General features: G+C 67.6%; 103 protein-coding genes (1 of these 103 running past the window's edge). 47 read left to right on the top strand and 56 right to left on the bottom strand.

Annotated elements, in window-relative coordinates:
* The 3 genes in view from AUL36_RS11840 to AUL36_RS11830 are tightly spaced (at most 1 nt apart) and all read left to right on the top strand, a layout consistent with a single transcriptional unit that may run on beyond the window.
* Positions 1–811, top strand: partial view of a thiamine pyrophosphate-dependent enzyme gene (locus AUL36_RS11840; RefSeq protein WP_062220871.1) — the 3' portion only. It extends 449 nt beyond the left edge of the window; 811 of the gene's 1,260 nt are visible here — the last part of the coding sequence; the start codon falls outside the window, past its left edge; its stop codon occupies positions 809–811.
* A gap of 1 nt (position 812) precedes the next feature.
* Positions 813–1,826, top strand: a complete 1,014-nt coding sequence (locus tag AUL36_RS11835) for an alpha-ketoacid dehydrogenase subunit beta (RefSeq protein WP_062220868.1) — start codon at positions 813–815, stop codon at positions 1,824–1,826.
* A 1-nt stretch (position 1,827) separates the two neighbouring features.
* On the top strand, positions 1,828–3,072 hold the full coding sequence (locus AUL36_RS11830) for a dihydrolipoamide acetyltransferase family protein (protein ID WP_062220865.1): 1,245 nt from the start codon (positions 1,828–1,830) through the stop codon (positions 3,070–3,072).
* A 12-nt stretch (positions 3,073–3,084) separates the two neighbouring features.
* Here AUL36_RS11830 and AUL36_RS23785 read toward each other — a convergent pair whose 3' ends face one another.
* Entirely contained in the window at positions 3,085–3,246 is a 162-nt protein-coding gene (locus tag AUL36_RS23785; RefSeq protein ID WP_156418356.1) for a hypothetical protein, read from the bottom strand.
* Positions 3,247–3,412: 166 nt separating this feature from the next.
* Positions 3,413–3,826 carry a RidA family protein gene (locus AUL36_RS11825; protein ID WP_062220862.1) on the bottom strand — a complete coding sequence of 138 codons (414 nt, stop codon included), beginning with the start codon at positions 3,824–3,826 and terminating at the stop codon, positions 3,413–3,415.
* Between the two features lie 192 nt (positions 3,827–4,018).
* Between AUL36_RS11825 and AUL36_RS11820 the strand changes: the two genes are divergently transcribed.
* From AUL36_RS11820 to AUL36_RS23240, 6 genes are all read left to right on the top strand, one after another.
* Complete coding sequence (locus AUL36_RS11820; RefSeq protein ID WP_202814752.1) at positions 4,019–4,597, top strand: TetR/AcrR family transcriptional regulator; 579 nt, start codon at positions 4,019–4,021, stop codon at positions 4,595–4,597.
* Between the two features lie 577 nt (positions 4,598–5,174).
* Positions 5,175–5,537 (top strand): thiol-disulfide oxidoreductase DCC family protein, encoded by a 363-nt coding sequence (locus AUL36_RS11815; RefSeq protein ID WP_082655781.1) that lies wholly within the window; start codon positions 5,175–5,177, stop codon positions 5,535–5,537.
* Positions 5,534–6,028, top strand: a complete 495-nt coding sequence (locus tag AUL36_RS11810; RefSeq protein WP_062220854.1) for a DUF427 domain-containing protein — start codon at positions 5,534–5,536, stop codon at positions 6,026–6,028. The genes AUL36_RS11815 and AUL36_RS11810 overlap by 4 nt, the downstream gene beginning before the upstream one ends.
* A 4-nt stretch (positions 6,029–6,032) precedes the next feature.
* Complete coding sequence (locus tag AUL36_RS11805; protein ID WP_062220851.1) at positions 6,033–7,376, top strand: ABC1 kinase family protein; 1,344 nt, start codon at positions 6,033–6,035, stop codon at positions 7,374–7,376.
* 348 nt (positions 7,377–7,724) lie between these two features.
* Positions 7,725–8,141, top strand: a complete 417-nt coding sequence (locus tag AUL36_RS11800) for a hypothetical protein (RefSeq protein ID WP_062220956.1) — start codon at positions 7,725–7,727, stop codon at positions 8,139–8,141.
* A 44-nt stretch (positions 8,142–8,185) separates the two neighbouring features.
* Entirely contained in the window at positions 8,186–9,316 is a 1,131-nt protein-coding gene (locus AUL36_RS23240; RefSeq protein ID WP_082655787.1) for an extracellular catalytic domain type 1 short-chain-length polyhydroxyalkanoate depolymerase, read from the top strand.
* Between the two features lie 189 nt (positions 9,317–9,505).
* On the opposite strand, the gene AUL36_RS11790 is transcribed toward AUL36_RS23240, so the two are convergent.
* Positions 9,506–9,961 (bottom strand): hypothetical protein, encoded by a 456-nt coding sequence (locus AUL36_RS11790; RefSeq protein WP_058601269.1) that lies wholly within the window; start codon positions 9,959–9,961, stop codon positions 9,506–9,508.
* A 338-nt stretch (positions 9,962–10,299) separates the two neighbouring features.
* Between AUL36_RS11790 and AUL36_RS11785 the strand changes: the two genes are divergently transcribed.
* Positions 10,300–11,247, top strand: a complete 948-nt coding sequence (locus AUL36_RS11785) for a GGDEF domain-containing protein (RefSeq protein ID WP_062220848.1) — start codon at positions 10,300–10,302, stop codon at positions 11,245–11,247.
* A 196-nt stretch (positions 11,248–11,443) separates the two neighbouring features.
* Here the strand turns inward: AUL36_RS11785 and AUL36_RS11780 are convergent, their stop codons facing one another.
* The 7 genes from AUL36_RS11780 to AUL36_RS11750 all read right to left on the bottom strand — a co-directional run bounded on the left by AUL36_RS11780 (position 11,444) and on the right by AUL36_RS11750 (position 18,723).
* Positions 11,444–12,343, bottom strand: a complete 900-nt coding sequence (locus AUL36_RS11780) for a carbohydrate ABC transporter permease (RefSeq protein ID WP_062220845.1) — start codon at positions 12,341–12,343, stop codon at positions 11,444–11,446.
* Positions 12,344–12,354: 11 nt separating this feature from the next.
* Entirely contained in the window at positions 12,355–13,272 is a 918-nt protein-coding gene (locus AUL36_RS11775) for a carbohydrate ABC transporter permease (protein ID WP_374700770.1), read from the bottom strand.
* Positions 13,273–13,434: 162 nt separating this feature from the next.
* Positions 13,435–14,748: an ABC transporter substrate-binding protein gene (locus AUL36_RS11770; RefSeq protein WP_062220840.1), complete on the bottom strand. Its 1,314-nt coding sequence runs from the start codon at positions 14,746–14,748 to the stop codon at positions 13,435–13,437.
* A gap of 90 nt (positions 14,749–14,838) precedes the next feature.
* A complete protein-coding gene (locus AUL36_RS11765) occupies positions 14,839–15,897 on the bottom strand; it encodes an ABC transporter ATP-binding protein (RefSeq protein ID WP_062220837.1) in 1,059 nt (352 codons plus the stop codon).
* Between the two features lie 135 nt (positions 15,898–16,032).
* Positions 16,033–16,785 carry an SDR family oxidoreductase gene (locus AUL36_RS11760; protein ID WP_062220834.1) on the bottom strand — a complete coding sequence of 251 codons (753 nt, stop codon included), beginning with the start codon at positions 16,783–16,785 and terminating at the stop codon, positions 16,033–16,035.
* Between the two features lie 14 nt (positions 16,786–16,799).
* Entirely contained in the window at positions 16,800–17,789 is a 990-nt protein-coding gene (gene denD, locus AUL36_RS11755) for a D-erythronate dehydrogenase (protein ID WP_062220831.1), read from the bottom strand.
* A 157-nt stretch (positions 17,790–17,946) separates the two neighbouring features.
* A complete protein-coding gene (locus tag AUL36_RS11750; RefSeq protein ID WP_062220828.1) occupies positions 17,947–18,723 on the bottom strand; it encodes a FadR/GntR family transcriptional regulator in 777 nt (258 codons plus the stop codon).
* 528 nt (positions 18,724–19,251) lie between these two features.
* Here AUL36_RS11750 and AUL36_RS11745 point away from each other — a divergent pair.
* The 5 genes from AUL36_RS11745 to otnI all read left to right on the top strand — a co-directional run bounded on the left by AUL36_RS11745 (position 19,252) and on the right by otnI (position 23,732).
* Complete coding sequence (locus AUL36_RS11745; protein ID WP_210168859.1) at positions 19,252–19,923, top strand: FadR/GntR family transcriptional regulator; 672 nt, start codon at positions 19,252–19,254, stop codon at positions 19,921–19,923.
* Between the two features lie 150 nt (positions 19,924–20,073).
* On the top strand, positions 20,074–20,994 hold the full coding sequence (gene ltnD, locus AUL36_RS11740) for an L-threonate dehydrogenase (RefSeq protein ID WP_244497108.1): 921 nt from the start codon (positions 20,074–20,076) through the stop codon (positions 20,992–20,994).
* The gene (gene otnK, locus AUL36_RS11735; protein ID WP_062220818.1) at positions 20,995–22,263 is read left to right on the top strand and encodes a 3-oxo-tetronate kinase; all 1,269 of its coding nucleotides are present in this window, start codon (positions 20,995–20,997) and stop codon (positions 22,261–22,263) included. It begins immediately after the preceding gene.
* Positions 22,260–22,910 carry a 3-oxo-tetronate 4-phosphate decarboxylase gene (otnC, locus tag AUL36_RS11730; RefSeq protein ID WP_062220815.1) on the top strand — a complete coding sequence of 217 codons (651 nt, stop codon included), beginning with the start codon at positions 22,260–22,262 and terminating at the stop codon, positions 22,908–22,910. The genes otnK and otnC overlap by 4 nt, the downstream gene beginning before the upstream one ends.
* Before the next feature lie 30 nt (positions 22,911–22,940).
* The gene (otnI, locus tag AUL36_RS11725; RefSeq protein ID WP_062220812.1) at positions 22,941–23,732 is read left to right on the top strand and encodes a 2-oxo-tetronate isomerase; all 792 of its coding nucleotides are present in this window, start codon (positions 22,941–22,943) and stop codon (positions 23,730–23,732) included.
* Between the two features lie 33 nt (positions 23,733–23,765).
* On the opposite strand, the gene AUL36_RS11720 is transcribed toward otnI, so the two are convergent.
* The 11 genes from AUL36_RS11720 to kdpF form a co-directional block, all read right to left on the bottom strand.
* Positions 23,766–24,338 carry a cytochrome b gene (locus AUL36_RS11720; RefSeq protein WP_062220808.1) on the bottom strand — a complete coding sequence of 191 codons (573 nt, stop codon included), beginning with the start codon at positions 24,336–24,338 and terminating at the stop codon, positions 23,766–23,768.
* Positions 24,339–24,349: 11 nt separating this feature from the next.
* The gene (locus AUL36_RS11715; protein WP_062220805.1) at positions 24,350–25,126 is read right to left on the bottom strand and encodes an anti-sigma factor family protein; all 777 of its coding nucleotides are present in this window, start codon (positions 25,124–25,126) and stop codon (positions 24,350–24,352) included.
* Positions 25,123–25,632 carry a sigma-70 family RNA polymerase sigma factor gene (locus AUL36_RS11710; protein WP_058601284.1) on the bottom strand — a complete coding sequence of 170 codons (510 nt, stop codon included), beginning with the start codon at positions 25,630–25,632 and terminating at the stop codon, positions 25,123–25,125. Before AUL36_RS11710 ends, AUL36_RS11715 begins: the two co-directional genes overlap by 4 nt.
* 5 nt (positions 25,633–25,637) lie before the next feature.
* Positions 25,638–26,030, bottom strand: coding sequence for a COG4315 family predicted lipoprotein (locus tag AUL36_RS11705; RefSeq protein ID WP_062220802.1), 393 nt, complete (start codon positions 26,028–26,030; stop codon positions 25,638–25,640).
* Positions 26,031–26,146: 116 nt separating this feature from the next.
* Entirely contained in the window at positions 26,147–26,716 is a 570-nt protein-coding gene (locus AUL36_RS11700; protein ID WP_062220799.1) for a YceI family protein, read from the bottom strand.
* A 227-nt stretch (positions 26,717–26,943) separates the two neighbouring features.
* On the bottom strand, positions 26,944–27,621 hold the full coding sequence (locus AUL36_RS11695; RefSeq protein ID WP_062220796.1) for a response regulator: 678 nt from the start codon (positions 27,619–27,621) through the stop codon (positions 26,944–26,946).
* Complete coding sequence (locus AUL36_RS11690) at positions 27,618–30,293, bottom strand: sensor histidine kinase (RefSeq protein WP_062220794.1); 2,676 nt, start codon at positions 30,291–30,293, stop codon at positions 27,618–27,620. Before AUL36_RS11690 ends, AUL36_RS11695 begins: the two co-directional genes overlap by 4 nt.
* A gap of 269 nt (positions 30,294–30,562) precedes the next feature.
* Positions 30,563–31,141: a potassium-transporting ATPase subunit KdpC gene (gene kdpC / locus AUL36_RS11685; protein ID WP_062220791.1), complete on the bottom strand. Its 579-nt coding sequence runs from the start codon at positions 31,139–31,141 to the stop codon at positions 30,563–30,565.
* Between the two features lie 20 nt (positions 31,142–31,161).
* On the bottom strand, positions 31,162–33,216 hold the full coding sequence (kdpB, locus tag AUL36_RS11680) for a potassium-transporting ATPase subunit KdpB (protein WP_062220789.1): 2,055 nt from the start codon (positions 33,214–33,216) through the stop codon (positions 31,162–31,164).
* A 114-nt stretch (positions 33,217–33,330) separates the two neighbouring features.
* A complete protein-coding gene (kdpA, locus tag AUL36_RS11675) occupies positions 33,331–35,040 on the bottom strand; it encodes a potassium-transporting ATPase subunit KdpA (protein ID WP_062220786.1) in 1,710 nt (569 codons plus the stop codon).
* A gap of 191 nt (positions 35,041–35,231) precedes the next feature.
* Positions 35,232–35,318: a K(+)-transporting ATPase subunit F gene (gene kdpF / locus AUL36_RS24990; RefSeq protein ID WP_058601292.1), complete on the bottom strand. Its 87-nt coding sequence runs from the start codon at positions 35,316–35,318 to the stop codon at positions 35,232–35,234.
* Positions 35,319–35,710: 392 nt separating this feature from the next.
* Between kdpF and AUL36_RS11665 the strand changes: the two genes are divergently transcribed.
* Entirely contained in the window at positions 35,711–36,439 is a 729-nt protein-coding gene (locus tag AUL36_RS11665; protein ID WP_210168858.1) for a ParB/Srx family N-terminal domain-containing protein, read from the top strand.
* A gap of 38 nt (positions 36,440–36,477) precedes the next feature.
* On the opposite strand, the gene AUL36_RS11660 is transcribed toward AUL36_RS11665, so the two are convergent.
* The 4 genes from AUL36_RS11660 to AUL36_RS11645 all read right to left on the bottom strand — a co-directional run bounded on the left by AUL36_RS11660 (position 36,478) and on the right by AUL36_RS11645 (position 40,607).
* The gene (locus AUL36_RS11660; RefSeq protein WP_062220782.1) at positions 36,478–37,815 is read right to left on the bottom strand and encodes an LLM class flavin-dependent oxidoreductase; all 1,338 of its coding nucleotides are present in this window, start codon (positions 37,813–37,815) and stop codon (positions 36,478–36,480) included.
* A 94-nt stretch (positions 37,816–37,909) separates the two neighbouring features.
* The gene (locus AUL36_RS11655) at positions 37,910–38,563 is read right to left on the bottom strand and encodes a methionine ABC transporter permease (protein ID WP_062220779.1); all 654 of its coding nucleotides are present in this window, start codon (positions 38,561–38,563) and stop codon (positions 37,910–37,912) included.
* Entirely contained in the window at positions 38,556–39,695 is a 1,140-nt protein-coding gene (locus AUL36_RS11650; RefSeq protein WP_082655786.1) for a methionine ABC transporter ATP-binding protein, read from the bottom strand. Before AUL36_RS11650 ends, AUL36_RS11655 begins: the two co-directional genes overlap by 8 nt.
* Positions 39,696–39,803: 108 nt before the next feature.
* On the bottom strand, positions 39,804–40,607 hold the full coding sequence (locus tag AUL36_RS11645) for a MetQ/NlpA family ABC transporter substrate-binding protein (protein ID WP_058601296.1): 804 nt from the start codon (positions 40,605–40,607) through the stop codon (positions 39,804–39,806).
* 414 nt (positions 40,608–41,021) lie between these two features.
* On the opposite strand from AUL36_RS11645, the gene AUL36_RS11640 reads away from it, so the two are divergent.
* From AUL36_RS11640 to AUL36_RS11610, 7 genes are read left to right on the top strand one after another with little or no spacing between them, the layout of a single operon-like run.
* The gene (locus tag AUL36_RS11640; RefSeq protein WP_062220776.1) at positions 41,022–42,425 is read left to right on the top strand and encodes an LLM class flavin-dependent oxidoreductase; all 1,404 of its coding nucleotides are present in this window, start codon (positions 41,022–41,024) and stop codon (positions 42,423–42,425) included.
* Complete coding sequence (locus AUL36_RS11635; RefSeq protein ID WP_062220773.1) at positions 42,422–43,195, top strand: ABC transporter ATP-binding protein; 774 nt, start codon at positions 42,422–42,424, stop codon at positions 43,193–43,195. The genes AUL36_RS11640 and AUL36_RS11635 overlap by 4 nt, the downstream gene beginning before the upstream one ends.
* A 10-nt stretch (positions 43,196–43,205) precedes the next feature.
* Positions 43,206–44,087 (top strand): branched-chain amino acid ABC transporter permease, encoded by an 882-nt coding sequence (locus AUL36_RS11630; RefSeq protein WP_062220770.1) that lies wholly within the window; start codon positions 43,206–43,208, stop codon positions 44,085–44,087.
* Between the two features lie 5 nt (positions 44,088–44,092).
* Positions 44,093–45,154, top strand: a complete 1,062-nt coding sequence (locus AUL36_RS11625; protein ID WP_062220767.1) for a branched-chain amino acid ABC transporter permease — start codon at positions 44,093–44,095, stop codon at positions 45,152–45,154.
* A gap of 37 nt (positions 45,155–45,191) precedes the next feature.
* Positions 45,192–46,529, top strand: a complete 1,338-nt coding sequence (locus tag AUL36_RS11620; protein WP_062220764.1) for an ABC transporter substrate-binding protein — start codon at positions 45,192–45,194, stop codon at positions 46,527–46,529.
* Positions 46,530–46,547: 18 nt separating this feature from the next.
* Positions 46,548–47,321 (top strand): ABC transporter ATP-binding protein, encoded by a 774-nt coding sequence (locus AUL36_RS11615; protein WP_062220761.1) that lies wholly within the window; start codon positions 46,548–46,550, stop codon positions 47,319–47,321.
* Between the two features lie 22 nt (positions 47,322–47,343).
* Positions 47,344–48,600 carry an acyl-CoA dehydrogenase family protein gene (locus AUL36_RS11610; protein ID WP_062220758.1) on the top strand — a complete coding sequence of 419 codons (1,257 nt, stop codon included), beginning with the start codon at positions 47,344–47,346 and terminating at the stop codon, positions 48,598–48,600.
* 39 nt (positions 48,601–48,639) lie between these two features.
* On the opposite strand, the gene AUL36_RS11605 is transcribed toward AUL36_RS11610, so the two are convergent.
* Positions 48,640–49,257: a glutathione S-transferase family protein gene (locus AUL36_RS11605; protein WP_062220755.1), complete on the bottom strand. Its 618-nt coding sequence runs from the start codon at positions 49,255–49,257 to the stop codon at positions 48,640–48,642.
* Between the two features lie 105 nt (positions 49,258–49,362).
* On the bottom strand, positions 49,363–49,554 hold the full coding sequence (locus AUL36_RS11600; protein ID WP_062220752.1) for a hypothetical protein: 192 nt from the start codon (positions 49,552–49,554) through the stop codon (positions 49,363–49,365).
* 556 nt (positions 49,555–50,110) lie between these two features.
* On the opposite strand from AUL36_RS11600, the gene AUL36_RS11595 reads away from it, so the two are divergent.
* Positions 50,111–52,552, top strand: coding sequence for an MFS transporter (locus AUL36_RS11595; protein WP_062220749.1), 2,442 nt, complete (start codon positions 50,111–50,113; stop codon positions 52,550–52,552).
* A gap of 1 nt (position 52,553) precedes the next feature.
* The gene (locus tag AUL36_RS11590; RefSeq protein WP_062220746.1) at positions 52,554–54,119 is read left to right on the top strand and encodes a glutamate-cysteine ligase family protein; all 1,566 of its coding nucleotides are present in this window, start codon (positions 52,554–52,556) and stop codon (positions 54,117–54,119) included.
* 45 nt (positions 54,120–54,164) lie between these two features.
* On the opposite strand, the gene AUL36_RS11585 is transcribed toward AUL36_RS11590, so the two are convergent.
* From AUL36_RS11585 to AUL36_RS11575, 3 genes are all read right to left on the bottom strand, one after another.
* The gene (locus tag AUL36_RS11585; RefSeq protein WP_062220742.1) at positions 54,165–55,373 is read right to left on the bottom strand and encodes an ABC transporter substrate-binding protein; all 1,209 of its coding nucleotides are present in this window, start codon (positions 55,371–55,373) and stop codon (positions 54,165–54,167) included.
* A complete protein-coding gene (locus tag AUL36_RS11580; protein ID WP_062220739.1) occupies positions 55,370–57,382 on the bottom strand; it encodes a SpoIIE family protein phosphatase in 2,013 nt (670 codons plus the stop codon). Before AUL36_RS11580 ends, AUL36_RS11585 begins: the two co-directional genes overlap by 4 nt.
* 127 nt (positions 57,383–57,509) lie before the next feature.
* On the bottom strand, positions 57,510–58,436 hold the full coding sequence (locus AUL36_RS11575; protein ID WP_062220736.1) for a helix-turn-helix transcriptional regulator: 927 nt from the start codon (positions 58,434–58,436) through the stop codon (positions 57,510–57,512).
* 749 nt (positions 58,437–59,185) lie between these two features.
* Here AUL36_RS11575 and AUL36_RS11570 point away from each other — a divergent pair.
* The 6 genes from AUL36_RS11570 to AUL36_RS11550 all read left to right on the top strand — a co-directional run bounded on the left by AUL36_RS11570 (position 59,186) and on the right by AUL36_RS11550 (position 63,872).
* Entirely contained in the window at positions 59,186–60,088 is a 903-nt protein-coding gene (locus tag AUL36_RS11570) for a helix-turn-helix transcriptional regulator (protein WP_244497107.1), read from the top strand.
* Positions 60,089–60,215: 127 nt separating this feature from the next.
* Positions 60,216–60,905 (top strand): hypothetical protein, encoded by a 690-nt coding sequence (locus tag AUL36_RS11565; RefSeq protein ID WP_062220730.1) that lies wholly within the window; start codon positions 60,216–60,218, stop codon positions 60,903–60,905.
* Between the two features lie 257 nt (positions 60,906–61,162).
* Positions 61,163–62,785: an ABC-F family ATP-binding cassette domain-containing protein gene (locus tag AUL36_RS11560; RefSeq protein ID WP_062220728.1), complete on the top strand. Its 1,623-nt coding sequence runs from the start codon at positions 61,163–61,165 to the stop codon at positions 62,783–62,785.
* Between the two features lie 69 nt (positions 62,786–62,854).
* On the top strand, positions 62,855–63,031 hold the full coding sequence (locus AUL36_RS23775; protein ID WP_156418354.1) for a hypothetical protein: 177 nt from the start codon (positions 62,855–62,857) through the stop codon (positions 63,029–63,031).
* A gap of 61 nt (positions 63,032–63,092) precedes the next feature.
* Positions 63,093–63,320 carry a hypothetical protein gene (locus AUL36_RS11555; RefSeq protein WP_156418353.1) on the top strand — a complete coding sequence of 76 codons (228 nt, stop codon included), beginning with the start codon at positions 63,093–63,095 and terminating at the stop codon, positions 63,318–63,320.
* A gap of 225 nt (positions 63,321–63,545) precedes the next feature.
* The gene (locus AUL36_RS11550) at positions 63,546–63,872 is read left to right on the top strand and encodes a hypothetical protein (protein WP_058636259.1); all 327 of its coding nucleotides are present in this window, start codon (positions 63,546–63,548) and stop codon (positions 63,870–63,872) included.
* A 121-nt stretch (positions 63,873–63,993) separates the two neighbouring features.
* Here AUL36_RS11550 and speB read toward each other — a convergent pair whose 3' ends face one another.
* Positions 63,994–64,941 (bottom strand): agmatinase, encoded by a 948-nt coding sequence (speB, locus tag AUL36_RS11545; protein ID WP_062220949.1) that lies wholly within the window; start codon positions 64,939–64,941, stop codon positions 63,994–63,996.
* A gap of 591 nt (positions 64,942–65,532) precedes the next feature.
* On the opposite strand from speB, the gene AUL36_RS11540 reads away from it, so the two are divergent.
* The gene (locus AUL36_RS11540) at positions 65,533–67,584 is read left to right on the top strand and encodes a HAMP domain-containing methyl-accepting chemotaxis protein (RefSeq protein WP_210168857.1); all 2,052 of its coding nucleotides are present in this window, start codon (positions 65,533–65,535) and stop codon (positions 67,582–67,584) included.
* 195 nt (positions 67,585–67,779) lie between these two features.
* Here AUL36_RS11540 and AUL36_RS11535 read toward each other — a convergent pair whose 3' ends face one another.
* Positions 67,780–68,814 carry a LacI family DNA-binding transcriptional regulator gene (locus AUL36_RS11535; protein WP_062220720.1) on the bottom strand — a complete coding sequence of 345 codons (1,035 nt, stop codon included), beginning with the start codon at positions 68,812–68,814 and terminating at the stop codon, positions 67,780–67,782.
* 131 nt (positions 68,815–68,945) lie between these two features.
* On the opposite strand from AUL36_RS11535, the gene AUL36_RS11530 reads away from it, so the two are divergent.
* The 5 genes from AUL36_RS11530 to AUL36_RS11510 all read left to right on the top strand — a co-directional run bounded on the left by AUL36_RS11530 (position 68,946) and on the right by AUL36_RS11510 (position 76,481).
* Positions 68,946–69,971: an ABC transporter substrate-binding protein gene (locus AUL36_RS11530; RefSeq protein WP_062220717.1), complete on the top strand. Its 1,026-nt coding sequence runs from the start codon at positions 68,946–68,948 to the stop codon at positions 69,969–69,971.
* A gap of 61 nt (positions 69,972–70,032) precedes the next feature.
* Complete coding sequence (locus AUL36_RS11525; protein WP_062220714.1) at positions 70,033–72,273, top strand: ABC transporter permease; 2,241 nt, start codon at positions 70,033–70,035, stop codon at positions 72,271–72,273.
* Positions 72,270–73,334 (top strand): ABC transporter ATP-binding protein, encoded by a 1,065-nt coding sequence (locus AUL36_RS11520; protein ID WP_062220711.1) that lies wholly within the window; start codon positions 72,270–72,272, stop codon positions 73,332–73,334. The genes AUL36_RS11525 and AUL36_RS11520 overlap by 4 nt, the downstream gene beginning before the upstream one ends.
* Before the next feature lie 8 nt (positions 73,335–73,342).
* Complete coding sequence (locus tag AUL36_RS11515) at positions 73,343–74,158, top strand: inositol monophosphatase family protein (RefSeq protein WP_082655773.1); 816 nt, start codon at positions 73,343–73,345, stop codon at positions 74,156–74,158.
* A 217-nt stretch (positions 74,159–74,375) separates the two neighbouring features.
* Positions 74,376–76,481 (top strand): putative bifunctional diguanylate cyclase/phosphodiesterase, encoded by a 2,106-nt coding sequence (locus AUL36_RS11510; RefSeq protein ID WP_192843824.1) that lies wholly within the window; start codon positions 74,376–74,378, stop codon positions 76,479–76,481.
* Between the two features lie 278 nt (positions 76,482–76,759).
* On the opposite strand, the gene AUL36_RS11505 is transcribed toward AUL36_RS11510, so the two are convergent.
* The 7 genes from AUL36_RS11505 to AUL36_RS11475 all read right to left on the bottom strand — a co-directional run bounded on the left by AUL36_RS11505 (position 76,760) and on the right by AUL36_RS11475 (position 85,058).
* Positions 76,760–77,560 (bottom strand): phosphodiesterase, encoded by an 801-nt coding sequence (locus tag AUL36_RS11505; RefSeq protein ID WP_062220704.1) that lies wholly within the window; start codon positions 77,558–77,560, stop codon positions 76,760–76,762.
* A gap of 67 nt (positions 77,561–77,627) precedes the next feature.
* Positions 77,628–78,923 (bottom strand): ABC transporter substrate-binding protein, encoded by a 1,296-nt coding sequence (locus AUL36_RS11500; RefSeq protein ID WP_058634131.1) that lies wholly within the window; start codon positions 78,921–78,923, stop codon positions 77,628–77,630.
* Positions 78,924–78,960: 37 nt separating this feature from the next.
* The gene (locus tag AUL36_RS11495; RefSeq protein WP_062220702.1) at positions 78,961–79,782 is read right to left on the bottom strand and encodes a carbohydrate ABC transporter permease; all 822 of its coding nucleotides are present in this window, start codon (positions 79,780–79,782) and stop codon (positions 78,961–78,963) included.
* On the bottom strand, positions 79,782–80,714 hold the full coding sequence (locus tag AUL36_RS11490) for a carbohydrate ABC transporter permease (protein ID WP_062220699.1): 933 nt from the start codon (positions 80,712–80,714) through the stop codon (positions 79,782–79,784). The genes AUL36_RS11495 and AUL36_RS11490 overlap by 1 nt, the downstream gene beginning before the upstream one ends.
* Positions 80,711–81,859: an ABC transporter ATP-binding protein gene (locus AUL36_RS11485; RefSeq protein WP_062220696.1), complete on the bottom strand. Its 1,149-nt coding sequence runs from the start codon at positions 81,857–81,859 to the stop codon at positions 80,711–80,713. Before AUL36_RS11485 ends, AUL36_RS11490 begins: the two co-directional genes overlap by 4 nt.
* Positions 81,860–82,049: 190 nt before the next feature.
* A complete protein-coding gene (locus AUL36_RS11480) occupies positions 82,050–82,439 on the bottom strand; it encodes a nuclear transport factor 2 family protein (RefSeq protein ID WP_062220692.1) in 390 nt (129 codons plus the stop codon).
* A gap of 138 nt (positions 82,440–82,577) precedes the next feature.
* Entirely contained in the window at positions 82,578–85,058 is a 2,481-nt protein-coding gene (locus AUL36_RS11475; protein WP_062220689.1) for an ATP-binding protein, read from the bottom strand.
* Between the two features lie 293 nt (positions 85,059–85,351).
* On the opposite strand from AUL36_RS11475, the gene AUL36_RS11470 reads away from it, so the two are divergent.
* Positions 85,352–85,630 (top strand): hypothetical protein, encoded by a 279-nt coding sequence (locus AUL36_RS11470; protein WP_062220686.1) that lies wholly within the window; start codon positions 85,352–85,354, stop codon positions 85,628–85,630.
* Here the strand turns inward: AUL36_RS11470 and AUL36_RS11465 are convergent.
* From AUL36_RS11465 to AUL36_RS11430, 8 genes are all read right to left on the bottom strand, one after another.
* A complete protein-coding gene (locus AUL36_RS11465; RefSeq protein WP_058634124.1) occupies positions 85,590–86,132 on the bottom strand; it encodes a sterol desaturase family protein in 543 nt (180 codons plus the stop codon). The two genes, AUL36_RS11470 and AUL36_RS11465, sit on opposite strands and share 41 nt — an antisense overlap.
* Positions 86,133–86,580: 448 nt before the next feature.
* Positions 86,581–87,777 carry a hypothetical protein gene (locus tag AUL36_RS11460; protein ID WP_062220683.1) on the bottom strand — a complete coding sequence of 399 codons (1,197 nt, stop codon included), beginning with the start codon at positions 87,775–87,777 and terminating at the stop codon, positions 86,581–86,583.
* 14 nt (positions 87,778–87,791) lie between these two features.
* Complete coding sequence (locus AUL36_RS11455) at positions 87,792–89,102, bottom strand: alanine racemase (protein WP_062220680.1); 1,311 nt, start codon at positions 89,100–89,102, stop codon at positions 87,792–87,794.
* Positions 89,099–90,058, bottom strand: coding sequence for an amidohydrolase family protein (locus tag AUL36_RS11450; protein ID WP_062220677.1), 960 nt, complete (start codon positions 90,056–90,058; stop codon positions 89,099–89,101). The genes AUL36_RS11455 and AUL36_RS11450 overlap by 4 nt, the downstream gene beginning before the upstream one ends.
* Entirely contained in the window at positions 90,055–91,002 is a 948-nt protein-coding gene (locus tag AUL36_RS11445; protein WP_062220673.1) for an ABC transporter permease, read from the bottom strand. The genes AUL36_RS11450 and AUL36_RS11445 overlap by 4 nt, the downstream gene beginning before the upstream one ends.
* Positions 90,999–91,949, bottom strand: a complete 951-nt coding sequence (locus AUL36_RS11440) for an ABC transporter permease (RefSeq protein WP_062220670.1) — start codon at positions 91,947–91,949, stop codon at positions 90,999–91,001. Before AUL36_RS11440 ends, AUL36_RS11445 begins: the two co-directional genes overlap by 4 nt.
* Positions 91,949–93,466 (bottom strand): sugar ABC transporter ATP-binding protein, encoded by a 1,518-nt coding sequence (locus AUL36_RS11435; RefSeq protein ID WP_062220666.1) that lies wholly within the window; start codon positions 93,464–93,466, stop codon positions 91,949–91,951. Before AUL36_RS11435 ends, AUL36_RS11440 begins: the two co-directional genes overlap by 1 nt.
* A 27-nt stretch (positions 93,467–93,493) precedes the next feature.
* Positions 93,494–94,558, bottom strand: coding sequence for an ABC transporter substrate-binding protein (locus AUL36_RS11430; RefSeq protein WP_062220663.1), 1,065 nt, complete (start codon positions 94,556–94,558; stop codon positions 93,494–93,496).
* Between the two features lie 201 nt (positions 94,559–94,759).
* Between AUL36_RS11430 and AUL36_RS11425 the strand changes: the two genes are divergently transcribed.
* Genes AUL36_RS11425 through AUL36_RS11415 form a run of 3 tightly spaced genes read left to right on the top strand, consistent with a single transcriptional unit; the run spans position 94,760 to position 97,316 of the window.
* On the top strand, positions 94,760–95,104 hold the full coding sequence (locus tag AUL36_RS11425; RefSeq protein ID WP_062220660.1) for a RidA family protein: 345 nt from the start codon (positions 94,760–94,762) through the stop codon (positions 95,102–95,104).
* A 52-nt stretch (positions 95,105–95,156) separates the two neighbouring features.
* Positions 95,157–96,173, top strand: coding sequence for a succinylglutamate desuccinylase/aspartoacylase family protein (locus tag AUL36_RS11420; protein WP_062220657.1), 1,017 nt, complete (start codon positions 95,157–95,159; stop codon positions 96,171–96,173).
* A 27-nt stretch (positions 96,174–96,200) separates the two neighbouring features.
* Positions 96,201–97,316: a LacI family DNA-binding transcriptional regulator gene (locus AUL36_RS11415; RefSeq protein ID WP_062220654.1), complete on the top strand. Its 1,116-nt coding sequence runs from the start codon at positions 96,201–96,203 to the stop codon at positions 97,314–97,316.
* Positions 97,317–97,567: 251 nt separating this feature from the next.
* On the opposite strand, the gene mmsB is transcribed toward AUL36_RS11415, so the two are convergent.
* From mmsB to AUL36_RS11380, 7 genes are read right to left on the bottom strand one after another with little or no spacing between them, the layout of a single operon-like run.
* A complete protein-coding gene (mmsB, locus tag AUL36_RS11410; RefSeq protein ID WP_062220651.1) occupies positions 97,568–98,461 on the bottom strand; it encodes a 3-hydroxyisobutyrate dehydrogenase in 894 nt (297 codons plus the stop codon).
* A gap of 1 nt (position 98,462) precedes the next feature.
* Positions 98,463–99,503 (bottom strand): enoyl-CoA hydratase/isomerase family protein, encoded by a 1,041-nt coding sequence (locus AUL36_RS11405; protein ID WP_062220648.1) that lies wholly within the window; start codon positions 99,501–99,503, stop codon positions 98,463–98,465.
* Positions 99,500–100,306, bottom strand: a complete 807-nt coding sequence (locus AUL36_RS11400) for an enoyl-CoA hydratase-related protein (protein ID WP_062220645.1) — start codon at positions 100,304–100,306, stop codon at positions 99,500–99,502. Before AUL36_RS11400 ends, AUL36_RS11405 begins: the two co-directional genes overlap by 4 nt.
* Positions 100,307–100,317: 11 nt before the next feature.
* Positions 100,318–101,445 carry an acyl-CoA dehydrogenase family protein gene (locus AUL36_RS11395; RefSeq protein WP_062220642.1) on the bottom strand — a complete coding sequence of 376 codons (1,128 nt, stop codon included), beginning with the start codon at positions 101,443–101,445 and terminating at the stop codon, positions 100,318–100,320.
* On the bottom strand, positions 101,445–102,635 hold the full coding sequence (locus AUL36_RS11390) for an acetyl-CoA C-acyltransferase (protein ID WP_062220639.1): 1,191 nt from the start codon (positions 102,633–102,635) through the stop codon (positions 101,445–101,447). Before AUL36_RS11390 ends, AUL36_RS11395 begins: the two co-directional genes overlap by 1 nt.
* Positions 102,636–102,652: 17 nt before the next feature.
* Complete coding sequence (locus AUL36_RS11385; protein ID WP_062220636.1) at positions 102,653–103,420, bottom strand: SDR family NAD(P)-dependent oxidoreductase; 768 nt, start codon at positions 103,418–103,420, stop codon at positions 102,653–102,655.
* Positions 103,421–103,434: 14 nt separating this feature from the next.
* The gene (locus tag AUL36_RS11380; protein ID WP_062220633.1) at positions 103,435–105,099 is read right to left on the bottom strand and encodes an acyl-CoA synthetase; all 1,665 of its coding nucleotides are present in this window, start codon (positions 105,097–105,099) and stop codon (positions 103,435–103,437) included.
* A 631-nt stretch (positions 105,100–105,730) separates the two neighbouring features.
* Between AUL36_RS11380 and AUL36_RS24460 the strand changes: the two genes are divergently transcribed.
* Positions 105,731–105,934: a hypothetical protein gene (locus tag AUL36_RS24460; protein WP_210168856.1), complete on the top strand. Its 204-nt coding sequence runs from the start codon at positions 105,731–105,733 to the stop codon at positions 105,932–105,934.
* 757 nt (positions 105,935–106,691) lie between these two features.
* On the opposite strand, the gene repB is transcribed toward AUL36_RS24460, so the two are convergent.
* Both repB and repA read right to left on the bottom strand, forming a co-directional pair.
* Positions 106,692–107,807, bottom strand: coding sequence for a plasmid partitioning protein RepB (gene repB, locus AUL36_RS11370; RefSeq protein WP_062220627.1), 1,116 nt, complete (start codon positions 107,805–107,807; stop codon positions 106,692–106,694).
* Positions 107,804–109,015, bottom strand: a complete 1,212-nt coding sequence (gene repA / locus AUL36_RS11365) for a plasmid partitioning protein RepA (RefSeq protein WP_058634139.1) — start codon at positions 109,013–109,015, stop codon at positions 107,804–107,806. Before repA ends, repB begins: the two co-directional genes overlap by 4 nt.
* 297 nt (positions 109,016–109,312) lie before the next feature.
* On the opposite strand from repA, the gene AUL36_RS11360 reads away from it, so the two are divergent.
* The 5 genes from AUL36_RS11360 to AUL36_RS11340 all read left to right on the top strand — a co-directional run bounded on the left by AUL36_RS11360 (position 109,313) and on the right by AUL36_RS11340 (position 111,991).
* The gene (locus AUL36_RS11360) at positions 109,313–109,549 is read left to right on the top strand and encodes a ribbon-helix-helix protein, CopG family (RefSeq protein ID WP_062220624.1); all 237 of its coding nucleotides are present in this window, start codon (positions 109,313–109,315) and stop codon (positions 109,547–109,549) included.
* Positions 109,550–109,815: 266 nt separating this feature from the next.
* Positions 109,816–110,613, top strand: a complete 798-nt coding sequence (locus tag AUL36_RS11355) for a helix-turn-helix domain-containing protein (protein WP_156418351.1) — start codon at positions 109,816–109,818, stop codon at positions 110,611–110,613.
* A gap of 156 nt (positions 110,614–110,769) precedes the next feature.
* Positions 110,770–111,012 (top strand): type II toxin-antitoxin system Phd/YefM family antitoxin, encoded by a 243-nt coding sequence (locus AUL36_RS11350; RefSeq protein WP_062220618.1) that lies wholly within the window; start codon positions 110,770–110,772, stop codon positions 111,010–111,012.
* Positions 111,012–111,479 (top strand): PIN domain-containing protein, encoded by a 468-nt coding sequence (locus AUL36_RS11345; RefSeq protein ID WP_062220615.1) that lies wholly within the window; start codon positions 111,012–111,014, stop codon positions 111,477–111,479. Before AUL36_RS11350 ends, AUL36_RS11345 begins: the two co-directional genes overlap by 1 nt.
* A 44-nt stretch (positions 111,480–111,523) precedes the next feature.
* On the top strand, positions 111,524–111,991 hold the full coding sequence (locus AUL36_RS11340) for a hypothetical protein (protein ID WP_156418350.1): 468 nt from the start codon (positions 111,524–111,526) through the stop codon (positions 111,989–111,991).
* The last annotated feature ends 292 nt before the right edge of the window (positions 111,992–112,283 follow it).

Genomic DNA, 112,283 nt, shown 5'->3' with positions numbered 1-112,283 from the left:
CGCCGGCTATTCGCTCCTGAAGATGATGTGCCAGGTCTATTCCAACGATGGCGATGCGGCGCGCGGCCGCCAGCTGCCGGTCTTCTACTCCTCCAAGGAGCACGGCTTCTTCTCGATCTCGGGCAATCTCGCCACGCAATATGTGCAGGCGGTCGGCTGGGCCATGGCCTCCGCGATCATGCGAGACACCCGGATCGCCGCCGCCTGGATCGGCGACGGCGCCACCGCCGAGAGCGATTTCCATGCCGCGCTCGTCTTTGCCTCCACCTACAAGGCCCCTGTCGTTCTCAACATCGTCAACAACCAGTGGGCGATCTCCACCTTTCAGGGGATCGCGCGCGGCGGGGCGGGCACGTTCGCCGCGCGGGGCCACGGGTTCGGCATCCCGGCGCTGCGGGTGGACGGCAACGACTATCTCGCGGTTCACGCGGCCGGCTGCTGGGCCGCCGAGCGCGCCCGGCGCAATCTCGGGCCGACCCTGGTGGAATACGTCACCTATCGCGCGGGCGGCCATTCCACCTCGGACGATCCGTCCGGCTATCGGCCGAAGCAGGAAAGCGAGAACTGGCCGCTGGGCGACCCGATCCTGCGGCTGAAGGGCCATCTCACAGCCATCGGCGAATGGTCCGACGAGCGCCACGTGCAGGCGGAGGCCGAGATCGCGCAGACGGTCGGCGAGGCGCAAAAGGCGGCGGAAGCCATCGGCACGTTGCAGAACGGTCGCCATCCCTCGCCGAGGGAGATGTTCGAGGATGTCTATGCCGAGATGCCCCCGCATCTGATCGAGCAGCGCCGGCAGGCGGGCTACTGAGATGGCCCGGATGACCATGATCGAGGCGATCCAGAACGCCCACGAACTCGCCATGGAAGCGGACGAGCGCGTCGTGGTGATGGGGCAGGATGTCGGTTTCTTCGGCGGCGTGTTCCGCTGCACGGCGGGCCTTCAGAAGAGGTTCGGCCCCACGCGCTGCTTCGACGCGCCGATCAGCGAGCTCGGCATCGTCGGCACGGCCATCGGCATGGCGGTCTATGGCCTGCGCCCCTGCGTCGAGATCCAGTTTGCCGATTACATGTATCCCGCCTACGACCAGATCGTCTCGGAGGCCGCGCGCCTGCGCTATCGCTCGGCGGGCGAGTTCACCTGCCCGCTGGTGATCCGAATGCCGACGGGCGGCGGCATCTACGGCGCGCAAACCCACAGCCAGAGCCCCGAGGCGCTGTTCACCCATGTCGCCGGGCTCAAGACCGTGATCCCCTCCAACCCCGCAGATGCCAAGGGCCTGCTGCTGGCGGCCATCGCCGACCCCGATCCGGTGATCGTTCTGGAGCCCAAGCGCCTCTATAACGGACCCTTCGACGGCCATCACGACCGGCCGGTGGTGCCCTGGAAGACGCACGAGATGGGGGAGGTGACAGCGGAGGCCTATACCGTGCCGCTCGGGCAGGCCGCCATTCGCCGCGAGGGCTCGGCGCTCACCATTCTCGCCTATGGCACGATGGTTCATGTCGCGCTGGCCGCCGTCGCCGAGCAGGGCGTCGATGCCGAAGTCATCGACCTGCGCACGCTGATGCCACTCGACAAGCCCACCATTGTCGCCTCCGTGCGCAAGACCGGCCGCTGCCTCATCGTTCACGAGGCGACGCTGACCTGCGGCTTCGGGGCGGAGCTGGCCGCCATCGTCCAGCGCGAGTGCTTCTACCATCTGGAAGCGCCCATCGAGCGCGTGGCCGGATGGGACACGCCCTATCCCCATGCCGGCGAGTGGGACTACTTCCCCGGCCCCGACCGGGTGGGCGCCGCGATCCGTTCGGTTCTGGAGGGTTGAGATGACCGTGGTCACGATGAAGCTCCCCGATGTGGGCGAGGGGATCGCCGAAGCCGAACTGGTGGAATGGCATGTGGCTGTCGGCGACACCGTGCGCGAGGACCAGATCCTCGCCTCCGTGATGACCGACAAGGCGACGGTCGAGATTCCTTCGACGGTGGAGGGCACGGTTCGCTGGCTTGGCGGTGAGATCGGCCAGCCCCTGGCGATCGGCGGCGATCTCATCGGAATCGAGACCGAGGAAGCCGCGCCGCCCCCGGCGCACCGCGAGGCCGAAGGGCTGGAGGCAGCGGAAACCGCGCCGGCCCCGGCCGCCCCTCTTGCCTCGGCTGAGCCCGAGCCGCGTTCGTCTCCCGCCGAGGGCCGCCCTGCGGGAGCGGCCGAGCAAAGGCCGCTCGCCGCCCCGGCCGTGCGCGCGCGGGCGCTGTCGGCCGGCATCGACCTGCGCCGCGTTCCCGGCACCGGGCCGGCCGGCCGGATCACCCATGAAGATCTCGACGCTTTCGCCTCCGCCCCCGCGCCCTCCAAGGACGACCCGGCAACGGACAGCGTGCGTGAGACCAAACTCACCGGCCTGCGGCGCAAGATCGCCGAGCGCATGGCGAACGCCAGCAGGCGCATCCCCCACATCACCATCGTGGAGGAAGTGGACGTGACCGCGCTGGAAGCGCTGCGCGAGCAAATGAACGCCGGGCGCGCAGCCGAGCGCCCAAAGCTCACCGTGCTGCCCTTTCTCATGCTGGCGCTCGTGCGCGCCATCAAGGACCAGCCGGCTCTGAACGCCCATTTCGACGACGAGGCCGAGACGATCCGGGCCTTCTCTTCTGTCCATATCGGCATCGCCACGCAGACCGAAGGCGGGCTCATGGTGCCCGTGATCCGCCATTGCGAGCGGCGCTCGATCTGGGACGCGGCCGGTGAACTGGCGCGGGTCGCCGAGGCCGCGCGCACCGGCACGGCGAGCCGCGACGAGCTGACCGGCTCCACCATCACCATTTCCTCGCTCGGCCCCTTGGGCGCGATCGCCACGACGCCGATCATCAACCACCCGGAGGTCGCGATCATCGGCGTCAACCGCATGGAGATCCGCCCCCGCTGGGACGGCGCGGGCTTCGTGCCGCGCAAGATGATGAACCTCTCCTCGAGCTTCGATCACCGCGTCGTCGACGGCTGGGACGCCGCCCTGTTCGTGAAGCGCCTCAAGACGCTTTTGGAAACACCCGCCCTGATCTTCGTGGAGATGTGAGGGTCTGCCGGGTCAGGACGGGCGACCCGATGCCGGCGAGCCGCGCGATGCGGCTGCGTTCGGGGTCTGCGCCCGGATCGTCACGTCCAGCGCGGTGGTCTGCTCGTCGGCGATCGGAAGGCAAGGGCTGGCAGACAGGCCGCGTGCATCGCGAATGCGCGCGGAGTCCAGCATCCTGAACGCCTCGGCGCGCGCCGCCCCCATGCTCACGTCCGGATGGACGCATCCACCTGAGCCCCGGCGGCGCTCCGGCCGGACGCCTGTTGATTATGCCGCCGGCGGAAGTGCGCTCGGCGACATGACCGGGGGCGTCAGCGCGACCGGGCCGAATTTACGCGTTTCAGTTCGAAAGGAGGCTGGCTGCGGCCGGGATGCGGGCGATGACCTTGATTTCGAAATCGAACCCAGCGAGCCAGTTGACGCCGATCGCGGTCCAGTTCGGATAGGGTGCTTGCGAGAACGCTGCGCGTTTCACGTCCATGATCGTCGGGAACTGCTTTTCCGGATCGGTATGGAACGTCGTCACATCGACGATATCGTCGAATGTGCAGCCTGCGGCATCCAGCGTTTGCCGAAGATTGAGAAAGGCCTGGCGAACCTGCTGGCCGAAGTCGGGCTCGGGCGTGCCGTCCGAACGGCTTCCCACCTGCCCGGACACGAACAGAAGATCGCCGGAGCGGATGGCGGCTGAATAGCCGTGAGCCTTGTAGAGCGCGTGACGGTCGGCGGGAAACACGGCGTCGCGTTTCGTCATGGGAAAATCCTTGTTCGGACGTGCTGCCTGGCGCACCGACGACGAACCCGATGGACGACGAGGCTTCGCGAATGGCTCGCGCAATGATATACGCGGTGTATGTGAAACTATCGCATACGCCGCGTATGTCAACGGCATACGCCGCGTATGAAAGGCGAGGTCGATTTGGCAGGGAAGCGCCGGGTACAGACCATGGAGGAGAACCGGGCCAAACTGGTCTCGGCGGCCAGACGCGCCTTCGCGGAGCGAGGGTTCGCGCAGGCGTCGATGGATGATCTGACGGCCGAGGTCGGGCTCACGCGCGGCGCCCTCTATCACAATTTCGGCGACAAGAAGGGGTTACTCGCCGCCGTTGTCGCGCAGGTGGACGGCGAAATGGCCGAGAAGGCGCGAGCGGCCGCGGCCGGGGCGTCGAACGATTGGGATGCCCTGATATACGAGGGCGCAGCCTATATCGCTATGGCTCTCGACCCGGAGGTTCGGCGGATCGTTCTCCTGGACGGGCCCGCCTTTCTGGGCGATCCATCCTGCTGGCCAAGCCAGAACGCCTGTCTGGAAATGACGAAGCGCACGGTTGCCGGGCTGGTATCGGACAGGGTCTTGAAGCCGGTGGATGTCGAAGCTGCCGCGCGTCTCCTGAGCGGAGCGGCCTTGAACGCGGCTCTCTGGGTCGCGGCCAGCGACGACCCCCAGTCTGCGCTGCCGAAGGCGGTGGAGGCCTTCGGCCTGATGGCGGCGGGGCTTCTCAGGGAAAAGCCGCCTGAGGGCTAGAGCCGGGGACAGAACCCTTCGGGTCGGCCGACCGAGCCCTGTCCCCGCCGGGCATCGTTGCGGGTGCGCGTCCATGCGCTGCAGGACTTGCGCCCGGCGCCCCGCCGACAAAAACAAGCCCTCGCTTTCCTTTCGCCGAATGGTTCTGTCCCCCGTTCTCAGGCTCCGGCAAAGGCAGCGTTCCGAGTGGAGGGGCTGACGACACTCCCGTGTTCTCGGGTCGTCAGGGACCATCCCGTCCGCTCTTGGCCGCGATGGTTTCGAGGAGCAGGTCAGCGAACGCCTCTGCGATGGGTGTTCTGGTTGGCGCTCGGTGCAGGACCAGCGCGCCCTCGGCGTCGATCTGCCGCTCGCGACCTATGTCGTGGTCCATGAGGTGCCGGCCGACGCCTGGGGGTACGCAGGAGTGACGCAGGAGGCTCGACGCATCGCGGCGGCGTGAGCGCTGCGCTTGCCCTCGCCGGCGGATCGCGAATGTCCCGCTCGGGGATCGTCAGGAGCGATCGCCAGGCGGGCGCGCGATCTGCCGCATGTCGACGGGCGGGACTTCGGGGCCGGGGAGCACCATCTCACCTCCATGTCGGAATTGACGGTCTGGTTTGATGGCGCCTGCCCCTTGTGTCGACGAGAGATCGCGCTGATGCGCCGCCTCGATCGCCGAGGTGCGATCCGCTTCGTGGATGTCGGTCAGGCCGAGCCGGCCGCCTGTCCGCTCGACCGGGGCGAACTTCTCGCGCGTTTCCACGCGTCCGAAAACGGACGCCTGCTCAGCGGCGCGGCAGCGTTTGCGGCCATGTGGCGGGCGATCCCGCTTCTGCGCCCGCTCGGGCTGGCATTCCGGGGGCCGCTCGCGACGGCGTGGCTCGAACGGTTCTACCGGGCCTTCCTGCGAGCGCGCCCGATGCTGCAAAAGCTCGCCCTTCGCCTGGAGCGATCATGAGACCCAAGCCAGACCCGATCACAGAGGGCCAGGAAAGCGTCTGGTCCTTTCCACGGCCCGCCATCGCCCAGCCCGTTACGGCCCATATCGTCATCGAGCATCGGGGCCGCCGGATCGCCGACAGCCGGCGCGCGATCCGCACGCTCGAAACCAGTCATCCGCCCAGCTACTACATTCCCCCGGAGGATATCGAACCCGGCCTTCTGCGCCGGGCGCAGGGGCGTTCCGTCTGCGAATGGAAGGGCGAGGCGGTCTATTGGGACGTGGTGATGGAGGGCCAAACGCTCGAACGCATCGGATGGAGCTATCCCGCGCCGACGCCCGCCTTCGCCATCCTGAAGGATTACGTCGCCTTCTATGCGCGGCCCTTCGACCGCTGCTCGGTGGACGGCCAGATCGTGACGCCGCAGCCCGGCGGGTTCTACGGTGGCTGGATCACCGACGGCTTCGCAGGCCCGTTCAAGGGCGTGGCCGGCAGCGCGGGATGGTGAGAATATGAGCAAACCGGAGGACAGCGCGAGGGGGCGGCCGGTGCCGAGCGGTCGTCTGTCGCGGCTCGGGCAGTTCGGCCGGCTGGCCGGCGGGCTTGCGGGCGGTATGCTCGCCGAGGGGGCGCGGCGTCTGGCCGAGGGCGAGCGCCCGGCCATGCGCGACATGCTGCTCACGCCCGGCAATCTGCTTCGCGTCGCCGATCGCCTGTCGCATTTGCGCGGCGCGGCGATGAAGCTCGGGCAGATGATCTCGATGGACGCGGGCGACGCGCTGCCCACCGAGCTCTCCCAACTCATGGCCCGGCTTCGCGCCGAGGCCGACCCCATGCCGCCGGCCCAGCTGCAACGGGTGCTCGCGGCCGAATGGGGACGCGAGTGGCGCATCCGCTTCCAGCGGTTCGACGACAGGCCCATCGCGGCGGCCTCCATCGGGCAGGTCCACCGGGCTGTGGCGCTGGACGGTCGCGAACTGGCGATCAAGGTCCAGTATCCCGGCGTTCGCGGGAGCATCGACGCCGATGTCGAGAATGTCGCAACGCTGCTGCGCGTGTCCGGCCTCCTGCCGCAAGGTCTGAACATCGCTCCGCTGCTCGCCGAGGCGAAGGCCCAACTGCGCGAGGAAACCGACTACCGGCGCGAGGGCGTCCAGATGGAAGCCTATGGCCGCCTTCTGGCTGGCAGCGAGGCCTTCGTGGTGCCGTCCCCGGCGCCCGATTTCACGACCGACAACGTGCTCGCCATGGGGTTCGTCGAGGGCGTGCCGATCGAGAGCATGGCGGGAGCCTCGCAGCCCGAGCGAGATCGCATCGCGGCCCTCCTGATGGGCCTCGTTCTCGACGAACTCTTCCGGTTCGGGATGATGCAGACCGATCCGAATTTCGCGAATTTCCGATACCAGCCCGCGACCGGAACAATCGTTCTTCTGGACTTCGGCGCGACGCGAACGGTCTCGGCCGCGACCGCGCAGGCCTATCGAGGGCTGCTGGCCGCCGGGCTGTCGGGCGATGGCGAAGCGGTGAAGAAGGCCGCGCTGGACGCGGGCTTCCTGGGCGAGGCGGCCGTCCGGCGGCACGGGGATCTGATCGATCGCATGATCGGTCTTATCGTCAGCGAAGCCGCCCGCGTGGGTCCGGTCGATTTCGCCGACCGGCGCATCCTGGAGGCGATTCGCGATCAGGCCACCATCGTGGCGGGCGACCGCGAGGCGTGGCATGTCCCGCCGACCGACACGCTCTTCGTTCAGCGCAAGATCGGCGGCATCGCGCTTCTCGCGGCGCGCCTGAAAGCCCGGGTCGATCTTCGGCCAATGGTGGAGGCCCGTCTCGGCTTGGACCCGGTCGCGGTCTGACGATCGTGGCGCTCACGCGCGCCGCATCGTCTCTGCGCGCGCGGCGGGCTCTGGTTCGGTGAGGTGCAATCCGCCGCTATGGCTCCCGCTGAAGGCAGGATCGGGCAATGGCGGATTGCGGCCCGCGGCCGCTCTCGGCAGATGGATCGATAGCCGTCGCCGCGTTTGTCCCGCTCACGCCGTCATGCGTCATCACGCCTCCCGCCAACTCCCCCGGATGATCCGGAAACCGGTCACGTCGCCCGATCCTCATGGGGTTCCCGATCAATGCGGCGGCTCCCTTACCCTTGCAAGCCGATCCAAGACATCCAATATACCATCCACTTGGATGTTAAGAGGATGTCGGATATGCCGAAGAAGGCGGGCGGGCAGGAGCGCGGCGGGGATAGCGAGAAGCTGACGCTCAATCTCGGCTATGTCGATCTCGGACGGATCGACCTTCTGGTGCGCGAGGGCTTCTACGCCAATCGCAGCGACGTCATCCGGACCGCCATTCGCAAACATCTCGATGCGCACGATGCCGAGCTGCGCCGCTCCACGGAGCGTCTCACCCTCGATCTCGGCCTGCGCCGCTTCACCCGCGCCGACCTGGAAGCTGCCAGGGCGGCGGGCGAGATTCTCCATATCCGCGTTCTGGGTCTGGCCTCCCTGGACGATGACATTTCCGCCGATCTCGCGCGCGACACGATCGGGTCGATCACCGTGCTCGGGGCCCTTCAGGCCAGCGCCGCCGTCAAGGCCGCCCTGGCCGACCGCATCCATTGATCGACCCGTCGCCGCGCTTTTTCCGCTTTCGCAAGGAACCCACCATGGTCCGTCCGCTCCCTTTCATGGCCGAAGCGCAACGCCTCGTCCTCTCGCAGCGCCTGTCGGAGGCGACGAGCCTGATTCAGGAGCAGCTCGGACTGCGCCGGCCCGCCGCCGCCAGCCCTGCGGATGCGTTCGACGGCCCGACGATCGAACTGCGTGCCGAAACGGTGGAGCCGGCCGGCAGCGCAACACCGGCCAGCCGGCCGAAGCCGCGCATCCGACCACGCTTCGCCACGCCTGCCCCGGCTCGCGCGCCATGGGCGAGCCGGCCTCAGCCGGCCATGCCTGAAGGGGCGCAGTTCCTGCGTCTCGACTATGAGGGACCAGCCGGTCGGCGCGCCTATCGGCTCTACGTGCCGGCGGCAAAGGCCGATGAACCGCGCCCGCTCGTTCTGATGCTGCATGGCTGCACGCAGACACCGGAGGATTTCGCGGTGGGCACGCGGATGAACGCGGTCGCGGAAGACGCGAACGTCCTCGTCGCCTATCCCGAGCAGGACCGATCGGCCAATCCGCGCCTGTGCTGGAACTGGTTCGAGCCCGCGCACCAGGGAGGCCATGCGGGGGAGCCGGCGATCCTGTCCGGCATCGTCGAGGCTATCGCCGGGAGCCATGCCGTCGATCGCGGCCGGATCTTCGCCGCCGGGCTTTCGGCCGGAGGCGCGATGGCCGCCGTTCTCGGATCGACGCGGCCCGATCTCTTTTCGGCGGTCGGCATCCATTCGGGACTGCCCCATGCCAGCGCCCGCGATGTCGCGACGGCGCTCGCGGTCATGCGCAGCGGCCAGACCGTCGGACGCGGCGGCGTGCCGAGCGTGCCGGCCATCGTCTTCCATGGCACACGGGATACGACCGTCCATCCCGCCAATGGCGATCGGATCGCCGGGCTCGGATTGGACCGGAAGGAGGCGGAGGAAACCGCCACCGGAACCGCGAACGGGCGCGCCTTCACGCGCACACGGCGCGCGTCGGGCGATGCGCGCTCCGCCATGGAGCATTGGCGGATCGAGGGATTGGGCCATGCTTGGTCCGGCGGCGACGCGGCCGGTTCCCATGCCGACCCAGCCGGCCCCGATGCCTCGCGCGAGATGCTCCGGTTCTTTCTGGGTGAGACGGCAACGCGCCGCTGATCGCAGGGGCGATGAGGCCTCCGCGACAAGGGCGAACCCGGCGGTTCAGAACCGGACACGAGGCCTTGCTGGGAGCCGCCGACCGCATTGCCTTCACGAGGGGAGGTGAGCCCGCCCCCCTGTCCGCGCTCTCAGGGAACGGCATGAAGCGATCGGCCCCGTGGGCGATATCGGCCGGCTCGCCGGATGTTAGCGCTTCTGCCGGAGCGCGCGCTTCATGTTGCGTTTGGCTTCGTTCAGAACGCTCTTGACGACTTCCAGCGTGTTGGTGCTCAGCCGGTCCGCGATGTCCTCGCCGACCATGCGGTAAACGGTCGAGATCTGCGAGCGGGTCGCGCTGCCGGACTCCGTCAACGTGACCGTGCCGCCATCGACCGTGACCAGATTCCGGATCGACAGCCGTTCATAGGCCTTCGCGGCGACGAGCGGGCGCACACCCAGTTCCTCCGCCGCCTCGTTGAGGTCGGTGGATGCGCGCGTGCTGAGCGCGAGCAGGTAATCGTCTTCGCCGGGGGACAGGGCGATCGTCGCCAAGTGCATGGCGAGCAAATCACGGGTCAGCTTCGAGACCTCGATCATCGAGGCTGCCAGGGCTTCCTTCTCGGCGTCATCTGTACGGGTGGCTTCGATAACGGTCGGGACCATGACTTCACCTTTCGGGGAGAGTGCTTGGTCATGAGTGTGGGACGTTAAGCTGGCGTCGGGCTGGAGAGGCGTCGCAACCCATCGTTTTTAGGGATTGCATTGCCCGAACCGGCCTCTGCTGCGCAGCTCCGCGACGCTCCGGCCCGCCTCATCCATCGCGGCGAGCGGAGCGGGCAACCGTGACGTCCGCCAAGGCCAAGCGAATTCACGCCGCCCTTGGCAGCATTTGTGCCGGAGGACAGGCAGGCGCTGATCGGCGTGGAACGACTCGAGTGTTCAGACCTTCTTATCCCAGACGCAAGGGCGGCGATCGCGCTCGTGTTGGGGGACCATCTGGCATGAAACTCACCGTCGATCTCGATTGCGTTGGCGTTGCCATGAGCATCGTCGATGTCGAGTCGGAGGGGACATACCGCTTCGTCGGGGTCAACACCGCCGCGGCCCTGGAGATCGGTATCGAGCAGGCTCGGGTCGCGGGTCGTCTGTTTCAGGAGTGCCTGCCGGCCGATTACGCGGCGCAGATGATCCAACGCTACGATCTGTGTGTGCGGACGCAGCGCGTGCAGGACATCGAGGAATGCGTCGTGCTGCGCGGGGAGCCGAAATGGTTCCGAACCACGCTCACCCCGATCCGGGACGAAGTCACGGGTGAGATCACGAGGGTTCTAGGCGTGTCGCAGAACATCAGCGGCGCCAAAAGACTTCAGGCCGAGCTTCAGCACTATGCCTATGTAGACCCTTTGACGGGGCTGCCGAACCGCCGTCGCTTCGACGAGGCCGTGATCAACGCCACGGAGCAGTCCGTCTACACCCATCGCGGTTTCTCGCTCGCCGTCGTCGATCTCGACCAGCTCAAATTCGTCAACGACGAATGGGGGCACCGGCTGGGGGATCGGATGATCCGGCATGCGGGCGAAGTGCTTCAGGCCATGATCCGTCCGAACGAGGTCGTGGCCCGGGTCGGCGGCGACGAGTTCTACATCCTTCTCCAGGTCGAGGAGCGCGTTCTGCTGGATCGGCGACTGGACGAGATCAGGAGCGCCATCGACCGGGGGATCGTTCTGCCGGGAACCGACCTTCCCATCACGTTGAGCGTGGGCGCGGAGATCTGGAAGGCCGGCCAGGATGTGCGCGCCGTCCTGTCCGCGGCTGACAAGGCCATGTACGCCGAAAAGGCGATCCGCCGCCTCGTGCGACGGATCGACGACAAGTATCGGGCCGATCCTCGGGACACGTCTGCCCCCCCCCCATCTGCTGCCAAGTCTGCCGCTAGGTCATGGCGGTGATGGCGGAGACTGGCCTCGTCGGGCTAGATCGATAACCGGTCCTCTCGGCGTTCGGACCGATGGCCCGCGTCATCCGAGGGCTGGGCTGGGTTCCGCTTAGACGTCCATCCTTCCATGCTTTCGCCGAAACGTAGACCCGCCGCTATCGCCCGCAACCCGCCTCTGGCCGGTGCCGCTCCCAAGCCCGCGTCGGCGCTCACTCCTTCACCGCGCCCGTCATCGACGACACGTAATAGTCGACGAAGAACGAGTAGAGGATCACCACCGGCAGCGAGCCGAGCAGCGCGCCGGCCATGAGCGAACCCCACTCGTAGACGTCGCCGCGCACGAGTTCGGTGAGAACGCCCACGGGGACCGTCTTGTTCTCCGACGACTGGATGAAGGTGAGCGCGTAGATGAACTCGTTCCAGGCCAGCGTGAAGGCGAAGATGCCGGCCGAGATCAGCCCCGGGACGGCGAGCGGCAGCACGACCCTGGTCAGGATCTGCCAGCGCGTCGCCCCGTCCACCAGCGCACTCTCTTCCAGCTCGAACGGGATCGACCGGAAATAGCCCATCAGAAGCCAGGTGCAGAACGGGATCAGGAAGGTCGGGTAGGTCAGGATCAGGGCCAACCGCGAGTCGAACATGCCGAGCTGGAACACGATGAAGGCCAGCGGGATGAAGAGGATCGACGGCGGAATGAGATAGGCGAGAAACACCATCAGGCCGGTGATCCGCGCGCCGGTGAAGCGCACCCGCTCGATGGCATAGGCGGCGAAGACGGAGGCCGCCAGCGCGATGACCGTCGAGCAGACCGCGACGATCACCGTGTTCCAGAGCCAGCCGGGATAGGAGGTCTCGAACAGGAGATACTTGATATGGTCGAGCGTCGGCCCGACCACCCAGAACGGGCTGTAGTTGGCGTAGTTGGTCAGCTGGTCGTTCGGCTTCACCGCCGTGATCGCCATCCAGTAGAACGGGAAGAGCAGCACGAACAGGAAGACGGCAAGCGGCAGGTAGATCACGAGGATCTTGCGCGCCAAGGTGTCGTGATGGGACATGCCGACGACGTCGTCGGTGAGTTGGCCGGCGGTCTCGGTGGTGTTTGCGGTCATCGCTTCTCTCCTCAATCCGTTCCGCCCTGCTGCCACTTGCGGCGCTGCAGGCCGAAGAAGCTGAACAGGATCGCCGCCAGAAGGAACGGCACCATGGCCACCGCGATGGCGGCGCCCTCGCCGAGCGCCCCGCCCGGAATGCCGCGCTGGAACGACAGGGTCGCCATCAGATGCGTGGCGTTGACCGGCCCGCCCTTGGTCAGGACGTAGATCAGCTGGAAGTCGGTGAAGGTGAACAGCACCGAGAAGGTCATCACCACCGCGATGATGGGGGTCAGCAGCGGCAAGGTGATGCGCCGGAACCGCTGCCAGGACGTCGCGCCGTCGAGCGCGGCCGCCTCGTGCAGGGAGGTCGGAATGGTCTGGAGGCCGGCCAGCAGCGAGATCGCGACGAAGGGAATGCCGCGCCAGACATTGGCCGCGATGACCGAAAGCCGCGCGTTGGTGGCGTCGCCCAGGAAGTTGATCGGCTTATCGATGATCCCGGCCTGCATCAGCACCCAGGAGATGATCGAGAACTGGCTGTCGAAGATCCACCAGAAGGCCAGCGCGGACAGAACCGTCGGCACGACCCAAGGCAGAAGGATCACGGCGCGAAAGAAGGTCTTGAAGGGCAGATGTTCGTTCAGGATGATCGCAAGCCAAAGGCCCAGCGCGAACTTCAGGACCGAGGCGACGGCCGTGTAGACGATTGTGTTGAAGACCGAGAGCCAGAAAACCTTGTCTTCCATCAGGTACTGGTAGTTCTCCAGCCCGATGAAGATGCCGGGTCGGCCGATCCGCGTGTCGGTGAAGCCGAGCCAGACACCGAGGCCGAGCGGATAGGTCAGGAAGCAGAGAAGGAAGACGGCCGCCGGCAGCATGAACAGGAGGCCGAGCCCGTTCCGGCTCTGCGACAGCCGCTCGAAGAAGGACGGTTTGGACGGCATGGCGCCGGCCGTGGTTCTGGACATGGCGGGTCCCGATCGCGCGAGGGATGGAATGGCCCCGCCCGCAACAGTTCGGCGGGCGCGGCGTCGGCGATGGCGAGAGCCGGGAGGACCGAAAACTCCCGGAGGATCGACCGCAGGGTTCCGTCCCCGGCTCTCAGGCTAGACGCGGTAGTAGCGGTTGGCCCGGCGCTCGGCATTCTTGATCGCGTCCTCGGGCGAGGACTGGCCCGTCACGGCCTCGGCATACATATCGACGAGCACGTAGTCGGCCATCACGCCGGCGGAGGCCGCGCCCAGCGGGCCGGCATAGCCGTTCGGACGCAGGCTCGCCGAGGCCTTGGCATAGGCGGCATGGATCGGGTTCGCGGTCCAGACCGGGTTGTTCTCGAAGGCCTTGAGCGGCTGGCAGCAATAAGCGCTGGCGCCCTGGATCCAGGCGTTCATGTTGTCCGGCTGGTACAGGAACTGGAGATAGGCCTTGGCGGCTTCCGGGAACTTCGTGTGCTTGAAGATCGAGATGGTGGAGGCCTGGGCCAATTCCACCGACTGGCCCACGGGGCCGATCGGCAGGTTCACCGAGCGCATGTCCTGCGCGATCTCCTTCAGCGCGGGATCCTTCAGCGCGGCGTAATAGACCGACACGCCGTTGGCGGTCAGCGACACCTGCCCGGCCAGGAAGGCGCGGTTGTTGTTGACGTCCTGCCAGCTCTCCGTGCCCGGAATGAAGGTCTTGTAGAGCTCCATGGCATATTTGACGGATTCCAGCGTCTCGGGGCTGTTGATGGTGACCTTGCCGCTCTCGTCCACCATCTTGCCGCCATGGCTCCACAGCAGCCAGTGCGCGTAGTTGTTGCCGTCGCCCACCGCCTTGCCGTGCGGGAAGCCGGTAGGCGTGCCCTTGGCCTTCAGCGCCTTGCAGAGTTCGAGGAAGCCGGCCGTGTCCTTCGGGAATTCCTGGAAGCCCGCCGCCTTCATGTGGCTGTCGCGATAGACCACGGCGTTGCCGATGGCGCAGAGCGGCAGGGCGATGAAGCGGTCGCCGCGCCGGGCGTAGGATTCGAGGCCCGGATACCAGCCGCCATTGGCCGCGCCGATCGAGGTGCCGAGATCGGTCACGTCCACCAGCTTGTCCGGATATTGCTGGGGATCGTCGAACCAGCTCATGACCATGTCCGGCCCGGAGCCGACATTGGCGGCCACCGCCGCCTTGGGGCGCACGTCCTCCCAGCTTTCCTTGTCGACGCGCACCTGGACGCCGGTCGCGTCGGTGAACTTCTTGGTGTTGGCAAGGAACGCCTCTTCCTCCGCCGGCACGAAGGGCACCCAGCGCAGGAGGCGCAGGGACGCGCCCGGCTCGGGCGTGAAGGTCGGCGCGCCTTGCGCGAAGGCCTGGCCCATCGAGAGACGGACGCCGAGCGCTGCCCCGGTGATGATGCCGGCCGTGCCGGCGAGAATCTGTCTACGGTTGATCACGGTGTTCCTCCCAAGGTCGGGGCGTCTTTTCGAGCTTTTCGCGCCGGTCGTGCCCCGTTGCCGCCAGCGCCCTACGCAAGTTCTACGAGGTCAAAGCCGCTGGCCGCTGGCGGCGTCGAAGAGATGCACGGCTTCGGGGTCAATCGAGACGTTCAGCGTCTCGCCGGGCTTCAGCGTCACCCGCTCGCGGAAGACGCAGGTGACCGCCGTCCGGCCGAGTTCGCCCAGCACCTGGCTTTCGAAGCCCGTCGGCTCGATGACCACGACCTTGATGGCGATCGGACCGCCCAAGCTGATCGCCTCCGGTCGCACGCCATAGACAAGGTCCTGCCCCCCAGCGCCCGCGTACCGGCCGCTCACCGGCAGCACCGTGCCATCGGAGGTGACGAAGCGCGTCGGATCGTTCGCGTCGAGCCGGCCGTGCAGCATGTTCATGGCCGGCGAGCCAATGAAGCCGGCGACGAAGAGATTGTTCGGCCGGTCGTAGAGCTCCAGCGGCGCGCCGACCTGCTCCACGATGCCGTCATGCATGACGACGATCTTGTCGGCCATGGTCATGGCCTCGATCTGGTCGTGGGTGACATAGACGGTCGTGGTGGTCAGGCGCTGGTGGAGGTTCTTGATCTCGGTGCGCATCGACACGCGCAGCTTGGCGTCGAGGTTCGACAAGGGCTCGTCGAACAGGAAGACCTGCGGATCGCGCACGATGGCGCGGCCCATGGCGACGCGCTGGCGCTGGCCGCCCGACAGCTGGCGCGGATAGCGGTCGAGAAGATGCGACAGGCCGAGGATTTCGGCGGCTGGCTTCACGCGGCGTTCGATCTCCTCGCGCGAGGCCTTCTTCAGCGCCAGCGAGAAGGCCATGTTGTCGGCCACCGTCATGTGCGGATAGAGCGCGTAGTTCTGGAACACCATGGCGATGTCCCGATCCTTCGGCGGCACATCGTTGACGACCTTGGTGCCGATGCGGATCTGCCCGCTCGTGACGTGCTCCAGCCCCGCCAGCATCCGCAGCAGCGTGGACTTGCCGCAGCCCGAGGGGCCGACGAGGATCACGAACTCGCCGTCCTCGATCTGGATATCGACGCCCTTGATGACGGGGTGCGCCCCGAACGACTTGCGAACGTCGACGATATCGACTGACGCCATGTGGTTTCCTCCCCAAGGCTTCGGCCGAGGGCCGGCTTGTCCCGCCGGTTTCCCTCGATCCTCCGCCTGTTCCCGTTGGCGGGCACTGACGCACCCGTTGAAGTCGGCGGCCCTCTCCCGAGGCCGCTTCGAAACTCAGCCGCGCCCGACGAAGGGCATCTTGGTGGCCATCACCGTCATGGTCAGCACGTTCGCCTCCAAGGGCAGCGAGGCCATGTGGGCGACCGCACGGCCGACATGCGCCGGGTCCATCGTGGGCTCGGACGCGATGCGCCCGTCCGCCTGCATCACGCCGGCCGACATGGCGGCGGTCATGTCGCTGGCGGCATTGCCGATATCGATCTGGCCGCAGGCGATGTCGTATTTGCGCCCGTCGAGCGCGGTGGATTTCGTCAGGCCCGCGATGGCGTGTTTGGTGGCCGTGTAGGGGGCCGAGTTCGGACGCGGGGTCGTGGCCGAGATCGAGCCGTTGTTGATGATGCGCCCGCCACGCGGCTCCTGCGCCTTCATCAGCTTGAACGCGGCCTGCGTGCACAGGAACGCGCCGGTGAGGTTCGCCGAGACCACCGTGCTCCACTGGTCGAAGCTCAGGTCCTCCAGCGGGATCGCCGGTGCGACGGAGCCGGCATTGTTGACGAGGAGGTCGAGCCGCCCAAAGCGCTGCCGGATGCCCTCGAACAGCGCGGCGACCGAAGCGGGGTCGCCGATATCGGCCACGATGGGCACTGTGCCACGCCCAAGCTCGCCCGCCGCCGTCTCCAGCACCTCCCGCCGGCGTCCGCAGATCACGAGGGTCCACCCGGCCGCGACCAGCGCCGTCGAGATCGCCTTGCCGACGCCCGTTCCGCCGCCCGTCACAAGCGCGATACGGCTCTCTTCGCCCGACATTCCCGATGCTCCCGTCATGCCTGCACGCTGCCGCCGAGTTCGTCGTCGATATGGGCACGGACGATCTCTTCGAAGGAATTCTCCACCGTGAAGCCGAGGTCGCGGGCGCGCTTGGCTTCGATATCCGGCGCCCAGCCGTCCACGATGCGGATGATCGTCTCGTCCGGCACGCGCTTCACCAGCGCCAGAGCCTTCTCCCCGGCCACCGAGCGCAGCGCCTCCAGCTCGTCCCCGACGGTGGCGGACAGACCCGGCATGTTGAGATTGCGGCGCGGGCCGATGAGGGCCGTGTCCATCGTCGCGGCATGAAGGAAGAAGCCGACCGCCGCGCGCGGGCTGGCGAAATAGTGGCGCACCGTATCGGCCACCGGCAGCACGGCTTCCTTGCCGGACATGGGCTCGCGCAGGATGTTGGAGAAGAAGCCGGACGCCGCCTTGTTGGGCGCGCCGGGCCGCACGCAGATCGTCGGCAGTCGCAGGCCGACGCCGTCGAGGAAGCCGCGCCGCGTGTAGTCGGCCAGAAGCAGCTCGCCGATCGCCTTCTGCGTGCCGTAGCTCGTCAGCGGCGTCAGGGCGAAATCCTCGGGCACCCTGTCGGCGAAGGGCGCGCCGAAGACCGCGATGGACGAGGCGAAGACCACGCGGGGCCTATAGCCCGAGCTGAGGTGCTCCCGCCGGATCGCCTCGAAGAGATCGCGCGTGCCGTCGAGATTGATGCGATAGCCCTTGTCGAAATCGGCCTCGGCCTCGCCCGAGACGATGGCGGCCAGATGGAACACGACGTCCGGCCGCTCCGCGATCAGCGGCTGGGTGGCATCGGGCGCCGACACGTCGATGGCCTGAGTGGCGATGTCGGCGATCCGGCCCTCGGGCGCGTTCGGCTGGACGACGTCCACCATCACGAGACGATCGACCGGCTTGCCCCCCAGGCTTCCGTCGGCTGCGATCCGCTCGGCGAGCTTGCGCCCGATCATCCCGGCCGCGCCGATGATGAGCACCTTCATGCGTCTTCTCCTCCCCTGTCGCCGGCGGTCCGCCTCATGGCGGATGCCGGCTGCCAGAGCCTGTCCCTCGAACCTGGGTTCGCCGGACGAGCTCCAGGCTTTTGTTTCTCCGCCTTGTCCCGGCGCGAACGCCGATCCGGCTTTCGCGGGACAGGCTCTAGCCCGTTAGACGGGTTTCCTCCGCACAGTGCGCGGCGGGTGGCAGGCCCATCACGCGCCGCGTGGTTTCGTAGATGCGATGGATATGCACGTCGAAGGCGCGCACGGTCGCCTCGCGGTTCCGCCCCTCCAGCGCGCGCAGGATTTCGGCATGGTCGGCATGGCTGCGCGCGATCGCGCCCGGCTCCGACACCGCGCGATGGCGCTGCTGCATCATGTAGCCGAACAGGTCGCCCACGAACTCCACCAGAACCGGATTGGCGCAGCGGCGGTAGATCGCCATGTGAAACTCGCGGTCCAGAACCAGGAAGCGCACCGGGTCCTCCAGGGCGCTCGCCTGCATCGCCAGAGACTGGCGCAGACCGCGCAGCGTCTCCTCATCCATCCGCTCCGCGGCGTCGCCCACCACGATCCGCTCGTTGACGAGCCGCGCCGCGTGCACATCGTCCAGCTCGTAGGCGTTGATGAGGCGAGCCTCCCGCGCGCGGCGGAATTCCGGCCCCACCTCGTCCGAGCGAACCCGCGTGCGGGCGCCGTGCAGCACGGCGAGCAACCCCTTGCCTGCTAGGATCTGCACGCCCCCACGCACAGACTCGCGGCTCACTTGCAGCGCGGCCGCCAAATCCCGCTCGCTCGGCAGGTCGTCGCCGACCTGCAGGACGCCGGACGCGATCAGCATGGCGATCTTCTCGGCCACCACATCCCGAACGTTCCGGCGCACGATCGCCTCGCGCAGCTCGGGAGCGTTTTCCAGGATGAATTCGGACAGCGGCATAGGATCTCGCCTCCTGACCACTGGCTCGACCAGCGGACCAGTGGAACTTTTCAGGCGATTTTCAGTCTGTCAACCGGCCCGTTGTGTTGCGCTGCAATGTTGCGCGCTGGTTTCGGCCGGTAATTCGTAATCAATACTATAAAACACACGCCTATAGAGGCGGATGGAAAAAACGTTGTGGAATCAAACTATGGCGTACGATCGTGCTCCGACATCTATTCGAGCTAAAATATCGAAATTCCAATATTGCGAGCGCGAAACGCCGTTTTCAGTCGCGGCTCAGAAGTGAAGACTCATCCGTATTGCGGTCGCGCTCCGAAGCCTTTGGCTTCAGACGCCGACACTCGTCCTACCCGCTTGGATAGCGGGGGACGATGGCTTCGCGACGAAACGCTGCAACGCGCCTAAAAAGTTGTTTGACATATTTCGAGGATATCGCCAGCGTGAGCGGCGTAATATTCGATATAGGCCAAATGCGGGCCGCTCGGCGTAGGGGTTTGGTGAAACTTGGCGTCGCCATCGGAAAATTTGTCAGTCTTCTTGAGGGATCGCATTCTCACCGGCGCGCTGCGCGCGGGCGAGAAACTGCCGACGGAAGCCGAACTGGCCGAGAACTTCCAACTCAGCCGCCCGTCCGTTCGCGAGGCGATCGCCGTCCTGCGCGCGGAAGACCTCGTGGTGTCGCGCCGCGGCTCGGGCAGTTTCGTGTCGGCCACGCCCCGTTTCGAGATACGCCTAACCCTCCCCACCGCGTCATTGGAGGATGTGACGCGAATGATCGAACTGCGCCGCGCGATCGAGACCGAGGCCACACGCCTGGCCGCCGCGCGCCGCACGTCGGCGCAGCTTGAGGCCCTGCGCGAGGCCGAGCGCGCCCTGCTGATCGCCGAAGCGGAAGGGCGTGACGGCGTTTGCGAAGACCTGCTCTTTCACCGCATCATCGCCGAGGCCACCGGCAATGACTATCTCCTCGACGTTCACCTCGCCTGCCAACAGGTGCTCACGCAAGCGATGCGCGCGACCCGCGCCAACGAGCGACGGCGAGCCGCCTTCGTCGCGGAAGTCCATGCGGAGCACGCGCGCATCCTCCTGGCCATCGAGGCGGGAGAAGGCGCCTGGGCCGCGGATGCCATGGCGACGCATCTCATGGGAGCCGAGCGCCGGCTGCGCGCGGCGCGGGCCGAGACGGCCGATGACTGACGCCAACCACCGATCCCGCCGCCGTCGGAACCTGTTTCGGAAGTCCCCGGTGGGGGATCGGCGAAGATCGGCAACGATCGGGGCGACCGAAAGACCCGTCGAGCCGACCCGGTGGACGTCCGAAACAGTCTCCAAGAAGGAACCCAGGCTTTGAACGCTCCCGATAGGCTCATCCGCGCTGGTGTCATCGGTCTCGGCTCCATGGGGCTCGGCATGGCGGCGTCGCTCGTGCGCGCCGGGATCGAGACCTCCGGCTACGATCCCAATCCCGCAGCGCTGCGGGCTTTCGCCGAAAAAGGCGGTCATGCGGCCGCCTCGCCCGCCGAAGTGGGCGCTGAGGCCGACATCCTCTTCTGCGTGGTGGTCAACGCCGCGCAGGCGGAAGCCGCGCTCCTGGGGGAGGGCGGCGCGGTGGCCGCGATGAAGCCGGGTTCGGTGGTGGTGCAATGCGCCACCTGCGCGCCCGACAGCGTGCGGGCTCTGAGCCGTCCGATCCTCGAGGCCGGTCTCCACTTCATCGACGGGCCGATCTCGGGCGGCGCGCTCAAGGCGGCGGCGGGCGAGATCACGGTGATGGCCTCGGGCGCGCCGGAAGCGCTCGCCAAGGCGAGGCCTGCCTTGGACGCGGTGGCGGGGCGCGTCTTCGACCTCGGACCGGAGATCGGCGCGGGCTCCCAGGTCAAGCTGGTGAACCAGCTTCTCGCCGGCGTGCATATCGCGGCGGCCGCCGAGGCCATGGCCTACGGCATTTCGGGCGGCTGCGACCCGAAGGCCTTGTTCGAGGTGATCACGGCGAGCGCCGGCAATTCCTGGATGTTCGAGAACCGCGTGCCCCACATCCTCGACGACGACTACGCGCCGCGCTCGGCCGTGGACATCTTCGTCAAGGATCTCGGCCTCGTGCACGGCAGCGCGCACAATCGCAAGTTCCCGCTGCCGCTGACCGCGCAGGCCTTGCAGATGTTCACCCAGGCCTCCGCCATGGGGCTCGGCCGCGAGGACGACGCGGCGGTAATCAAGATTTTCCCCGGCGTCGACCTGCCCACCCGCGCCGCGAAGGATCAGGGCTGAATGGTCGCCGCGCGTCTTGGCTGCATCGCCGACGATTTCACCGGCGCGAGCGATCTCGCCAGCCAGCTCGTCTCGGCCGGAATGCGCGTCGTGCAGACGATCGGCGTGCCGGCCACCCCGCTCGAGACCGAGTGCGACGCGGTGGTCGTGTCGCTGAAATCGCGCACGGTCGCGCCCGATGAGGCCGTGCGCCATTCGCTCCGGGCGCTGGAATGGCTGCGCGGCGCGGGCTGCGAGCGCTTCGTCTTCAAATATTGCTCGACCTTCGATTCCACGCCCGACGGCAATATCGGCCCCGTCGCCGACGCGCTTCTGGATGCGCTGGGCGAGGATTTCACGCTCGCCGTCCCGTCCCTGCCGGCCAATCGGCGCACCGTCTACAACGGCTATCTCTTCGCGGGCGATGTGCTCTTGAACGAAAGCGGTATGCAGGACCATCCGCTGACGCCGATGCGCGACGCCTTTCTGCCGCGCGTGCTCCAGCCGCAGACGCGCCGGCCCGTCGGCCTCGTCAGCCATCATGCGCTGGCCGGAGGCGCGGCGGGCGTGCGCCGGCGGATCGCCGAATTGCGGGCGAAGGGCGTCGGCATCGCCGTCTGCGATACGCTGGATCACCGGGATCTCGTGTCCATCGCGGAAGGCTCGGCCGATCTGAGGCTTCTCACCGGCGGGTCCGGCCTCGGCCTCACCCTGCCGGCAACCTTCGCCGGCTTCGCACCGCGCGGCGATGCGGCGCGGCTCGACCGCGTGGGCGGCCGCGCCCTGGTGCTGGCCGGCAGTTGCTCGCGCGCCACCCTGGCGCAGATCGAACACGCCAAAGCGCGCATCCCGGCTATGCCCGTCGAGGTGGATGCGCTGTTCACGGAGTTCGACGCGCATGTGGACGAGCTTGTCGCCTTCGCAGCATCGAACGCGGGCGAAGCCCCCGTGCTGATCCACGCCGGCATGGCGCCCGAGCACCTTCGCGAGGTCCAGACGCGCTACGGCACGGCGGCATCGGGCGAAAGGGTCGAGCGCGCGCTGGCGACGGTCGCGCGGCGGCTGGTGCACGAGGGCGGCGTGCGTCGCGTCCTGGTCGCGGGCGGCGAGACATCGGGCGCCGTGGTCGAGGCGCTCGGCGTGACGGGCCTGCGCATCGGGCCTTCGATCGATCCCGGCGTACCCTGGACGCAGAGCGTCGGCACGCCCGAGCCGCTGGCGCTGGCGCTGAAATCCGGCAATTTCGGCGGAGACGACATCATGACCCGCGCCTTCGAGATCATGCCATGACGCTTTCCTCCGACGAAGCGCGCCTGCGCGACGAGATGGTGCGGACCGGCGCGGGGTTCCGCGCGCTGGGTCTGGCGCCCGGCACGTCGGGGAATCTCAGCGTCCGTCTGGAGGACGGCTGGCTGATGACGCCGACCAATGCGGGGCTCGGCGACCTCGAGCCCGAGCGCATCTCCAAGCTCGATTGGGACGGGAACCTCCTGTCCGGCGATCCGCCCACCAAGGAGTCGGTGCTGCACCGCGCCTTCTACGAAAACCGGCCCGGCACCGGGGCGGTGGTGCATCTCCATGCCCCGCACGCCGTGGCTCTCTCCTGCCTCGACGGGCTCGACACGGAAAGCTGCATTCCGCCGATCACCCCCTATTTCGTGATGCGCGTCGGTCGCCTGCCGCTTCTGCCCTACTTCCGGCCCGGCGACCCCGCGATGGGCGAAGCGGTGGCGCGAGTCGCCAAGGACCGGGGGAGCGTGCTTCTCGCCAATCATGGCCCGGTGGTCTCCGGCCCCACGCTCAGCGCCGCGCGCGCCGCGATGGAGGAGCTGGAGGAAACCGCGCGCATCGCGCTCCTTCTGCACGGCCGCCCGATCCGCGTGCTCGGAGAGGACGAAATCCAGCCGTTACGCGAGACGTTCGGCGCCGTCTGGTAACGCCGGATCTCCTCCCTCAAGGACGCCGCCATGCCGCGTTTTGCCGCAAATCTCACCATGATGTTCAACGAGGTGCCGTTCCTCGAGCGTTTCGAGGAGGCCGCTTCGGCGGGCTTTGCCGGGGTGGAGTTCCTGTTCCCCTACGAGTGGGAGGCCGAGGCCATCGCCGACCGGCTGCGGCGGCACGGCCTGACCCAGGCGCTCTTCAACATGCCGCCCGGCGACTGGGCGGCGGGGGAACGGGGCCTCGCCTGCCTGCCGGGACGCGAGGCCGAGTTCACTGCTGGCGTCGAGACCGCGCTCGCCTATGCCAAGGTGCTCGGCTGCGAGCGGCTGCACGCGATGGCCGGGCTTCTGCCGGCGGGGATGGAGCGCGAGCGGGCCCTCGACCTCTACCGACGCAACATCGCCTCCGCCGCCCGGCGCCTCGCCGACGAGGGGATGACCCTTCTGATCGAGCCGATCAACACGCGCGACATGCCGGGCTATCTCTTGAACCACCAGCGGGAGGGTCACGAGATCATAGCCGAGATCGGCCTGCCCAACCTCAAGGTTCAGATGGACTTCTACCACGCGCAGATCATGGACGGGGACGTCTGGCGTCTGTTCGAAACCTACCGCTCGGCCGTGGGCCACATTCAGATCGCCTCGGTGCCGGAGCGCCACGAGCCGGACCGGGGCGAACTCAATTACCCCTGGCTTTTCGGCCAGCTCGACGAGGCGGGCTATGACGGCTGGGTCGGCTGCGAGTACCGGCCGCGCGGGACCACGCAGGGCGGGCTCGGCTGGTTCTCGGCGCTCGCCAGGATTCAAACGGAATAGGTGCGAGAACGGCCGACACCCGATCGGGGCCTGTTATCGAGCCTGGACCCGTCGCTGCGGCAGCATCCCATGAAGCGAGCCGGCATGAGGGCGGAAGGCGTGATAAACCGCCGCGCTCGCATGGATCACGACGAGGGCTCCGGCCCCATAAGCCAGCCACACGTGAATGTTCGACCAGAACGCCTCGGCCGCGTCGGACACGTCCATTGGCAAGTTCGGCACCAGAACGAGATCGAAGGCGAAGCTCGGGATTTGAAGTGGCGAAGTCGAGGCGATCGCCCAACCTGTCAACGGCACGGCAAGCGTCAGAAGAAGCAACACGGCATGGGCCGTGCGGGCCAGCATCGCCCCGGCGCGGTGCGGCCCCGCCGCATCCCTCGGCTTCGGATTGGCGAAGGACCAGAGAGCACGGACCGCAGCCAAGCTCAGCACGAGGAAGCCCATCGACTTGTGCCACTGGTAGAGCTGGAACTGAAGCGCCGGCTGGTCGGCCGTCGCCTGCGTCAGGAAGCCCAGCGGGATCTGCGCGACGAAGGCGAGGGCGATAGCCCAGTGCAGCACCCGGCTGACCGCCCCATAGCGGGCGGGCGTGTTGCGCCACCTCATGTCGGCCCCCCTCAGATCAGCTCGCCATAGGCGAGCTTGGCGATGGTCTGGAGACGCTCGCGCGGCAGGCCGCCGACCAGAACGCAGCGCACGTTCTCATCGCGCCAGGAGATCGCCTCGAGCCCGTCCAGCTTCGCATAGCGGAAGGCCGACTCTCCGCCCTCTTCGGTTGGCAGGACATAGAGCGTCAGGCGCTGACCGCCTGTGTCCTCGTACATGATCTGTGCCGCCGGCTCCCCGCCCGCGCCCGGCAGCAGCCGACCGCCGATGAGCGAAAGCCCCAGCGGTCGAAGGTCGGGGATGGACAGCTTCCGGTCGAGCCGCTTCGACAGCCAGGTCTGAAGATGGGCACTGTCTTCGGCCTTCACCTCGACCGGATGCAGAACCTCTCTGGAATAAAGATCATGCGCCTCGATCGCCTGCGCCACCAGGGGCTCGCCCGCCGCGCCCTCGGGGGCGAGGAGGGCATGGCCGAACCAGCCGCTGCCCGCGCCCAGCATCAGGAGCACCAGGGCCGCCGCCATCTGGCGCCAGGAGCCGGCGGCTCGGTCGCGGCGCGGACGCGTCATCAGATCCGGTCGCAGACGATCGGGCACAGGCTCGCGCGCGGCGGAGCTATAAAGGGCTTCCAGCCGGCGGTTCTGCATCCGCCAGTCCTCCACCAGCGCGGCGGCGGCCGGATCGGCGGCCAGGCGGCGTTCGACGCGCGCGCGCGCCGCCGCGTCCAGCTCCCCATCCACATAGGCGAGCAGCTCGCTTTCGCTCATGTCCCGCGTTTCGCCGCTCATTTGATCGCCTTCAAGATGGGTCTGCCGTTCTCGCTCGTCATCTGTCGCAGGGTCGCGCGCGCCCGGCCGAGCCGCGACATCAGGGTTCCCAAGGGAATATCGAGGATCGCCGCGGCTTCCGCGTAGCCCAGCCCCTCGACGGCCACGAGCAGCAACGCCTCGCGCTGCTCGCCCGGCAGGCGCTCCATCGCGCGCGCCGTCTCCGCCAGCGCCGCCCGCTCGAAAGCCGAGCCCGGCGCAGGCAGGATGTCGGCCAGCTCGTCCACCGGCGTGGTGGCGGGTCGGCGCCGGCGATCCCGCAGCGCGTTGCGGTGGAGGTTCAGGAGAATGCGGAAGAGCCAGGGGCGGATCGGGCCGATCGGCCGCCACAGGGACCGTTTGGCGATGGCCCGTTCCAGGCAGTCCTGAACGAGATCGTCGGCCCCGTCCGGGTCATGGGTCAGGGCGCGCGCGTAGCGGCGCAGGGCCGGCACGCAGTCCGCGATATCGTTCAGGACGTCGCCCATGCCGATCAGTCCTTGGCGACGTGCCAGACGCCGCCGACGCCATCGCCCGTGACGTCGCCCGGCTTCTTGTCGTTCTGCCAGAGATAGAGCGGCATGCCCTCATGCGCCCATTGCAGCGCGCCGTCGCGGCGCTTGGCGAGCGTCAGTTCGCCCTCTTCCTTCGCGCCCTTGGCGGCGAGGAGCGGGGGCCATTTCTTCGCGCAGTCGTCGTAGCAGGCCGAAACGCCGTTCTGGTCCTTGTCGAACGTATAGAGCGTCATGCCCTTGGCGTCGGCGAGAACCTCGCCCTTGGCGGTCTGCACCTCTTTAATAGCGCCGCCGGCCATGTCTTCGGCCTGCGCGGCGGGGGAGGCGAGCAAGAAGAGCGCGCCGGCCAGCATCAGGAATGGCTTGGTCATCAATCATATCCTTGAACGGAGGAGACACGGACGAGCCGCCCGCCAACAGAAGAACACCCCGCAGCCGGGTTTCATCCCGCCACGCGCGCTTTTTTTGCCGACTGGCGAAAGAGCCCTCAGCGCACGCCCTCCAGCTGCATGTCGAAGCTCACGACATTGGAATAGATCGGCGTGCCGACGCCCATGCCATAGGGCGTGCGGAAGACGTCGCCGGTCACGTGGAAGGCCAGCCGGTCCGCGCCTTCCTCGGCGAGCGTCGCCTGGAATGTCTCGTTGCGCGACTGGCCCCGCGCGGTCAGGACGCCCTCGATGGTCGCGCTTTTGGGGCCGGTCGGAATGACGCGCGTGGAGCGGAAGGTGATGTCGGGATGCGCTTCGGCGTCGAACACCGCGCCCGAGCGCAGGAAGGCGTCGATCCGCGCCTGGCCGGTCGTGACGCTGGCCGGGCGCAGTTCGACCTCGACTGTCGAGCGCGAGAGATCGCGGCGGTCGATGCTGAAGCGGCCGGACACCGCCGGAATGGTGCCCGAAATTCCGCCGCCGCCGACCTGCCCGACATGAAAGCCGATATGCGAGGCCGGGTCGATCCGGAAGCGCCCGCCGGTGGGCGCGGGCGCGGCCGCCAGCGCGGGCGCGACGATGGCCAGAGCCAGAAGTGTGGCAAGGCGGGGAGAAAGGCCGATCATGATGTGAGATCCCTCGAAGTGAACGGCGCGTGGCGTCCGATACAGGATCAACACCCTTGGGAGCGCTTTAATCCCATCCTTCGGCTGGAATCGCAGGATCCACAGGGCGCTCCTGCCCGAGGGCCCGTCAGCGCGGAACGGCGTTCGAGGCGAATGAGGCCGGTCCGAGGGCCTCGCCGCGCGGCGGTAAGGCGCAGGCAGCCATCGCCGCCCTTTGCGACCCAGCCTCACACGAGGCGATAGCCGATGCCCGGTTCGGTCAGGATCAGGCGGGGCATGGCGGGGTCGTCTTCCAGCTTCTGCCGGATCTGCCCGACATAGACCCGGAGATATTGCGCATTTCCGTCCGTGGCCGGTCCCCAGACTTCGCGCAGAAGATGGGAATGGGTGACGACCTTGCCGGCATGGCGCAGGAGCACCACCAGAACCTCGAACTCGCGCCGCGTCAGCTTGACCTCGCGGCCCGCCTTGCGCACGACATGCGCCGCCAGATCGACCTCGACATTGCCCGCCACGAGCATCGTGTCGTCCCGCGAGGGCCGGGCATGGCGCAGGGCGGCTCGCAGGCGCGCCATCAGCTCGCCGACGCCGAAGGGTTTCTCGACATAATCGTCGGCTCCCAGATCGAGCGCGCGGACCTTTTCGGACTCGCGGTCGCGGGCCGAGAGGATGACGATGGGCACCTGCGAGGTCCGGCGCAGGCGCTGGATCACCTCCTTGCCGTCGAGATCGGGCAGGCCGAGATCGAGGACGATGGCGTCGGGGCGGATATCCGGCGCGAGCGTCAGCGCCTCAGTCCCGGTCATCGCCTGAACCACCCGGTAGCCCTCGGCCATCAAGGCGGGTTTCAGAAAGCGATGAATGGCGCGTTCGTCATCCACGACGAGAATGGTCGGCTGGGTCATGCCGAGGCCTCGGGCTGAGAGGGCAATCGTATCAGAAAGCGCGCGCCTTGCGGCCCCGCCCCGCCGGGAGGCAGCAGTTCCACCGTGCCGCCATGGGCTTCCACGATGCCGCGCGTGATCGCAAGGCCAAGGCCCGCGCTGTCGCCGCCATCGGCCGCCGAGCTGCGGTGCCGCGTGAACTTCTCGAAGACATGGGCACGCAGCGGCTCGGGAATGCCCGGCCCGTCATCGGCGATCTCGATGGTCACGCCATCGGCCTCCTTCATGGCGCCGAGCCGGATCGAGGCCTCCGCGCCCGCATGTTTGACCGCATTGCCGATCACGTTGCCCACGGCCTGATCGAGAAGCGTGCTGTCGGCAAAGGCGAGGAGCGGCTCGCCGGGCAGATCGAGGGCGAAGCGCTGGGTCGCGCCGCGCCGGATCGCCTGATCCACCAGCCGGTTCAGCATCTCGCCGATATCCACCCAGTCCCGCGCGATCTCCAGCGCGCCGGCTTCAAGCCGCGTCATCGACAGGAGATTGCGCACCATCTGGTCGAGATGGCGCGCTTCGTCGCGCACCTGCGCCAGAAGATCGTCGCGCGCGGCCTCGTCCAGACGCTCGCGATATTCGATCAGCGTCGTCGCCGAGCCGAGAATGGAGGCGAGCGGCGTTCGAAAATCGTGGCTGATCGAGGCCAGCAAGATGTTGCGGACGCGCTCCGTCTCGGCGGCCGTGCGCGCGCTGCGCACCTCGGTCGAGAGGGTCGCGCGTTGCAGGGCGACGGCGGTCTGCTCGCCCAGCGCCGACAGGAGCGCGCGGGATTCGGCGTCCAGCGGATCGGCCTGGGGCGGGCGCTCGATCCCGAGCACGCCGATCCGGCTTTCCTGAACGGCGAGGGGAAGAAACGTCCAGCCGCTGGAAGGCAGGGTCTGAGTGCCCGCGCCCGCCGTCTCGCCATGCTCGTGCGCCCAGCGCGCGGCGGTGCGGGCGGGCACGTCCAGACGGTCGTCCGGCGGCCAGGCGGATGCAATGGCCAGATCCGCCCCCTCGGGCCGCAGGATCGTCACCGCCCGGCCGATCGCGGCGTGGATTTCGCTGGCCGCGGCATCCGCCACGGCATCCGCGTCGGGCAGGCCCGAGAGCGTGCGGGTGAACTCGTAGAGCCGGCGCGCGGCGCGGGTGCGCCGGGCGGAGGCGTGCATCTGCTCGCGCGCCTGACCCGCCACGGCCGAGATGGTGACGGCGATGATCAGGAAGATCGCGAGCGCCAGAAGCTCGTGCGGCCGGGCGATGGTGAAGGTGAAGGTCGGCTCGATGAAAAAGAAATTATAGGCCGCGAAGGACAGGAACGAGGCGAGGATCGCGGGCCAGACGCCATAGAGCAGCGCCGGCGCGAGCACGGCCAGGAGATAGAGCATGGAGATATTGGGCAGCGACACGAAGCGCACCAGCTCGGAGCCGACCGCCGAGGCGATGCCGACGCTGGCGAGCGCCGCGACATAGCCGGTCCAGCGACCGGGCTCGGGCCAGCGCCAGGGGCGCGCGGGCGCGGGATCGCTTTCGGTGAGCACCAGAACCGAGACGCCGCTCGCGCGCCGCACGATCGCGTCCGCCAGCGTCCCTTCCGAGAACGGCAGCTTCAGGCGGCGGGGCCGGGCCTTGCCGACCACGATCCGCGTCACGTTCTCGAAGCGCGAGAAGCGCAGGATTTCCGCCGGCAGGTCGTTGGCGACGAGGCTGTGCGTTTCGGCCCCGAGGCTCTTGGCCAGTTGCAGCGCCGCGTCGAGGCGGGAGGCCGCCCCGGCGTCGGGCGTCACGCCCGGCCGCTCCACCGTGACGGCGAACCAGGGCGCGTCCAGAAGCTCGGCCACGCGCTTGCCCTCGCGCACCAGCCGCTCGGCCTGCGCGTCCGGCCCGATGCAGACGAGCAGCCGCTCGCCCGCTGCCCAGGGCCCTTCGATGGCCCCGCCCTGCATCCGCTCCACCAGATCGGAATCGACCTGCGCCGCAACTTGGCGCAGCGCCAGTTCGCGCAGCGCGGTGAGGTTGGAGGGCTTGAAGAAATTCTGCGTGGCGCGGGTCGCCGTGTCCTCGATATAGACCTTGCCCTCCGCCAGCCGGCGGATCAGCTCGTCCGAGGGCAGGTCCACCAGCACGATCTCGTCGGCGAGTTCCAGCGTGGTGTCGGGCACGGTCTCGCGCACGCGCACGCCCGTGATGCGCTGAACCACATCGTTGAGGCTCTCGACATGCTGGACGTTCATCGTGGTCCAGACGTCGATCCCCGCGCGCAGGCATTCGGCGACATCCTGCCAGCGCTTGGCGTGGCGTGAGCCCTCGACATTGGAATGGGCGTATTCATCGACGAGCAGGAGCGAGGGATGGCGCGCGAGCGCGGCGTCGAGATCGAATTCCGGCACGAGCCGCCCCTTGTAGGGCACGAGGCGGCGCGGCAGGAGATCGTGCCCCGCGACCATGGCCTCCGTCTCGGCGCGGCCATGGGTTTCCACGATGCCGACCAGCACCTCGCGCCCGCCGGCCTTTGCGGCGCGCGCGGCCTGGAGCATGGCATAGGTCTTGCCGACGCCCGGCGCCGCGCCCAGAAACAGGCGCAGCTTGCCCCGCCCCTCGCGCTCGGCCTGGCCGAGCAGGGCGTCTGGAGAAGCGCGCGGCGCATCGTCCGACATCATGGCGTGTCTCCGTCCGGGTCGTGAGAGGCATGGCCGATTGCCGGTTCAACTTAGAGCGCCTAACAAAAATCTCGCGGGGTCGGCTGGTCAGGCCTTTCCGCCATGGCCTTCGTCGCGAATGCTCGCCGATGCCACCGGCATCGACTGCGCTTCGCTTCTCGTCCATAACGAAAATCCCTCGACCATCCTCCGCCCGGAGATTTTGTTAGGCGCTCTTAAAGAGGCGCCCTGCCGGACGCCTCCTGATTTCCAGAGATGACGCCCGCCGATCAGCCCTTGGGCGCCAGCGCGTCCAATGCGAGATTGACCGCCAGCACATTGACGCGCGGCTCGCCCAGAAAGCCGAAGCTGCGCCCTTGCGTGTTCTGCGCGATCACGCGGCGGATCTCGGCCTCGGGCAGGGTGCGCGCCCCCGCGATGCGAGCCACCTGAAGCTCGGCATAGGCGGGCGAAATGTCGGGGTCGAGGCCGCTGCCCGACGTCGTGATCGCGTCGGCGGGCAGGGTGCTCGCGCCGGTGGCGGCGCGCATCGCCTCGCCGTCGGTCTTCAAGCGGTCGGCGAGCTTGGCGCTGGTCGGCCCGAGATTGCTGCCCGACGACGAAGACGCGTCATATCCGTTGCCTGTTCCGGCCGCGGAGGGGCGCAGCTGGAGATAGCGGTCTTGCTTGAAGCTCTGGCCGATCAGCGAGGAGCCGACCGCCTGTCCGTCCCGCATCACGACGCTGCCATGGGCTTGGGCCGGAAAGACAGCGCCGGCGATCGAGGTCATGACCAGCGGATAGAGGATGCCGAGCAGGAGGGTGAAGCTTCCCAGAAGCGTCACGGCCGGGCGGAGTTGCGAAAGCATGTTTGAATCTCCTTCTGATCTCAGGCGAGGCCGAGGGCCGCGACCGCCATGTCGATGAGCTTGATGCCGACGAAGGGCACGAGGATTCCGCCGAGGCCATAGATCGCGAGGTTGCGGCGCAGGACGCTGGCCGCATCCATCGCCCGGTAGGGCACGCCGCGCAGCGCCAGCGGGATCAGCGCCACGATCACCAGCGCGTTGAAGATCACCGCCGAGAGGATCGCGCTTTCGGGCGTCGCCAGATTCATGACGTTGAGCACGCCGAGTTCGGGGATCGCGGCGATGAAGAGCGCGGGAATGATGGCGAAATATTTCGCCACATCGTTGGCGATGGAGAAGGTGGTGAGCGAGCCGCGCGTCATGAGAAGCTGCTTGCCGATGCCGACGATCTCGATGAGCTTGGTCGGATCGCTGTCGAGATCCACCATGTTGCCCGCCTCGCGCGCGGCCTGCGTGCCCGTCTGCATGGCGACGCCGACATCGGCTTGGGCCAGCGCCGGCGCGTCGTTGGTGCCGTCGCCGCACATGGCGACCAGACGGCCCTGGCGCTGCTCGTTTCTGATGTAGTTCAGCTTGTCCTGGGGCGTGGCTTCCGCGATGAAATCATCGACGCCGGCCTCGCCCGCGATGGCGGCGGCCGTCACCGGATTGTCGCCCGTCACCATGACGGTGCGAATCCCCATGCGGCGCAGCTCGGCGAAACGCTCCTTGATGTCGGGCTTCACCACGTCCTTGAGATGGATCACGCCGATGAAGCGGCCGTTTTCGGCCAGACCCAGCGGCGTGCCGCCGGACTTGGCGATGCGCTCCACCGCCTGACGGAACGCCTCCGGCTCCTCGACTTCGCGCCCCGCCGTTTCGCGCACGAAGCGCCTGATGGCGTCCACCGCGCCCTTGCGGATGACCCGCGTGCCGAGATCGACGCCCGACAGGCGCGTCGAGGCCGAGAAGGGGATGAACTCGGCGCCTTCGGGCTGCACTTCCGGAACGGCGACGCGATAGCTCTCGCGCGCCAGAACAAGAATGGAGCGCCCTTCGGCCGTCTCGTCCGCCAGCGAGGCCAGAACCGCGATCTCGGCGGCTTCGGTCTCCGAAATGCCCTGCACCGCGACGAATTCCGAGGCCATGCGATTGCCGAAGGTGATGGTGCCCGTCTTGTCGAGAAGCAGCGTATCGACATCGCCTGCCGCCTCCACCGCCTTGCCGGACATGGCCAGCACATTGTGGCGGATTAGGCGGTCCATGCCGGCGATGCCGATGGCCGACAGGAGGCCGCCGATCGTGGTCGGGATCAGCGTGACCAGAAGCGCCACCAGGATCGGCACGGACACGGCCGCGCCGGAATAGGCCGACAGGCCCGTCAGCGTCACCACCGCGATCAGGAAGATCAGCGTCATGCCGACCAGAAGGATGGTGAGCGCCAGCTCGTTCGGCGTCTTCTGCCGCTCGGCCCCTTCCACCAGCGCGATCATCCGGTCGAGAAAGGACGAGCCGGGCGCGGCGGTGATGCGCACCACCAGCCAGTCGGAGACGACCGTGGTGCCGCCGGTGACGGCCGAGCGGTCGCCGCCCGCCTCGCGGATCACGGGCGCGGACTCGCCCGTCACGGCTGCTTCGTTGACCGACGCGATGCCCTCGACGATCTCGCCGTCGCCCGGCACGAGATCGCCGGTCTCGACCAGCACGAAGTCGCCGACCTTGAGATCCAGCGCCGAGACGGGGGCGAGGTTCGTGCGGTCGGTGCGCGAGGCCATGCGCTTGGCGACCGTGTCCGTGCGGGCGCGGCGCAGACTGTCGGCCTGCGCGCGCCCCCGCCCTTCGGCGATGGCTTCGGCGAAATTGGCGAAGAGAACCGTGAACCAGAGCCAGGCCATGATCTGGCCGGTGAAGGCGAGCGGGTTGCCCGCCACGAGATCGCGCACGAACAGGACCGTCACCACGGCGGCGACGATTTCGGTCACGAAAATCACGGGGTTGCGCAGGAGCGCTGCGGGATTGAGCTTCTTGAAAGCGTCGATCGTGGCCCGGCCGATCAGATCGGGCCGGAAGGTGGAGGTTGCGGCTTTGGCAGCCATGGAACGGATTCCTTGTGGTCGGCCCTTTGGGGAACCGACGAAGAATGGATGACGGATCGAAGGGGCGGCCCGGTTCGAACGGGGCCGCCTTGGCCAGTCAGAAGGTCTTGCCTGTCAGAACGTTTTGCCGGCGAGCATCTGCACCTGCTCGGCGATGGGGCCGAGGGCGAGGGCCGGGAAGAACTGGAGCCCGCCGAGGATCAGGATGATGCCGGCCAGAAGTCCGACGAAGAGCGGCCCATGGGTCGGGAACGTGCCGGACGAGGGGGCGAGCTTGGGCTTGGCCGCGAGCGAGCCGGCAATGGCCAGCACCGGCACGATATAGGCGAAGCGCCCGAGCAGCATGGTGAGACCCAGCGTCGTGTTCCACCAGGGCGAGTTCGCCGACAGGCCGCCGAAGGCCGAGCCGTTATTGCCCGCCGCCGACGTATAGGCGTAGTAGATTTCCGACAGACCGTGCGGGCCGGCATTGCCGAGCCCGGCCAGCGCCACCGGGAGGACGGCGGCCACGGCGGAAAAGCCGAGGATCGCGACGGGCAGGATCAGAATGGCGAGCATCGCCATCTTCATTTCCTTGGCCTCGATCTTCTTGCCGAGATATTCCGGCGTGCGCCCGACCATGAGCCCGGCGATGAAGACCGAGATCACCGCGATCACCAGAATGCCGTAGAGGCCCGAGCCGACGCCGCCCGGCAGAACCTCGCCGAGCATGATGAGAACCATCGGCACCATGCCGCCGATCGGCGTGAAGGAGCCATGCATGGCGTTCACCGCGCCGTCCGACAGGCCCGTGGTGACGGCAGCGAAGAGGCTGGAGGCGGCCACGCCGAAGCGGACTTCCTTGCCCTCCATGTTGCCGCCCGAGGAATCGAGACCGGCCGCCGTGAGAACCGGCGTTCCCTTCGCTTCGGCCCAATAGCAGACGGCGGTCGCCGTCACGAGCAGAAGACCCATCACCGACAGGATCGCGACGGCCTGCTTCCTGTCACCGATCAGGCGGCCGAAGGCGAAGACGAGCGCCACCGAGACCACCAGCATCTGCCAGATGGTGAGCGCGTTGGAGAGCGGCGAGGGGTTTTCGTAAGGGTGCGCCGAATTGGCGTTGTAATAGCCGCCGCCATTGGTGCCGAGTTGCTTGATGGCGAGCTGCGAGGCGACGGGGCCGAGGGCGAGGGTCTGGTCGGCGCCTTCCAGCGTGCGCACCGTGGCGGTGGTTTCAAAGGTCTGCGGCGTTCCCATCGCGACCTGCGCGAGGCCGGTGATGATGGCGAGCGGCAGAAGCACGTAAAGAACGGCCCGCGTCGTATCGACGAAGAAGTTGCCGACCATCGCCGCGCCCGAGCGCGCGAAGGCGCGCACCAGCGCGAGCGCCACCGCGATGCCCATCGCGGCGGACAGGAAGTTCTGCACGGTCAAGCCGGCCATCTGGCTGAAGGGGCTGAGCGTCGTCTCGCCGCCATAGCTCTGCCAGTTGGTGTTGGTGACGAAGGAGACGGCGGTGTTGAAGGCCAGATCCGCCGACATGCCGGGAAAGCCCAACGGGTTCAGCGGCAGAAAAGCCTGCGCGCGCAGGATGGCATAGAGCAGCGCGAAGCCGCCGGCGTTGAAAGCCAGCATGGCGAGGCAATAGGCGAGCCAGCCCTGCTCCCTGGCCGGGTCGATGCCGGCGAGGCGATACAGCCCGTGCTCGACAGGGCGTAGGATGGGCGCGAGAGGCGTGCGTTCGCCCGCAAACACCCTGGACATATAGGTGCCGAGCGGAATCGCGAAGGCGACCACGGCCGCCAGAATGAAGAGGATTTGCAGCCAGCCGATAACGGTCATGGCACCTGCCTTTGAAGGATCGGACGGTTAGAGGCTGTTTGACAACTCGCCGGCGGAGGACCGACGAGGAAATTTTTGTCCCTGTGATCAGCCAAACGCAGTCGATGCCGGTGGCATCGGCGAGGCTTGGCAACGAAACAGGGGCGAAAAGGACCCGCCGGACCGACCCGGTCGGGTTGTCAAACAGACTCTCAGAACCGCTCGGGATGAACCAGAGCGAAGACGAGATAGAGAGCCAGCGCCAGCGCGACCGCGCCGCCCAGAACGAGGTCGAACATCGTCAGGCCTGCCCGGCCCAGCGCGCATAGGCGCTCATCACGGCAAAGAAGCCCAGCCCCACGGCTAGGTAGAGAAGATCGAACATGCGAGCCCTCCTTTCGGGATCGCCGCTCAATTGGACCCGATCGGCATAAAGGCGCCATACGAATTTTCGGGCGCGGGCTCGGCCTATCCGTGTCCTATCGATGGGAGATGCCGCCGACCGAGAGAGCCCGCGAGAGGACATGGCGGGCTCGCGATCTCGCGCGGTCTGACCGCCCCAGCCATGGGTTCGAAGGTCCGTGAAGCGGACCCGGAACGGCTCGGCAAGGTACGCCGCACTTGTGCATTCGGCGTCCGGCCCGTGGTATGGACGTGGCGTCGAGGGCAGGGGGAAAAGGGAATGTCGCGCATGAAGGGAATGGTCGTCTGGGGCGCGCTGCTGGCCGGTCTCGTCTCGCCGGCGCGGGCGGACGCGCCCCCTTGCTCGTCGCGCACGGCGGCGGGCCAAACCTGCGCCTGCGACGTGCGCGTGCTGCACCCCCTGCAGGGGGCCATCGGGAGGGACGAGGTCCGGCACAAGGCGGAGAAGATTCGCGACAAGCCGAACAAGGCGCGGCGCGAGCTGGAGGACGATCCGATCAAGATCGTCCGTGGCCCTGACGACGGGTTCTATATCACCGATCATCACCATGGCGCGGCGGCCATGGCCTTGGCGGGTCAACCGATTGCCTCCTGCTCGGTCGTCCCGCGCCCCGCCTTCACGACGCCCGAGGCGTTCTGGCGGGATCTGGCGCGGGATCATCTCGTCTGGCTGCAGGATCAGGACGGCCGTGCCATTACGCCCGCTGATCTGCCGACATCGCTGGCCGACATGCCCGACGATCCCTATCGCAGCCTCGCGTGGCGTCTTCGCAAGGAGGGCGGCTATTGCCGCGCCGCGATGCGCCAGAAGGAATTCGCCGAGTTCCTCTGGGCCGACTGGCTGCGCCGGCAACCCTCGCTGCCCATCGACAAGGTGCGCCGCTCATCCAAGGCGATGGTGGATGAAGCCCTCGCTCTCGCGCGCAGTCCGGCCGCCCGCGCCCTGCCGGGCTTTATCGGCGACAAGCCGGAGTCCTTTTCCTGCCCGGATGACTAAGCGCGCCTCACGCATAGACCGCGACAGGCGCTCCTGACTCAAGCGCCAAACGCCTTGCGTCGGTCGCCCGATCCGAACAGCTTATGGCGCAAGGTGCCCTCGCCATAAGCCGTCTTGTAGCGGCTGCGCGCCTGCAAGGCTGGCACGACGAAGCGGGTGAAATCGTGCCAGCATTCGGGCGCGACGGTGCGCGTCAGATTGAACCCGTCGATCTCGCCCTCGTCGATCCAGCGGATCATCGCTTCGGCTACACTATCGCCCGAGCCGACCAGCAGGGGATAGCGCCCGCCGAGCTTCAGCCCATCGAGAAGCTGGCGCTTGGTGAGGCCCTTGCGGCGCGCTGCGGCGGTGGTGGATTGGATCGCGTTGGTCGGGCCATAGCTGATCTCGTCGTCCAGCCCATAGACCGAGAAGTCGATGCCGCTGCCGGCGGCGAAATGCGCGAGCCCCGCTTCCGGGCTGGCGTGGCCGACATAATCCTCCAGGAGGTCTTGCGCCTCGCCGTCCGTCGCGCCGGTCACCACGCTGAGGCCGACGAAGATCTTGATGTCGTCGGCGCGCCGCCCGGCCGCGACAACAGCCGTGCGCAACTCGCGCGAGGTGCGCCGGGCGGCGTCCGGGTCGGCGGCCGAGATGAAGACGCATTCGGCATGGCGCGCGGCGAAGCGCTGCCCGCGCCCTGAGCTACCGGCCTGAAACAGAACGGGCGTGCGCTGGGGCGAGGGCTCGCTGAGATGGGTGCCGCGCCCCTGGTAATACGGCCCGTCATGCTGGATTTCGTGGATCGCGCGGGGATCGGCATAAACGCGCCCGGCCTTGTCGCGCCGAACCGCGCCGTCCTCCCAGCTCGTTTCCCAGAGCTTGGTGAGAAAGGCGAGATAGTCGTCGGCGCGGTCGTAGCGCTCGTCATGCTCGGCCATGGCGTCGCGGCCAACGGCGCGCGCCGAGCTGTCGAGATAGCCCGTCACGATGTTCCAGCCGATGCGCCCGTCCGTCAGATGGTCCAGCGTCGAGACGCGCCGCGCGAACGTATAGGGATGCTCCACCGCCGTGTTGACGGTGACGCCGAAGCCCAGATGCTCCGTCACCGCCGCCATGGCCGGCACGAGCAGCGTCGGGTCGTTGACGGGAAGCTGGATCGCCTCGCGCGCGGTGAGGTCGATCGAGCCCCCATAGACATCGTAGACGCCGACGATATCGGCGATGAACACGGCGTCGAAGAGCCCCGCTTCCAGCGTTCGGGCGAGATCCGTCCAGTGCGAAAGTTTGGTGTAGTCGGCCGAGCGGTCGCGCGGATGGGTCCAGAGCCCGTGATTGATATGCCCCACGCAATTCATGGTGAAGGCGTTGAGAAGAATGGGCTTGGCGGCCGTCATGTCGGGCTTTCTCGGATCGCGCCGCGAAGGCGCGGCGGATGATCCGGCCATCCGCCTTGGTTCGTTTCGGTTGGGGGGTCGGCTTCGAAATGCGTCAGCGCTCGCGCAGCCGTCGCACGGCCCGGTCGCCCACGAATTGAACGGCCGAGACAAGGGCGACGAGCACGACGATGACGACAAGCATCAGGGTCGTGTCGAAGCGCTGGTAGCCGTAGCGGATGGCGAGATCGCCGAGCCCACCGGCCCCGACCGCACCCGCCATGGCGGACGCGCCGATCATGGTGACGAGCGTCACCGTGAAGCCGCCGACGAGGCCGGGCAGGGCTTCGGGCAGAAGCACATGGCGGATGATATGACGCCGGCGGCATCCCATCGCCTGCGCCGCCTCGATCAGCCCCGCATCCACCTCGCGCAGCGACACTTCCGCGATCCGCGCGAAAAACGGTGTGGCCGAGATCGACAGCGGCACGATCGCCGCCCAGACGCCGATCGTGGTGCCGGTCAAGAAGCGCGTCAGCGGCAGAAGCGCCACCAGAAGCACGATGAAGGGCGTCGCGCGGAAACCGTTGACGAGCGCGGACAGGACGCGATGCGTGAGCGGCGCGGAGACGATGCCGCCCGGCGCGGAGAGAACCAGAAACAGCGCCAGCGGAATGCCGGCCAGAAGCGCGATCGCGGCCGAAATGCCGACCATGGAAATCGTGTCGATCAGCGCCTGCTGAAGGCGGGCGATCATGGCGTCAGACATAGCCGAGAACTTTCGTCTGGAGATCGGGAGTCTGGAGATCGGGAAGGGTGATCGGCTCCCCCTCGCCCTCGTCGCCGAGCGTGGCGGCGACGAGGAGCCGGCCCTGGCTGTGCCCGCCGATCCGGTCGAGCGAGGCGTCCAGAAGCCGCAGGCCCTTCGGAAAATGGCGGGCGAGAAGGGCGAGGTCCGGCTCGGCGGTGCCGGCATAGCGCAGCTCGATGAGGGCTTGCGTGGTTTCGCCCCGGCGCGGCGCGGGCCGCAGAGACGCCGCCAGATCGTCCGGCAGCTGGCGCAGGAGCGGCTCCAGAAGCGCCCTCGTGGCGGGATGGCTAGGGCTTCCGAAAACCTGCCAGACGGGGCCGGTCTCGGCGACCTCGCCGCGCTCCAGCACCAGAACGCGGTCGCAGATTTCGCGGATGACGCTCATCTCATGGGTGATCAGGATGATGGTGAGCCCAAGGCGGCGGTTGATGTCCTTGAGCAGCGCCAAAATCTGAAGCGTCGTTTCAGGATCGAGCGCCGAGGTCGCCTCGTCGCACAGAAGGATTTCGGGTCCCGAGACCAGCGCGCGGGCAATGCCGACACGCTGTTTCTGCCCGCCCGACAGGCGCGAGGGATAGCTCGTCTCCTTGCCCTCCAGCCCGACCAGCGCCAGCACCTCGGCCACCCGCCGGTCGATCTCCGCGCGCTTAACGCCGGCGACCACGAGCGGCAGCGCGACGTTCTCGCGCACCGTCTTGGCGGAGAGAAGATTGAAATGCTGGAACACCATGCCGACGCGGCGGCGGAAGGCGACGAGCGCGTCCGTGCCCAGCGCGGCGATATCCTCGCCATCCACGAGAACGCGGCCCTCGGTCGGCGCTTCCAGCCGGTTGACGAGGCGCAGAAGGCTGGACTTGCCCGCCCCCGAGCGCCCGATGATGCCGAAGATCGATCCTTCGGGAATGTCGACGTCGATCCCGCTCAGCGCCTTCACCTCGCCTGCGGCCGCGCGGTAGGTCTTGCCGATCTTCTCGAAGCGCACCGAGCCGGCGCGGCGAGGCGCAGCGACGCCTTCCCGCAGCTTGCGCGCGGGGCGGGCGGGCGCCTCTCTCGGCTCGGCGGTCAGCGAGCGAGCGAGGGGGAAGAACATGTCCGTCATATCAGCGGCTCCGAACGAGAGGGGCATCCAACCGGCTGTCGGAGCCGGGGCCGAAACCTCGCGGGGTCGGCTGGAGTTTTCGTCCCCGGCTCTCAAACCTCACTTCTCCCAGGCGATCGTGTAGAGCTTGGGATCGTTGGCGAAGGCCGTGCCGATGGCGGAGCGCACCTTCGGGGAGGTCTGGTAGATCTGGATGAATTTCGCGATGTCTGGATTGTCGGCGTTGTCCTTGCGGGTGACGAAGCGGATGGCGAACTGCTTGTCGTCGATACCGGAATAGATGAGGCCGCCCGCCGGATCGAAGGCCTTCGCCGCCACGATGAAATGCGGATAGCCGAGCGCCAGATCGACATCGCCGGTGACGCGCACGAGCTGCGGCCCCTCTACCTCGGTGAAGCTCAGGTTCTTCGGGTTCTCCACGATGTCGTCCAGCGTACCCTGAAATCCGACGCCGTCCTTCAGCTTGATCAGCCCGGCCTTTTGCAGGAGCAGGAGACCGCGCCCCTGGTTGACCGGGTCGTTGGCGATGGCCACCGTTCCGTTCTGCGGGATCTCGTCGAAGCTCTTATGCTTCAGAGAATAGAGGCCGATATTGGCGAGCGTCCCGGTGCCCACATCGGCGAACTCGTAGCCGCGCTCCTTCACGGCATTGGCCAGAAACGGCTTGTGCTGGAAGTAGTTGAGGTCGATGTCCCCGGCGGCCAGCGCGATATTGGGCGTCGTCCAGTCCGAGAATTCCACCACCTCGACATCGAGACCCTGCGCCTTGGCCTCCTCGGCGGCCGCCGCCACGGAATCGGCATAGGCGCCGGGCGTCACGCCGACCTTCAGCGCCCCCGCATGGGCCAGCGAGGCGAAGGACAGGAGGGTCGTGGCGAGACCGGCGAGAAGCAGTGTCTTCATGGAAAATCCTGGAGTCTGAAAGGGCGCGAAAGGCGGGAGGCGGCGCGATCGGCGGGGATCGGCTGCGGGATACCCGAAGCCTAAAACCTGACAGTCTACAAACAAAGTATATTATTCTGTTTGCGGAATGCGGCGCGGATTCCTTTTTCGAGCTGCGAACACGGCCGAGCGGCGCGGCCAAACCGGATGCGGGATTCGCCCCGCTCAACCGATCCCGGCGGTGGATGCGCGCCGCGCCGTTCCGCGTCCGACGAAAAACCGGCTTCTTCTGCGCCGGCCCGCATTCGCTGAAACAAGAGTTTCCTTATCAGTCCATAAAAAGAATGGAATAACTGCACTGATGCGGATCGGTTCCCTACCCTTGGGCTCGTCCGGCGCCGCTGCCGCCCGGTCGCCGACGCCAAGGAGAGGGGAATGACCCGCCATATTCGTTTCAACGCTTTCGACATGAACTGCGTGGGCCATCAGTCGCCCGGCCTCTGGGCGCATCCGCGCGACCGCTCCTGGACCTACAAGGACCTCGACTATTGGCAGGATGTCGCCCGCATTCTGGAGCGCGGCATTTTCGACGGCATCTTCATCGCCGACGTGATCGGCTATTACGACGTCTACAAGGGCTCGAACTTCCACGCGCTGCATCAGGGCGCGCAGATCCCCGTCAACGATCCGCTGCAACTCGCAGCCCCCATCGCCCTGGCGACCGAGCATCTGGGCATCGGCATCACAGCCTCCACTTCCTTCGAGCACCCCTACACCTTCGCCCGCCGCCTTTCGACCGCCGACCACCACACCAAGGGCCGCGTCGGCTGGAACATCGTCACCTCCTATCTGGAAAGCGGGGCGAAGAATGTCGGCCAGGGCGGGCTGAAGGCGCACGACAATCGCTACGAGATCGCCGCCGAATATGTCGAGGTGCTCTACAAGCTCTTCGAGGGAAGCTGGGAAGAGGGCGCGGTGCTGCGCGACCGCGAGCGGCGCATCTTCGCCGATCCGGCCAAGGTCCACGAGATCGGCCACAAGGGCCAATTCTTCGACGTGCCGGGCTACCATCTCTGCGAGCCCTCGCCGCAGCGCACGCCGGTTCTCTATCAGGCGGGCGCATCCGGCCCCGGCAAGAATTTCGCCGCCGCCCATGCCGAATGCGTCTTCGTGGCCGCGCCCACCAAGAGCCTCCTGAAAGCCTATGTCGCCGACATCCGGGCGCGGGCGGCCGCCGCCGGGCGCGATCCGCGCAAGCTCTATATCTACAATCTGACCACCGTCATCGTGGACGAGACGGACGCCAAGGCCGAGGCTCGCTTCGAGGATTACCGCAGCTATTCCTCCTATGACGGCTCGCTGGTGTTCCTGTCCGGCTGGAGCGGCATCGATTTCGGCCAGTATGCGCCGAGCGATCTGATCCGGAAGGTCGAGACCAATGCCATCGTCTCCATGGTGGAGACCTTCGCCGGCAAGGACCGGGCCTGGACGATCGAGGAACTGGCGCGCTGGGGCGGCGTCGGCGGGCTCGGCCCCGTCTTCGTCGGCTCGCCCTCCACACTCGCCGACATCCTGCAGGAATGGCAGGAGGAAACCGATGTGGACGGGTTTAACCTCGCCTATGCGGTGACGCCCGAAACCTTCGAGGGGGTCGTGGATCTGCTCGTTCCCGAACTGCAAAAGCGCGGCGCCTATCCCACGGCCTATCGCCCCGGCACGCTGCGCGAGAAGCTCTTCGGCGACGGACCCTACCTGCCCAAGACCCACCCGGCCGACCTCTATCGCGACATCGAAGCCGTGAAGGCGCGTCAGGCCGCGCACCGGGAGGCGGCGGAATGAGTGGCGCGCCCCTTCTCAGTCTCGACGGGGTGTCCCTGTCGTTTCGCGGCGTGACGGCGTTGAACGCGCTGAGCTTCGATGTCGCGCCCGGCGAAATCTGCGCCCTGATCGGTCCGAACGGCGCGGGCAAAAGCTCGCTTCTCAACGTCATCAACGGCGTCTATCGCGCCGATGCCGGCGAAGTGCGCTTTGCCGGCGCGCGCCTGGCGGCCCAGCGCCGGGGGGACGCCGCGCATCTGGGCATCGGTCGCACCTTCCAGCACAACGCCCTGTTCGCTCGCCTGAGCGTGATCGAGAACGTCATGGCGGGTCTCTCGCGCGAGGGGAAGGCGGGCTTTTTCGAGGCGGTTTTTCATCTCGGCCGAGACCGCGAGGAGCGTCGGCGCTTCCGCGAGCGGGCCGAGCGTGTGCTGGCCTTTCTGGGCCTCTCGGGCGAGGCCGACCGCATTGTCTCGACGCTCTCCTACGGCACGCAGAAGCGCGTCGATCTCGCCCGCGCGCTCGTGGCCGAGCCCCGGCTGCTGCTTCTGGACGAACCCATGGCCGGCATGAACGCCGAGGAAAAGCAGGCGATGAGCCGCGCCATCGCGGCTGTGAACCGGCAGTTCGGCACCACGATCGTGCTGATCGAGCATGATGTCGGCATCGTGCTCGGCCTCAGTCACCATGTCGTCGTGCTCGATTACGGGCGCAAGGTCGCGGACGGGCGGCCGGACGAGGTGCGCGCCGACCCCGCCGTCATCGCCGCCTATCTCGGCACGGTTCATTGAGGGTGCGGCCATGAGCTTCTTCGCGGAAACCCTGGTCGGCGGCCTGTTCGCCGGCGTCATGTATGCGCTGGTCGCGATCGGCTTCGTGCTGATCTACAAGGCCTCGGGCGTCTTCAACTTCGCGCAAGGGGCGATGCTCCTCTTCGCCGCGCTCACCTTCGTGACGCTGACGGAGCGAGGCGTGCCCTTCGCGCCCGCCTTCGGGCTCACCGCCCTCGTCATGGTCTTGATGGCCTGCGTGATCGAGCGGCTGGTGCTGCGTCCCTTGCGCAACCGCGACGCGCTGACCCTCTTCATGGCGACGCTCGGCCTCTCCTTCGTGGTCGAGGGCCTCGCCCAACTCCTGATGGGCACCGACGTCCATATGCTGGACCTCGGCATCGAGGATGTCGGCATCGAGATCGGCGGCATTCTGGTCAGCCAGTTCGACCTCACCGCCGCCGCCATCGCGCTCTCGCTCGTCGCCGTGCTGTCCATCGTCTTCAGCCGCACCAGCATGGGCGTCGCGCTGCGCGCCGTGGCGGACGATACGCTGGCCGCGCAGTCCATCGGCATCCGCCTGCCGATGATCTGGCGCGTGGTCTGGAGCGTCGCGGGCCTCGTCGCGCTCGTCGCCGGGCTTCTCTGGGGCGCGCGGCAGGGCGTTCAATATTCGCTCTCGCTGGTCACGCTGAAGGCCCTGCCGGTGCTGATCATCGGCGGCTTCTCCTCCATTCCCGGCGCGATCCTCGCCGGTCTCCTCGTCGGGGCGGCGGAAGCGCTGGCCGACATCTATCTCGGCCCGCTCGTCGGCGGCGCCGTCTCCCCCTGGTTCGCCTATGTCCTCGCGGTCGCCTTCCTTCTGGTGCGACCGGCCGGGCTCTTCGGCGACGAGGCCATCGAAAGGGTCTGAGCCTCATGTCCGCCTCCGACACGATCTTCCCCGGCGAAGCCCGGCTCGACATCGGCCAGCGCCGCGCGGCGCTCCGGCTGGCGCTCCTGGCCGCCGCGCTCCTCGTCACCTTCGGCGCGGTGCCCGCGCTCGCCAGCGACTATTGGCTCAGCTCCATCATCATTCCCGCCCTCGTCATGGGGCTGGCCGGGATCGGGCTGAACCTTCTGATGGGCTTTGCCGGCCTCGTTTCCATCGGCTCGGCAGCCTTCATGTCGGTCGGGGCCTTCGCGACCTACAATCTCTTGCTGCGCGCGCCCGGCCTGCCGCTGCCGATCGTGCTGGTGCTGGCCGGTTTTTTTGCAGCCGCAGCCGGCACCCTGTTCGGCCTGCCGGCCCTGCGCATCAAGGGCTTCTATCTCGGCGCTTCGACGCTCGGCGCGCAGTTCTTCTTCGAATGGCTGTTCACCAACTATGCCTGGTTCTCCAATGACAGCCAGTCGCTGACCATCTCCGCGCCCCGGCTCGAACTCTTCGGGGCCGATCTCCAGTCCGCGACCGGGCGCTATCTTCTGGTGGCTGCTGTCGGCGTGGCGCTGATCGCGCTGGCCTTCGCGGTGACGCGCAGCCGGATCGGGCGCGATTGGGCCGCAATCCGCGACATGGAAACCGCCGCGGCCGTGATCGGCGTGCCCGTCGCCCGTCGCAAGCTTCAGGCCTATGCCGTCTCGTCCTTCGTGCTCGGCATCGTCGGCGCGCTCTGGGCCTTCGCCTATCTCGGCACGGCAGACGGTCACACGTTCAATCTCGACAAGTCCTTCCAGATTCTCTTCATCGTGCTGATCGGCGGCACGGCGACGATCTTCGGAAACTTCCTCGGCGCGGCCTTCATCGTGCTCACGCCCATCCTGCTGGATCGCCTGGGCGGAACCAGCGGCCTCGGCCTCCTGTCCGATCCCGGCGCGGCCGCCAATCTCCAGCATATCATCTTCGGCGCGATCATCATCTGGCTGCTCATCAAGGAGCCGGACGGCCTCAGCGCTCTCCTGCGCCGGGCCACGCAAGCCCTCGCGCGCCGCGTCGCCTGACCCTTCCAGCCATCATCCTATCCAAGGGGGAATTCTCATGTCCGTACTGAAGCACCTCGCGGGCCTTGCGGCCGGCATCAGCCTCGCCGCCGCGCTCGTGGCCAGCCCGGCCCGCGCCGAGGACGCCAAGGGAGAGCAGCTCTTCCCGCTCTTCTCCTATCGCACGGGGGCTTACGCGCCCTCCGGCATCCCGCAATGGGCCGCCTATAACGACTATTTCAACTACATCAACGCCCATGGCGGCGTGAACGGGGTGAAGATCCGCCTGGAGGAATGCGAGACCGCCTATACGGTGGAGCGCGCCTTCGAGTGCTACGAGCGCTACAAGAACGGCAAGCCCGACGCCCCGCTCGCCGTGCTCTTCACCACCTCCAGCGGCTTCGACGCCGCGATCTCGGACAAGGCGCGCATCGACAAGGTGCCGATCATCTCGGTGGCCGGCGGGCGCGGCGACGCGGTGGACGGCAGCGTCTTCCCCTACCAGTTCCCGCTTCTCTTCGACTACTGGACCGAAGCCTCGATCGTGGTCGAGCACATTGCCAACACGCTCGGCGGCTTCGACAAGCTGAAGGGCCAGAAGATCGCGACGCTCTATCACGACAGTGGCTACGGCCGCGAGACGATCCAGCCCATGGCGATCCTGGCGAAGAAATACGGCTTCGAGGATATCCAGATCCCGGTGCCCCATCCCGGCGAGCAGCAGCAGGCGCAATGGCAGCAGATCAAGCGCGCCGGGGCCGACTGGGTGTTCTTCCGCGCCTGGGGCGTCATGTCGCCGGTCGGCATCAAGACCGCCGCGCGCGTCGGCTTCCCGCGCGAGCGCATCATCGGCGACATCTGGACCGGCTCGGAGGAGGACGTGCGCCCGGCGGGGGCATCGGCCAAGGGCTATCTCGCGGTCTCCGTCTTCCCGCCCGGCAGCGACTTCAAGATCAGCCAGACGCTGAAGAAGGAGATCGTGGATGCCGGCAAGAGCGATCTGAAGGACACCTCGAAATTCGGCTCGGTCTATTACAATGCGGGTCTGGTGCAGGCGATCCTCTTCACCGAGATCCTGCGCACGGGGCAGGCGAAGTTCGGCAACCGCCCGCTGACCACCGAAGAAGGCCACTGGGCCGCCGAGCATCTGGATCTCACGCCCGAGCGCATCGAGGAGATCGGCGCGACGGGGCTGCTCAGCCCGATCAAGATCACGCCCGAGGATCACGAAGGCCAGCCGGCGGCCAAGATCCAGCAATGGGACGGCGAGAAGTGGGTGCCGCTCACCGACTGGCTGAAGGGCGACCGGCCCCTCTTCAAGGACGCGATCTACGCCCGCGCCGCCGCCTACGCGAAGGAAAAGAACCTTCCCCCGCGCGAGCCGGTCACGAACTGACGGGCCGGGGAGCTTCTCATGACGCAGACGTATGAGGGCCTTCTGGAGGTCCAGAACATCGAGGCGCTCTATGGCGGGGCGGTTCTCGCCGTGCGGGACGTCTCGCTGAAAGTGGGGAAGGGCGCGATCGTCGCCCTTCTCGGCGCCAATGGCGCGGGCAAGACCACGGTCCTGAAGGCCATCTCGAACCTTCTCGGCCCCGAGCGCGGCGCGGTGAGCCGAGGCGCGATCCGCTGGGACGGGGAGCCCGTCGACCGGCTTTCGGCGGCCGATCTCGTCGGGCGCGGCGTGGTGCAGGTCCTGGAAGGGCGGCGCGTCTTTCCTCAGCTCACCGTCGAGGAAAACATCCTCGCCGGCTCCTATGGCCGCCGGCCCCGGGCGGCCGAGCGGCGGCGCGATCTCGAACAGGTCTATAGCTGGTTTCCGCGCCTGCGCGACAAGCGCGGAACCAAGGCGGGCCTGACCTCGGGCGGCGAGCAGCAGATGGTCGCGATCTCGCGCGCGCTGATGACCAAGCCCCGGCTCGTGCTTCTGGACGAGCCCTCGATGGGGCTGGCTCCCATCGTGGTGCAGGAGATTTTCGAGATCGTCCGCAGCCTCAACACGCAATCGGGCGCGAGCTTTCTCGTGGCCGAACAGAACGCCAACCTCGCGCTGCGCTACGCCGCCTATGCCTATGTGCTCGAAACCGGGCGCGTCGCGGCCGAGGGAACGGCGGCCGATCTCCTGTCGCGCGGCGACATTCACGATCTTTATTTCGGCGGAAGCTCCGGCTCCGTCGCCCTTCATTGAACCATCGGGAGCCGCGACGGCCATGTTTCATTCCACCATCGAAAGCCCGACCAGCCAGACCGACCTCGGCTGGGGGCAGGGCCCGAGCCCCGACTATGAGGCGCTCGCGACCCCCTTCCGCCCGATCTTCGCGCGCATCCGCGCCGGCGCGGTGGAGCGGGAGCTGAACCGCACGCTGCCCACGCAGGAAATCGGCTGGCTGAAGGACGCGCGTTTCGGCGCGGTGCGCCTGCCCCGAGCCGAGGGCGGGCAAGGGGCGAGTCTCCCCGATTTCATCAATCTCCTGATCGAACTGTCGGAGGCCGATTCCAACATCACGCAGGCCCTACGCGGCCATTTCGGCTTCGTGGAAAGCGTCGTGAACCTGCCCGCCGGCCCCTTCCGCGAGCGCTGGGCCGCGCGCATCGCGGCCGGAGAGACCGCCGGCAATGCCTGGACCGAGATCGGCGCGGCCTCGATCGAGGGCTTCTCGACCCATCTCGCCCGTAAGGGCGACGACCTCGTGCTCAATGGCGAGAAATACTACACGACCGGCTCGCTCTTCGCCGACTGGATCGACACCGGCGCGCGGCGCGAGGACGGCGAGGGCGGCACGGTTCTGGTGCCCCGCCACGCGCAGGGCGTCCATGTGGTGGACGATTGGGACGGGTTCGGCCAGACGCTGACGGCCAGCGGCACCACCACCTTCACCGATGTCGTGATCGACCCGCTGGATGTCCTCAGCGACGAGGAGAAATTCCGCTACAGCGCGGCCTTCTACCAGATCGTGCATCTGGCGACGCTCGCGGGCATCGGGCGCGCGCTCGCGGGCGATGCGGCCGCCGCCGTGGGCGCGCGCCGGCGCACTTATACGCACGCCGCCGCCGCGCGCTCGTCGGAAGACCCGCAGGTGCTTCAGGTGGTCGGGCGCATTCGCGGCGCGGCCTATGCGGCCGGGGCCATCACCCTGCAAGCCGCCCGCGCGCTGGAGCGTGCCCATGCCGCGCATTTCGGCGGAGATGCGGAAGCCGAAGAGCGCGCCAACAGTCTGGCCGAGCTAGAAACCGCGCAGGCGCAGACGGTGGTCTCGAACCTCGTTCTCGAGGCCTCGACCATCGTGTTCGACGCGCTGGGGGCCTCGGCCATCCGCAAGCCCGCCGGGCTCGACCGCCATTGGCGCAACGCGCGCACGCTGTCCTCGCACAATCCGCGCATCTACAAGGACCGGATCGTGGGCGACTACGCCGTCAACGGCACCCCGCCGCCCTACCAGTGGCGCATCGGCCTGCCCACGGGCTGATCCGTCGGCAATGGGCGTTCGCAGACCGGCTCGCCCTTGTCAGCCGGTCTGCTTGTTGGCAGCCATCACCTCGGCCAGCCTCGGATGGCGGCGCATGAGCATGGCGGCGGCGTAGAACTTCGGGGTGTTCGCTTCGAACCAGGGCGCTCCCGGCCGCCACCCCACCATCGCGGCGGCGTAGCAATCCAGCGCCGACGGCTGCTCGCCCAGAAGATAGGGCCCGGTGATCTCCGCCTCCAATTGGAGATACAGACGCTTGCGATAGGCGTCCGTCGCCGCCTTCAGCTCGTCGGGCGCGGAGGGGCACCAGCGATCCGGAACATCGCCATAGGTGAAGGTCGGATAGACATTGGCGACCAGCCAGATCAGCCATCGCAGAAAGCGGCGATGCTCCGCCGTGCCTCGTGAGGGTGCGAGTTCGGGATGCTGCTCGGCGAGCCAAAGGGCGATGGCGGCGCTTTCCGTCAGGATGTCTCCATCCTCCAGAACCAGCACCGGCACCTGCCGCAGCGGGTTGACGCGGGCGAGCCGCTCCTGCGCCTCGCCCGGCTGGTCGAAACCGTCCACATCGACGAATTCGTAAGGCTGCCCCACCAGAGCCAGCATGGCTTCGGTGATCGCCGAGCCCCAACCACGAACGCCGTAGAGCTTCATCATCGGTCTCGTCACCCCCGCCCTTGAAATGCGCCGGACCGGATCGAGGCGCAGGCTGGCGCGCCCTCGACCCGGCTATCGCACTCCGACCAAAAGGTCGGTCGGTTCCTAAACCTCGTCCGCGTCTTCCGTGGAGTCCAGCATCTGGTCCAGCTCGTCCGCGATCAGATCGAGCTGTTCGCGGGTGGCGTTCAATTCCAGCGTCGCGCCGCTGTCGTCCTCGATATGCAACCGGGCGGACTGGCCGTCCTTGCCTGCCACGATGCGGAACTGAGCCAGAGTCTGTGTCGCGTTCGCCATGAATGCCTCTCCTGATGGAAAGGCGGAACGCGCAACATCGCTCATGGCTCCGGAGCGTCGCTGCGCCCGATGCCGTCTTGGCAAACGATCGAGCCGCGGCGAGCTTCGGCCCTGGATCGGACGGGGCGCTCGTTGGAATTGCGCGCTCGCGCGGGCTCCGTCCCGCCATTCAGGGCGCGTCCCGCGGATGCTCTGGACCGCGCCCAGTCGCCCGGTGAGACGCTGAGACAAGTCTGCGATGTATCAGGCCGATCCGCTTTCCGCCACAATAAGGCGGGGTGAAGACCGGGAGGGCTTGGAAGCCGCGCGCCGAACAGGCGAGCGGCTCGGCGTGTCCGGACGATCCACCATCCCAAGCATGGAAATCCGCCGGTATTCAGGGATCGCGAGTGGCCAGTAGCATATCACGGACTGGCCGGGGGCCACGGTCCCGCACGCGAGAGATGAAAGCGGGTGCGGCCGGGCTGCGCATTCAAGCGGGCGACGCAGCGGGCTCGCTGACGGCTCGGGCGCGCGGGCGTGTTCGCTCGCCCCGGCTCTGAAGGCTGGCCCTACCATGACCATCGCTCCCGCCATCCAAGCCGCACCCAGCGCCGGCCCGCGCTGGACACTGCGCCTGCGCTTCGCGCTCGTGGCCCTCACCGTGCTGGTGCTCGCCCAGCTCCTGTCGGGCGTTCTCACCGTGTCGGCCATTCGCAAGACCGCTTTCGAAGGAACGGTCACGGCGGTGCGCATCGTCGGGCATGACTGGTCCTTCCGCATCCAGAATTCGCTGCGCTTCGGCAAGCCCATCACCCAGATGTTCGGTCTGCCGGAAATGCTGGCCGGCATTCGCTCCGACCTGCCCTTCCTGTCCGCTGCTCTGGTGACGCTGCCCGATGGCGCGATGGTGGAAAGCAATCCGCCGGGCGGCCTGCCCGTCGGCCTCGGCCCGCTCGTCGCCGAAAAGCTCGGGGCTTCGGCGGCAAAGGGGCTGACACCGGCGAAGATCGGCGACACGCATGTCTTCGTCCTCCCCGTTTCGGGGGCCGGCAACCGCCTGGCGGGGGCGCTGGTGATGCTGGTGCCGGAGGCCGCAATCGCACAGGCGACCGCCCGGCCGGTGAGCGATGCCGTGACCTCGCTGATCGTGGCGAGTGCTGCGGGCGCGCTTGCGCTGTTTCTGGCGGCGAGCGTTCTGCCCATCGGCGTGGACGGCACGATCAGCCGCTGGAAGCTGCTCCTCGTGCCGGCGCTGGTTCTCGTTCTGGCGCAAGGCGGCGCGTCCTGGCACAATATCGTCACCTTCCGCGACGCCTATGTGTGGGCGGCGACCGAGAATGTGCAGCGATCCGTGGATCGTCTGGGCACGGACCTGCAGCGCCTCGTGGACAAGGGCGTTCGGCTGGACCGCCTGTCCGATTATGCCGCGCCCTTCGGGCGCATGGCCGCCGACATCCCTGAACTCGCCTCCGTCCAGCTTGTGGACGGCACGGGCCGCGCCATCGCCACCCTCGACGCCACGCGCGAGGCGACCAGCAGCCGCCCGGCCATCGCCTATGAGATCGTGACGCCGGGCGACGCCCGCCCCGCCGCGCGCCTCAGCGCCAGCCTGTCCGACACCGCGATCAGGGAGGGCGTGCGCCACCGCGCGCTCGACGCCGGCACGGTGCTTCTGACCTCGGCCCTGTTCGGCTTCGAACTTCTCGTCCTGTTCGGCATCCTCATGCGCCGGCTGGCCGCGCGCGCCGAGGAATCGGGCGCCGTGGACCGCGACGGGCATCATCTCCTCGCCCGCCCGGCCTCGTTCCTGCTCGTCTTCGGCTGGGCGCTGCCCCTCTCCTTCGTGCCGCTCCAGATGGGCGCGCTCGCCACCGAGCCATTGTTCGGCCTGTCGCGCGCCGTGACGCTCGCCCTGCCGATCTCGGCCGAAATGGGCTGCGCGCTCGTCACGGCGCTGATCGCGGGCGTGCTGACGGATCGGCGCGGCTGGCATATTCCCTTCGTGCTCGGCGGCCTCATCTGCGCGGCAGGCGCGCTGGCGGGAACGCTCGCCACCGGCCCCCTATCCTATATCGGCGCGCGCGCCGTGGTGGGCCTCGGATACGGCCTCGCCTGGATGGGCATTCAGGGCTATGTCTTCTCCTGGTCGAGCCCGCGCACCCGCACCCAGGCCATCGCCAATCTCGTCGCCGGCATTTTCGCGGGCCAGATCTGCGGCAATGTGACGGGCGCGATGCTCGCCGATCAGATCGGCTTTTCCTCGGTCTTCACCGTCGCGGCGCTTCTGGGGCTTGCGCCCGTGCTCTTCGCGTTTGCCTTCATGCGCGCCTATTTCGGCCGCCCGGCCACCAGCCCGAGCGCCCCGGCCGCCGCGCCCGTGCCTGTGCCCCTCGCGCCGGACGGGGGCTCGGCGCTGGGCGGGCTCCTGAAGGATCGCAACTTTCTCGCGCTGCTGCTGCTCAGCGTCGTGCCCTTCTCGGTCGCCCAGGTCGGGCTCCTCTACTACACGCTGCCGGTCTACCTCTCGCAGCAGGGGATCGAGCAGGGCAATATCGGCCGCATCATGATGATCTACGGCCTGTCGGTCATCTATATCGCGCCGCTTCTCGGCCGCTGGGTGGACCGGCACGTGCGCAAGAAACCCTTCATCGTCATGGGCGGTCTTCTCGGCGGTCTCGGCCTCGCCTTCACCTATCTCGACATCGGCCTTTTCGCGCTGGTCGCCTCGGTGTTCCTCTTAGGGCTGGCGAGCAGTCTGGGCGGCCCCGCGCAGTCGAGCTTCGCCTTGCATCTGCCCAGCGTCCAGCGCCTTGGCACGGGCCGCGCCATGGGCATCCAGCGCGCCGCCGACAAGCTCGGCCAGATGATCGGCCCGCTGGCCGTCGGCGCGCTGTTCACGTTTCTGGGCACACGCGACGGGCTCGCCGTCACCGGCCTCTATTATCTCGGCTCGACGCTTCTGTTCTTTCTGATCGCGCGCGACCATGCGAGCCCCGCTCGAAAGGGCGCCGCCTGATATGGCCGACATGCGAACCCACCCGACGCTCGGCATCGAGCTGGAAATGCCGGTCGTGGATTTCGGCTCGGGCGCGAGCTTCGACGCGCGCGAGCTGTTTCCCCGTCTCTACGAGGCGCGTCGCCGGCGGGGCGAGGCGGTGACGCCGGTTCTGGCCTCCGGCAGCCTGATCGGCGTCTCGGGGCCAATGGTCGTATCCTCGGTGGACAATGGGTTCAACAATCTGGAAAGCGCCATCGGCATTGTCGGCGGGCCGGATCGGCCGGGCTCGAACCTCAACGATCTGGCTTGCCTCGTGCAGCGCGAGCTGAGCGAACTCGCCGCCACCCTCGGTGAACTCGGCGCCGGCATCGCCAACCTCTCCGAACACCCTTCGACGCCGATCAGCGAAAGCTTCTACCGCGCGATGCGCGCTCCCAAGCCGATCTACGATTACTGGCGCGGGGCGCGGGGCTGGCGGCACGAGGTCGGCATGGACGCCAAGGCGCAGAACGGGCCGACGACGGGCGTCGAGGCCACCCACGCGGTGGAGGCGCTGAATCTGGCGCTTCTGGCCGCGCCCGCCCTGATCGCGATCTTCGCCAACAGCCCGTTCGAGGCGGGCGAGCCGACCGGCTTCAAGGAAAACCGGCTGCAGATCTGGACGCGCATGTTCGCCGAGCCCCACTTCGCCGGCGACCGCACGACCCATCGCCCGCCCGTGCGGCCCTTCGAGGATCTGGCGCATTATGTTCGCTGGATGTTCGAGGGCAACCGCGCCATGCAGGCGCTGCCGCTCGGCAACAATTCCTACAAGGGCTTTGGCGAACTCGCCCGCATGGACGGCGATCCCGCGCTTCTGACCTTCCTGCGCGCGCCCTCCTGGGCGGGACGCCGGCTGCGCGACGGGGAGGTGGTGGAGGTCACGCCCAGCCTTCGCGATCTGGAAAGCCTTCAGTTCTCGCAGTTCCTCGACGCGCGCATCCGCTTCCGCTTTGACACGGAGCCGGGCGTGGACGCCTTCTTCGAGGCGCTGGACGCCGGGCGCATGGAGGAGCTGTTCGCCCGGCATTGCCAATCCCTCTATATCGAGGGACGCGCGGCGGGCGCGAACTTCCCCGACGCCGAGCTGTGCGATCATGACGATCCGCTCGTGCCGGCCTCGGTGGTGATGGCTCCTTCGGCGCTCCAGAAGGGGCTGCAAGCCAATCCCGGCAGCCTGCGCCGCCTGTCCGATCTCCTGCCCTGGCGCGATCTGCGCCTCGCGCGCGAGGAGGCGATCCGCCACGGCCTGTCCGGGCGCGCCGGCCCCCTGTCGCTCGCGCGCTTCGCGCGGGCCGTTCTGGAGGAGGCGGAGGCGGGGCTTGCCCCCAGCGAGCGCTGGATGCTGGCCTATGTCCGGCATGTGCTGGACACCGGCCGCAACGGCGCCGACCGCGCCATCGCCGCCTTCGAGCGGGGTACGGGGCATCGCGCCGCGCGCCTCACCGATCTCGTCCAGGCGCGCACGATGCGCCTCGTCCCGCCCGTGCCCTTTCCCCAGCGCGACCGGGCGCCGGAGAGCGCCGGGCTTGCCAGGAGCGCCTGACGAAAAGGCCCGGCCAGTCGACCCCGAGAGGTCTTATCGGGCGCGTCAGGGCGCGCGTTGCGCGAGGTCCGTGCCGAAAATCTCGTCGCTCGCCAGCAGAATATCGACGGACGGATCGTAGCCGATCTCGCCGGCGGTGCGCAGATTGAGCGCGATCTTGGCGGGCGCCTGCCAGACCTGCGGCAGGTCGCGGGGTTTGGCCCCGTTGAAGATGCGGGCGATCGTCTCGGCGTGGAAGCGGCCGACATACAGAAAGTCGGATTGCGCGACGCTCATCAGCGCGCCGAGCTTGACCTCCGACTCGCCCGCCATGGAGAAGGTCGGAAGGTCCCGGTCGATCAGCGGCGCGAGGCTCTTGGGCAGGCTCGCCTCGGTCAGGCCGCGATGCACGGTGAGATAGACCGCGTCCGCCTTAGCCGCGATCTCAGCGTAGCAGGCCTCGACCTTCGCCTCGGCCTCGGCCTGCGGGACGTTGTTGAAGGGCGCGAAGCACGGCACGATCTCGAAGCCGCGCTCGCGCGCGATGCGCTCGATATCGTCCACGGCGGCGAAGGTGCGGCCTTCCGGGCTGTTCTCGTAGACGAGGCCGAGTTTCTTGAAGTGGAAGATGTCGTCGAACAGCTCCACCTGCCGGGCGTAGCGCTGCGGCTCCACCTTGGCGTTCAGGTGGTCGTGGCCTGAATCCGTCTCGCTCTTGATGATCTTGGAGCCGATCGGGTCGCTGGTGGAGGCGACCACCACGGGCGTCGAGATCGCATCCGTCGAGAGGTCCTGCCCCGCCCAGGTGCCGAGCGCCAGCATCAGGTCGATGTCGCCGCGCGTCGTCAGCCGATCCAAAAGCTCGGCCTTCACGAGCGGGCGCTTCTCCTTGTCGAAATTGCCCGCCGCGAAATAGGCGTCGGCGGGAAACTCCACATAGTCGCTTACCGCATGGGCCGAGAGCCAGCGCCAGAAGCCGCCGGGCTCGGGATTGTTGCCGACGGGCAGTTCGGTCGGCTTGATCCAGCCGATCGCCATGAGGCCGCGCACCGTGGATTTGAGGATCGTCTCGTAATCCTTGTACTGGCCGCCCTCGTAATAGCCGATGCGCCATTTCGTGCCGTCCGGCTTGAGGCGGGGCTCGGAGGGAAACACGCGCGCCTGAGCGGGCGCTGGGGCCGCCGCGTCCGGCGCGGGCGTCTGCGCTTGGGCCGCCAGTGGCATCAGAAGGGCGAGGCCTAAAAACCAGGCGCGGAGGCGAAGCGAGCGGATCATGACGACCTCTTGGACGGCTGGTGGAAGCGAAGGGCGACGAGCGTGATGTCGTCGGATTGCGGCGTGCCGCCGGCATGGGCCTGCACGTCGGCCATGATCCGCTGCACCAGCATTTCGGTCGGCAGGAAGGGGTCCTGCGCTTCCAGAAGCTGAAGGAGGCGCTCGTCCTCGTACAGCTCGTCGCGCGCGTTCATCGCCTCGGTCACGCCGTCCGTGTAGAGAACCAGCGTCTCGCCGGGCTTGAGATGCGTGGCGAGCGGCTCGTAGTCCATGCCCTCGACCACGCCCAGCGCCGGCCCGCTGATCGGGCGTAGGCACTCCACGCGCCCGCCCTCGCGGATCACGAGCGGGGGATTGTGCCCGCCATTGGCATAGCGGATCTCACCCGTCAGACAATCGAGAACGCCGATCAGGCTGGTGACGAAGATCGAGTTCGGATTGTCGCTCGCCAGCGTGTCGTTGACGGCGGCCATCATCTGCCAGGGATCGGGGAAGCGGTCGGCCGCCGATTTGATCAGCGTCTTGGTGATCGCCATGAACAAGGCGGCCGGCACGCCCTTGCCCGCCACATCCCCGATCGTGAAGCAGAGATGGCGGTCGTCGATGAAGTAGAAATCGTAGAGATCGCCGCCGACCTCCTTGGCCGAGACGAGCGCGGCGTGAATGTCGATCTCGGAGCGGTCGGGAAAGGCGGGGAAGATCTTCGGCAGGAGGCCGAGCTGAATATCGCGCGCGACGTTCAACTCGCCCTCGATGCGCTCGCGCTCCTGCGTGACGCGCATCACGGTCTGGACGTTGCGATAAAGCGAATCTTCCATGAAGTGGAAGGCGCTGGCGAGCCGCCCGATCTCGTCCCGCCCTTCGAGCCGTCGCTCGGTGAGAAGTTTGGGCGGGGCCTGCGTGAAGTCGGTCTGCGGCAGGGCGCGGGCCCGGTGCGTCAGCGCCACCAGGGGCCGGCTGATGCGCTGCGCCAGGAACCAGGCGAGAACCGCCGCCAGAAGACTGCCGCCGGCAAAGACGAAGCCCTGGCTCAGGATCAGGTCCTGCGCGGGTTTGGCCAGCGCGGCGGAGGAAACGATCGCCGCGACATACCAGTCGAGCGCCTTCAGCCGGAAGACCTGCGCCTCCGCGCCCTGATCCGGCCCGGCCGAGGGCAGGGGGGCAAGGCGCGAGGGCGCGTCGCCATCGGAGGCCATGGCTTTCAGTTCGCTTAAGACGGCAGGCGCCATCCAGCCGTCCTCGCCGCCCTTGGGCGCGACGACCGGCCGCCCGCTGCCGTCGAACACGAAGACGAAACCGTTGCCCGCCATCTGGAGCGAGCCGAGGCTGGAGCGCAGGCGCTCCACCAGCTCGGCGCGGCGCACATCCGTTTCGCGTTGGAGATCGGCGACATCGCCGACAATGCCGATCATCCAGCCCCAGCGGGGAAAGGGCACGAAGAGCCCGTATTTCGGCTCGGTCGCCTCGCCCTTCATCGCCTTCCATGCATAGGTGAGGAAGCTGGAGCCGTAGAGTTCGCTGTCGCTCCAGGCGGTCTGCGTCACGCTTCGGCCGCGAATGTCGCGAAAGCCCGAGAGATCCTGGCCCACCATCGCGGCGTCGGGATAGACCACGGCGCGGCCCGCGCGGTCGAACACGAAACTGTATTCGCCCGCGACCGGCGAGAGGCCGGCCAGCCAGTCGAGCGCGTTGGCGCGCGCGGCCTCGTCGCTGGTTCCGGCGCGCTGCGCCTGGGCGGCCAGCGTGTCGAGCGTCGAGCGCACGGTCTGGCCGAACTGGCGGAAGGCCGCCTTGCGATCCTGAATCGTGCCGACCTTGTCCGACAGAAGCTGGAGATACTGGCTGCGGATGGCGAGTTCCGCCATCTGGAGGACATTCTCGACGGATCGCTGTTCGGCATCCACCATGGCCGAGCGCACGGCGCGCTGCGAATAGGCCATGATGCCGCCCGCCATGAGCGCCAGAATGGCGATGACGCCGACGAAGATCTTGACCCTGAGGCTGTTCACGCACCGCATCCAGAAGGGGAGACCCGTTCTTCTAGACGCAGCCGGGCGAGAAAGCATTCCCGAAACGCCGGCAGAACTTGACCCTGCGTCTCACGGCGCGCGTTTCGCGGCGGACGAAGGTAGGGGCCTACTGCCCCTGCATCCAGCGATTGAGCACGGAGCCGAGTTTGGGGACGGGTTTCGGCTGGCCGGGCTGCGGGCGATGGCGTGCGCGCAACTCGCTGGGCGAATAGCCGAACTCGCGGACGAAGGCGCGCCGGAAGCTGCGCAGATTGGGAATGCCCCAGCGCTGCGCGATCTCGTCGATCGTGCCGACCGTCTGGGCGATGTCCTCATGCGCGCCTTGCAGGCGTTGCTGCCGGATGATCGCGGCGATGTTCATCTGGCTGCCCATCAGCCGATAGAGCTGGGATCGTGACAAGGCGAATTCCCGGCAGATCGCCGCCGGGTCGAGAGCGGGATCGCCGAGATGCTCGGTGATATACTGGCGCACCCGCAGTCCCTTGTCCTCGCGCTGCGCGGGGCGGAGCGGCGGCGGGCCGCCCCCGAGGCAGCTTGCAACGAAGCCGAGGCTGGTTCTGGCGATCTGCTCGGCGCGCCGGCCCGCCAGCGGTTCGGGCAGCGCCAGCATGGATCGCAGGTGATGGCCGAGCAGAACCGCCGGCACGGAGTCCGGCGCGAAGACCCGCCCGTTCAGCGTCTCGCGCCAGGCCTTGCAGCTCTCCAGGGCGGCGAGCGGAACGAGCAGCGCCAGCCAGTCCGCCCCGAGGATTGCAACATCCATCAGGCTGGTCAGCCGCGTGATGCAGACCGCGCCGGGCTCGACCTCGAACCGCCGGCCGTTCGCCGAGCCCGTGACATGGCCCTGCTCGAGGAGATTGATCAGCGCGTAATCCGTCTCGATGCGCGCGGCCATGTCGGCGTCGCGGATCAGGCGGAAATCGCTGGCCGTGACGCGCAGCGTCATGAGGTCGCCGATCGCGCGCGACTGGAACCGGCCGGTGAAGTCGTCGCGATCCTCCGGTCGCACCTCGACGAGTCCGCTGCCCGACATCACCTCCTGCCAGGCCGCGATGCGCCACTCGGCATCCCCGCTGCTCCGGTCGAGCTGCAGGCGAATGTTCGATCCCTGGGCGGCTCTTTCCGGTCTGACACCCCCCTCGGGCGGACAGAACGTCTCAAAATGCGCCTCATGCGGGTACGCACTGTCCGATGCCGCACCGGCAAGATTGACCTTCTCCGCGCCGTCATGTTTTGTCGGTGTCACAGAATGTTTCGGCACGAATGTCTCGATTCTGAAGTAAAAGACAGAAAATTAAAACAAAGTCACGAATTCTTGGGATGTATTCGACTAAATCTTGATCAGTTGACCTTGGTCTGATCTTTATGGATCAGAACAGGATATATGTCGATCTGGAATGGCGCGAATTGGCTGGACGATCAACCAGCACAACACGCCTCCGTCTGCGGCATATTCGCATTCGATCAAGATGTCGATTTCCGTTCTGAACTGGACGCTGAGGAAACCTGGAGCGCGATAAATCAATAGGGGCGATCAATACGTACCCTATGCAAATTTCAAAATGAGAAATTCTGTTTGCGGCTTGGCCGGGTTTGTCGTGCGTCTGTCCTCCGGCCTCGGCCGGATGCGCATGCCCTATCGAACCCGCCTGCGATTGGCCCGCACATGCCGGGGGAGTGCAGCGTTTCATGCGGTTCGACGAGTTCACGACCGGTCCCTTTTCGCCTCGCGAGCGATGCGATGCCTGGCAGAGACAGCCGTTTCCCTGCGTCGCAGGATTGATGGAGATCGATCCGGCCGACGGCGCGTTCTCCTCGCGCGCGCGAACCTTCGCCTTGGGATCGCTCTTTCTCAGCGACATCCATCATTCGGCGCGGACCTGCCGCCGAACCGACGAGGCGATCGGGTCGGACGGGTTCCATCCCGTCGTCCTTTCCGTGTGCCTCAGCGGGCGCTATGGCGGGCAGACACAGGCGGGCCGCTATCGGGGCGGTCCGGGCTGTGTCCTCGTTCTGGATTTCGCGTCCGCCTTCCAGCACGTGTCCACCAACAGCCACAGCGTTCTTCTCGTCTTCGAGCGAAGCGAAATCCAGCGCCATATTCCTCGGATCGACGGGCTGCACGGCCTCGTTCTGTCCCGCAAGGACGCCGAGCCTCTGGTTCGCCAAGTTGTCGGCCTGCTGCAGCAATTGCCCGGCATGAGCGACGAGGCGGGGGCGGAAGCCGGCGCGGCGCTGACGGACACGATTCTCTCCTCGCTCAACCAGACGGGTTCGCTGTCGGCGGCCGAAGACGCCCGTCTGTCCCAGCTGCGCGCCGACGCTCTCTGGATCATCCGGCAGCGCTACCGCGAGCCCGACCTCGACGTGGCGCGGGTCGCGGCGCTGGTGCGCGCCTCGCGCTCGACGCTCTACCGCGCCTTCGCGGAGGAGGAGGGCATTCTCGCCCATGTCACGAACCTGCGGATCGAGCAGGCGGCGATAGCCCTTCGGGACACGAAAGACAGACGGCTGATCCGCGAGATCGCGCTGGCGGTCGGCTTCGATCAGGTGAGCAGCTTCAACCGGGCCTTCCGCAAGCGACACGATTGCACGCCGCGCGACTGGCGCGAACAGTTCCGCCGATCCGCGCACGCCAGCCCCTACCCGTCGGTCTCGGACGAGCCGCAGCTCAGACGCGCCTGACGCCCCGCTCGCGCGCGCACAGGTATGGGTCGAACCACGGGCGCGGACAGACCAGTCAAGACGGCCTCACGCAGACGATAGCCTGACGTTGTTCCGACGCCAAAACGGCTCGCAGACGAGGATACGCATGTCCGACAAGATCTACTACATGCCCTATGATCCCAGCCATCCCAGTTTCATCTGCGCCCAGTTCGAGTACGGGACGGCCGGTGGCGCGGACATGAACAAGCTCATGAAGGACGTCGATCACGAGGCGTCGAAGGGCAATATCGCCATTCCCGTCTGGTATCAGCCCGGTCGGCGCAACGCCTTCGTGATGTCGCTGGATCGGGAGAGCGTCTACATCCGGGGCCACGGGATGGCTGGCTTCCGGTCGATCGAGGGCGGCCGGGGAGGGGAGCGGATCGACTATGTCACGATGGTGGACCGGCTCATCGAAAGCGGTCTTCCGAAATCCTTCTCCGGAAAGATCAAGCTCTTCAACTGCCACAGCGCGGAGTCGGGTTTGGTGGGCTCCGACCCCGAATGCGTCGGGCATCCGTTCGCGCGCCTCGTCGCCGACGAGATGTACAAGCGGGGATACAGAGCCTGCACCTTCTACGGCTATGTCGGCCGGATCGACTCCTTCGTCAAGGACGGCTCCGGCGGCAAGCACCACTATGTCCGCGATATCGTCAACGGCAAGATGGAAGAAATCGGGCGCGTGAGCCAGGGGCGTATCCAGTTCAAGCCCAACCCGATCCCGGTTTACAGCCCCGTTGCCCTGCTGGCGCCGAAGAAGCCTGGGGGCTTCCTCGCGCGCTTCCGGTGGCTGTGAGCACCCGTTCGCAGACCTGAGAACCCGTTCGCAGACGCGGCCGGGTCGGCCTCGCAGGCCACCCCGGGCGGGCTTTCGCCCGGGGCCCCCATGGCCGAGGGGTGGATTGAGCCGCTTGCCCGCAGTGGGGCCGCCTCGATGGTGCCAGGGCGCCCGCGCCCCGGCAAAACGCGACATATGACGCAGCGGCCCCTTGCGCGGGGGGCATTGGGATGGTTTGAGGCGGCTTCCTCCTCGCATCGACCTGGAATTCCCTGATGATCCGCCTTGAAAACATCGGCAAGCAGAACGGCAAGCAGATTGTCTTCATCGAGGCGTCGGCGGCGCTCCAGCGCGGCGAGAAAATCGGTCTCGTCGGCCCCAACGGCGCGGGCAAGACCACGCTGTTTCGCATGATCACCGGCCAGGAACTGCCCGACGAGGGGCAGGTCTCGGTGGATCGCGGCGTGACCATCGGCTATTTCAGCCAGGATGTCGGCGACATGACGGGCCGCAGCGCGGTGGTCGAGGTCATGGACGGCGTCGGGCCGGTCAGCACGCTGGCCGCCGAGATGGCCGAGCTGGAAGCGGCCATGGCCGATCCCGATCGCGCCGACGAGATGGACGAGATCGTCACCCGCTACGGCGAAGTGCAGGGACGCTACGACGAGCTGGACGGCTATGCGTTGGACGGGCGCGCCCGCGAGGTGCTGGATGGTCTAGGCTTCAGCCAGTCGATGATGGACGGCGATGTCGGCGCGCTGTCGGGCGGCTGGAAGATGCGCGTGGCGCTGGCAAAAATTCTGCTCATGCGCCCCGACATCATGCTTCTCGACGAGCCCTCGAACCATCTAGATCTGGAGAGCCTGATCTGGCTGGAGAGCTTTCTCAAGGGCTTCGACGGCGCGGTCCTGATGACCTCGCACGACCGCGAGTTCATGAACCGTATCGTCACCAAGATCATCGAGATCGACGGCGGGGCGCTCACCTCCTATTCCGGCGACTACGAATTCTATCGCGGGCAGCGCGCCATCGCCGAAGTGCAGCAGCAGGCGCAGTTCGAGCGCCAGCAGGCGATGTTGGCCAAGGAAGTCGCCTTCATCGAGCGCTTCAAGGCGCGCGCCAGCCACGCCGCGCAGGTGCAGAGCCGCGTCAAGAAGCTCGACAAGATCGAGCGCGTCGAGCCGCCCAAGCGTCAGCAGACCGTGCGCTTCGAGTTTCAGCCCGCACCGCGCTCGGGCGAGGACGTCGCCACCGTCAAGGGCGTTCACAAGCGCTATGGCGAGCGCGCCATCTACGAGGGCTTCGACTTCCAGGTCCGGCGGCGCGAGCGCTGGTGCATCATGGGCGTGAACGGGGCGGGCAAGTCGACGCTTCTCAAGCTCATCGCCGGCGCTTCCGAGCCCGATGCCGGGACGGTTTCGCGCGGCCCGAGCGTCAAGATGGGCTATTTCGCGCAGCACTCGATGGAAGTGCTCGACGGCGAGCGCTCGGTTCTGCAATCGCTGGAAGACAACTTCCCGCAGGCGGGCCAAGCCCCCTTGCGCGCGCTCGCCGGCTGCTTCGGCTTCACGGGCGACGATGTGGAGAAGAAGTGCCGGGTGCTCTCGGGCGGCGAGAAGGCGCGGCTGGTCATGGCCCAGATGCTGTTCGACCCACCGAACTTCCTCGTGCTCGACGAGCCGACCAACCATCTGGATATCGCCACCAAGCAGATGCTGGTGGAGGCGCTTCAGCGCTATGAGGGCGCGATGCTGTTCGTGAGCCACGACCGCCACTTCCTGGCGGCGCTTTCCAACCGTGTGCTGGAGCTGACGCCCGAAGGCCCGCATCTTTATGGCGGCGGCTATTCCGAATATGTCGAGCGCACCGGCCAGGAAGCGCCGGGCCTGCGGAGCTAAGGCGTCAAGTTACGGCAGAGGCCCAGATCATCGGGCCTCTGCCGTGCGCAGCAGCGCGCTCCGTTCGGCTTGCCGCGCCCCCTACAGGTGGTCGCGCGCGACGCGCTCGTCCCAGACCCGCCGATGCACTTCCACGCCGTTCTCGAAGGCGACGTGCTCGCCCGTGAGATGAAACGTCTCGCGATCGGCGGCCGGCCCGTTTCGGCCGTCACGCTTTCGACCCTCGGCAGCGGCCGGCCGGGCTGATAAGGCACGCCCGTGCCCGACAGCGCTCGCGCTCGGCCACAAGCCGGCGCTTGGCATCGCCTTGCCATTGCGTGATGAGGCGGCCCACTTCGCCGGTTTCCATCAGCTTGCCACGGTGCAGGCCAATGAGCCGGTCGGCGACCCGCGCCACGACGGCGACATCATGGGTGACGCAGAGCGCAGCCGTGCGGTCGCGCAGAGAAGCCGCGAGTTCGGGACGGTGGAGGCGATCGCGCGCGAGCCGAACTGGCCATTCATCCGATCCGCCGTAAAGAGGCTGTGGGTCTGACCGGCGGCATAGCGGGCGGCGCGGTCGGGTGTCGTGACCCGCCGCGCCACGCTGCGCCGCTGCGCGACTGGCGACGATCGGCGCACCGCCCGGAAGCGCCCGGTGACCATCGGACACGTCGCTGCCGCTTGACCGAGCGCCATGCTCCGCCCCATCACTCGCCGCAGGACTGATGGGGCCTTCAGTCGATGGAGCGCTCGCGGATCGCAGGATAGGAATTGCCTGATGGCACGCAAGAACCGGGACGCGGACTGGATCGCCGACGAGGCCGTGGAGGAGACGCCAGCGGAGCCCTGCTGGCTCTGCGGACGCCCGCTCGGGAAGACCGTGGATCGCTTTCACCCGATCCCCAAGAGCCGGGGCGGGCGCGACACCGTGCCCGTCCATCCGATCTGCCGGGAAACCATCGACGCCAATTTCTCGGCCAGCGAACTCGTCCGCCACGCGGAAATGGGCATCGCGCTGACGAACAACGAGGCGGTCGCGCGCTTCGTCAAATGGGTCGCCAACAAGCCTGCCGACTTTCATTCCGCGACCAAGGGCGGCCGGTAGACGCCTGGAACGCTCGGCGGGAAGCGTCAGGCCCGGTCCGCCACCGTCCGCCGGTTGTCTTGGAACCTGTCGCGCTTCGTCCCGCATGTGATCCTGGACTGATCGCCGGCCCGATGCCGGATCAGGGATTGCCGCTCATGGCGCAGAGAAGTTCGAACATCATCGTCGCGCCGGTCAGCGCCGTGAGCCCGGTCGGGTCGAGCGGCGGCGAGACTTCGACCAGATCGGCGCCCACGATGTCGAGCCCGGCGAGGCGGCGAACCATGGCTTGCGCTTCGCGGGTCGTGAAGCCGCCGATCTCCGGCGTACCGGTTCCAGGCGCGAAGGACGGGTCGATCCCGTCGATGTCGAACGAGACATAGGTTGGGCGATCGCCCACGAGATGGCGCGCCTCGTCCATCACGGAGGCGACGCCGCGTTCGGCGAATTCCTCGATGAAGACGATGCGGATGCCGGCCTCACGGGCATAGTCGAAATTCGCCGCCGAGGAGATCGCGCCGCGAATGCCGATCTGAATCGAACGTTTGGGGTCGATCAAGCCTTCCTCGATCGCCCGCCGGAAGGGCGTCGCGTGATTGTAGCGCTGGCCGAAGAAGTCGTCGAACGTGTCGGAATGGGCGTCGAAATGGATGAGGCCGACCGGCTCGCCCCGGTGAAGGCCGCGCAGGATCGGGAGCGTGATCGAATGATCGCCTCCGGCGGTGAGCGGTCGCGCGCCCGCATCTGCGATCTCGCGGAAGAAGGCTTCGATCGAGGCAAAGCTCGCCATGAGATCGAGCGGGTTGACCGGCGCGTCGCCGCAGTCGGCGATGCGTAAGGCATCGAAGGGCGAGAGGCCGGTGACGTGATGCACGGCCCGCACGAGGCTCGACTGATTGCGGATTTCGCGCGGCCCGTGGCGCGCGCCCGTCCGGTTCGTCGCGCCGCCGTCGAAGGGCACGCCGACCAGCGCGATATCCACCTCGTCCGGCCGGGCCTGCGGCAGGCGCATGAAAGTCGCCGAACCGGCAAAGCGCGGCACGACGCCGGAATCGAGTGGCTTGAAACGCGTCTGTTCGGCTGGCGTCATCGCGGAACCCATCCTCGTCCTCGTCGCACGTCCGGTGCGAAACGGAGCGGTTCGCTCCCATCCTGAGCGAGACCTATGACCTTTGTCGGGAAGTGCGTGCGGGGATGCAAGGCTTCGGCGAGAGGGCGGTCGAGAAGATTGGGCCGAAGACGGGTGCTGGGTGAAGGGCGCCAAGACCCAATAGCCCCAAGACGGCGCGACGGCTTGGCGCGTGCGCCCCGTAACCGCTCCACAGCCGAAGGACCGCGCAGCGCAGACGGCTCGATCGTCGCGAGCGGATGTGCGCCTGCGTTTGGCGGCGAGCGGCCGTCGAGCCACGCGCGCCGCCAGATCCGCCTCTCAGGTTCCATAACGCGTCTTACGAAACATCGACGGGTCCGCGTCTGCGCCGCGATCATCCGGCGGTTCCCTGCCTCGCACAGGCGATGCGGCCGCCTTTCGTATTCGCAAACCCATTTCGGAAGTTTCGAATCGAATTGGCTTGATCGAATATTAATCCCAGCATGGGAAGCATATTGACGCTTCTTTTGCCACCCTGAAAATTAAGTCGACCGAAGTTTCATGAGGATCGCCAAAAAAATGCGCATGACGATGAAGTTGAAGCTTGGCGTCAGCTTTGCAGCCATCTTGGCCTTGACTGCGGCTGTCGGCTATATCGGCGTGCAAAGCTTGAGCGACAGCAACGGAACGTTCAAACGTTTCGTGGATTCGCCGTTTGCGCTGAACAGCCAGACCGGCGATATGGCCAAGGCCTTGTCCGATATTCGTCGCTCCGTGCTTCTGACCTTGGCGACCGACGACGAGACATCCGCCAATCAGGCCAAGAGAGATTATCAAAGCGCCTGGCAGGCCATCGATCGAAACATGGATGCGGCGTTCTCCATCATGGATGAAGCGGGTCGCCGGGAGTTCGCCGATCTGCGCCCCTCTCTCGACGCGCTGCGGCAAATCTCGGACGAAACCATCGCCACCGGCCTGAAATACGATGCCGGAGGCGCCAAGACCGTCTTCCGGTCCACCAACGAGTCCGTCGAGGCCTTGAAGGCGCACCTGACAGCGCTCGGGCAGAGCAGCGGCCGCTCCGGCTCGCCGGACTGGCAGATCACCGCTCAGACCATCTTCGGCCTCATGGATCGCGCGCGCTTGGACACGGTCGGTGCCTTGTTGCTCGACAAGCAAACCGAACTCGACAACCTGAGCGCGGATCTCGACAAGACCAACGGCCAGCTTGCGCAGGCTTGGGCGAAGCTCGAAACCCTGCTGGGGTCTGCGTCATCGGCCGAGGTCGCGGGTTTGCGCAACGGCTGGAATACGGCCTTCGAGGATTTTCGCGCCCAGGCCGATATCGGGCTCCAGAATCTCGGAGCCAAGATGGCGGACCTGATCGCCGACAAACTGGTTCCCGGCACCGAAGCGGCCGCCGCGCGGATCGACGCCCTGGACACACGGGGCGATCAGATGACGCAGGCGTTCCTGACGGATTCCGATACGAGCTATAGATCGACGCGCAACCTCCTCATCCTGATCGTCGGCGCGGCCGTCCTGGCCGGTACGGCTGCCGCGGTGTGGATGGCCCTGTCCGTGTCGCGGGGCCTGTCGCGGTCCATCCATGTGGCGAGGACGATCGGCTCCGGCGACCTGTCCCAGCCGATCGCCGTGAAGGGAAATGACGAGATCGCCGATCTTCAGCGCGCCATGAGCGACATGCGCGACAAGCTTCTCGACATCGCCGGCTCCGTGTCCGCATCCACGACGCAGGTTCAGCAAGGCTCGTCCCTGGCGGCGGCCACCGCCGAGCAGCTCTCGTCCGGCTCGTCGGAGCAGGCGGCGGCCTCCGAGCAAGCCTCGGCGGCTGTCGAGCAGATGTCGTCCAACATCCGGCAGAACGCCGAGAACGCCTCGCAGACCGAAAAGATCGCGGCGCAGGCCGCGACCAGCGCCGAACGCAGCGGCGAAGCCGTCGCCAAATCCGTCGAGGCCATGCGCACCATCGCCGCGCAGATCACGGTGGTTCAGGAAATCGCGCGTCAGACCGACCTTCTGGCGCTGAACGCGGCCATCGAGGCGGCGCGCGCCGGCCAGCATGGCAAGGGCTTTGCGGTGGTCGCCTCGGAAGTGCGCAAGCTGGCGGAGCGCTCCCAGCAGGCGGCGGGCGAGATCAGCCATCTTTCGGGCGACACGCTCGCCGTCGCCGACGAAGCGGGCCGGATGCTCGACATGCTGGTTCCCGACATCCGACGCACCTCGGAGCTGGTGGCGGAAATTTCGGCCGCCTGCCGCGAGCAGTCGATCGGTATCCAGCAGATCAACCAGTCCATCGTCCAGCTCGATCAGGTCACACAGTCGAATGCCGGCGCGGCCAACGAGATGGCGGCGACCGCCAGCCAATTGTCGACGGAAGCCTATCGCCTGAGCGAGCGCACCAGCTTCTTCAAGACCGGCGCGGCCCTCACCCCTGCCCCCACGGCACCCTCGGCCCCTGCCCCCCGGAAGCCGGATCGCCAGCAGGCCGTGCGTGCCTTGCAGGAGCGGGTGAGTGAGTTCGGACACCAGCACGCGGCCAAGGCCGCCGCCGCATCGCCGGCGAAGAAGCCGGGGATGAGCCTCGATCTGGATGACGCGTTCGATCGGATGAGCGCGTAAGGCGGCCATCGGCCGGAGGCGTGGACGGGGCGGAGGCTCCGACGACCCCGCCTCCGGCCGCCGAGCCCATCCTTGGACACTCCGGCAGTCGAGGAAGCGGGCTGAGCAACACGGCGGAGCCTCACGCACCCGCACGTCCCGACCGGTCTGAAGGCTCGTTCGTCCCGCCCGCGAAAAGCGCCGTGGGCCGAGCGATTACAACTGTCGCGCCACCGACGAGCGCCAGACGAGCGGGGCCTCGAACACCCGATCCGCCGGCTCGTCCACAACGCCGCCCGCGACGATGCGCACCATCCATTGGCTGATGTCGGACACGGGCTGGGCGAAGGTCGTGAGATCGTAGGAGGCCCAGCCCGCCTGCTCGATATCGTCGAACCCGATCACGCCGACCTCCCCCGGCACGCTGCGGCCGAAGCGATGGCGCGCGGCGTCCAGAACGCCGCAGGCCAGAAGATCGGTCACGGCAAAGACGGCGTCGGGCGGATCGTCGGAGGCGAACAGCTCGGTTCCCCCCTGAAGGCCGCTCTCATAGGCCGTGGCCCCGCCCTCCCAGACGGCGACCTGCCGGCCCGCCTCGCGCGCGGTGGCGAGGAAACAGTCCCGCCGAGCGGTGAGACTGGGGGTTCCGATCCCCGAGGTGACGAGGGCGAGGCGCCGATAGCCCGCGCGTAGAAACAGGTTGGCGGCGGTGCGGGCGGCGCGCGCACTGTCCACCGAGAGATTGACCGTACCGGGCAAGTGGTCGTCGCGATTGAGAAGGATCAGGCGCTGGCCGCTGTCGAGGCAGCTTTGCGCGATCGAGCGATAGGGCGTGCCCGACAGAACCAGGGTCGCGTCGGCGCGGTAGTTGAGCGTCTGGCGCAGTGCCTCGTCCACCCGCCCGGAGGCGCGCCCCGCGTTCAGCACCATGACGACCTTGCCGGCCTCCTGCAGGACGCGCGACAGGGTTTCGATCAGGCTCGACAGATAGGGCGTGTGGATGTCGGCGACGACCAGGCAGACGATCCCCGTCTGCTGGCGCATCAGCCCGCGCGCCAGATGGTTGACATGGTAGCCGAGCTCGGCTGCGGCGGCCTCGACCTTGGCGCGCGTGTCGGGCGAGATGCTGGCGCCCGGCGTGAAGGCGCGCGACACCGCCGAGCGCGAGACGCCCGCCAGCCGCGCCACTTCCTGCGCGCTGGCAAAGGCGACCGGACGCGCCGCCTCATCGTATCCCTTGTGTTTCGTCATCGTTTTGTCTGCAAGGCCGTGCAACGTCAACAGTGGCGACGATGGCAGAACTCGGAAAGGTTGACAATCCGGATCGAAACGCCGAGCTTGCACAGGAGTGCAAAGTACCAACGATGCTGGGAGGCTCGACAATGCGCACCAAACTTCTCATCGCCGCCATGCTCGTGGGAGCGGCGTCCGCTCCCCTTCCCGCTCAGGCAGCCGGAACGCTGAACCTGATCTGCGCCGCCGACGTGAAATGGTGCGAGCTGATGGAGCGCCTGTTCGAGGCCGATCACGACATCGACGTCAACATGGTGCGCATGAGTTCGGGCGAGGCCTATGCCCGGCTTCGCGCCGAAGCGCGCAATTCCAAGACCGATCTCTGGTGGGCGGGCACGGGCGACCCGCATCTTCAGGCCGCCGACGACAAGCTGACGGCGGAATACAAGTCCCCCATGCTGGAGCATCTTCAGCCCTGGGCGCAGAAACAGGCCGAAGTGTCGGGCTATCGCACGGTCGGCATCTATTCCGGCGCGCTCGGCTGGGGCTACAACACCGAGATCCTCGCCAAGAAGGGGCTGGACGCCCCGGCCTGCTGGAAGGACCTGACGGACGCGAAATACAAGGGCGAAATCCAGATCGCCAATCCGAACTCGTCGGGCACCGCCTATACCGCGCTCGCGACACTGGTGCAGCTGATGGGCGAGGACCAAGCCTTCGCCTATCAGAAGGCACTCAACGCCAATGTCACGCAATACACCAAGTCCGGCTCGGCCCCGGTCAAGGCGGCGGCGCGCGGCGAGACCGGCATCGGCATCGTCTTCATGCATGACGCGGTGGCGATGACCAAGCAGGGCTTCCCGGTGAAGACGGTCGCCCCGTGCGAGGGCACGGGCTTCGAGGTCGGCTCCATGTCGATCGTCAAGGGCGCCAAGAATCTCGAGAACGCCAAGATCTTCTACGACTGGGCGCTCTCGGCCGAGGTGCAGTCCAAGGCCGCCGAGGCCGACAGTTTCCAGCTGCCTTCCAACAAGAGCGCCACCGTGCCGCCCGAAGCGCCCAAGCTCGGCGAGATCAAGCTGATCGACTACGACTTCGCCAAATACGGCAATGCCGAGACCCGCAAGGCGCTTCTGGAGCGCTGGGACCGCGAGATCGGCGCCTCCGCCAACTGATCCGACGTCGGCGGGCGCTGGATGAGCGCCCGCCTGTCTCAGTCAACGGGAGGACTTGCCGATGGATTCGCGTGTTCGCCGGCTCGACGGCGCGCTGCTGCTCGCCCTCGTCGCCTTCGCGCTCCTGCCCTGGTACGGGCTGGAGGGCGGCATCTGGAACGGGGGCTGGGTCGCCTCCTGGCCGCTCGCGCCGGAGGCCGCGCCCGCTCTGGTGCAGATCGGAGTGCGCTCCGCGCTCTGGCTCGTGCCTTTGGCGCTTGCCATCGCGGCTGCGCTCGCCCTGCGCTTCACGCCGCCCGGCGAGCGGCGCGGGCGGTGGCTGGCCGCTGTCGGCGGCATCGGCCTTGCCTGTCTCGTCGCGGAAGGGCTGGCGATCGGCTATGGCGGCTGGAACTGGAGCGGCTGGGAATCCCTGTTCGGCCCGCTGGAGGACGGCCAGCCGCCCTTCGGCCTCGGCGCTTTCGCCCTCGCCCTGGCCTTTCTTCTGTTTCTCTCCTTTGGTCTGGCCGAGCGCGGTCGCCTGCGGGGCGATGCCTTCGTCCTGTCGGCCATCGCGCTGGTGGTCGCGCTGGTCACGGCCTTCGTCCTTTATCCGCTGGCGAGCCTCTTTGCCGGCGCGTTCCAGGCGCTCGACGGCTCGTTCGACGCCACGAGCTTCCTCACCAATATCCAGGACCCCTCGATCTGGTCGCTCGCCTGCCTGACGGGCTCGGGCAATTGCGGCCTCTCCTGGCGCACGGTGACGCTCGCCATCTGCACGGGCCTCGGCACGACGATCCTCGGCCTTGCCTTCGCGCTGGTGGCCACGCGCACCGGCTTTCCCTTCAAGCGCCTCCTGCGCCTTCTGACGATCCTGCCGATCATCACGCCGCCCTTCGTGATCGGCCTCGTGCTGATCCTCCTCTTTGGGCGCTCGGGCGTCGTCACGCAGACCATTCTGACGCTGACGGGCCTCGATGGCGGGCGCTGGCTCTATGGCCTGCCCGGCATCTGGATCGCGCAGATGCTGAGCTTCACGCCGATCGCCTTCATGGTGCTGATCGGCGTCATGGAAGGCATCAGCCCCGCCATGGAGGAGGCCGCGCAGACCATGCGCGCCAACCGCTGGCGCACCTTCTGGACCGTCACCTTCCCGCTGATGCGCCCCGGCCTCGCCAACGCCTTTCTGGTGGGCTTCATCGAAAGCATGGCCGATTTCGGCAATCCGCTGGTGCTCGGCGGCAGCCATGGCGTCCTTTCGACCGAAATCTTCTTCGCCGTCGTCGGCGCGCAGAACGACCCGGCCCGCGCGGCGGTGCTCGCCCTCGTCCTGCTCGCCTTCACGCTATCGGCCTTCTTCCTCCAGCGCCTCTGGCTGCGCGGGCGCTCCTACACGACCGTCACCGGAAAGGGCGATTCCGGTCGTCATGTGCCGCTCGACCCCAAGCTGCGCGCCATCGTCGTCAGCGCGGTTTCGATCTGGGTCGTCTTTACCCTCACCGTCTATGCCATGATCGTCTTCGGCAGTTTCGTGCGCACGCTCGGCCTCGACAACACGCTGACGCTGGATCACTACGCCAAGGCCTTCTCGGTTTCCCCTGGCGAAAGCGGCCTGCGCTGGACGGGCGTTGCCTGGAACTCGTTCTGGACGACGATGGAGATCGCGCTGATCGCCGCCCCGCTCACCGCCCTGGTCGGCCTCCTGTCGGCCTATCTTCTGGTGCGCCAGCGCTTTGCGGGCCGCGAGATGCTGGAATTCGTGCTGATGCTCTCCTTCGCCATTCCCGGCACGGTGATCGGCGTGTCCTATGTGCTCGCCTTCAACCTGCCGCCCATCGAGATGACGGGCACGGCGATGATCCTCGTGGTCTGCTTCGTGTTCCGCAACATGCCGGTGGGCGTGCGCGGCGGCATCGCGGCCATGAGCCAGCTCGACCGGAGCCTCGACGAGGCCTCGCTGACGCTGGGGGCCAATTCCTTCACCACGCTTCGCCGCGTCGTGCTGCCGCTCCTGAAGCCCGCCATCGTTGCCGCGCTGGTCTATTCCTTCGTGCGCTCGATCACCTCGATCAGCGCCGTGATCTTCCTCGTCAGCGCCCAGTACAACATGGCGACCTCCTATATCGTCGGGCTGACGGAGAACGGCGAATACGGCGTCGCCATCGCCTATTCCACCATGCTGATCGCGGTGATGGTCGTCGTCATCGGCCTGTTCCAGCTCCTCGTCGGCAAACGCACCTTGCGGCGCGAAACGCGCAACACCGCGCCCGCCGCCGCAGCCCCCACGACTGTCGCCACGCTTTCGCAGGAGAAGGTCGCATGACCCAGACCGCCGCCAAGGGCTCCGTCCGTTTCGAAGCCGTCGAAAAGCGCTTCGGCGCCGTCCTCGCCATCCGCTCGCTCTCCTTCGACATCGAGCCGGGAACGCTGGTGACGCTGCTGGGGCCGTCGGGCTGCGGCAAGACCACGACGCTGCGGATGCTGGCCGGGCTCGAACAGCCCACCGCCGGGCGCATCCTGATCGGCGGGCGGGACGTCACCAACCTGCCCGCCAACGAGCGCGACGTCTCGATGGTGTTCCAGTCCTACGCGCTGTTCCCGCATATGAGCGTCGGCGAGAATGTCGCCTATGGCTTGCGCTCGGGCGGAAGCTCCAAGCGCGAGGCGCTGGAGCGGGCAAAAGATGGGCTGGCGCTGGTCGGCCTCGAAGGCTTCGCGGAGCGCCTGCCGAGCGAATTGTCGGGCGGCCAGCAGCAGCGTGTCGCCGTCGCGCGGGCCCTCGTCCTGGAGCCGCAGGTTCTGCTCCTGGACGAGCCGCTCTCCAATCTCGACGCGCGGCTGCGCCGCCATGTGCGCACCGAAATCCGCGAGTTGCAGCAGCGCCTCGGCTTCACCGCCGTCTATGTCACGCACGATCAGGAGGAGGCGCTGGCCGTGTCCGACCGGATCGTGGTGATGAAGAGCGGCGAGATCGCGCAGGCCGGCTCGCCGCGCGAATTGTACGAGACGCCCGCCTCCTCCTTCATTGCCGACTTCATCGGCGAGGCCAATGTCGTGCCCTGCGAGGTCGCGCGCGCGGGCGATGGCGGGCTAGAGGCCCGGCTCGGCGGGCTGCGCCATCCGATCCGCGCGGCGACGGCGCGCGAAGGCGCGGCTCAGCTCGCGATCCGCCCGAACGCCATTACGCTGGGCGAGCCCCGGCCCGACCGGCTGGACGGACGCGTCGCCAGCGCCGCCTATCTCGGCGATCACATCGAGTACGAGGTGGAAACCGCACTCGGCCGCCTTTTCGTGGTGGATACCGCCATCGAGACCGTGCGCCCCGTTTCCAGCGCCATCGGCATCGGCCTGCACGAGCGGGGCGTCGCCCTGATCCCGGCTTGAGAGAGATCATGACCGACATGAACGAAACCACCGACCACGCCATCCGCTCGCGCCAGACGCTGGCCGAAGCCATCGCGCGGGAGGGCGGGCGCGTCGCGCTATCCTATTTCCGCGACCGCTCGCGCCTGACGGTCGACCAGAAGATGAACGGGCAGGATGTCGTCTCCATCGCCGACAAGGAGGTGGAGACCTTGCTGCGCGAGCGCATCGCGGCGAGCTTCCCGGAGGACGGGCTGCTCGGCGAGGAATACGGGCTTCAGGAGGGCACATCCGGCTTTCGCTGGGTGATGGACCCGATCGACGGCACGAGCCCTTTCGTGTTCGGCATTCCGGCGTGGTGCGTGTCCATCGCCCTGATGCAGGGCGAGCGGATCGTGGCGGGTGTGATCTACGCGCCGACGACGGACGAGCTTTATTCCGCCCGGCGCGGGGCGGGCGCGACGATGAACGGCCAGCCGATCCGCGTGTCGGAGAGCGCGACGCTCCAGACCGGCATTCTGGGGCTCGGCGCCAATCACCGCGTGCCCGCCGCCACCGTCTCGCGCGTCGTGGAGCAGCTTCTCACCGAAGGCGGCATGTTCATCCGCAACGGCTCCGGTGCCTTGATGCTGGCCTATGTCGCGGCCGGGCGTCTGGCGGCTTATTGGGAGCCGCATATGAACGCCTGGGACTGCTATGCCGGCTTTCTTCTGGTAAAGGAAGCGGGCGGCTGGATCGTCGATCCCTCGAGCTGGAGCGGCATGATGGAGGGCGGCGTGGTCATCGCTGGCTCCCCCGGCACACGGGCCGATCTTCTACGGATCACCGGGGCGACACCAGCCTGAAGGAGGGCGGCGCGTCCGGCCGCGCGCTTCTTCTCCCGCACCCCCGTCCCGCCGCAAGAGCGAATGATTTCGTTGGCCGCGCAACACAATCTTTAAGTGACATCCCTATCGTCAGCGCGAAACATTGGCAGCGCTGAGGGGTGGGAGCCCGGTGATCGATATGCATCAGCGGAACACCCTGGACGAATGCGAAATCGACTCGCCACCCGCCGAAAGGATGGCGGAACGGATCGCCGTTCAGGATCGGATCATCGCGGCCCTGCAAGACCAGATCCGAGAACAGGACATCCGCTACCGCTACGCCTGTGAACTCAGCAATCGAATTCCCTGGATGGCGGCGCCGAACGGCGACCTCATGGAACTTCCGCCGCTCTGGACGGTGCTGACCGGGCTGAGCGTCGAGGAATGCCTGGGGAACGGTTGGGTCGCTGCCGTCCATTCCGAAGATGTCGAACCCCTGAAGGAGATCTGGCAGCAGGCTCTTTCGACCGGTGAGGACGCGCAGGCCGATTTTCGGCTCATCATGCGCAACGGCGATCTGCGCTGGTTCCAAGTCCGCGTCGCACCACGCAAGGCGGAAGACGGATCGATCGTGCGCTGGTACGGTACGCTGGAGGACGCTCACGACAGGAGGGTCGCCGAAGAGGCGTCGAAGCAGAGCGAAGCCTTCGCGCTCCGCGTGCTGGAAAGCACGACCGATCATGTCGTGGTCATGGATCGGGATTGGCGCATCACCTTCATGAACGCGCAAGCCACACGGTTCATACACGATCGGCGTCACGGGAAGATCGGGGATGTCCTGTGGGATATCTATCCAGACTATCTCGGAAGCGACTACGAAATCCACTACCGACAAGCCTTGGCAACCGGCAGACCCGTTCGGTTCGAGACGGGGATGATCGATAGCGACGGGTGGCTCGACCTCAACGTCTGTCCCACGAGCGATGGGCTCGCGGTGTTCTTTCGCGACATCACCGAGGTCAAGCGCGCCAGCGACGCGCTCATCGAACAGGCGCATCGGGACGAGCTGACGGGCCTTGCCAACCGTGCCCTCTTCAACAAGGCGCTGGAGGAGGCGTTCGAGCACCGGGCCGAGCGCGACACCAGCGTACTCCTTCTCGACCTCGACCTCTTCAAGGAGGTGAACGACACGCTGGGCCACCCGGTGGGTGACAGGCTCCTGAGAAAAGTGGCGCTCCGGTTCCAGTCGGCGATCGGCAAGAGGGACGTTCTCGCCCGCCTGGGCGGAGACGAGTTCGCCGTGATCCATCGCCCGAGCGCCGATGGGCGCAGCGTCGAGGCCCTGGCCGAGCGCCTGATGGAGAGCTTCACCGAGTGCTTCTTCGTGGACGGCATCGCGATCAAGCTGGCCGCCAGCATCGGGACCGCCAAGTCCTCGCCAGCCGACACCTCGTCCAACGACCTGTTCAAGGCGGCCGACATCGCGCTCTACCGCGCCAAGGAAGACGGACGCGGAGCGATCCGCGCCTTCGACGACGGCATGGCCGAGCGCCTGCAGGCCCGGCAGACGATGAAGGTCGATCTCGACGTGGCGCTGGTGCTCGGCGAACTGCGCCTCGTCTACCAGCCGCTTCTCGACATCGCCTCCGGGCGGATCGCGGGCGCCGAAGCGCTGGTGCGCTGGCGCCATCCGACGCTGGGCGAAATCTCGCCGGGCGAGTTCATCCCGCTCGCCGAGGATACGGGCCTGATCGTCGAGATGGGCGACTGGATTCTGCGGCAAGCCTGTATGCAGGCCGCGCTTTGGCCCGACGACCGGACGATCGCCGTCAACATCTCGCCCGTCCAGATCCGCGACGAGACCCTGCCCCAGCGCGTTCTCTACGCGCTCTCGAACGCCGGCATCGCGCCGTCGCGGCTGGAACTCGAAATCACCGAGTCCGTGCTCCTGAACGATAGCGAGCGCAACATTGCCGTGCTGCACGCCCTGCGCGAGGCGGGCGTGCGGATCGCGCTCGACGATTTCGGAACCGGCTTTTCCTCGCTGTCCTATCTGCGCTCGTTCCCCTTCGACAAGCTCAAGCTCGACCGCTGCTTCGTGGGCGATATCGGGGGCTCGCCGCAATCCGAGGCCATTATCCGGGCCGCCGGCGAGATGGGCCGGGCGATGGCGATGACCACCACCGCCGAGGGCGTGGAGACGGCCGAACAGCTTAACTGGCTGCGCGCCAATGGCTGGTCGCAGGCGCAGGGCTGGCACACCGGCCGCCCGATGGAGGCGAGCGCGATCCGCGATCTCATGAACAGGCGCAAGGGGGAGCCTGCGAGCGCGGGCGAAAATCCCGATCCTTGCGGAAGATGACGCAGGCCCGCTGACCTTTGGCTGGGCGTGTCGGCGCGGCGCCTGCGGCATGGAAGGAGCGACAGCCCTTCGACCCATGCCATGGGATGCCGAGCGAAGCGGGCGCGACCGGATCGAGGACGACGTGTCAGCCGCGACCATCCACCTTGTCCCCGTGAACGGCTGAGGCGGCCCTTGGGGTGGCGGATGGCCGGGTGCCTCCCGCCGAAGCCAAGCGGCCATGGGTCGGGTCCCGCACAGGTCGCCCCTCGCCTGCGAGGTCGCCCTGCCGCTGACTCTCAAGGGCCGGCGCAGATCGTGGCTTTCACGGTCGGCACCTCGCCCACCTGCGCGCCATAGGCCCGGAAGCCGAGAGCATCCAGCTTGATGATGCGATACGAGGGATGGCCGCCGGTCCACCAGAGATCGGGCCGGTCGAGGTCCGTGATGAAGCGATGCGCGCAGGCCTGCCCCGAACTATAGGCGATGCCCTCCGCGCTCGTGCCGGCCAGCGGCACATGGATATGCCCGAAGACGATATGGCGGATGCCGGCGGGATGCTGGCCGAGCACCCGCATCACGGCCCCCTCGTCATGCATTCCGATCGCGTCGAAATGCGCGATGCCGACCTCGATCGGCGGATGGTGGAGGAAGACGGTGACGGGCTGGTCGCCGGCCTCGGCCAGCGCGGACGAAAGCCACGCCAGACGATCATCCCCATAGATGCCGCCGATCACGCCGGCCTCGTGGCTGTCCAGAAACAGGAGGCGGCCGAAGGGCGTGTCGAGATGCGACTGGACATAGCCGCTCGCGTCCAGCGGCTGCTCGGGAAAGGCCGCGATGAAGTTCGGCCGGTCGTCGTGATTGCCGAGAAGGAGGCGCATGGGGAACGGAACGGGCGCCAGAATTTCGCGAAGAAGGGCGTAAGCCTGTGGGTCGCCGTGATTGCCCAGATCCCCCGTCATGACGAGGAGATCGGCGTCGGCATGGCGCTCCACGATATCGGCCACGGCGGCGCGCAGCTGCTGTTCGGGATCGACGCCGTTCACCACCACGCCGGACGGCATGAGATGCGTGTCGGTGATTTGTATGATCTTCATCGCTTGAGATGTCCTGCGGTATAGGAAGACGCCGCGAGGGCCCAAGCCCTCGCGGCCGCTGGTGCCGTTACTTCATCAAGGCGTTGGTCTGCTCGACGATCTGCTTGAGCCCGGCTTCGGGCGTCACCTCGCCGCGCATCACCGTGCCGATGATGTCGCGCTGGGTGCGCCAGATGCGCACCGAGTCACCGCCGGGATAGCCGGCCCAGGGCAGCGAGCGGTCGGCCTGGAGCGAGGCGGTCTTCACGTTCGGATGCTCGGCATAATAGGGGGCGAGATAGTCCGGCCCGGTGGCGAGCTTGTTGGTCGGCAGATAGCCGGTGATGCGCACGATCTGGTTCTGCGCCTCCGGCCCGGTGATCCACTTCAGATAGTCCCAGGCCGCGTCCTGCTTGGCCTTGTCCTGCGTCAGGATCACGGCCGAATTGCCACCCGTCGGGACGCCGCCCTTTTCCGCGTTGTCGAGCGGGAAGGTCGCGGTCTTCAGCGCGAAGCGATCGCCCACCAGCCCCTCGATGGTCTGAACATGGGCGGGCGTGGAAAAGATGAAGCCGGTCAGGCCCGCGCCGAACTGCTGGCGCGACTGGTCCCAGTCGAGCAGGGTCTGGCCGCCTTCGGTGACGAAGCGGCGCGTCAGCTTCAGGGCGTTGAGGCCGATCTCGTTGTCAAAGCCGACCGTCTTGGCGGCCGTGTCCACGACCTTGCCGCCCTGCTCCAGGATCAGCGCCTGCCACAGCCAGTCGTCCGGCCAGCCGTTGATGTCATAGCCCATGCCGGCGATCTTGGGATCGAGCGCGTGGATCTTGGCGGCGAGTTCGATGAGACCCGCAAAGGTCTTGGGCATGTTCTCGGGGTCGCCGCCCGCCTTCTTCACGAGATCGGCGTTGATGTAGATGATGGGCGAGGAAGCGTTGACCGGCAGGCCGTATTGCTCGCCGTCCACCTGGCCGAGCGCGGCCATTTTCGGGCTGTAGTTCTTGTCCATGAAGGCCTGGCCGCCTTCCTTCTGGATGAAGGGGCCGAGATCGGTGATCTGGCCGCGCGGCTTCAGCGTGTGCACGAGTTCGCCGGTCAGATTGTAGCCGGAGAAATAGACATCGGGCAGATTGCCGGTGACGGCGGCGCGCAGAACCTGCTGCTGCCCCTCGTTGTAGCCGGCGGCCGGCGCGAGGAAGTTGATCGTCACATCGGGATGGGCCTTCATGAACTGATCGGCCAGAGGCTGATGGAATTTCGTGAAGCCCGGCAGGTTGTAGAGGACGTTGAGCGTGACCTTGTCCTGCGCCAACGCCGGCAGTCCCACCGAAAAAAGGGTCAGCGCGGCCGCCAGGCCGCCGAGGGCGGTCCGTCGTGTCGTGATCATGATGAACTCCAGATGATACGGTATTGGACCGGCGGCGTTACTTGACGCCGGTCATGGTGATGCCCGCGATGAAGTGCCTGCGGGCGAGAAGGAAGCAGAGGACCATCGGCGCGGTGATGATGGCCGCGCCCGCCATGAGCGCGCCGTAGTTCGCGCCCGATTCCACGTCGGAGAAGAACAGCATCCCGAGCGGGGGCGGCGCGAGGTTGGTGTCCGACACGACGATCATCGGCCAGTAGAGATCGTTCCAGTGCGCCACGAGCGAGAACACGGCGAAGGCGGCAAGCGAGGGGAGCGAGCCGCGCAGCACCAGCCCCCAGCAGATCTCCCATTCGGAAAACCCGTCGATCCGCGCCGCCTCGATGATCTCATCGGGATAGGAGCGGAAGGACTGGTGAAACAGGAAGACGGCGAAGACCGACATGAAGAAGGGCGCCATCATCGCGAAATAGGTGTTCAGAAGCTGGGCCTTGGCGAGCCCGACGAAGAGCGGCAGGGCCAGCGCCTGCATGGGCACGCAGAGCGCCGCAATGATCAGCGTCAGCAGGAGCTTGCGGCCGGGAAAGCGGAGCTTCGCCAGCGCATAGGCCATGGGTACGGCGGTCAGCACCTGCACCGCCAGAATGCCGAAACACACGATCACGCCGTTCAGCATGAAGCGGGCCATCGGCACCTGCCCGATCGCGCGGGCGTAATTGTCGGCGGCGTCGAAATGCTCGGGGATCGGCCAGAGCGAGACGTCGAAGATCTCGGCGGGCGAGCGGATCGAGGTCAGCGCCATCCAGTAGAAGGGAAGCAGCATGACGAAGGCGCCGAGCGCGAGAACCGCATGTGGCGCGGTGGAGCGAAGGCGAAGCATCAGTAATGTACCTTCCGGTCCAGATAGAGGGTCTGGCCGACCGAGAGGATCAGGACGAAGAGGAGGAAGACCAGCGTCAGCGCGGCGGCATAGCCCGTGTTCGAATATTCGAACCCTTCGAGATAGAGCGCGTAGAGCAGCGTTTCCGAGCCCGACCGGCCCTTGGTCAGCACCGCCACGGTCTCGAACACCTTGAAGGCGGAGATCGAGGTCGTCACCACCACGAAGAGGGTGGTCGGCCCCAGCATCGGCCAGGTCACGGTGAAGAAGCGATCCATTGCGCTCTTCGCGCCGTCGAGCCGCGCGGCCTCGTAGAGATCCTGCGGAATGGCGGTGAGCCCGGCCAGAAACAGCACCATGTTGAAGCCGAGGATCTGCCAGATGCCGATCAGCGCCATGGTCGGGATCAGGAGCGCGGGGTTGGACAGAAACGCCACCGGCTCGAAGCCCAGCGCCTTGATGGCGGCGTTGACCGGCCCGAGCGAAGGATGCAGCAGAAACTGCCAGACCGTCGCCATGGCGACCAAGGTCGCGGTGACGGGCAGAAAATAGGCCGCCTCCCAGAAGGCGCGGCTGCGCTTGCGCCCATGCACCAGAAGCGCGATGCCGAGCGCCAGAAACACACCGAACGGAATGACGATCAGCGCATAGACCAGCGTGTTGGTGACGGCGCGCAGAAACACCGCGTCATGCAGGGCCTTGGTGAAGTTGGCGAGCCCGACGAAATGCGTCGAGAGCGCCCCGAGCCGGTAGTCCGTCACCGAGAAGCCGGCCAGAACCACCATCGGGATCAGGTAGATCGCGAGAAGCAGGAGGCCGGCGGGGGCGGCGAAGAGGAGGCCGCGCCGCGCCATCCGGCGATCCCGGCTTGAGCGGGACGCGCTCGATCCGGCGGGGCGCGCGGGTGCTGGGCTGAGAGCGACCGTGCTCATGCCGCCATGCGCTCCCGGCAGGACGTCTCGCAGCGCAGGCCGTCGCTGCCGAAGAGATGCGCGCGCCGCTCGGCAAAACGCAGATGGACGATCCCGTCGGCATCGGCCCCGATGGCCTCGCCGGCCTTCTGCCGCATGACGAGGCGCACCGCCTCGTCCCCCAGAAGCTGGCAGGTCACGAAGCGATCGGCCCCGTGGGTTTCGGATCGCAGGACCCGCGCCGCGACGCCGCTCGATGCGGGCTCGATATCCTCGGCCCGGAAGCCGAGCGTTCCCGTCCCGCTCGTGCCCGCCGGCGCGCGCAGGTCGAACCGTTCGGCTCCCGCCGAAATCTCGCCGGAGGCGGAAATCTGCACCGGCAGAAGGTTGATCGACGGCGTGCCGATGAAGCGCGCGACGGTGAGCGTCGCGGGGCGCGCGTAGAGTTCGTCCGGGGTGCCGAGCTGTTCGATCCGGCCGCCCGACATGAGCGCGATCCGGTTCGACATGGTCATCGCCTCGATCTGATCGTGCGTGACATAGACGAAGGTCGCGCCGAGCCGGCGATGCAGGGCGGTCAGTTCCTCGCGCATATGGGCGCGCAGCTTGGCGTCGAGATTGGACAGGGGCTCGTCCATCAGGAAGGCGGCGGGCGAGCGCACCAGGGCGCGGGCGAGCGCCACGCGCTGGCGCTGGCCGCCCGACAATTGCGCGGGCTTGCGATCCAGAAGATGGCCGATTTCTAGAAGCTCGGCGGCGCGCGCGGCCTCCGCCCCGATCTCGCGCAGCGTCTGCGCCCGGCCCGGCACCATCCGCCCCGCCAAGGGCATCCGCGCCCAGAACGGCAGGCGGCGCATCCGCAGAGGCGTTTCGATGTTCTGGCGCACGCTCATATGCGGATAGAGCGCGTAGGACTGGAACACCATCGCGAGGTTCCGGTCGGACGGATCGACATCGGTGACATCCCGCCCGCCGATGGACACGCTGCCCTGGGTGGGCGATTCCAGCCCGGCGATGATGCGCAGAAGGGTCGATTTTCCGCAGCCCGACATGCCCACCAGCGACAGAAACTCGCCGGGCTGCACGGTGAGATCGATCCCCTTCAGGACGTCCTCGCCGCCGAACCGTTTGCCGATGCCCGAAAGCGCAAGAGATTGAGATGTCATGCGTGGCTCCATTCAGGAGCGCGTATGCATCCCCGCCCATGACACGTTCACGACAATGCCGGGGCGAAGCGCGCGAAAGATTCCGCGCCCTTGCAGGCTTGGGTTGTGGGGGCTGGCGCTGACAGGCTCAGACAGGCCGATGTGTCCCACCTGATCCCGCGCAGGCTCCGACAAACCCCAGACCTCCGCCTCAGGGCTGCAAGGCGCGCTGCACCAGTACCGTATCAACATGCTGCACGAACCGGACGATCTTCCCGCCCCGCACCGTCCAGGCATGAACGAAGGGCGCACGGAAGCTCTTGCCGGTCGCCTTGTAGGTTCCGCTATAATGGCCGAGCGCGATCACCTCGTCGCCTTCGGTGACATAGCGATCGGGCACGGCCTGATAGCCTTCCCATTCCGTTGCGAGACGGATGAAGACGCCGTCCACGATGGCCTGCGGTCCGTGGAACGTGCCGGCATAGGGATAGCCCTCGGCTTCGGTCCATTCGATATCGGGCGCCATGCCGGCCAGCACCGCAGGCAGGTCGGCGGAGGCGAAGCCGGCATAAAGGCGCTGGATCGTGTCGAGAGGGCTCATCGGATGGTCCTTTCCTTGGCTGACGATGGTCCCCGTTCTCGCGGACCTCATCCGGAAAGGCGTTCGCGGGACGGCGCGCGGGCGTTCGATGACAACGAACACGATGCGACCTGACAGGTCGCGCCCGCCCGACCCCGTTCAGAACCGCCAGTCGATCGGGCTCGCCGGCCGGTAGCGGCAGTAGCTTCCCGTGCCGACCGAGGCGGCGAGATGGCGACCGAGCGCGGGACAGAGAGCCTCGATTTCCGCGATGGCGGCGCGCAGCGTCCTCGTGACGTTGACGCGCATTCGCTCGTCCGGCGAGCCGAGGCGGCGCGTGCGCCCGCCGAGCCCCGCGCTTGTGGAAAGTTCCCGCGAGACGCTCTCGTGCTCGCGGCGCACCCGCTCGCGCTGCTCGTCACTTAGCGCATCCTCGTCGGCCGCGAGCAAGCGTTCGAGGGCGGCGAGACGCTTGCGATAGGCCGCGATCGCCTCGCGGTCGAGCACTGGCTCGCCGCGCCCGGTCTCGCGCGGCTCGCCATCGGCCAGGGCCGCCAGATCCCCGGCGGCGATGTCGGCTTCGGGCGACTGGAGGAGGTGCTTGAGCTGGCGCAGGCCCTTGCTGTCGGGGATGAGAGCCTGCGTCCCATCCAGCCCGACGACCCACACACCGTCCTGCCGCCGGAACAGGCCAACAGGGTGGAGAGGCGTTTCGAGCTGCCTCAGAAGACCGGCGGCGGCCTCGCGCGCCGCGCCGTCCCGCAACCGCTCGGCCACAGATTCGGCCTCCAAGGCCAAGGCCTTCGACTCGTCCCGCCCGGTCCCGGCCGCGACGCGAATGCGCGCGCAGTCGGCGAGAAGACGCGCCAGCGAGCCGTGCACGTCGCCGAGGCGCGACAGCCCGACGCGCCGGCATAGGGCCAGCGCCTCGTCATAGAGCGGCAGGGCGTCCAGCGCCTGCCCGCGATGCTCGAGAACATGCGCGAGGCTCTGATGGCCGATCATGCGCACCACGAGGCTGCCCTCCCGCTGCGTGGCGATCACCGTCCGGTAACGGTCGGCGGCGCGCTCCCAATCGCCGGAGCGCTCGAAGCCGAACCCGACATTCCACGCCGCGAAGCCCTGGCCCCAGCGATCCTCGGGACAACGCGCGATCAGCGCCGCGCCCTCGCGCGCCCGCGCGAGCCCGGCTTCGGCCTCGCCGCCCATGATATCGCATTCGCCGCGCAGGCACAGGAGATAGCCGCGCAGATGATCGGCGCCGGGATCGTTGAGACCCACGAGATGGGCGAGCCCCCGATCGAGTTCGCGCGCCGCGGCCGCCCAATCGCCCGTGTCGTGCGCTTCGAGAAAGCCGAGGCCAAACTGCGCCGCCGCCAGAAGCGCTGCTGGAGCGCCGTCGGCCTGCCCCAGCGCGGCGCGCAACCAGCCGATGCCCTCGCGATGCCGGCTCGCCGTCCACCAGAACAGGGTGAGCGCGGCGGCGGTCTGGAGCGCCTCCGCGCCGCAGCCGGCCTCCAGCAGCGTGCCGAGCGCGGCGTGAAAATTGTCGACCTCCGCCTGGAGCCGGGGAAGCCAGTGATCCTCGGGCACGAAATCGGCCGCGCGCGCCTCCAGGGCCAAAGCCGAGAAATGTGCGGCATGAGCCCGCTTGACCTCATCGAACTCGCCGGCCTGCGTGGCCAGAGCCATTGCGAAGAGCCGCACCGTGTGAAGCAGCCGGTAGCGCGCGGCCCCCATGTCGAACTGCACCAGCGAGTGCTCCACCAACTCGCGCAAGGCCGGCAGCACGTCGCCGCGCGCCAGCTCGCGCCCCGTGCAAACCGGGGCGACGGCCCCAAGCGCAAAGCCGGCGGGGAAGGCCGCCAGCCGGCGCAGAAGGAGACGGGCGCGCGGTGAGAGAAGCGCGTGGCTCCATTGCATCGTGGCGGTCAGATTGGCCTGACGCGCCGGCACGGGGCCGCGCCGCTGGAGAATGTCCAGCCCCTCCGTCAATTGCGCGGCGATCTCATCGAGCGGCAGGACGCCCACCCAGCCCGCCGCGAGTTCGATCGCCAGCGGCAGCCCGTCCATCGCCCGGCAGATCGCCTTTGCTGCGTCCGACGCCCCGCCCTGCAGGGCAAGCTCCGGCGCGCGGCGGCTCGCCCGCGACAGAAAGAGATCGAGTGCGGCGGCCTCGTCCAGCATGGGCAGGCGCAGTTGCACCTCGCCGGCATAGCCCAGCGGCGTTCGGCTGGTGGCGATGACGCAAAGGTTTTTCGTGTCCCGCAGAAGCGCGTCGATCAGCGCGGCGGCGTCCTCGGCCACATGCTCGCAATTGTCGAGAACCAGCACCAGCTCGGTGTCGCACAACCAGCCGACGATCGCCTCTCGATAAGGCCGGCCACCGGTCTGCGGCATGTCCACGGCGGCGGCCACCGCGCCGAGCACGGCCCCCTCGCCCGACAAGCCGTCGAGGCGCACCAGCGCGGTGCGGCGCGCGTCCGTCTCGCCCCTTCCCCCAAGCCATTCCAGCACCAGCCGCGTCTTGCCGACCCCGCCGGGGCCGGTGACGGTGACGAGGGCCGGCGAGCGGGCGAGCGCACCGAGTTCGCCCAAAGCGTCGAGGCGGCCGACAAAGGCGTCGCGGGCGGGCGTCATGCCGAGCGCGCTGTCGCGGGCTGGCGGGGGACGCCGAACGAACCCACGCGGAGCAGGCAACCCTGCCCGGCGGGACCAAGGCGCGATCGTCTCACTCGGAGGGTTCCGTTCCCGGTTCTCAAGCAGGCGACCGGGCTTTCATTCCCCATGCCGAACCCTTCTCCTGACACGCACACGAACGCAGACGCTCGATAGACTCACGAGACGCGCTTTTATCAAAAGTCTTGAGCCGGCAAAATGCTTTCCGTCTCAACCGCTGAGCGTATTTCATGTGTTCGCAGGAAGCGGGAGAGATGCTGGATGCGTTGATGCCCGATATCCCGCGCACCGCCGATCTCGTGTCCGAGATTTCGGCCGCGTGCCGCGAGCAGTCTGTCGGCATCGACCAGATCCATCCGGCGATCCAGCAGATCGATCAGGTGACCCAATCGAACTCGAGCGCGGCCAACGAGCTGGCGGCGACGGCCACCCGGCTTTCCGCCGAAGCCGCCCGCTTCGAACAAAGCGCCGGTTTCGTCAGGTGCGGAGCGTTCAGTCGCGAACCGGCGCGTGCGCCGAGCCCTGGGCCGTGACGGATCGCTCGATGCGCTCGCGGTCCAAGACGCCCGAGCGGCGCAGCTCGGCCTTCAGCTTGTCGATCGGCGGGGCGTAGAGGAAGCCGAAGGACACGCAATGATCGCGCCCCTCCACTGCATGGTGCAGGCGATGGGCCTGCACGAGCCGCTTGGCATAGCCCCGGTGCGGGATGTAGCGGAACGGCCAGCGCTGATGGACGAGCCCGTCATGGGCGACGAAGTAGAGAAGGCCGTACAGCGTGATGCCCCAGGAGATCGCCAGGATGATCGGCGACAGGAAATGGCCGACGAAGAAGAGGCCGACCGCGAACAGGCTGAAGACCACCGCGTAGAGATCGTTCTTCTCGAAGAACCCCTCGGTTTCCTCGTGATGGGACTTGTGCCAGCCCCAGCCGCTGTCGCCATGCATGACGAACTTGTGCGCCGCCCAGGCAAAGCCTTCCATCGCGGCCACGGTGGCGAGAACGATCACGGCATAGAGAAGCAGGTCGAGAGTCATGGCGGCTCGGCTCTGGGATCCATGGGCAGGCAGTACCCTGATCCGAGAACATATGGCAGGCATCCTTCCATGCGCCAAGCGGCGGCCGCGCGCCCGATCCGCGCATGGTCGGGCGCGAGGGGCGCGCCCTCGGGCGCAAATGGCGCGAAAGCTCCTGAAGCACCTCGTGCGAGCCGGATCGGTTTTCGCGTCTGGACGATACGAGAACCATCGGCACCATGGTGAAGGCGAACGATGCGGCCCCGGCCGCCGCCATTCGCCGTCATCTGCCGCATGGTTTCGAGAGCATCGAGCCCTTCGCCCGGCCGGTGATGGACAAGATCCCGGAACCGGGGGCAGCCCCATCGCGGCACGGGCGAGGATCGTCAGGCGCGCGGGGGAATGAGGTTCGAGGTTTCGGCCGGCGTCATCCCGGCTGGTCTGCCGCGACACGCCCATGCGACAGGCATCAGGGACGGAGCGTTCTCTCGCCCTCCAGCGCCTCGCGCACCCAATCCAGCCGCGCCGCCGGGACGAGGCCGTAATTGTAGAAGTTGAGCCCGTCCACGCCCGCCTCGCAGGCCGCCTCGACGCGGGCCGTGAGATCCCCGGCGCTCGCCATTTCGGGATAGAACAGGCGATAGCCGATGCCCAGAAACCGGTCCGGCCCGACCATCTCGCGGCCGAACCGGGCGAGATCGGCGACCGCTTGCGGCGTGCGGTCATAGGCGCAGAGGAGCAGCCCGTCGAGAAGCCGGGCGGCTTCGCGCAGATCGACGCCGCCCGCCCAGGCTTCGGGCAGATCGATCAGCACGATCTTGGTGGCGGGGTCGGCGGCCTCCGCGATCTCGGCGAGAAGGCTGGTGACGGGCTCGGTGCGCCAGAGCAGAAACTCGTAGAGCGCCGGCCAGGGCTGGAACGCCTCGACGCCCCGTTCGGCAAAGTCCGGCAGCTGCGTCTGCGGCACGGCGCGCTCGCAGGCTTCCGCGATGAAGCGCTGCGCGGCGCGGCGCGCGCCGACACTATCGACGCCCGCCCGCGAGGCGCGCACCTCGCAATGGCGGCAGAAGCAGACCGACAGCAGGAACTCCTCTTCCGGCAGAAGCCCGACGCCATCCTTCTCATGGTGATAGCCATGGGCGAAGCCCATGAAATTCGGGCTTTCCAACTCCAGCCTGTCGGGCTGGTAGCCGGTCGTGATGTCGCGCACCAGCGTCGTGACATAGCGCCGGGCGGCGGGGCTCGACGGGCACAGGGCATAGAGGTTCGGATCGCCGAAGGCCGTGCGCGTCACCTCGCCGGGATGAAGCTGGCCGAGCCGCGTGTTGTGGAGGCAGACGGTCCAGGCCGAGACGGCTGGCCCGCCCTGCTCGCGCGCTTCGCACAGGGCGGCCAGCATGTCGCCGCCTTCCTCCAGATTGCGCGCCACGAGCGGGCGGATCGGCGCGCCCTCCCAGAGCATCGGGTCCGGCCGGTAATAGACCGTCCCGTCCTCGGGAAAATAGGCCTTCCGGCGCGGGCTGCGCGGCTGAAGGAAGCGCCCCGCGTGATAGGAGGTGGCGAGACTCACCATGTCGAGCCCGGCGCGCTCCGTCACATCCCGCAGAAAGGCCGGCAGTCCGACATCCTGAATGTCCCAGGGGTAGGTCCAGATCGAGCGCTGCATGATGGCCTCTCTTCTCAGCCGAAACGGAGCGCCAACGCGCCGGCCACCCCTCCGTCCTCGCCGAGTTCATAGAGAAGAGCGTGGCGATCGAGGCAAGTGCAGGGATGCGACAGGCCGAAGGCGATGACGTCTCCCGCGCGGAGGTCGCTGCCTGCGCTCAAGCTGACGAACGCGTGCTGGTCGTTCAGGCGCAGAACGCTCGCGCCCCGCACAGCCTCGCTTGGGCTCCCGTCCCGATAGGCTTGCAGCGGAATGGGCAGGCCCTGGTCGATCGCGACATCGCGCAGGCCCATACCGCAGATGGCAAGGCCCGGCTCGGGAACGGAAAGAACCTCGGCCCAGACGCGCAAGGCCGGCTTGAACCCGTCGGAAGCCGAGACCGACTTGCCGCCGACCACGAGGCCACAGCGCTCGTCCAGCGCCGCCATGCCGCGCTCGTAGATGCCGTGATCGTGGAAGAAGATCGCGCCGCTTCGCAGGACGAGCTGCGTCGCCGGATCGTCGGCCAGCACATCGCGAAGGCCCGCAATCACGAGATCGAAGAAGACCGAACCGCCCGCCGTCAGGATCAAGGAGCGCTCGGGGCCGACCGCGCGGCGCAGGCTGCGATGAAAGGCCGAGGTCGTAGCCATGAGCGCGTCGATGCGCGCGCGCGTTTCGGCCGGATCGGCGGTCGCCGCCGCGCCCTCGTAAGCGCCGGTTCCGGTGACGCGCAGGCGTGGGCTCTCGGCTTCCAGCGCGGCGCGCAGCACCGCTTCGGCCGCCTCCACCGTGCGCAGGCCGGCGCGCCCGAGGCCGAGTTCCACGAGAAGGCCGAGCGCCGGCAGATCGTCCCGCCCCTTCCACGCGGCGGCGTAATGCCGGGCGAGATCGGCCGAGTCGACGAAGACATGAATTTCGGCGTCCGGGTGACCGGCCAGCAGCGCGGCCAGACGCCGGGCGGCGGCCGCGCCGCCGATCTCGTTGGCAAGGATCAGGCGCTTCAGGCCGGCCTTCAGCATGACGGAGGCCTGACGGATATCGGCGACCGTCGTGCCCCAGGCTCCGGCCTCCACCAAGCGGCGGGCGAGGTCGGGTGACATGGGCGTCTTGGCGTGCGGGGCGATCGCAGCGCCGGCCTCGCTGACGGCGCGCATCATCAGCGCGGCATTGGAGGCGAAGGCCGCGCGGCCCAGCGAAATCAGCGGCAGCGCCATCGCCCCGTCCTGCGGGCGCCAGCCCTGCGCGCCGATCTGAGACAGCGGCAGGGGCGCATGGCCGGGCGGGAAGCCGCGCAGTCGATCGTCGACCATGAGGTCCGTGTCGAAGGGCAGAAGCTCGCTCATGCTGGAATCCTGTCGGAAAAAGCCGAGTCGGAGAAGGCCGAGCGGTCGAGGCCCAGCCGGTAGGTCCGGTTCGCGGTGTCGAAGAAAAGGGCGGCCTGCTCGTCCATCGTCAGATCGGCCACGATGGTGCGGAAGGCCTCGTAGATCGCGTCGAACGAGGCGTGGAGACCGGTGACGGGAAAGTCGCTGGCGAACATCGCGCGATCGGCCCCGAAACAGTCGATGCCATGGCGGATCACCGCGCGCAGGCTGTGCAGCGTCCAATCGGGATCGTAGGCGACGGGGTCGGAGAGTTTCAGCCGCACGTTCGGGGCGCGAGCCAGATCGCGCAGGCCCTCGGCCCACAGGCGCATCCCGTCCGCGCTGCGATCGGCCGGGCTGCCGCAATGGTTGAGGACGAAGATCGTATCGGGAAAGTCCGCGACGAGGCGCAGCGCCTCCGCCATTTGCGGGGGATAGAGCATCAGGTCGAAGCTGAGACCGAGCCGGGTCGCCGCTTGGAGGCCGCGCCGCCAAGCGGGATCGCTCATCAGGCCGGGGCGCGGGGCGAAGCTCTTGGCGGGGTCGGCGTCCCAGCTTACGATGTCCCGAATGCCCGCAACGCGCGGGCGCGCGGCTTCCGCCTCCAGACGGGCCTCCGCGTCCGGGTGGGCCAGCGGCACGCGGGCGACGAGGCGGCGCGCGACGCGCGTGTCGGCCTGCTCCTCCAGCCAGAGCGTTTCACCGAGCGGATCATCGTCCTGCCAGCCGGCCTCGACATGGACGGTCGCGACGATGTTCTGCCTGTTGGAGTCCCTCAGATAGTCCGACGCGAGATAGTCGCGCCTGAGAGCCTCGATCGAACCGAACACCATGTCCTCGGCTTCGGGACGCGCCTCCAGCCAGGGATGGCGCTCGAGCTGGAGGTCCCAGAGATGATGATGCGGGTCGATGACCGGCCCGGCATAGCGGCTCATCGGCGCGCCTCGCGGCCCGAGATCAGAAGAAGGGCGAGGATCAGCGAGCCGAACATGATGGACCGCCAGCCGGGCGAGGCGTTGACGACGGTGATCAGCGCCGTGGTCGTCACCAGAAGGATCGCGCCGGGGATCGTGCCGGCATAGGTGCCGCGCCCCCCCAGGATCGACGTGCCGCCGAGCACCACGGCGGCGATGGAGGTCAGGAGATAGGGCTCGCCGATGCCGGCATAGCCCTGCCGGTTCATGCCGAGCAGCAGAATGCCGGCGAGGCCAGAGAAGAAGCCGGACGCGGCATAAAGGCGAAGGCTGGCGCGCTCGACGCCGAGCCCCGTGAGCTTGGCGGCGAGCGGATTGGCCCCGATCGCCAGAAGCCGCGTTCCGAAGGGCGTGCGATGGATCACGAGAAGGATCGCGGCCGAGACGATCACCCAGAGGATGACGCCCGCCGGCAGGCCGAGGGGCCGCGCCGAGCCGAGCCAGATCACGGCCGGGTTCGAGACGGAAACCGCGCTGCCACCCGCCACGATGATGAGGAGGCCTTGAAGAAAGGTCGCCATGGCGAGCGTCATGATGATGGGCGGCACGCGTAGGTAAGCCGCGCCCGCGCCGTTGAGGCAGCCGATGCCGGTCGCAAGCGCGAGCGTAGCGACGAGGCCGACGAGGCCGGTCGGGTCGGCGGCGGGCGAGAGCATCGGGAGGAGAATGGCCGAGACGGTGACGATCGCGCCGACCGACAGGTCGATGCCGCCCGCGATCACCACCAGCGTCTGCCCGGCGGCGGCGATGCCGATCACGGCGCTGAGTTCGAGAAGATAGCGAAGGTGCCCCCAGCTTCCAAAGCCCCGGAGCGTCAGACCCGCACCGAGCCAGACGAGGGCGACGAGCGCGAAGGTGAGAAGCCAGGGCTGAGCGATCAGGCGCGGCAGGCGGGAGGAGGTCATGCGGCGCGCCTCCGGGCAAGGAATTCGGGCACCGCGACGGCCCCGACGATGATGAGCCCCTGCGCCACATATTGCGCGACGGGCGGAAAGCCGAGAAAGAACATGACGTTGATCATCACGGTCAGAAGCAGGCTGCCGGCGAGCGCGCCGCGCATCGTGCCGCGCCCGCCCAGGAACCCGACGCCGCCGAGTACTGCGCCGGCAATCGAATTCAGCGTCATCGGCGTGCCGATCACCGGATCGCCCGAGCCGGTCTGCGCGGCCACGAAAAGTCCGGCGAGCGCGGTGAGAAGGCCCGACAGCGCGAAGGCCGCGATGCGCACCCGCTCCACCGGCACGCCGGAGCGATAGGCCCCCAGCGGATTGTCGCCCGCCGCATACAGGCCGAGGCCGAGCGGCGTCGCCAGAAAGAGCTTCCAGCCGGCGACGACGACGAGAAGGATGAGGAAGGCGGTCGGCTGGTGGCCGGCCAGCGCGTCGGAGAACCAGGCGGGAATGAAGCCGCCGGGGCGCGGCAGGACGAGAAGCGCGACGCCGCCGACGATGAAGGAGCCCGCCAGCGTCACGATGATCGCGGGCAGACGGAACAGGGCGACGATGGCCCCGAACAGAGCGCCGACGCCGAGCCCGGTGAGCGCCACGGCAAGGATCGCGCCGAGGGCCCCGAGCGGGCCGCCCATCGTGGTCGCGGCGATGACGGCTCCGAGGCTGACCAGCGGCCCGATGGCGAGCGAGATGCCGCCATTCAGCATGAGCAGCGCCTGCGCCATGGTGACAAGCGCGAGCGGCAGCCAGTTCTGCGTGAACTTGGAAAAGCCGGACAGGCCGAGAACGCCGGGAAAGAGCCAGATATAAACGAGCAGAAGGGCGGCGACGAGCAGGTAGAGCCCGCCGAGGCCCCGATTGCGGCCGCGCTGCACGGCGCGATAGAGCGAGGGACTGGCCATCAGGCGGCTTCCTTTCCGGCTAGCCCCAGGGCCGCGCCGACGATCGCTTCTTCGCTGATCGCCCCGCGTTGGAGCGTGCCGGCGACGCGCCCTTCACGGAAGACGAAGACGCGGTCGCAGAGGTGGACGAGTTCAGGCGTGTCGGAGGACAGGAGCACGACCAGCGTTCCGCCCGCCGCAAGCTCGCGCAGCATCCGATAGATTTCGCGCTTGGTGTCGAGATCGACGCCGCGCGTCGGGTCGTTCAGGAGAAGGATCGAGGGCTGGAGCGGCAGCCATTTGGCCAGCGCCACCTTCTGCTGATTGCCGCCCGACAGCGCCTGAACCGGCCGCGCCGGGTCGCCCTTGATGCCGAGGCGCCGGGCCAGCTCCGCCACGAGGCCGCTTTCGGCCGTTCGGTCGCGAAGGCCCGAGCGGGCGAGGCGCGGGATGGAGGGCAGCGTCAGATTGGTGGCGATGGAATGGGTGAGCACGAGGCTTTCGCGCTTGCGATCGGCCGGCACATAGGCAAGGCCCAGCCGGTTGGCGGCTTCCACGCTGCCGGGCAGCGCGGTTCCGCCCGCCAGCGACACGGCGCGCGCCCTGGCGGGGATCGCGCCATAGAGCCCCTGCAGGAAGTCTTCCTGCCCCTGCCCGACCAGTCCGCCGATGCCCACGACCTCGCCGCGCCGTCCCTCGAAATCGACCTCGCGCGCCGCGCCCGCCGAAAAGCCTTCCAGCCGGATCAGCCCCTCGCCGGGCGAGGGCTCCCAGGCGGGAAACAGATGTTCGGCCTCGCGCCCGACCATGAGCTTCACCAGCGCGTCCGGCGCGACGCCCCGGAGCGAGCGGTCGGCCGTCACCACGCCGTCCTTCAGGATGGTGACATGGGAGCAAAGCGCCATGATCTCGTTGAGGCGGTGCGAGATGTAGAGAAGCGCCAGCCCTTCGCCCGCAAGGCGCAGAACGAGATCGGCGAGGATGCCGGCCTCGTGCGCCGAGAGCGAGGAGGTCGGCTCGTCGAGGATCAGAACGCGGGGGCTGCGGAACAGCGCCTTGGCGATCTCCACCATCTGCCGCCGGCCGAGCGGCAGCGCGCCGACAGGGGTTTCGGGCGGCTCGTCGATGCCGACCATCCGGCAGACGCGCTCGACGCCTTGCCCCAGCGCGCGATAGTCCACGAGGCCGAAGCGCCGGGGATAGGCGCCGAGGCCGATATTTTCGGCGATCGAGAGTTCCGCCGTCAGGCTCAGTTCCTGCTGAACCACGGCGATGCCGGCCTTGCGCGCGGCCCCCGGCGAGAAGCCGGAGACGGGCCGCCCGTCCAGCACGATCTCGCCCTGATCCGGCGCGAGCGCGCCGGACAGGAGATTGATCAGCGTCGATTTGCCCGCGCCGTTTTCGCCGAGCAGCGCATGGACGCGGCCGGGCCGAAGGGCGATGTCGACGCCCTTCAGAACCGGATTGCCGAAGAAGCCGCGATGAACGCCGCGCGCCGCGAGCAGCGCCGGGCCGTCGTACCTGTCTGTGCCGTCCATCGCGCGCCTCCCCGCTTCGCTTGGGTCTTACTGCGCCAGAAGCTTGTCGAAGAGCGCCTTGTCATAGGCCGAGTAGATATAGCCGTCGGCGGGGAACTCGCTGGCGCGCGCGAGATAGGTGTCGATGGTGGAATCGTCGATCACCGGCAGCGGCACCTTGACGAAGGCGGGCACGGGCTTGCCGTCCAGCGCCTGAACCGCCGTATAGACGGCGAGCGCGCCGAGCCAGTTGGGCTGCATGGTGGCCCAGCCCTTGATGCCCTTTTCCTTCCAGAGTTCGAGGAACTGGCGGGCGTTCTCGCCCGTGGTCGGCACGGGCTCGCGGCCCTGCCGGTCGAAGGCCAGAAGCGCGCCCGCCGACAGCGCGCCGCCCAGCGAAAGGACGCCGTCGATCTCCGGGTTGGCGAAGAGAAGGCTCGTCATCGCCTCCTGTGCCGGGGCGACGTTGTATTCGGTGTTGGTCTCGGTGATGATCTCCAGCCCCTTGTTGGCGTCGAGCACGGGCTGCGCGCCCTTGCGCCGGTCATCGCTGACCGAGACGCCCGCCGGGCCGTTCATGATGATGATCTTCCCCTTGCCGCCGAGCTGATCCACCATCCATTGCGCGGCCTTGGAGCCCCATTCGTTGGAATCGGTGTTGATCTTGGCGGTCACCTTGTCCGTATCGACGAGGCTGTCGAAGTTCACCACCGCGATGCCCTTGTCGCAGGCGTCCGAAATCACGCGGTCGAGCGCGGTGGAGGAGCCGGCGATCACGATGATCGCGTCCACATTGGCGTCGATCATGGACTGGATCTGCTGGATCTGCGTCTGGGCGTTGCCCTGCGCGTCCGTCACCATCAGGTCCTTGACGCGCCCGTCCTTCTTCAGCGCCTCGACCTCGGCCGTGATCGTGCCTTCGGTCTGCTTCATCCAGGTCGGCACGGAATAGATGTTCGCCCAGCCGACCGTATAGGGCGCCTTGCGGTCGCCCTTGATGCAGTTGGCGGCCGCCTCGGCTCCGCCGGCCCCGAGGAGCGTTGCGCAGAGGCCGAGACATGTGACGGCCGCGCTGAGGGCGAGGCGGCGGGAAATCGGGGATGGCACTGTCATGAACGTCTCCACGGGGTCGTGATGAGATCTGCACGAGAAGCTGCTTGACAACGTTATCATCCGGGAGCCAGTTATGACAACGTTGTCACGATGAAAAATATGGCTCGCCTAATTTCTGGTCATTCGACTGGATCGGCAGCGCCGACCCAAGCCTCCTGCCCCGGCACTCCCCCTCCCACTCCCTTTCCCAGAGACGAACCCATGATCCAGCGTTTTCAAAAAGGCCCGCGCATGCCGCAGGCCGTCGCCTATGGCGGCATGGTCCATATCGCCGGCCAGGTGGCCGATACCCGTAAGGGCACGATCGAGGTGCAGACGCGCGAAGTGCTCGCCAAGATCGAGGCGCTACTGGCGGAAGCGGGCAGCGACACGTCCAAGCTCGTCGCGGTCAATGTCTTCCTGCCCCACATCAGTGATTTCGACGCAATGAACGTCATCTATGACGCCTGGGTCGACAGGAACGAGCCGCCGGCCCGCGCCTGCACGGAAGCCCGGCTCGCCGATCCCGACCTGCGTGTCGAGATGACCGCGATCGCAGCTCTCTGACCCCCTCTTTCGGCCGGATGGGCGCGGCGCGCGCTCCCCGGCGGAGGCTTTCATGCACACCGGTCTCTTTCATTCGATCGATTTCGAGCGGGACGGCAAGCACCTGTCCCATCTCGGCATTCCCTTTTCGGTCGATCGCTCGCCCTATTATCAGGTGAAAATCCCGATCTGCCGCATCCGCAACGGGTCCGGCCCACGCGTTCTCCTCATGGCCGGCAACCATGGCGACGAATACGAGGGCGAAATCTGCCTGACGCGGCTCGTGCGCCGGCTGGAGCCCGATAGGATCCGGGGCGAACTCACGATCCTGCCCTTCGCCAACCATCCGGCCGTGATGGCCGCGCGCCGCCGCTCGCCGCTGGACGAGGGCAATCTCAACCGCGCCTTCCCCGGCGACCTCGCAGGCACGCCGACCTTCCGCATGGCGCATTTCCTGGAAAGCGAGCTCTTCCCCCGGCATGACGTGGTGGTGGACCTGCATTCGGGCGGCACCTCCATGGAGCATCTGCCCTGCGCCCTGATCGAGCGGCAAGGCCCGCCCGAGCGCTTCGCCCGCGCGCTGGACCTGATGAAGGCCATGGGCCTCGCCTATGGCTTCGTCGCCGAGAACGGCGCGAGCGCTCCGACCTCCATGGCCGGCGCGGCGCGGGCCGGGGCCATCGGCCTCTCCGGCGAGTTCGGCGGCGGGGGCACGGCGACGCGCGACAGCGTGCGGGGCACCGAGCGCGCGCTCGACAATCTCCTCCTGAAACTCGGCATGGTGGAAACGCCGCCCTTCGGCACCGACCCGAGCGCCTTCGAGACCATGACGATCCTCGCGCTGGAAAGCCACGAACAGGCGATCTTCGCCACGCATCGCGGCTGGTTCGAGCCAGCCGTGGCACTCGGCGACCGGGTGGAGCCGGGCGATCTCGCCGGCTGGTATCATGATTTCGAGCGGATCGAGCGGCCGGAAGAGGAGCTACGCTTTCAGCGCGGCGGCATCGTCCTGTCGCGGCGGCTCCACACCGATTGCCGATCGGGCGATTGTCTGATCCAAGTGGCGCGCATCGTCGGCGAGGCCGGCTGAGATTTCAACGAGGACGTGCGACCCTTCATGACGGACGCGGCATCGGCCCCGGCGGGCCAGCGGGAGAATCTGCCCCTCCCCTCCTATGACGAGGTCGTTCGCGTTCGCTCCGCCGCCAAACCCGCGCCCGACAAAGCTCGGACCGCGCTCATCGCCCGCCCGCCGCGCATCGAGGATGTGGCGCGCGAGGCGGGCGTTTCGCCCATCACCGTTTCGCGCGCGCTGCGCTCGCCCGGCCTCGTGTCGCCCGCGACGCTGGAGCGCGTGCGCACGGTCGTGGAAAAGACGGGCTATGTCTCCAACCCGCACGCTTCGGCGCTGCGCTCGGGCCGCTCCAGCGTGGTGGCGGCCTTCGTCTCCAACCTCGTCAGCCAGCAATATCACGAAGCGGCGGACGCCTGCGGCGAGGTGCTGGAGGCGGCGGGCTATCAGCTGATGATCGGCCAGACCTCCTATTCCTACGCGCGCGAAACGGCGGCGGTGCATTCGCTGCGCGCGCTCAAGCCCGCGGCCGTCTTCTTCACGGGCGTCGTGGAGCTGGAAGACAACCGGAATTTTCTGCGCGATCTCGGCGTGCCCGTGGTGGAAAGCTGGGCCTTCCCGCGCGATCCCATCGACATGCTGGTCGGCATTTCCAACACGGATGGCGGGCGCATGGCGGCCGAGCATCTCGTCTCGCGTGGGCGTCGCCGCCTCGCCTTCGTCGGGCGCAGCGGCGGGCGCGGGCGGCTGCGGCTGAAAGGCTTCGAGGCGCGCGCAAGCGAACTCGGCGCCGAGATCGTGGTGATCCGCGAGGTCGAGCATGTGCGCTCCATGTCGGAGGGGCATGTCGTCCTGCGCGAACTCGTGGCCTCCGACACCAAGGCCGACGCGGTGTTCTTCGCCAACGACCTGCTGGCCATCGGCGCGCTTCTGGAAGCACGCCGCCTCGGGCTCACCGTGCCCGACGATCTCGCCATCCTTGGCATGGGCGACAGCGAATTCGCCGCTCAGATGACCCCCTCCCTCTCCACCATCGCCATCGACGGCGCGGCCATCGGCCGCCGCGCGGGCGAGCTTCTGGCCGACCGCCTGCTGGAGCGCTCAGCCCAAGCGGTGTCGGAGCATGTGCCGCTGCGCCTCGTGGCGCGAGACAGCAGCTAGCCGAGCCGCTTTGTCAGAGAGGTCGTAGCCCTCGATGAAGTCGGGGCGAGATGCCGGCGTCGAGACGCCGAATGATCTCGCCGCGTCCCGATTGGGGGGCGCGCTCCCCGAAGCTCGCATCCTCGACGGCGATCGACCACCCGCTCATGCGCGCCGGATACCGGGCGCGCCGAAGGGGCAGGCGCAACCCAGAGAGCGGATATCACGACCGGCTCCCGCCGCGCCGTTCCAGCCGCGGCGTCCGCCTGGCGTCAGGACGCCTCCGACGGCGGCGCTTGTGTGCGCAGGAACTCGATGATCGCGGAAAAATCCCGCCCCCCGCCGCCCGCCGCGCCGAAGGCCTCGAAGAGATCGCGCGCGGCCGAGCCGAGCGGGGTCGGGGCGGCGCTGGCCTCGGCCGCTTGCGTGGCGAGCCGGAGATCCTTCAGCATCAGGGCGGTGGCGAAACCCGGCGCATAGTCGCGATTGGCCGGCGAGGCCGGCACCGGGCCGGGCACGGGGCAATAGGTGTTCACCGACCAGCATTGGCCGGACGAAGTGGACAGGACATCGAAAAGCGCCTGCCGGTCGAGCCCCAGCCGCTCGCCGAGCAGGAAGGCCTCGGCTGCCCCGATCATGGAAATGCCGAGCAGCATGTTGTTGCAGAGCTTGGCCGCCTGCCCCGCGCCGGGCCCGCCGCAGGGGATCAACCGCCCGGCCATGGGCTGGAGAAGCGGGCGCGCCGCCTCGATCGCGGCCCCCTCGCCGCCGAGCATGAAGCTCAGCGTGCCGGCCTCCGCGCCACTCGTCCCGCCCGAAACGGGCGCGTCCACCGTCAGGCAGTGCGGCAGGAGCGCATGGGCGGCGCGGGCGCTTTCGACGTCGATCGTGGAGGAATCCACGACGATGACGCCTTCCCCGACGAGACCGGCCAGTTCGCGCCAGACCTCCAGCACCAGCGCGCCGCTCGGCAGCATGGTGACGATGGCGTCCGCCCCCTCGACCGCCTCGCGAAGCGTCGCCGCCGGCTGGATGCCGCGCTCGGCGGCGCGGGCCACGGCCTCGGGCACGGCGTCGAAACCCCGGACGACATGGCCCGCCTTGACGAGATTGGCGGCCATCGGGCCGCCCATATTGCCGAGGCCGATAAAGGCGAAGAGGGTCATCTCAATCTCCTGCGGAGGGGAAGAGCGAGGGATGGGGGCGCAGCGAGGCGACGAGCGCGGGCGCATCGACCTCGGCCAGCGTCGCCGGTCGCCAGACGGGGTTGCGATCCTTGTCCACCACGGCGGCGCGCACACCCTCGTAGAAATCGTGGCCCTGGAGGATCGCGGCGTCGGCGGCGTATTCGCGGTCGAGGCAGGTTTCCAGATCGGGCGAGCGAAGCGCTTCCTGAAGGAGATGCAGCGTCAGGACGAGGCTGGTGGGCGACTTGGCGTCGAGCAGCGCCAGCGTTTCGGCCGAAAACGCCGAGCCATCCGCCCGAAGGGCCGACAGGATCGCGCTGTTGTCGGCGCCCGCGAAAACCGCCTCGATCACGCCCGCATGATCGGCGAGCCGGGAAGGACCGGGATCGGCGGCATGGGCCGCCAGCGCCGCGTCGGCGGGGCGGCCGGCAGCGAGATCGGCGAGGAGCGCCAGGATGGCATCCGAGGGGATCATCGTGTCGGCCAACCCCGCCACGATCGCATCCGCCGCCCCGACCGAGGCCCCCGTCAGCCCCAGCCAGAAGCCCAGTCGATGCGGCGCGCGCGACAGGGCGAATGTGCCGCCAACATCGGGGAAATAGCCGATGCCGGTTTCGGGCATGGCAAAGCGCGTGCGCTCGGTGACGACGCGGTGGCTGCCATGCACCGACAACCCGACGCCGCCGCCCATGCAGATGCCGTCCATCACGGCGACCCAGGGCTTGGGGCTCCGGGCGATGCGCGCGTTCAGCCGGTATTCCTCGGCCCAGAAGCCGAGCGCTTCCTCCGGCTGCGTCCGGCCGACGCGCCAGATCATCTTGATGTCGCCGCCCGCGCAAAGCGCCCGCCCCTCGCCGGTCAAAGCGACGGCGCGCACGCTGTCGTCCCGCTCGAACCGGTCGAGCGCGTCCGCGATGGCGCGGATCATGCCGAGATCGAGACTGTTCAGCGCCTCCGGGCGGCCGAGATGAATGCGCCCGAGCGCACCGTCCACCTCGGCGCGGACGAACGGGCTCGTCATGATCCGGCCTCCGGGTCGGAGGGCGCGGCGTCGCTCTGTTCGTGGAACCGCGCCGGGCGCTTTTCCACGAAGGCCGCCATGCCTTCGCGCTGGTCCGGCGTACCGAACAGGCGGTGGAACACGGCGCGCTCATAGCGGATGCCCTCGGCCAGCGGCAGTTCCTCGGCCTTCGCCACCGCTTCGCGCGCCAGCCGCACGGCCGCGCGCGAATAGGAGGCGATCTCGGCCGCCGCCGCCATGGCCGTCGGCACGACCTCCTCGTCCGGCACGACGCGCGCCACCAGCCCGGCGCGCAGCGCCTCGTCGGCGCGCATGGTGCGGCCGGTCAGATGCAGGTCCATCGCGAGCGAGCGGCCGATCAGCCGGGTCATGCGCTGCGTGCCGCCCATGCCGGCGATGACACCGAGCTTTACCTCCGGCTGGCCGAAGCGCGCGCCCTCGCCCGCAATGGCGAAGTCGCACATCATCACGACCTCGCAGCCCCCGCCCAGCGCATAGCCGTTGACGGCCGCGATCTTGGGGATGCGGCACGCGGCGAAGCGATCCCAGATCGCGAAGAAATCGGCCTCCACCATTTCCTCGGCACTCTTGCCGGCCATCTCGGCGATATCGGCCCCGGCGGCGAAGGCCTTGGGCGAGCCGGTCAACACCATCGCGCCGATGCTGCGATCCCGGTCCAGCGCTTCGGTGGCGGCGACGAGTTCCTCGGCCAGCGCCAGATTCAGCGCGTTGAGCTGCGCCGGGCGGTTGAGCCGCACGAGGGCGACGCGGCGTTCCCGCGTGATGTCGATGAGATCAGCCATGGAATATCCCTTCAAAGCGCGCGGGCGATCACGAGGCGCTGCACCTCGCTGGTGCCCTCGTAGATCTGGCAGATGCGGGCGTCGCGATAAATGCGCTCGACGGGATAGTCGGCGAGATAGCCATAGCCGCCATGCACCTGGATCGCGGCCGAACACACGCGCTCCGCCATTTCGGAGGCGTAGAGCTTGGCCATGGACGCCTCCTGAAGGCAGGGACGCCCTGCCTCCTTCAGCGCGGCGGCGTGGAGCGTCAGCTGCCGGGCGGCCTCGATCTCGGTCGCCATGTCGGCCAGGCGGAAGCCGACGCCCTGATGCTCCAGGATCGGCTTGCCGAAGCTCCGGCGCTCCTTGGCGTAGCTCGTCGCGGCCTCGAAGGCGGCGCGCGCCATGCCCACGGCCTGCGCGGCGATGCCGATGCGCCCGCCCTCCAGATTGGCGAGCGCGATGCGATAGCCCTCGCCTTCCGCGCCCAGCCGGTTCTCGGCGGGCACACGCATGGTCTCGAAGGCGAGCGCGCAGGTGTCCGAACTCTTGATACCGAGCTTGTGCTCGACCGAGAGCACCTGATAGCCCGGCGTGTCGGTCGGCACGATAAAGGCCGAGATGCCCTTCTTGCCCGCGTCCGGGTCGGTCACGGCAAAGACGATCACCATCTGCCCGTTCTGGCCGGAGGTGATGAACTGCTTGGCGCCGTCGATCACGTAATGGTCGCCGTCGCGTCGGGCGCGGGTTTTCAGGGCGGAGGCGTCGGAGCCCGTGTGCGGCTCGGTCAGCGCGAAACCGCCAATCCATTCGCCCGACGCGAGCTTCGGCAGAAAGCGCTGCTTCTGCTCCTGCGTGCCGAAGCGCAGGATCGGCACGCAGCCGACCGAGGAATGAACGGAAACGATGGTCGAGCAGGCCCCGTCCGCCGCCGCGATCTCTTCCAGCGCGAGCGCATAGGCGACGGTTCCCGCATCCGAGCCGCCATACTCTTCGGGCACCAGCATCCCGAGAAAGCCGAGCGCGCCCATTTCGCGCAGTTCCTCGCGCGGGAAGGCGCTGTCGCGGTCGCGCGCGGCGGCGCCGGGAGCCAAGCGCTCCTGCGCGAAGTCGCGCACGGCATCGCGAATGTCTTCCTGTAGGTCCGTCAGCAGCATCAGTGCATCCTTTCGATCGCGACCGCCGTCGCCTCGCCGCCGCCGATGCAGAGGCTCGCCATGCCGCGCTCCAGGCCGTTCGCCTCCAGCGCGGCAAGCAGCGTCACCAGAATCCGCGCGCCCGACGCGCCGATCGGATGGCCGAGCGCGCAGGCCCCGCCGTTGACGTTCACCTTATCGGCCGGAAGGTCGAGGTCGCGCATGGCGGCGAGCGCCACCACGGCGAAGGCCTCGTTGATTTCGAAGAGATCGATCTCATCGAGCGCCAGCCCCGTGCTCTCGCTCAAGCGACGCAGCGCGCCGATCGGCGCGGTGGCGAAGAGCGAAGGCTTGCCTGCGAAGCTCGCATGACCGACGATCCGCGCGCGCGGCGTCAGCCCGCGCCGGTCGGCCTCGCTCGCGCGCATCAGCACCAGCGCCGCCGCCCCGTCCGAGATGGAGGAGGCGTTGGCCGCCGTCACCGTGCCGCCCTCGCGGAAGGCGGGTTTGAGCGTCGGGATCTTCTCGGGGCGCGCCTTGCCCGGCTGCTCGTCGATCCGAACCTCCGTCTCCACCCGACCCGTCTTGACCCTGACCGGCACGATCTCGGCCTCGAACCGCCCGCCCGCAATGGCGGCCTGCGCGCGCGACAGCGAAGCGAGCGCGTAGGCGTCCTGCACCTCGCGGGTGAACTGGTAGCTTTGCGCGCAATCCTCGGCGAAGGAGCCCATCAGGCGGCCCGGCTCGTAGGCGTCTTCCAGCCCGTCCAGAAACATGTGGTCGAGCATCTGGCCATGGCCCATGCGCTGGCCGGCGCGCGCCTTCGGCAGGAGATAGGGCGCGTTCGACATGCTCTCCATGCCGCCGGCCACCACCACATCGGCCGAGCCCGCGAGAAGCATGTCATGCGCCAGCATGGCGGCCTTCATGCCCGAGCCGCACATCTTGTTGAGCGTGGTCGCCCCCGCCCCCAGCGGCAGGCCGGCGGCGAGCGCCGCCTGCCGCGCGGGCGCCTGCCCCTGGCCGGCGGCCAGCACGCAGCCCATGACGATCTCGGACACGGCGTCCGGCTCCACCCTGCCCCGCTCCAGCGCACCGGAAATGGCGGCCGCGCCGAGCATGGAGGCGGACAGGGCGGCAAGGTCGCCCATGAAGCCGCCCATCGGCGTGCGGGCGGCCGAGACGATGACGACGGGATCGCGTTCGCTCATGGTTTTCTCCTTATCCCTCAGCGCGGCGGCATGCGAATGGCGCCGTCGAGGCGGATCGTCTCGCCGTTCAGCATCGGGTTTTCGACGATATGGCGCACCAGCGCGGCATATTCGGACGGCTGCCCGAGGCGGGGCGGAAAGGGCACGGCGGCCCCCAGCGCCTCCTGCACGTCCTTTGGCATTCCCGCGACCATCGGCGTCTCGAAAATGCCGGGCGCGATGGCCACGACGCGGATCGCATGGCGCGCCAGATCGCGCGCGGCGGGCAGCGTCAGTGCGGCGACCCCGCCCTTGGAGGCGGCATAGGCGGCCTGTCCGATCTGCCCCTCGAAGGCGGCGACCGAGGCGGTGTTGACGATGACGCCGCGCTCGCCCGCCTCGCCCGGCTCCTGCCCCGCCATGGCGGAGGCGGCAAGGCGCAGCATGTTGAACGTGCCGGTCAGATTGATCGCGACGACGCGCGCGAAGGTGCCGAGATCGTGCGGCCCCTCGCGCCCGACGATCCGCTCGCCCGGCGCGATGCCCGCGCAATTGACGAGGACGTCGATCCGCCCGAAGGCCGCGAGCGCGGCCGCGATCGCCGCCTCGCCGTCCTCGGCGCTCGTCACATCGGCGCGGCGAAAGCGGGCCCGCGCGCCGAGCCGGGAGGCCAGCGCCGCCCCGGCCGCCTCGTTGACGTCGAGCAGCAGGACGTTCGCGCCCGCCTCCACCGCCATCTCCGCCACGCCCGCCCCGAGGCCCGACCCGGCCCCGGTGACGACGAAACTGCTGTTCTCGATCTTCATGGGCGACGCCCTCCTCAGCCCGGCTGGCTCTTGGCGATCTCGCTCTTGCGCAGGATGAAGCGCTGGATCTTGCCGCTCGGCGTCTTGGGTAGCTCGTCCACGAACTCCACCTGGCGCGGATAGGCATGGGCCGACAGGCGGCGCTTGACATGCTGGGCCAGTTCGTCGGCCAGCGCCGGCGTTCCTCTCACACCGTCCGCCAGCACCACGAAGGCCTTGACGATCTCGGTCCGCTCGGGATCGGGCACGCCGATCACGGCGGTTTCCACCACGGCGGGATGCTCGATCAGCGCGCTTTCCACGTCGAAAGGCCCGATGCGATAGCCCGCCGAGGTGATGATGTCGTCCGAGCGCCCGACGAAGCTGATGGAGCCGTCCGGCTCCAGTTCCACCGTGTCGCCGGTGCGATAGTAGCCGCCCGCGATGGCCGGGGTGTCCTGATGATAATAGCCCCGGAACCACAGGAGCGGCGAGCGCGCGATATCGACGGCGAGAATGCCCGGCCGGTTGGGTCCAAGCTCGTTGCCCGCCTCGTCCAGAACGGCCATGCGATAGCCGGGCATCGGCAGACCTGAGGAGCCGGGGCGCACAGGGTGCGTCAATCCGTGATGGTTGTTGACCATCATGCCGTTCTCGGTTTGCCCGTAATGATCGTGGATGGGCACTGCCAGATGCGCCTCGAACCAGCGCATGACCTCCGGGTTGAGCGGCTCGCCCGCGCTGCTGACGACGCGCAAAGCGCCCTTGACCGGCTCGGCCAGCTCCGGCCCGGCGGCGATCAGAAGGCGATAGGCCGTGGGCGAGCCGGCGAGATTGGTGACGCCCATGCGCCGGAGGATGCGATAGGTGCTCTCGGCCGTGAAACCGCCCTCGTAGAGAAGGGTCGCGCATCCCAGCATCAACGGGCCGGTGATGGCGTAATAGAGCCCATAGGCCCAGCCGGGATCGGCGATGTTCCAGAACGTGTCGTCGGCGCGCAGGTCGATGGCATAGCGCATATAGGCCGAAATGGCGTTGAGCGCGCGCAGGGGCACGGGCACGCCCTTGGCCGCCCCCGTCGTACCCGAAGTGGACATCAGCATGAAGAGATCGTCGCCCCGGCGCGATACCGGCTCGAAAGTCGGCTCGGCGGCCTTGAGCGCGGCGCGAAAGTCGAGATCGCCCGCCGGCACCGCGCCGGGTTCGGCCACGATCGCCACGCGAGGACACCCCTCCACCTCGTCGAGCTTTCCCCGGTTGGCCGGGTTGGTGACCACCAGCTTCGCGCCGCCGAGCCGCAGACGATGCTCGATCGCCTTGGGGCCGAAGGCGGTGAAGAGCGGCTGATAGATCGCTCCCAGACGCCAAGCCCCCAGGATCGCGACCACGAGCTCCAACGTGCGCGGCAGGAGCCCGGCAACGACATCCCCCGGCTCGACGCCCTCGGCGCGGAACACGTTCGCCGCGCGGGCCGAAAGGGCCTGCAAATCCTCGAACGTATAGCTTGTCAGCATCTCGTCGGCGGAGAGACAGCGCAGCGCCACACGCCCCTCGCCCACGTAACGGTCGCAGCATTCCACACAGGCATTGATCGCCGATGCCGGATCTCCGGCCAGACGCGCCTGCGCGTCTTCCAGCCGGAACGTCTCGTATTCTTCTCGATAGTCGCGGCGCGTCGCGCCGACGGCTTCTGTCGACATGCGGTTTCTCCCTACTCCCGCGCCAATGGCGTCTCCCCGGGATTTGAAAGCGTCCGACAAAGCCAGCGAGGCTGGCCTGTCGTTTCCGGGTCTCACGGCGTCGCCGCCCTGAAGCCCGGTCCACCGACAGCCCTCCTCCGCACGGATTCGTCAGCCGCTTCGAGGGTGACTGTATCAAAGATGGCCCCGCGAACAATCGCCGATGCGCTCACGCAAAAGGATCGGATCTGCCCTACCCACCGGCGCAGATCACCGGCCTGACGGCAGCGGCGGATGATCTCACCCGGCTTCGCGTTGGACGCGCCGGGCGACCTTCGCGAAGCCAGATCGCCACCGCGCGGCGCCGGCAAGTGTCGGCATTAAAATCAGCTTCTTCGCGCTCTCGCGCGTCTCCGTGATGCTGGGTTCAGGCTGGCAATCGTCGCGTCGTTCTTCAAAAAGGTCTCTGGCCTCGGCGCGGGGCGCCGAGTGGGCGGCTCCCTCTGGCTCACGGTCGGCTTGGACGATCCGGGCGGAGAGTTGACGCACTGTGAGAGGCGGAGGCCGTTCGGGCTCCGGGCCCTCTTGCCGCCGATGCGTGTCGCGCGTTCGAACGGCACGAGTATCTTCTGGTCTGATCTCACGGCGAGGCATGAGCGACACCCGCAACGCGGCCCATCGGGTCTCAATCGACTCTGTTGGTTTCCGCGCCTTGGTGTCGCTCGTTGACTCCATCTGTCTTCGCCTTGGCCACAAACCACGTGACGTCTCGGGCGATACCGGTTTCGCTGACGAGACGAACCTGCCGACGCGGCAGCTTCACAGGGCAACCCATCTGGCTGCGGGCCAGTCCTGACCTGGCGCGCGGGATGAGACGGATCAACGAAGACGCTCTCGAATGCGAGCCATGGCACTGCGGTCGAAGCGTCGAGCCTCCGAAGCGGTTCCCGCTCGCCCAAGCCGGTTGTCCAGCCGGTGTTCGAACAGGTTAGAGGCGTCCGGCAAGTCCCATAGCGCCGACTGTTCAAGGTCGGTTGTGGTTGGGTCACGCTCCGCGCCAGCTAGCATCTCGCGTAGCCGGTCGAGGTCGGGCGCCGACGCAAGCCCTAGATCGTCGCCGATGGGCTAGCGCTCATTTCGAGCTGAACCGGGCCGGCGAACGATCAACTCAGACCCATCGATTAAGGCCACCGCGTTCGCAACGGAGCATCCGGGCGGAACGGGAGCGCCAACCTGCCCGAGCTTCCAACGGTCCTGTCGGGCTTGGGACGTTTGTCGTGTCCAAGCCCATATTGCCCGAATGCCGCATTCGAGGGCCGGCGAATTCGGCAATTGCTGCATCTTGGGCGCAATCTGGTCCGGCCTGACGACGCGCCTCACCGGAGCGGACACGCAATCTCCGTGCTTCATCCGACTTCGACCTTGGCAGCTGCCAAGGTTTTCGGCTTCAGCGGCGCTGCATCCGGTTGCAAGTGGCCGCATCGCAGGCGTGGCAGCGGCGGCCAACTCGCGCGGGCCGTTCGCGGGACCTCAAGGTGCCGCAAACCCCGCTCCGCCATCTGGCTCACGCCACAAAACCTTGGCAGCTGCCAAGGTCGGGCGCTTCTCATTTTTCAGCGCTCCGCCTTCCAGCGCTCGAAACGGGCGGCCATGTCCGGCAGATCCTGGCGCAGAAAAGCCGCCCAGTCATCGGCGACGGTTCGCTCCGGCACCAGTTGCATCGAGCCGCGTGAGAAGCGGGCTTGCGCGATGCGGCGGCCTTGAGCGTCGTGGAGGTCCATCGTGCTGTCGCCGCTATCGGCCTCGCCGCGCAGAACGGCCAGCGCTGCCTGGAGACGACCATCGGATGTCGGAACCTTGGCAGGTGACAAGGATTCGGGAAGCTGCGCCAGCCGCGCGGGGAAGGTCTCGGCGAGCTTGGCCATCTCGACCCAGCGCGGACGACCCGCCTTCGGCGCGCGGCCGATGCGCAAGATCACATCCTCCGGCAGGGCGCGGAGCACCATGCGAAAGCGCGCCAGTTCCGGATCGTCGATGCCCAGCGCCGCACGAATATCCCGCGCCTTCAAGCCGGCCTGCTCCAGCGTGGCGGCGAAACGCGCACGCTCGATCCAGGTCAGATCCTGCCGCTCGGCATTCTCGATGCCCTGAGACACCGCGACCTCCGCGTCGCTCTTGGCGACGATGATGACGCGCAGCGGCAGGCCGAGATCGCGGGCCGCGCGCCAGCGACGGTGGCCGAAGACCAACTGGAAACGACCGGGGGCGTCCGGGTGCGGGCGCACCTCGGCGGGCACCTTCTGCCCCTCTTCGGCAAAGCGGGCGCGGAACCCGTCGAAGCCCGCCTCGTCGTCATCCGGCATCCGGTCCCGAAACGGCGAGGGGTCGATCAGCGCGGCGTCGATGTCTCGTGTGCCGCCCGCCTCCACCAGCGCCTGAAGGCGGTCGCGCTCCTCGCGCAGTTCGGCGATGGAGCGCTGCGTCGCGCCGATCACAGAAGCGCCGACACGCTGTGCCAGCCCGCTCGTTTGCGGAGCGGGCGTGGACGGCGAGGCCGGAGGGGCGGCGGGCGCCGTCGCGGGAGCTGCAGTCGCAGTGGGGTCGGGCAGGGGAGGGGACGCGTTGCCGCCCTCCGCCTTCGGCGTGGGCGCCTCGCTCGCCTGCGCCTTGGCCTCCGCCGCGAAGGAGGCGAAATTTGCCAGAATGGATTTGCGCGGTCCCTTGCTCATGCTCGGCCCCATCCCTGCCAGATCAGTTCCAGAATGCGCTGGTTCACCGCGTCCATGGATTCGCGCGCGCGTTTCACCGTGCTCGCGCCGACATGTCCCGGCTCCAGCTCGTAGAGCGTGCGCTTGGCGAGGCCCGCCGTCTCGATCGCCGTGCTCTCCACCGCCGTCGGGATCAACACGTCCTCACCGAACAGGCTGCGCAGCATGGCGACGACATGGACCTGGCTCTGGTCGTTCGGGTCGTGGCGCGTGATGAGATAGCGCAGGAAGTCCTGGCTGAGGTTCGCCCCGGCCTCGCGCACCACGCCAATGAGATCACCCATCATCAGGAGGAATTGGCTCATGGACATGACGTCCAGCATGGCGGGATGAACGGTGACGATCAGCCCGGTGGACGCATAGATCGCGCCGAGCGTCAGGAAGCCGAGCGAGGGCGGGGTGTCGAGAAGCACGATATCGTAGTCGTCCTCCACCTCGGCAATGGCGAGCCGCAGCCGCTCGAAGAACACGCCGTCCATGCCCGCCGCGCCGCCGGCCAGCGCCCGAGGCGTCTCATGCTCGTATTCCATCACCTCGATATTGCCGGGAATGAGATCGATACCGGTAAAGTAAGTCTGACGTACGATTTCCCGCATGGGGCGGCGCGCCTCGTCGTAGCGCAGGGCGGCATAGATCGTCTCGTTGTGGCCGACATCCATCTCCGGCTGAAATCCGAACATGGCGGACAGCGAGGCCTGCGGATCGAGATCGATCGCCAGAACGCGCAGGCCCGCGAGCGCCAGATAGTGCGCCAGATGCGCGCTGGTCGTGGTCTTGGCGCTGCCACCCTTGAAGTTCGCGATGGAGAGGATCTGAAGCCGCTCGCCCTCGCGCCGGCGCGGCAGGAAGCGCAGGGCCTCCGCCGGCTTCATCTGCGCGAAGAATTCGCGAAGCTCGTTGATCTGCGCCAAGGTATAGGCGCGATGGTTGTTGTCGAGCCGGGCGGGCGCGGGACCCTTGCCCTCGATGGACAGCGTGCGCAGCGTGGATTCCGGGATCGAGGTGAGCTTCGAGACCTCATGGGTCATGAAGAATCGGAGGTTCTTGCGCGCGTCCGGCGGATACATCTGCTGGCGTCGCGCCAGCAGCTCGGCCGAAAGAATCGCGCCGTGACGCACGACCTTTTCGGCCGGGTCTTCAGAGAGAATCGGGACGGCTGACGAGTTCATGAGCGGAAATCGGTCCTTCTGACGGGTCTTGCCCAACTTTTATCGCATAAGCCGTCGGGAGGTAAGGGCAGGACAAGCCTTGGCCGGCACAACAGGTCAGCCTGACGTCAGCTCTAGCATTATCAGGGGCTTAGCGTCCGGACGAGCGTCTTCTTCGCGCTCGGATTCCAGCATTCTGTCCCCGATTTATCCCCGCCGCGCCGTGTTCGGGCAGATTGGCGGGAGGTGCGGGGGGTGGCCTTCGCGAAATGAGTCACGTAACCCTTTCTAGTAACCGTTAGGAATTGAGTCTGATCGATGCCCCGAAGAACCACCACAGAGGCCGTTGCCGCCACGCGCGCTCGCCGTCGTGCCGCTGGTCTTCGCTCGACCGAAACAGTTCTTCACGAAAGCGAGATCGCCGCGCTGGACGAGGTGAAGGAACGTCTGGGCGTACAATCGCGCTCGGATGTGATCCGCGTCCTCATCGCGAAGTCCGATCTCGCCACGCTCACAGAGGCCGATGCCGACCTCCTGAAAACGCAGGAGGCGTGAGGCCCATGTCCATCATTAACCGGGAGACGCCATAGGCAAAGAAAAAGGCCCCGAAGCGGGAGCCGCCGGAGCCTTCATCTGTGATGCGTGGTTGCTCGCAGGTTTAGCCTCCTTCGCCTTCATCGTCAAATGAAATTGCGGCTTCCCGCCACGGCCTCGCTTTGCCTCGCGCAAGGAGAGAGACCATGTCGGAGGAACATTCCCGCACGCCCCTGAGCGTGCGAGGGTCGGCGCTTGACCTTTTGAAGGGTCGAGCTGTCGAAACGATGACGCTTGGCCCTATCACGGGCGCCGAAGAAGGGGAGGGGGCCGCGCTCCATCCCGACTTTCTGGCGCGCGCCGCGATCTGGCGCGATCACACGGCCGGTCTGATTTCGATCAGTGAAGCGCGCCGACGCTCTGAAGCAATCGGCGCGGATGCGGGGGCGCCGTCTGTGGCGGCGTCCACTCTCGTTCGGCGCAAGCCCCGCGCCTCTTCCGTCGCATCGCCCCGTCATGCCCGCCCGGCCCCGCGCGAAAGCCGTCAATATTCCGGCGCGATGGCGACCACGGCCGCACGCGACGACCGGCTGACGCCCAATGCCAAGGCCTTCCTGCAAGTGCTGCGCGCGCGCTGCGGCAAGACACGGCAGACCGCCATCACCAAGGGCACGATGGGGGCCGTCATGGCGCGCTCGGCCCGCACGATCCGGCGTTATCTGGTCGACCTCGTGCGCTGCGGCTACATCCAGCTGGCCGTCCGGCGCAACGCGCGCGGCCTCGATCTCGGCCTCACCGTCACGCTGACCGACCTCGTGATGCCCTTCTACGAGGACGCCAAGAGCCTCGCGCGCTGGCTTGCGGAAACGCCGTCAGCCGAGGCTCTGCCCTTCGCCGGAACCTTGGGCCTTCGCCGTCCACGGTCGGTCTTTACCCCGCTCGCAGGGGTGACAAAGCCAACACACAATAACCAATCCCCTAAGACTCTTCTTTTGGCTCTGTGCCCGAAAGGCGGAGTCGGCGCTCTGAATTCGGCCAATAGGCTTTGGAGAGACGGACAAGCCAAGGTCGCGCTCGGCCTGTAAGCCTTCGCGCCCGATCGGAAGGGTTTTCGAGGGGCAGGAGAGAGCATTGCTCTTCTCTTGAACGGCGGAGCCATGCCCGGATGCAAGATCAATTGGATTGATCTTCGCAGACTTGCGGATTATCTATGACCACAATGGTCACCATGGAGCAACACGATGCGCGAGATTCAATTGAGGGACGCCAAGGCCACCTTGTCCGCCGTGGTGGACGATGCCTTGCGCGGCGAGCCCAGCATCATCACCCGGCATGGTGAGCCCGAGGCCGTGGTTCTGTCCTTTGCCGAGTGGAAGCGGCTCTCGACGGTGCCGAGCTTCGGTGCGCTTCTGGCCGTCTCCGGTCTGCGCGACGAGGATGTCCCCAAGCGGGACGGTGCCCCGCTGCGCGATCTCGAATTCTGATGTTCCTTCTGGACACCAACATCCTGTCGGAAGGCGCGCCGACCAAGGATCAGCAGCTGGGGTTTTCCGACCTTCAGCGCTGGATGGAGCGGGCGACCAGCCGGATCTGGCTCTCGGTGGTAACGCTCGCCGAGATCGAGGCGGGGGCGGAACGCTCGCTTCTGAAAGGCGAGCCCCGCAAGGCCGCGCGGCTGCGCCAATGGCTGGAACTGGTGGAACATCTCTATGGCGAGCGCATCCTGCCGCTGAACCGCCGGACGGCCCGTCTGGCCGGGCTCCTGTCGGCGCGCGCCCGCATGGCCGGCACCTCGCCGGGCTTTGCGGACGCCGCCATCGCGGCGACGGCGCAGGCGCATGGCCTGCGCCTGATGACGCGAAACGGCAAGGATTTCGCGCCGATGGGCGTTGCGTTCGTCAATCCGTATCTCGACGGGCTGCCCGAGATCGCGGGGGAGGGGGCGGGCTGAGCCGGCTCGCAAATGCGGTGACGGGAGGCTTGGTCCGGAACCCGTTGACATCGTCCTTCAGCCGGGTGCGCGAGGCAGAGGAAGACCAGGGGAGACATGGCGGTTTTGTCGTCGCGCGCGGCGATGCGGCGGGCCTGCTTCCGTCGGTCGAACCTGCGCTCGATGCCATCCCGATCACGATGCTGACGGAAATCGCCAACTGCAGGCGTATGAACGTTGGCCTTGGGGATCACAAGCATGACGCCTTTCGGAAGCCGGGACTGGCGAACCTCATCGCCGTCGTAACCTTTGCTGACGAACATCAGACGCGGCTTGCCGACCGGCATGGGCGGAAGGGCTGGAACGGCCCGGTCTTCGGACGTCTCTCGACCCGTCAGCACGAAGCCAAGAAAGCGTCCCGGCCGTCAGCGCGAGCGCGGATCTTCGATCGCTATTGCCGTCGCGGCTTCGACCAAAGCCCTGCGCGCAGGTCGTGGGCAGTGGGGGGAGGATGGCGAGCACATCGGCCGTGATGCGCCCGACGCTGGCGCACCACAACGACGTTGCCGGTGGCTTCAGAGGCCGCCGAAACCAGGAAGTGGGAGCCAAGCGATGACGAGCGAGGCGACTGATCTGGCTACGCATACCTCTGCGGTTTCGCAGGCGGCCGCATGGCTGCGTGACCAGTCTCCTCGGTCTTCGTTCGTGGTGCCTGAACTGCGGAAGCGGTTCGGCCTTACCCCGAAGCCGCCACTGCGCCGATCGATCTGGGCGAGGCGCCTACGGCTGGAATAAGTCGGTTCTCTGAGGCATGAAGTACACCAA

Source organism: Aureimonas sp. D3 (genome assembly GCF_001463805.1).
In the GTDB taxonomy this organism is placed as follows: Bacteria; Pseudomonadota; Alphaproteobacteria; order Rhizobiales; family Rhizobiaceae; genus Aureimonas; species Aureimonas ureilytica_A.
This window is presented reverse-complemented; position numbering and strand designations above follow the sequence as displayed.

Bases quoted from the DNA above. Each gene is read 5' to 3' on its own strand.
- AUL36_RS11835 (WP_062220868.1), top strand. From the start codon at position 813: ATGGCCCGGATGACCATGATCGAGGCGATCCAGAACGCCCACGAACTC.
- AUL36_RS11830 (WP_062220865.1), top strand. From the start codon at position 1,828: ATGACCGTGGTCACGATGAAGCTCCCCGATGTGGGCGAGGGGATCGCC.
- AUL36_RS23785 (WP_156418356.1), bottom strand. From the start codon at position 3,246: ATGCTGGACTCCGCGCGCATTCGCGATGCACGCGGCCTGTCTGCCAGC.
- AUL36_RS11825 (WP_062220862.1), bottom strand. From the start codon at position 3,826: ATGACGAAACGCGACGCCGTGTTTCCCGCCGACCGTCACGCGCTCTAC.
- AUL36_RS11820 (WP_202814752.1), top strand. From the start codon at position 4,019: ATGGAGGAGAACCGGGCCAAACTGGTCTCGGCGGCCAGACGCGCCTTC.
- AUL36_RS11815 (WP_082655781.1), top strand. From the start codon at position 5,175: ATGTCGGAATTGACGGTCTGGTTTGATGGCGCCTGCCCCTTGTGTCGA.
- AUL36_RS11810 (WP_062220854.1), top strand. From the start codon at position 5,534: ATGAGACCCAAGCCAGACCCGATCACAGAGGGCCAGGAAAGCGTCTGG.
- AUL36_RS11805 (WP_062220851.1), top strand. From the start codon at position 6,033: ATGAGCAAACCGGAGGACAGCGCGAGGGGGCGGCCGGTGCCGAGCGGT.
- AUL36_RS11800 (WP_062220956.1), top strand. From the start codon at position 7,725: ATGCCGAAGAAGGCGGGCGGGCAGGAGCGCGGCGGGGATAGCGAGAAG.
- AUL36_RS23240 (WP_082655787.1), top strand. From the start codon at position 8,186: ATGGTCCGTCCGCTCCCTTTCATGGCCGAAGCGCAACGCCTCGTCCTC.
- AUL36_RS11790 (WP_058601269.1), bottom strand. From the start codon at position 9,961: ATGGTCCCGACCGTTATCGAAGCCACCCGTACAGATGACGCCGAGAAG.
- AUL36_RS11785 (WP_062220848.1), top strand. From the start codon at position 10,300: ATGAAACTCACCGTCGATCTCGATTGCGTTGGCGTTGCCATGAGCATC.
- AUL36_RS11780 (WP_062220845.1), bottom strand. From the start codon at position 12,343: ATGACCGCAAACACCACCGAGACCGCCGGCCAACTCACCGACGACGTC.
- AUL36_RS11775 (WP_374700770.1), bottom strand. From the start codon at position 13,272: ATGCCGTCCAAACCGTCCTTCTTCGAGCGGCTGTCGCAGAGCCGGAAC.
- AUL36_RS11765 (WP_062220837.1), bottom strand. From the start codon at position 15,897: ATGGCGTCAGTCGATATCGTCGACGTTCGCAAGTCGTTCGGGGCGCAC.
- AUL36_RS11760 (WP_062220834.1), bottom strand. From the start codon at position 16,785: ATGTCGGGCGAAGAGAGCCGTATCGCGCTTGTGACGGGCGGCGGAACG.
- denD (WP_062220831.1), bottom strand. From the start codon at position 17,789: ATGAAGGTGCTCATCATCGGCGCGGCCGGGATGATCGGGCGCAAGCTC.
- AUL36_RS11750 (WP_062220828.1), bottom strand. From the start codon at position 18,723: ATGCCGCTGTCCGAATTCATCCTGGAAAACGCTCCCGAGCTGCGCGAG.
- otnK (WP_062220818.1), top strand. From the start codon at position 20,995: ATGGTCGCCGCGCGTCTTGGCTGCATCGCCGACGATTTCACCGGCGCG.
- otnC (WP_062220815.1), top strand. From the start codon at position 22,260: ATGACGCTTTCCTCCGACGAAGCGCGCCTGCGCGACGAGATGGTGCGG.
- otnI (WP_062220812.1), top strand. From the start codon at position 22,941: ATGCCGCGTTTTGCCGCAAATCTCACCATGATGTTCAACGAGGTGCCG.
- AUL36_RS11720 (WP_062220808.1), bottom strand. From the start codon at position 24,338: ATGAGGTGGCGCAACACGCCCGCCCGCTATGGGGCGGTCAGCCGGGTG.
- AUL36_RS11715 (WP_062220805.1), bottom strand. From the start codon at position 25,126: ATGAGCGGCGAAACGCGGGACATGAGCGAAAGCGAGCTGCTCGCCTAT.
- AUL36_RS11710 (WP_058601284.1), bottom strand. From the start codon at position 25,632: ATGGGCGACGTCCTGAACGATATCGCGGACTGCGTGCCGGCCCTGCGC.
- AUL36_RS11705 (WP_062220802.1), bottom strand. From the start codon at position 26,030: ATGACCAAGCCATTCCTGATGCTGGCCGGCGCGCTCTTCTTGCTCGCC.
- AUL36_RS11700 (WP_062220799.1), bottom strand. From the start codon at position 26,716: ATGATCGGCCTTTCTCCCCGCCTTGCCACACTTCTGGCTCTGGCCATC.
- AUL36_RS11695 (WP_062220796.1), bottom strand. From the start codon at position 27,621: ATGACCCAGCCGACCATTCTCGTCGTGGATGACGAACGCGCCATTCAT.
- AUL36_RS11690 (WP_062220794.1), bottom strand. From the start codon at position 30,293: ATGATGTCGGACGATGCGCCGCGCGCTTCTCCAGACGCCCTGCTCGGC.
- kdpC (WP_062220791.1), bottom strand. From the start codon at position 31,141: ATGCTTTCGCAACTCCGCCCGGCCGTGACGCTTCTGGGAAGCTTCACC.
- kdpB (WP_062220789.1), bottom strand. From the start codon at position 33,216: ATGGCTGCCAAAGCCGCAACCTCCACCTTCCGGCCCGATCTGATCGGC.
- kdpA (WP_062220786.1), bottom strand. From the start codon at position 35,040: ATGACCGTTATCGGCTGGCTGCAAATCCTCTTCATTCTGGCGGCCGTG.
- kdpF (WP_058601292.1), bottom strand. From the start codon at position 35,318: ATGTTCGACCTCGTTCTGGGCGGCGCGGTCGCGCTGGCGCTGGCTCTC.
- AUL36_RS11665 (WP_210168858.1), top strand. From the start codon at position 35,711: ATGAAGGGAATGGTCGTCTGGGGCGCGCTGCTGGCCGGTCTCGTCTCG.
- AUL36_RS11660 (WP_062220782.1), bottom strand. From the start codon at position 37,815: ATGACGGCCGCCAAGCCCATTCTTCTCAACGCCTTCACCATGAATTGC.
- AUL36_RS11655 (WP_062220779.1), bottom strand. From the start codon at position 38,563: ATGTCTGACGCCATGATCGCCCGCCTTCAGCAGGCGCTGATCGACACG.
- AUL36_RS11650 (WP_082655786.1), bottom strand. From the start codon at position 39,695: ATGTTCTTCCCCCTCGCTCGCTCGCTGACCGCCGAGCCGAGAGAGGCG.
- AUL36_RS11645 (WP_058601296.1), bottom strand. From the start codon at position 40,607: ATGAAGACACTGCTTCTCGCCGGTCTCGCCACGACCCTCCTGTCCTTC.
- AUL36_RS11640 (WP_062220776.1), top strand. From the start codon at position 41,022: ATGACCCGCCATATTCGTTTCAACGCTTTCGACATGAACTGCGTGGGC.
- AUL36_RS11635 (WP_062220773.1), top strand. From the start codon at position 42,422: ATGAGTGGCGCGCCCCTTCTCAGTCTCGACGGGGTGTCCCTGTCGTTT.
- AUL36_RS11630 (WP_062220770.1), top strand. From the start codon at position 43,206: ATGAGCTTCTTCGCGGAAACCCTGGTCGGCGGCCTGTTCGCCGGCGTC.
- AUL36_RS11625 (WP_062220767.1), top strand. From the start codon at position 44,093: ATGTCCGCCTCCGACACGATCTTCCCCGGCGAAGCCCGGCTCGACATC.
- AUL36_RS11620 (WP_062220764.1), top strand. From the start codon at position 45,192: ATGTCCGTACTGAAGCACCTCGCGGGCCTTGCGGCCGGCATCAGCCTC.
- AUL36_RS11615 (WP_062220761.1), top strand. From the start codon at position 46,548: ATGACGCAGACGTATGAGGGCCTTCTGGAGGTCCAGAACATCGAGGCG.
- AUL36_RS11610 (WP_062220758.1), top strand. From the start codon at position 47,344: ATGTTTCATTCCACCATCGAAAGCCCGACCAGCCAGACCGACCTCGGC.
- AUL36_RS11605 (WP_062220755.1), bottom strand. From the start codon at position 49,257: ATGATGAAGCTCTACGGCGTTCGTGGTTGGGGCTCGGCGATCACCGAA.
- AUL36_RS11600 (WP_062220752.1), bottom strand. From the start codon at position 49,554: ATGGCGAACGCGACACAGACTCTGGCTCAGTTCCGCATCGTGGCAGGC.
- AUL36_RS11595 (WP_062220749.1), top strand. From the start codon at position 50,111: ATGACCATCGCTCCCGCCATCCAAGCCGCACCCAGCGCCGGCCCGCGC.
- AUL36_RS11590 (WP_062220746.1), top strand. From the start codon at position 52,554: ATGGCCGACATGCGAACCCACCCGACGCTCGGCATCGAGCTGGAAATG.
- AUL36_RS11585 (WP_062220742.1), bottom strand. From the start codon at position 55,373: ATGATCCGCTCGCTTCGCCTCCGCGCCTGGTTTTTAGGCCTCGCCCTT.
- AUL36_RS11575 (WP_062220736.1), bottom strand. From the start codon at position 58,436: ATGTCGGGCAGCGGACTCGTCGAGGTGCGACCGGAGGATCGCGACGAC.
- AUL36_RS11570 (WP_244497107.1), top strand. From the start codon at position 59,186: ATGGAGATCGATCCGGCCGACGGCGCGTTCTCCTCGCGCGCGCGAACC.
- AUL36_RS11565 (WP_062220730.1), top strand. From the start codon at position 60,216: ATGTCCGACAAGATCTACTACATGCCCTATGATCCCAGCCATCCCAGT.
- AUL36_RS11560 (WP_062220728.1), top strand. From the start codon at position 61,163: ATGATCCGCCTTGAAAACATCGGCAAGCAGAACGGCAAGCAGATTGTC.
- AUL36_RS11550 (WP_058636259.1), top strand. From the start codon at position 63,546: ATGGCACGCAAGAACCGGGACGCGGACTGGATCGCCGACGAGGCCGTG.
- speB (WP_062220949.1), bottom strand. From the start codon at position 64,941: ATGACGCCAGCCGAACAGACGCGTTTCAAGCCACTCGATTCCGGCGTC.
- AUL36_RS11540 (WP_210168857.1), top strand. From the start codon at position 65,533: ATGAAGTTGAAGCTTGGCGTCAGCTTTGCAGCCATCTTGGCCTTGACT.
- AUL36_RS11535 (WP_062220720.1), bottom strand. From the start codon at position 68,814: ATGACGAAACACAAGGGATACGATGAGGCGGCGCGTCCGGTCGCCTTT.
- AUL36_RS11530 (WP_062220717.1), top strand. From the start codon at position 68,946: ATGCGCACCAAACTTCTCATCGCCGCCATGCTCGTGGGAGCGGCGTCC.
- AUL36_RS11525 (WP_062220714.1), top strand. From the start codon at position 70,033: ATGGATTCGCGTGTTCGCCGGCTCGACGGCGCGCTGCTGCTCGCCCTC.
- AUL36_RS11520 (WP_062220711.1), top strand. From the start codon at position 72,270: ATGACCCAGACCGCCGCCAAGGGCTCCGTCCGTTTCGAAGCCGTCGAA.
- AUL36_RS11515 (WP_082655773.1), top strand. From the start codon at position 73,343: ATGACCGACATGAACGAAACCACCGACCACGCCATCCGCTCGCGCCAG.
- AUL36_RS11510 (WP_192843824.1), top strand. From the start codon at position 74,376: ATGGCGGAACGGATCGCCGTTCAGGATCGGATCATCGCGGCCCTGCAA.
- AUL36_RS11505 (WP_062220704.1), bottom strand. From the start codon at position 77,560: ATGAAGATCATACAAATCACCGACACGCATCTCATGCCGTCCGGCGTG.
- AUL36_RS11500 (WP_058634131.1), bottom strand. From the start codon at position 78,923: ATGATCACGACACGACGGACCGCCCTCGGCGGCCTGGCGGCCGCGCTG.
- AUL36_RS11495 (WP_062220702.1), bottom strand. From the start codon at position 79,782: ATGCTTCGCCTTCGCTCCACCGCGCCACATGCGGTTCTCGCGCTCGGC.
- AUL36_RS11490 (WP_062220699.1), bottom strand. From the start codon at position 80,714: ATGAGCACGGTCGCTCTCAGCCCAGCACCCGCGCGCCCCGCCGGATCG.
- AUL36_RS11485 (WP_062220696.1), bottom strand. From the start codon at position 81,859: ATGACATCTCAATCTCTTGCGCTTTCGGGCATCGGCAAACGGTTCGGC.
- AUL36_RS11480 (WP_062220692.1), bottom strand. From the start codon at position 82,439: ATGAGCCCTCTCGACACGATCCAGCGCCTTTATGCCGGCTTCGCCTCC.
- AUL36_RS11475 (WP_062220689.1), bottom strand. From the start codon at position 85,058: ATGACGCCCGCCCGCGACGCCTTTGTCGGCCGCCTCGACGCTTTGGGC.
- AUL36_RS11470 (WP_062220686.1), top strand. From the start codon at position 85,352: ATGCTGGATGCGTTGATGCCCGATATCCCGCGCACCGCCGATCTCGTG.
- AUL36_RS11465 (WP_058634124.1), bottom strand. From the start codon at position 86,132: ATGACTCTCGACCTGCTTCTCTATGCCGTGATCGTTCTCGCCACCGTG.
- AUL36_RS11460 (WP_062220683.1), bottom strand. From the start codon at position 87,777: ATGCAGCGCTCGATCTGGACCTACCCCTGGGACATTCAGGATGTCGGA.
- AUL36_RS11455 (WP_062220680.1), bottom strand. From the start codon at position 89,102: ATGAGCGAGCTTCTGCCCTTCGACACGGACCTCATGGTCGACGATCGA.
- AUL36_RS11450 (WP_062220677.1), bottom strand. From the start codon at position 90,058: ATGAGCCGCTATGCCGGGCCGGTCATCGACCCGCATCATCATCTCTGG.
- AUL36_RS11445 (WP_062220673.1), bottom strand. From the start codon at position 91,002: ATGACCTCCTCCCGCCTGCCGCGCCTGATCGCTCAGCCCTGGCTTCTC.
- AUL36_RS11440 (WP_062220670.1), bottom strand. From the start codon at position 91,949: ATGGCCAGTCCCTCGCTCTATCGCGCCGTGCAGCGCGGCCGCAATCGG.
- AUL36_RS11435 (WP_062220666.1), bottom strand. From the start codon at position 93,466: ATGGACGGCACAGACAGGTACGACGGCCCGGCGCTGCTCGCGGCGCGC.
- AUL36_RS11430 (WP_062220663.1), bottom strand. From the start codon at position 94,558: ATGACAGTGCCATCCCCGATTTCCCGCCGCCTCGCCCTCAGCGCGGCC.
- AUL36_RS11425 (WP_062220660.1), top strand. From the start codon at position 94,760: ATGATCCAGCGTTTTCAAAAAGGCCCGCGCATGCCGCAGGCCGTCGCC.
- AUL36_RS11420 (WP_062220657.1), top strand. From the start codon at position 95,157: ATGCACACCGGTCTCTTTCATTCGATCGATTTCGAGCGGGACGGCAAG.
- AUL36_RS11415 (WP_062220654.1), top strand. From the start codon at position 96,201: ATGACGGACGCGGCATCGGCCCCGGCGGGCCAGCGGGAGAATCTGCCC.
- mmsB (WP_062220651.1), bottom strand. From the start codon at position 98,461: ATGACCCTCTTCGCCTTTATCGGCCTCGGCAATATGGGCGGCCCGATG.
- AUL36_RS11405 (WP_062220648.1), bottom strand. From the start codon at position 99,503: ATGACGAGCCCGTTCGTCCGCGCCGAGGTGGACGGTGCGCTCGGGCGC.
- AUL36_RS11400 (WP_062220645.1), bottom strand. From the start codon at position 100,306: ATGGCTGATCTCATCGACATCACGCGGGAACGCCGCGTCGCCCTCGTG.
- AUL36_RS11395 (WP_062220642.1), bottom strand. From the start codon at position 101,445: ATGCTGCTGACGGACCTACAGGAAGACATTCGCGATGCCGTGCGCGAC.
- AUL36_RS11390 (WP_062220639.1), bottom strand. From the start codon at position 102,635: ATGAGCGAACGCGATCCCGTCGTCATCGTCTCGGCCGCCCGCACGCCG.
- AUL36_RS11385 (WP_062220636.1), bottom strand. From the start codon at position 103,420: ATGAAGATCGAGAACAGCAGTTTCGTCGTCACCGGGGCCGGGTCGGGC.
- AUL36_RS11380 (WP_062220633.1), bottom strand. From the start codon at position 105,099: ATGTCGACAGAAGCCGTCGGCGCGACGCGCCGCGACTATCGAGAAGAA.
- AUL36_RS24460 (WP_210168856.1), top strand. From the start codon at position 105,731: ATGAGCGACACCCGCAACGCGGCCCATCGGGTCTCAATCGACTCTGTT.
- repB (WP_062220627.1), bottom strand. From the start codon at position 107,807: ATGAGCAAGGGACCGCGCAAATCCATTCTGGCAAATTTCGCCTCCTTC.
- repA (WP_058634139.1), bottom strand. From the start codon at position 109,015: ATGAACTCGTCAGCCGTCCCGATTCTCTCTGAAGACCCGGCCGAAAAG.
- AUL36_RS11360 (WP_062220624.1), top strand. From the start codon at position 109,313: ATGCCCCGAAGAACCACCACAGAGGCCGTTGCCGCCACGCGCGCTCGC.
- AUL36_RS11355 (WP_156418351.1), top strand. From the start codon at position 109,816: ATGACGCTTGGCCCTATCACGGGCGCCGAAGAAGGGGAGGGGGCCGCG.
- AUL36_RS11350 (WP_062220618.1), top strand. From the start codon at position 110,770: ATGCGCGAGATTCAATTGAGGGACGCCAAGGCCACCTTGTCCGCCGTG.
- AUL36_RS11345 (WP_062220615.1), top strand. From the start codon at position 111,012: ATGTTCCTTCTGGACACCAACATCCTGTCGGAAGGCGCGCCGACCAAG.